The sequence below is a fragment of the Streptomyces sp. NPDC079167 genome (assembly GCF_040686735.1).
Taxonomy (GTDB): Bacteria; Actinomycetota; Actinomycetes; order Streptomycetales; family Streptomycetaceae; genus Streptomyces.
Genome location: NZ_JBFBLO010000020.1, coordinates 1 through 111,925, shown reverse-complemented (window position 1 = coordinate 111,925; position 111,925 = coordinate 1). Strand labels below are relative to the sequence as shown.

General features: G+C 70.8%; 102 protein-coding genes, 2 tRNA genes and 2 pseudogenes (1 of these 106 cut by a window edge). 50 read left to right on the top strand and 56 right to left on the bottom strand.

Annotated features, from left to right (window positions below; translation table 11 throughout):
- A protein-coding gene (locus AB0P41_RS30980; protein ID WP_365935441.1) for a Glu/Leu/Phe/Val dehydrogenase dimerization domain-containing protein crosses the window boundary here: on the bottom strand, positions 1-680 show its 5' portion. The gene continues 520 nt to the left of window position 1, outside the view; 680 of the gene's 1,200 nt are visible here — the first part of the coding sequence; its start codon is at positions 678-680; the stop codon falls past the left edge of the window.
- Positions 681-834: 154 nt separating this feature from the next.
- On the opposite strand from AB0P41_RS30980, the gene AB0P41_RS30975 reads away from it, so the two are divergent.
- Positions 835-1,269: a PPOX class F420-dependent oxidoreductase gene (locus AB0P41_RS30975; protein WP_356716845.1), complete on the top strand. Its 435-nt coding sequence runs from the start codon at positions 835-837 to the stop codon at positions 1,267-1,269.
- A 120-nt stretch (positions 1,270-1,389) separates the two neighbouring features.
- Positions 1,390-2,589, top strand: a complete 1,200-nt coding sequence (locus tag AB0P41_RS30970; RefSeq protein WP_365935440.1) for an MBL fold metallo-hydrolase — start codon at positions 1,390-1,392, stop codon at positions 2,587-2,589.
- 360 nt (positions 2,590-2,949) lie between these two features.
- On the opposite strand, the gene AB0P41_RS30965 is transcribed toward AB0P41_RS30970, so the two are convergent.
- From AB0P41_RS30965 to AB0P41_RS30950, 4 genes are all read right to left on the bottom strand, one after another.
- Entirely contained in the window at positions 2,950-3,426 is a 477-nt protein-coding gene (locus tag AB0P41_RS30965; RefSeq protein ID WP_356716848.1) for a (2Fe-2S)-binding protein, read from the bottom strand.
- Between the two features lie 15 nt (positions 3,427-3,441).
- Positions 3,442-5,751: a molybdopterin cofactor-binding domain-containing protein gene (locus tag AB0P41_RS30960; protein ID WP_365935438.1), complete on the bottom strand. Its 2,310-nt coding sequence runs from the start codon at positions 5,749-5,751 to the stop codon at positions 3,442-3,444.
- Positions 5,752-5,968: 217 nt separating this feature from the next.
- Positions 5,969-7,192, bottom strand: a complete 1,224-nt coding sequence (locus AB0P41_RS30955) for an oxygenase MpaB family protein (protein ID WP_365935436.1) — start codon at positions 7,190-7,192, stop codon at positions 5,969-5,971.
- A 112-nt stretch (positions 7,193-7,304) separates the two neighbouring features.
- On the bottom strand, positions 7,305-8,540 hold the full coding sequence (locus AB0P41_RS30950) for an oxygenase MpaB family protein (RefSeq protein ID WP_365935434.1): 1,236 nt from the start codon (positions 8,538-8,540) through the stop codon (positions 7,305-7,307).
- 352 nt (positions 8,541-8,892) lie between these two features.
- Between AB0P41_RS30950 and AB0P41_RS30945 the strand changes: the two genes are divergently transcribed.
- Both AB0P41_RS30945 and AB0P41_RS30940 read left to right on the top strand, forming a co-directional pair.
- Complete coding sequence (locus tag AB0P41_RS30945; protein WP_365935432.1) at positions 8,893-10,467, top strand: hypothetical protein; 1,575 nt, start codon at positions 8,893-8,895, stop codon at positions 10,465-10,467.
- A 651-nt stretch (positions 10,468-11,118) separates the two neighbouring features.
- Positions 11,119-12,684, top strand: coding sequence for an MFS transporter (locus AB0P41_RS30940; protein WP_365935430.1), 1,566 nt, complete (start codon positions 11,119-11,121; stop codon positions 12,682-12,684).
- Between the two features lie 259 nt (positions 12,685-12,943).
- Here AB0P41_RS30940 and AB0P41_RS30935 read toward each other — a convergent pair whose 3' ends face one another.
- Together AB0P41_RS30935 and AB0P41_RS30930 are read right to left on the bottom strand one after the other, a co-directional pair.
- On the bottom strand, positions 12,944-13,753 hold the full coding sequence (locus tag AB0P41_RS30935) for a hypothetical protein (RefSeq protein ID WP_365935429.1): 810 nt from the start codon (positions 13,751-13,753) through the stop codon (positions 12,944-12,946).
- A 77-nt stretch (positions 13,754-13,830) separates the two neighbouring features.
- Positions 13,831-14,478, bottom strand: coding sequence for a sigma-70 family RNA polymerase sigma factor (locus AB0P41_RS30930; protein WP_365935427.1), 648 nt, complete (start codon positions 14,476-14,478; stop codon positions 13,831-13,833).
- A gap of 454 nt (positions 14,479-14,932) precedes the next feature.
- Here AB0P41_RS30930 and AB0P41_RS30925 point away from each other — a divergent pair, with 454 nt between their 5' ends.
- Both AB0P41_RS30925 and AB0P41_RS30920 read left to right on the top strand, forming a co-directional pair.
- Entirely contained in the window at positions 14,933-15,457 is a 525-nt protein-coding gene (locus tag AB0P41_RS30925; protein ID WP_365935468.1) for an O-acetyl-ADP-ribose deacetylase, read from the top strand.
- A gap of 92 nt (positions 15,458-15,549) precedes the next feature.
- Positions 15,550-15,672 (top strand): annotated as a pseudogene (locus AB0P41_RS30920) (TetR family transcriptional regulator); the annotation flags it as partial.
- Between the two features lie 110 nt (positions 15,673-15,782).
- Here AB0P41_RS30920 and AB0P41_RS30915 read toward each other — a convergent pair.
- From AB0P41_RS30915 to AB0P41_RS30895, 5 genes are read right to left on the bottom strand one after another with little or no spacing between them, the layout of a single operon-like run.
- Positions 15,783-17,192 (bottom strand): cytosine permease, encoded by a 1,410-nt coding sequence (locus tag AB0P41_RS30915; RefSeq protein ID WP_356716865.1) that lies wholly within the window; start codon positions 17,190-17,192, stop codon positions 15,783-15,785.
- Positions 17,193-17,252: 60 nt separating this feature from the next.
- A complete protein-coding gene (locus AB0P41_RS30910) occupies positions 17,253-18,188 on the bottom strand; it encodes an ABC transporter substrate-binding protein (protein ID WP_365935425.1) in 936 nt (311 codons plus the stop codon).
- Positions 18,185-18,871, bottom strand: a complete 687-nt coding sequence (locus AB0P41_RS30905; RefSeq protein WP_356716869.1) for an ABC transporter permease — start codon at positions 18,869-18,871, stop codon at positions 18,185-18,187. The genes AB0P41_RS30910 and AB0P41_RS30905 overlap by 4 nt, the downstream gene beginning before the upstream one ends.
- Positions 18,872-18,874: 3 nt before the next feature.
- Positions 18,875-19,525: an ABC transporter permease gene (locus AB0P41_RS30900; protein WP_356716871.1), complete on the bottom strand. Its 651-nt coding sequence runs from the start codon at positions 19,523-19,525 to the stop codon at positions 18,875-18,877.
- On the bottom strand, positions 19,522-20,589 hold the full coding sequence (locus AB0P41_RS30895) for an ABC transporter ATP-binding protein (protein ID WP_365935422.1): 1,068 nt from the start codon (positions 20,587-20,589) through the stop codon (positions 19,522-19,524). Before AB0P41_RS30895 ends, AB0P41_RS30900 begins: the two co-directional genes overlap by 4 nt.
- 127 nt (positions 20,590-20,716) lie before the next feature.
- On the opposite strand from AB0P41_RS30895, the gene AB0P41_RS30890 reads away from it, so the two are divergent.
- Positions 20,717-22,249, top strand: a complete 1,533-nt coding sequence (locus tag AB0P41_RS30890) for an aromatic amino acid ammonia-lyase (protein WP_365935420.1) — start codon at positions 20,717-20,719, stop codon at positions 22,247-22,249.
- Positions 22,250-22,378: 129 nt separating this feature from the next.
- On the opposite strand, the gene AB0P41_RS30885 is transcribed toward AB0P41_RS30890, so the two are convergent.
- Positions 22,379-23,116, bottom strand: coding sequence for an NAD(P)H-binding protein (locus tag AB0P41_RS30885; protein WP_365935419.1), 738 nt, complete (start codon positions 23,114-23,116; stop codon positions 22,379-22,381).
- 335 nt (positions 23,117-23,451) lie between these two features.
- On the opposite strand from AB0P41_RS30885, the gene AB0P41_RS30880 reads away from it, so the two are divergent.
- Positions 23,452-23,895, top strand: a complete 444-nt coding sequence (locus AB0P41_RS30880; RefSeq protein WP_356716878.1) for an SRPBCC family protein — start codon at positions 23,452-23,454, stop codon at positions 23,893-23,895.
- A 102-nt stretch (positions 23,896-23,997) separates the two neighbouring features.
- On the opposite strand, the gene AB0P41_RS30875 is transcribed toward AB0P41_RS30880, so the two are convergent.
- Entirely contained in the window at positions 23,998-24,336 is a 339-nt protein-coding gene (locus tag AB0P41_RS30875) for a hypothetical protein (RefSeq protein WP_365935416.1), read from the bottom strand.
- Positions 24,337-24,470: 134 nt separating this feature from the next.
- On the opposite strand from AB0P41_RS30875, the gene AB0P41_RS30870 reads away from it, so the two are divergent.
- From AB0P41_RS30870 to AB0P41_RS30835, 8 genes are all read left to right on the top strand, one after another.
- Entirely contained in the window at positions 24,471-26,267 is a 1,797-nt protein-coding gene (locus AB0P41_RS30870) for an ABC transporter ATP-binding protein (RefSeq protein WP_356716882.1), read from the top strand.
- Positions 26,268-26,339: 72 nt separating this feature from the next.
- Positions 26,340-26,633 (top strand): metalloregulator ArsR/SmtB family transcription factor, encoded by a 294-nt coding sequence (locus AB0P41_RS30865; RefSeq protein WP_356716884.1) that lies wholly within the window; start codon positions 26,340-26,342, stop codon positions 26,631-26,633.
- Positions 26,630-27,019, top strand: coding sequence for a VOC family protein (locus tag AB0P41_RS30860; protein ID WP_365935414.1), 390 nt, complete (start codon positions 26,630-26,632; stop codon positions 27,017-27,019). Before AB0P41_RS30865 ends, AB0P41_RS30860 begins: the two co-directional genes overlap by 4 nt.
- A 410-nt stretch (positions 27,020-27,429) precedes the next feature.
- Complete coding sequence (locus tag AB0P41_RS30855; protein WP_365935412.1) at positions 27,430-29,541, top strand: ATP-binding protein; 2,112 nt, start codon at positions 27,430-27,432, stop codon at positions 29,539-29,541.
- 7 nt (positions 29,542-29,548) lie between these two features.
- Entirely contained in the window at positions 29,549-29,983 is a 435-nt protein-coding gene (locus AB0P41_RS30850; RefSeq protein ID WP_014152748.1) for a roadblock/LC7 domain-containing protein, read from the top strand.
- Positions 29,984-29,985: 2 nt separating this feature from the next.
- Positions 29,986-30,357, top strand: a complete 372-nt coding sequence (locus AB0P41_RS30845) for a DUF742 domain-containing protein (RefSeq protein WP_356715568.1) — start codon at positions 29,986-29,988, stop codon at positions 30,355-30,357.
- Positions 30,335-30,946 (top strand): ATP/GTP-binding protein, encoded by a 612-nt coding sequence (locus AB0P41_RS30840; RefSeq protein ID WP_356715570.1) that lies wholly within the window; start codon positions 30,335-30,337, stop codon positions 30,944-30,946. Before AB0P41_RS30845 ends, AB0P41_RS30840 begins: the two co-directional genes overlap by 23 nt.
- Positions 30,943-31,521 (top strand): GAF domain-containing protein, encoded by a 579-nt coding sequence (locus tag AB0P41_RS30835; RefSeq protein ID WP_365935409.1) that lies wholly within the window; start codon positions 30,943-30,945, stop codon positions 31,519-31,521. The genes AB0P41_RS30840 and AB0P41_RS30835 overlap by 4 nt, the downstream gene beginning before the upstream one ends.
- A 16-nt stretch (positions 31,522-31,537) precedes the next feature.
- Here AB0P41_RS30835 and AB0P41_RS30830 read toward each other — a convergent pair whose 3' ends face one another.
- On the bottom strand, positions 31,538-32,263 hold the full coding sequence (locus AB0P41_RS30830) for a TetR/AcrR family transcriptional regulator (RefSeq protein WP_365935407.1): 726 nt from the start codon (positions 32,261-32,263) through the stop codon (positions 31,538-31,540).
- 184 nt (positions 32,264-32,447) lie between these two features.
- Between AB0P41_RS30830 and AB0P41_RS30825 the strand changes: the two genes are divergently transcribed.
- The 4 genes from AB0P41_RS30825 (at position 32,448) to AB0P41_RS30810 (ending at position 36,777) form a co-directional block, all read left to right on the top strand.
- Positions 32,448-33,395, top strand: coding sequence for an NAD-dependent epimerase/dehydratase family protein (locus tag AB0P41_RS30825; protein WP_356715576.1), 948 nt, complete (start codon positions 32,448-32,450; stop codon positions 33,393-33,395).
- Between the two features lie 111 nt (positions 33,396-33,506).
- A tRNA-Pro gene (locus tag AB0P41_RS30820) sits at positions 33,507-33,580 on the top strand.
- Between the two features lie 219 nt (positions 33,581-33,799).
- Complete coding sequence (locus AB0P41_RS30815) at positions 33,800-36,289, top strand: nitrate reductase (RefSeq protein WP_365935404.1); 2,490 nt, start codon at positions 33,800-33,802, stop codon at positions 36,287-36,289.
- The gene (locus AB0P41_RS30810) at positions 36,286-36,777 is read left to right on the top strand and encodes a hypothetical protein (protein ID WP_356715580.1); all 492 of its coding nucleotides are present in this window, start codon (positions 36,286-36,288) and stop codon (positions 36,775-36,777) included. The genes AB0P41_RS30815 and AB0P41_RS30810 overlap by 4 nt, the downstream gene beginning before the upstream one ends.
- Positions 36,778-36,893: 116 nt before the next feature.
- On the opposite strand, the gene AB0P41_RS30805 is transcribed toward AB0P41_RS30810, so the two are convergent.
- The 3 genes from AB0P41_RS30805 to AB0P41_RS30795 all read right to left on the bottom strand — a co-directional run bounded on the left by AB0P41_RS30805 (position 36,894) and on the right by AB0P41_RS30795 (position 39,603).
- A complete protein-coding gene (locus AB0P41_RS30805; protein WP_356715582.1) occupies positions 36,894-37,787 on the bottom strand; it encodes a DUF2510 domain-containing protein in 894 nt (297 codons plus the stop codon).
- Between the two features lie 188 nt (positions 37,788-37,975).
- Positions 37,976-38,647: a response regulator transcription factor gene (locus AB0P41_RS30800; RefSeq protein WP_365935402.1), complete on the bottom strand. Its 672-nt coding sequence runs from the start codon at positions 38,645-38,647 to the stop codon at positions 37,976-37,978.
- A 2-nt stretch (positions 38,648-38,649) separates the two neighbouring features.
- Positions 38,650-39,603 carry a sensor histidine kinase gene (locus AB0P41_RS30795; protein WP_365935400.1) on the bottom strand — a complete coding sequence of 318 codons (954 nt, stop codon included), beginning with the start codon at positions 39,601-39,603 and terminating at the stop codon, positions 38,650-38,652.
- A gap of 244 nt (positions 39,604-39,847) precedes the next feature.
- On the opposite strand from AB0P41_RS30795, the gene AB0P41_RS30790 reads away from it, so the two are divergent.
- Together AB0P41_RS30790 and AB0P41_RS30785 are read left to right on the top strand one after the other, a co-directional pair.
- The gene (locus tag AB0P41_RS30790) at positions 39,848-40,120 is read left to right on the top strand and encodes a hypothetical protein (RefSeq protein WP_365935398.1); all 273 of its coding nucleotides are present in this window, start codon (positions 39,848-39,850) and stop codon (positions 40,118-40,120) included.
- Positions 40,121-40,258: 138 nt separating this feature from the next.
- Positions 40,259-41,026, top strand: coding sequence for an FCD domain-containing protein (locus tag AB0P41_RS30785; protein WP_356715592.1), 768 nt, complete (start codon positions 40,259-40,261; stop codon positions 41,024-41,026).
- Between the two features lie 21 nt (positions 41,027-41,047).
- On the opposite strand, the gene AB0P41_RS30780 is transcribed toward AB0P41_RS30785, so the two are convergent.
- Positions 41,048-42,736: an L-lactate permease gene (locus AB0P41_RS30780; RefSeq protein ID WP_365935395.1), complete on the bottom strand. Its 1,689-nt coding sequence runs from the start codon at positions 42,734-42,736 to the stop codon at positions 41,048-41,050.
- 328 nt (positions 42,737-43,064) lie between these two features.
- Here AB0P41_RS30780 and AB0P41_RS30775 point away from each other — a divergent pair, with 328 nt between their 5' ends.
- The 3 genes from AB0P41_RS30775 to AB0P41_RS30765 are packed head-to-tail and all read left to right on the top strand — an operon-like array spanning position 43,065 to position 46,011.
- The gene (locus AB0P41_RS30775; protein WP_356715597.1) at positions 43,065-43,832 is read left to right on the top strand and encodes a (Fe-S)-binding protein; all 768 of its coding nucleotides are present in this window, start codon (positions 43,065-43,067) and stop codon (positions 43,830-43,832) included.
- Positions 43,829-45,379, top strand: a complete 1,551-nt coding sequence (locus AB0P41_RS30770; RefSeq protein WP_365935393.1) for a lactate utilization protein B — start codon at positions 43,829-43,831, stop codon at positions 45,377-45,379. The genes AB0P41_RS30775 and AB0P41_RS30770 overlap by 4 nt, the downstream gene beginning before the upstream one ends.
- Complete coding sequence (locus AB0P41_RS30765) at positions 45,376-46,011, top strand: LUD domain-containing protein (RefSeq protein ID WP_356715601.1); 636 nt, start codon at positions 45,376-45,378, stop codon at positions 46,009-46,011. The genes AB0P41_RS30770 and AB0P41_RS30765 overlap by 4 nt, the downstream gene beginning before the upstream one ends.
- A 47-nt stretch (positions 46,012-46,058) precedes the next feature.
- Here AB0P41_RS30765 and AB0P41_RS30760 read toward each other — a convergent pair whose 3' ends face one another.
- From AB0P41_RS30760 to AB0P41_RS30730, 7 genes are all read right to left on the bottom strand, one after another.
- Positions 46,059-46,724: a hypothetical protein gene (locus AB0P41_RS30760; RefSeq protein ID WP_356715705.1), complete on the bottom strand. Its 666-nt coding sequence runs from the start codon at positions 46,722-46,724 to the stop codon at positions 46,059-46,061.
- Positions 46,725-47,102: 378 nt separating this feature from the next.
- Positions 47,103-48,995, bottom strand: coding sequence for a DUF2264 domain-containing protein (locus tag AB0P41_RS30755; RefSeq protein WP_365935391.1), 1,893 nt, complete (start codon positions 48,993-48,995; stop codon positions 47,103-47,105).
- The gene (locus tag AB0P41_RS30750) at positions 48,992-50,020 is read right to left on the bottom strand and encodes a hydroxyacid dehydrogenase (RefSeq protein WP_365935390.1); all 1,029 of its coding nucleotides are present in this window, start codon (positions 50,018-50,020) and stop codon (positions 48,992-48,994) included. The genes AB0P41_RS30755 and AB0P41_RS30750 overlap by 4 nt, the downstream gene beginning before the upstream one ends.
- 37 nt (positions 50,021-50,057) lie before the next feature.
- On the bottom strand, positions 50,058-50,933 hold the full coding sequence (locus tag AB0P41_RS30745; RefSeq protein WP_356715607.1) for a carbohydrate ABC transporter permease: 876 nt from the start codon (positions 50,931-50,933) through the stop codon (positions 50,058-50,060).
- Positions 50,930-51,928 carry a sugar ABC transporter permease gene (locus tag AB0P41_RS30740; protein WP_365935388.1) on the bottom strand — a complete coding sequence of 333 codons (999 nt, stop codon included), beginning with the start codon at positions 51,926-51,928 and terminating at the stop codon, positions 50,930-50,932. Before AB0P41_RS30740 ends, AB0P41_RS30745 begins: the two co-directional genes overlap by 4 nt.
- 47 nt (positions 51,929-51,975) lie before the next feature.
- Positions 51,976-53,343 carry an extracellular solute-binding protein gene (locus AB0P41_RS30735; protein WP_356715611.1) on the bottom strand — a complete coding sequence of 456 codons (1,368 nt, stop codon included), beginning with the start codon at positions 53,341-53,343 and terminating at the stop codon, positions 51,976-51,978.
- Between the two features lie 101 nt (positions 53,344-53,444).
- The gene (locus AB0P41_RS30730; RefSeq protein WP_365935386.1) at positions 53,445-54,566 is read right to left on the bottom strand and encodes a substrate-binding domain-containing protein; all 1,122 of its coding nucleotides are present in this window, start codon (positions 54,564-54,566) and stop codon (positions 53,445-53,447) included.
- 146 nt (positions 54,567-54,712) lie between these two features.
- Between AB0P41_RS30730 and AB0P41_RS30725 the strand changes: the two genes are divergently transcribed.
- The gene (locus AB0P41_RS30725; protein ID WP_356715614.1) at positions 54,713-55,483 is read left to right on the top strand and encodes a sulfite exporter TauE/SafE family protein; all 771 of its coding nucleotides are present in this window, start codon (positions 54,713-54,715) and stop codon (positions 55,481-55,483) included.
- A gap of 22 nt (positions 55,484-55,505) precedes the next feature.
- Here the strand turns inward: AB0P41_RS30725 and AB0P41_RS30720 are convergent, their stop codons facing one another.
- Both AB0P41_RS30720 and AB0P41_RS30715 read right to left on the bottom strand, forming a co-directional pair.
- Entirely contained in the window at positions 55,506-57,035 is a 1,530-nt protein-coding gene (locus AB0P41_RS30720) for an amino acid permease (RefSeq protein ID WP_365935384.1), read from the bottom strand.
- A gap of 98 nt (positions 57,036-57,133) precedes the next feature.
- Positions 57,134-58,141 (bottom strand): hypothetical protein, encoded by a 1,008-nt coding sequence (locus AB0P41_RS30715; RefSeq protein WP_365935382.1) that lies wholly within the window; start codon positions 58,139-58,141, stop codon positions 57,134-57,136.
- Positions 58,142-58,464: 323 nt separating this feature from the next.
- On the opposite strand from AB0P41_RS30715, the gene AB0P41_RS30710 reads away from it, so the two are divergent.
- From AB0P41_RS30710 to AB0P41_RS30700, 3 genes are read left to right on the top strand one after another with little or no spacing between them, the layout of a single operon-like run.
- Complete coding sequence (locus AB0P41_RS30710) at positions 58,465-59,949, top strand: FGGY family carbohydrate kinase (protein ID WP_356715620.1); 1,485 nt, start codon at positions 58,465-58,467, stop codon at positions 59,947-59,949.
- Positions 59,946-61,367 carry an FAD-dependent oxidoreductase gene (locus AB0P41_RS30705; RefSeq protein ID WP_365935380.1) on the top strand — a complete coding sequence of 474 codons (1,422 nt, stop codon included), beginning with the start codon at positions 59,946-59,948 and terminating at the stop codon, positions 61,365-61,367. Before AB0P41_RS30710 ends, AB0P41_RS30705 begins: the two co-directional genes overlap by 4 nt.
- A complete protein-coding gene (locus AB0P41_RS30700) occupies positions 61,364-62,635 on the top strand; it encodes an FAD/NAD(P)-binding oxidoreductase (RefSeq protein WP_365935378.1) in 1,272 nt (423 codons plus the stop codon). Before AB0P41_RS30705 ends, AB0P41_RS30700 begins: the two co-directional genes overlap by 4 nt.
- Before the next feature lie 18 nt (positions 62,636-62,653).
- Here AB0P41_RS30700 and AB0P41_RS30695 read toward each other — a convergent pair whose 3' ends face one another.
- The 3 genes from AB0P41_RS30695 to AB0P41_RS30685 all read right to left on the bottom strand — a co-directional run bounded on the left by AB0P41_RS30695 (position 62,654) and on the right by AB0P41_RS30685 (position 64,144).
- Positions 62,654-63,013, bottom strand: a complete 360-nt coding sequence (locus tag AB0P41_RS30695) for a hypothetical protein (protein WP_365935377.1) — start codon at positions 63,011-63,013, stop codon at positions 62,654-62,656.
- 60 nt (positions 63,014-63,073) lie between these two features.
- Positions 63,074-63,496: a DUF350 domain-containing protein gene (locus AB0P41_RS30690; RefSeq protein WP_356715627.1), complete on the bottom strand. Its 423-nt coding sequence runs from the start codon at positions 63,494-63,496 to the stop codon at positions 63,074-63,076.
- Positions 63,497-63,601: 105 nt separating this feature from the next.
- Entirely contained in the window at positions 63,602-64,144 is a 543-nt protein-coding gene (locus tag AB0P41_RS30685) for a DUF309 domain-containing protein (RefSeq protein ID WP_365935375.1), read from the bottom strand.
- 107 nt (positions 64,145-64,251) lie between these two features.
- Between AB0P41_RS30685 and AB0P41_RS30680 the strand changes: the two genes are divergently transcribed.
- Positions 64,252-66,906 carry an AAA family ATPase gene (locus tag AB0P41_RS30680; RefSeq protein WP_365935373.1) on the top strand — a complete coding sequence of 885 codons (2,655 nt, stop codon included), beginning with the start codon at positions 64,252-64,254 and terminating at the stop codon, positions 66,904-66,906.
- A gap of 48 nt (positions 66,907-66,954) precedes the next feature.
- Positions 66,955-67,028: transfer RNA gene (locus AB0P41_RS30675), tRNA-Pro, on the top strand.
- 340 nt (positions 67,029-67,368) lie between these two features.
- Here AB0P41_RS30675 and AB0P41_RS30670 read toward each other — a convergent pair.
- A complete protein-coding gene (locus AB0P41_RS30670) occupies positions 67,369-67,929 on the bottom strand; it encodes a TetR/AcrR family transcriptional regulator (RefSeq protein WP_365935371.1) in 561 nt (186 codons plus the stop codon).
- A 76-nt stretch (positions 67,930-68,005) separates the two neighbouring features.
- On the opposite strand from AB0P41_RS30670, the gene AB0P41_RS30665 reads away from it, so the two are divergent.
- Complete coding sequence (locus tag AB0P41_RS30665) at positions 68,006-68,701, top strand: alpha/beta hydrolase (protein ID WP_365935369.1); 696 nt, start codon at positions 68,006-68,008, stop codon at positions 68,699-68,701.
- A 543-nt stretch (positions 68,702-69,244) separates the two neighbouring features.
- Here the strand turns inward: AB0P41_RS30665 and AB0P41_RS30660 are convergent.
- Both AB0P41_RS30660 and AB0P41_RS30655 read right to left on the bottom strand, forming a co-directional pair.
- Positions 69,245-71,953 (bottom strand): DUF6185 family protein, encoded by a 2,709-nt coding sequence (locus AB0P41_RS30660; protein ID WP_365935466.1) that lies wholly within the window; start codon positions 71,951-71,953, stop codon positions 69,245-69,247.
- A 153-nt stretch (positions 71,954-72,106) separates the two neighbouring features.
- The gene (locus AB0P41_RS30655; protein ID WP_365935368.1) at positions 72,107-72,502 is read right to left on the bottom strand and encodes a hypothetical protein; all 396 of its coding nucleotides are present in this window, start codon (positions 72,500-72,502) and stop codon (positions 72,107-72,109) included.
- An 80-nt stretch (positions 72,503-72,582) separates the two neighbouring features.
- On the opposite strand from AB0P41_RS30655, the gene AB0P41_RS30650 reads away from it, so the two are divergent.
- Positions 72,583-72,780 carry a hypothetical protein gene (locus tag AB0P41_RS30650; RefSeq protein WP_365935366.1) on the top strand — a complete coding sequence of 66 codons (198 nt, stop codon included), beginning with the start codon at positions 72,583-72,585 and terminating at the stop codon, positions 72,778-72,780.
- Positions 72,781-72,830: 50 nt separating this feature from the next.
- Here AB0P41_RS30650 and AB0P41_RS30645 read toward each other — a convergent pair whose 3' ends face one another.
- Complete coding sequence (locus AB0P41_RS30645; protein WP_356715709.1) at positions 72,831-73,484, bottom strand: TetR/AcrR family transcriptional regulator; 654 nt, start codon at positions 73,482-73,484, stop codon at positions 72,831-72,833.
- A gap of 124 nt (positions 73,485-73,608) precedes the next feature.
- On the opposite strand from AB0P41_RS30645, the gene AB0P41_RS30640 reads away from it, so the two are divergent.
- The 5 genes and pseudogenes from AB0P41_RS30640 to AB0P41_RS30620 all read left to right on the top strand — a co-directional run bounded on the left by AB0P41_RS30640 (position 73,609) and on the right by AB0P41_RS30620 (position 78,262).
- Positions 73,609-75,060, top strand: a complete 1,452-nt coding sequence (locus AB0P41_RS30640) for an amidase (protein WP_365935364.1) — start codon at positions 73,609-73,611, stop codon at positions 75,058-75,060.
- 27 nt (positions 75,061-75,087) lie between these two features.
- Positions 75,088-75,201 (top strand): annotated as a pseudogene (locus tag AB0P41_RS30635) (MerR family transcriptional regulator); the annotation flags it as partial.
- A gap of 262 nt (positions 75,202-75,463) precedes the next feature.
- Entirely contained in the window at positions 75,464-75,907 is a 444-nt protein-coding gene (locus tag AB0P41_RS30630; RefSeq protein ID WP_356715643.1) for a nuclear transport factor 2 family protein, read from the top strand.
- 379 nt (positions 75,908-76,286) lie between these two features.
- Positions 76,287-77,567 carry a D-alanyl-D-alanine carboxypeptidase/D-alanyl-D-alanine-endopeptidase gene (dacB, locus tag AB0P41_RS30625; RefSeq protein WP_356715645.1) on the top strand — a complete coding sequence of 427 codons (1,281 nt, stop codon included), beginning with the start codon at positions 76,287-76,289 and terminating at the stop codon, positions 77,565-77,567.
- A gap of 158 nt (positions 77,568-77,725) precedes the next feature.
- Positions 77,726-78,262, top strand: a complete 537-nt coding sequence (locus AB0P41_RS30620) for a GNAT family N-acetyltransferase (protein WP_365935362.1) — start codon at positions 77,726-77,728, stop codon at positions 78,260-78,262.
- 34 nt (positions 78,263-78,296) lie between these two features.
- On the opposite strand, the gene AB0P41_RS30615 is transcribed toward AB0P41_RS30620, so the two are convergent.
- From AB0P41_RS30615 to AB0P41_RS30600, 4 genes are all read right to left on the bottom strand, one after another.
- Positions 78,297-78,653: a nuclear transport factor 2 family protein gene (locus AB0P41_RS30615; protein WP_365935360.1), complete on the bottom strand. Its 357-nt coding sequence runs from the start codon at positions 78,651-78,653 to the stop codon at positions 78,297-78,299.
- Between the two features lie 54 nt (positions 78,654-78,707).
- Positions 78,708-79,427 (bottom strand): DinB family protein, encoded by a 720-nt coding sequence (locus tag AB0P41_RS30610; RefSeq protein ID WP_365935357.1) that lies wholly within the window; start codon positions 79,425-79,427, stop codon positions 78,708-78,710.
- A 95-nt stretch (positions 79,428-79,522) separates the two neighbouring features.
- Complete coding sequence (locus AB0P41_RS30605) at positions 79,523-80,089, bottom strand: type 1 glutamine amidotransferase domain-containing protein (RefSeq protein ID WP_365935355.1); 567 nt, start codon at positions 80,087-80,089, stop codon at positions 79,523-79,525.
- A 111-nt stretch (positions 80,090-80,200) separates the two neighbouring features.
- Positions 80,201-80,662 carry a DUF5709 domain-containing protein gene (locus AB0P41_RS30600; RefSeq protein WP_365935353.1) on the bottom strand — a complete coding sequence of 154 codons (462 nt, stop codon included), beginning with the start codon at positions 80,660-80,662 and terminating at the stop codon, positions 80,201-80,203.
- A gap of 327 nt (positions 80,663-80,989) precedes the next feature.
- Here AB0P41_RS30600 and AB0P41_RS30595 point away from each other — a divergent pair, with 327 nt between their 5' ends.
- The 6 genes from AB0P41_RS30595 (at position 80,990) to AB0P41_RS30570 (ending at position 89,641) form a co-directional block, all read left to right on the top strand.
- Positions 80,990-81,616 carry an alpha-ketoglutarate-dependent dioxygenase AlkB gene (locus AB0P41_RS30595; protein WP_365935352.1) on the top strand — a complete coding sequence of 209 codons (627 nt, stop codon included), beginning with the start codon at positions 80,990-80,992 and terminating at the stop codon, positions 81,614-81,616.
- A gap of 111 nt (positions 81,617-81,727) precedes the next feature.
- Positions 81,728-83,044 (top strand): ATP-grasp domain-containing protein, encoded by a 1,317-nt coding sequence (locus tag AB0P41_RS30590; protein ID WP_365935351.1) that lies wholly within the window; start codon positions 81,728-81,730, stop codon positions 83,042-83,044.
- 39 nt (positions 83,045-83,083) lie between these two features.
- Positions 83,084-85,114: a CocE/NonD family hydrolase gene (locus AB0P41_RS30585; protein ID WP_356715661.1), complete on the top strand. Its 2,031-nt coding sequence runs from the start codon at positions 83,084-83,086 to the stop codon at positions 85,112-85,114.
- Positions 85,115-85,341: 227 nt separating this feature from the next.
- On the top strand, positions 85,342-87,507 hold the full coding sequence (locus AB0P41_RS30580) for a catalase (protein WP_356715711.1): 2,166 nt from the start codon (positions 85,342-85,344) through the stop codon (positions 87,505-87,507).
- A gap of 132 nt (positions 87,508-87,639) precedes the next feature.
- A complete protein-coding gene (fes, locus tag AB0P41_RS30575; protein WP_365935349.1) occupies positions 87,640-88,908 on the top strand; it encodes an enterochelin esterase in 1,269 nt (422 codons plus the stop codon).
- A gap of 76 nt (positions 88,909-88,984) precedes the next feature.
- Positions 88,985-89,641: a maleylpyruvate isomerase family mycothiol-dependent enzyme gene (locus AB0P41_RS30570; protein ID WP_365935347.1), complete on the top strand. Its 657-nt coding sequence runs from the start codon at positions 88,985-88,987 to the stop codon at positions 89,639-89,641.
- Positions 89,642-89,651: 10 nt separating this feature from the next.
- On the opposite strand, the gene AB0P41_RS30565 is transcribed toward AB0P41_RS30570, so the two are convergent.
- Entirely contained in the window at positions 89,652-90,431 is a 780-nt protein-coding gene (locus tag AB0P41_RS30565) for a hypothetical protein (protein WP_356715666.1), read from the bottom strand.
- A gap of 88 nt (positions 90,432-90,519) precedes the next feature.
- A complete protein-coding gene (locus AB0P41_RS30560; RefSeq protein ID WP_356715668.1) occupies positions 90,520-90,981 on the bottom strand; it encodes a MarR family transcriptional regulator in 462 nt (153 codons plus the stop codon).
- 90 nt (positions 90,982-91,071) lie between these two features.
- On the opposite strand from AB0P41_RS30560, the gene AB0P41_RS30555 reads away from it, so the two are divergent.
- Positions 91,072-91,443 carry a VOC family protein gene (locus AB0P41_RS30555; RefSeq protein ID WP_356715670.1) on the top strand — a complete coding sequence of 124 codons (372 nt, stop codon included), beginning with the start codon at positions 91,072-91,074 and terminating at the stop codon, positions 91,441-91,443.
- Positions 91,444-91,467: 24 nt separating this feature from the next.
- Here the strand turns inward: AB0P41_RS30555 and AB0P41_RS30550 are convergent, their stop codons facing one another.
- The 8 genes from AB0P41_RS30550 to AB0P41_RS30515 are packed head-to-tail and all read right to left on the bottom strand — an operon-like array spanning position 91,468 to position 101,174.
- Positions 91,468-91,656 carry an MbtH family NRPS accessory protein gene (locus AB0P41_RS30550; RefSeq protein ID WP_365935344.1) on the bottom strand — a complete coding sequence of 63 codons (189 nt, stop codon included), beginning with the start codon at positions 91,654-91,656 and terminating at the stop codon, positions 91,468-91,470.
- Positions 91,653-95,582 carry an amino acid adenylation domain-containing protein gene (locus AB0P41_RS30545; protein WP_365935464.1) on the bottom strand — a complete coding sequence of 1,310 codons (3,930 nt, stop codon included), beginning with the start codon at positions 95,580-95,582 and terminating at the stop codon, positions 91,653-91,655. The genes AB0P41_RS30550 and AB0P41_RS30545 overlap by 4 nt, the downstream gene beginning before the upstream one ends.
- 5 nt (positions 95,583-95,587) lie before the next feature.
- Complete coding sequence (locus tag AB0P41_RS30540) at positions 95,588-95,815, bottom strand: phosphopantetheine-binding protein (RefSeq protein ID WP_356715673.1); 228 nt, start codon at positions 95,813-95,815, stop codon at positions 95,588-95,590.
- A gap of 5 nt (positions 95,816-95,820) precedes the next feature.
- Positions 95,821-96,453: an isochorismatase family protein gene (locus AB0P41_RS30535; protein ID WP_356715675.1), complete on the bottom strand. Its 633-nt coding sequence runs from the start codon at positions 96,451-96,453 to the stop codon at positions 95,821-95,823.
- A gap of 48 nt (positions 96,454-96,501) precedes the next feature.
- On the bottom strand, positions 96,502-98,151 hold the full coding sequence (locus tag AB0P41_RS30530; RefSeq protein ID WP_365935341.1) for an AMP-binding protein: 1,650 nt from the start codon (positions 98,149-98,151) through the stop codon (positions 96,502-96,504).
- On the bottom strand, positions 98,148-99,347 hold the full coding sequence (locus tag AB0P41_RS30525; protein WP_356715679.1) for an isochorismate synthase: 1,200 nt from the start codon (positions 99,345-99,347) through the stop codon (positions 98,148-98,150). The genes AB0P41_RS30530 and AB0P41_RS30525 overlap by 4 nt, the downstream gene beginning before the upstream one ends.
- A 58-nt stretch (positions 99,348-99,405) precedes the next feature.
- Entirely contained in the window at positions 99,406-100,194 is a 789-nt protein-coding gene (locus tag AB0P41_RS30520; protein WP_365935339.1) for a 2,3-dihydro-2,3-dihydroxybenzoate dehydrogenase, read from the bottom strand.
- Positions 100,191-101,174 carry an iron-siderophore ABC transporter substrate-binding protein gene (locus AB0P41_RS30515; protein WP_365935337.1) on the bottom strand — a complete coding sequence of 328 codons (984 nt, stop codon included), beginning with the start codon at positions 101,172-101,174 and terminating at the stop codon, positions 100,191-100,193. Before AB0P41_RS30515 ends, AB0P41_RS30520 begins: the two co-directional genes overlap by 4 nt.
- Before the next feature lie 160 nt (positions 101,175-101,334).
- On the opposite strand from AB0P41_RS30515, the gene AB0P41_RS30510 reads away from it, so the two are divergent.
- The 3 genes from AB0P41_RS30510 to AB0P41_RS30500 are packed head-to-tail and all read left to right on the top strand — an operon-like array spanning position 101,335 to position 104,323.
- Positions 101,335-102,420 (top strand): iron ABC transporter permease, encoded by a 1,086-nt coding sequence (locus AB0P41_RS30510; protein ID WP_365935336.1) that lies wholly within the window; start codon positions 101,335-101,337, stop codon positions 102,418-102,420.
- Positions 102,417-103,499: an iron ABC transporter permease gene (locus tag AB0P41_RS30505; RefSeq protein WP_365935335.1), complete on the top strand. Its 1,083-nt coding sequence runs from the start codon at positions 102,417-102,419 to the stop codon at positions 103,497-103,499. The genes AB0P41_RS30510 and AB0P41_RS30505 overlap by 4 nt, the downstream gene beginning before the upstream one ends.
- An 8-nt stretch (positions 103,500-103,507) precedes the next feature.
- Complete coding sequence (locus AB0P41_RS30500) at positions 103,508-104,323, top strand: ABC transporter ATP-binding protein (RefSeq protein ID WP_365935333.1); 816 nt, start codon at positions 103,508-103,510, stop codon at positions 104,321-104,323.
- Between the two features lie 11 nt (positions 104,324-104,334).
- Here the strand turns inward: AB0P41_RS30500 and AB0P41_RS30495 are convergent, their stop codons facing one another.
- The 3 genes from AB0P41_RS30495 to AB0P41_RS30485 are packed head-to-tail and all read right to left on the bottom strand — an operon-like array spanning position 104,335 to position 107,742.
- Positions 104,335-105,693 (bottom strand): MFS transporter, encoded by a 1,359-nt coding sequence (locus tag AB0P41_RS30495; RefSeq protein WP_365935331.1) that lies wholly within the window; start codon positions 105,691-105,693, stop codon positions 104,335-104,337.
- Positions 105,694-105,737: 44 nt separating this feature from the next.
- The gene (locus AB0P41_RS30490) at positions 105,738-106,658 is read right to left on the bottom strand and encodes an amidohydrolase family protein (RefSeq protein WP_365935328.1); all 921 of its coding nucleotides are present in this window, start codon (positions 106,656-106,658) and stop codon (positions 105,738-105,740) included.
- A 58-nt stretch (positions 106,659-106,716) separates the two neighbouring features.
- Positions 106,717-107,742 carry an amidohydrolase family protein gene (locus AB0P41_RS30485; protein WP_365935326.1) on the bottom strand — a complete coding sequence of 342 codons (1,026 nt, stop codon included), beginning with the start codon at positions 107,740-107,742 and terminating at the stop codon, positions 106,717-106,719.
- Here AB0P41_RS30485 and AB0P41_RS30480 point away from each other — a divergent pair.
- Both AB0P41_RS30480 and AB0P41_RS30475 read left to right on the top strand, forming a co-directional pair.
- A complete protein-coding gene (locus tag AB0P41_RS30480) occupies positions 107,735-107,947 on the top strand; it encodes a hypothetical protein (protein ID WP_356715694.1) in 213 nt (70 codons plus the stop codon). The genes AB0P41_RS30485 and AB0P41_RS30480 overlap by 8 nt on opposite strands.
- A 13-nt stretch (positions 107,948-107,960) precedes the next feature.
- Positions 107,961-108,629, top strand: coding sequence for a GntR family transcriptional regulator (locus AB0P41_RS30475; protein WP_365935325.1), 669 nt, complete (start codon positions 107,961-107,963; stop codon positions 108,627-108,629).
- Positions 108,630-108,692: 63 nt separating this feature from the next.
- Here the strand turns inward: AB0P41_RS30475 and AB0P41_RS30470 are convergent, their stop codons facing one another.
- The 4 genes from AB0P41_RS30470 to AB0P41_RS30455 form a co-directional block, all read right to left on the bottom strand.
- On the bottom strand, positions 108,693-109,187 hold the full coding sequence (locus AB0P41_RS30470; RefSeq protein WP_365935323.1) for an FBP domain-containing protein: 495 nt from the start codon (positions 109,185-109,187) through the stop codon (positions 108,693-108,695).
- A gap of 50 nt (positions 109,188-109,237) precedes the next feature.
- The gene (locus AB0P41_RS30465; RefSeq protein ID WP_365935321.1) at positions 109,238-109,738 is read right to left on the bottom strand and encodes an NUDIX domain-containing protein; all 501 of its coding nucleotides are present in this window, start codon (positions 109,736-109,738) and stop codon (positions 109,238-109,240) included.
- A 64-nt stretch (positions 109,739-109,802) separates the two neighbouring features.
- Positions 109,803-110,702 (bottom strand): hypothetical protein, encoded by a 900-nt coding sequence (locus tag AB0P41_RS30460; RefSeq protein ID WP_365935319.1) that lies wholly within the window; start codon positions 110,700-110,702, stop codon positions 109,803-109,805.
- Complete coding sequence (locus AB0P41_RS30455; protein WP_356715703.1) at positions 110,699-111,718, bottom strand: SPFH domain-containing protein; 1,020 nt, start codon at positions 111,716-111,718, stop codon at positions 110,699-110,701. The genes AB0P41_RS30460 and AB0P41_RS30455 overlap by 4 nt, the downstream gene beginning before the upstream one ends.
- Positions 111,719-111,925: the final 207 nt, after the last annotated feature.

Sequence of the window (111,925 nt, the reverse complement as noted above, 5' to 3'; positions counted from 1 at the left end):
CTGACGTCCGCGACCGCGACGACGGACAACCCGGCCCGGGAGAGGAAGCGGGCCGTTGCCCCTCCCATGGTGCCGAGCCCCTGGAGGGAGACCCGGACGCCACCGTGCACCACGCCCGCCCGGTCCAGTGCGGCGAGCGTGGCTTCGGCGACCCCGCACCCGCCGACCAGCTCGTCCAGCCCGATCCCGTCGACCGTGACCGCGAAGGCGTCCGCAAGCCGCCGCCGTGCGACCGCCTCGTCGTCGAGCAGCGGGTAGACCGCCTGGACCGTGGAGACGAGGCCGGCCTCCGCCGCGGCGCGGTCGACGAGATCCTGGCTCAGCCCGAGATCCTCGCCGGTCGTCCAGACGTTCTCTATGTACGGACGCATCGCCCGCAGGAAGCGGACGAGCACCCCGTAGGCCGCCGGATCGAGCGGGTCGCAGTCGATGCCCCCCTTGGAGCCGCCGAGCGGGATGTAACGCGCCCGCGGATCACCGGCGTCGAAGTGCAGGGCCTCCTTCATGGTCATGCCCCGTGCCAGGCCCGCCACCTCCGCGAGTGTGCACCCCTTCCTCATCCGCAGGCCGCCGCTCGACACGCCGCGCACCAGCCGGTCGACGACGAGGTACCCCTCGGTGCCTGTGACGTGGTCCGTCCAGGTCAGCGACACCAGCGGGGCGGGGGAGAGGGACTGCATCGGGCGGCTCCTGGATCATCCGGGTCGATCTACTGAACAGCGGGTCAGTATCCGGAGACCGTGACACGGCTGTCAATGCCCGCGGAAAGCCGGATGTGAGATCCCCGTACGCCCGATCCGGAATCCTGCGGGGGGCACGCACGTTGGAGTCGGCATGACGGAACCCTCGCGTGCGGCGCTGCTACGACTCATCGGGGAGTACGACGGCGGGGTGCTGGTCACCCTCAAGCGTGACGGCAGGCCCCAGCTGTCCAATGTGAACCACGCCTATTACCCCGAGGAGGGGGTGATCCGCGTGTCCATCACCGAAGGGCGTGCCAAGACGCGCAATCTGCGCCGGGACCCGCGAGCGAGCTACCACGTGACCAGCGAGGACCGGTGGGCCTGGACCGTCGCCGATGTCACCGCCGAGCTGACCCCGCCCGCCGCCGACCCGTACGACGCGGTCGTGGAACAGCTGGTCTCCCTGTACCGGGACGTGCGGGGTGAACACCCTGACTGGGACGACTACCGCCGGGTGATGGTCCAGGACCGCAGAGTCGTCCTGACCCTGCGGATCGACCATGTGTACGGCCAGCCGAAAACCTGAGGCAGGACCCCACGCGGCACGGCTCCGGGAGACCCATGACTCTGCTCCGTTCACCGCCGACCTCTCGCCCCGTCCTGATTCCGGACCATAATGACGACACCGACTCCCTCAGGAGATTTTGTGACCGGCGCCGACCCCCAGCCTTCGCTCCGCACCAGACTTCGCTCACTGCGCCCCGACGCCTTCGGCGCGGATCCGGCGGGGGTGCGGATGGAGCGGATCCGCCGCTCGCCCAATTTCGCCGACGGCGTCTTCCAGAACCCGGAGGGCGCGCGGACCCGGCCCTCCGGGTCCATGCTCGAATTCGCCAAGGTGTACTTCCAGAAGGAGCAACGGGCCCGCAGGTCCCCACTCGGCACCGTGCCGGTCCATGCCACGACCCTGGCCGATCTGGCCGCGCCCCCGGCGACGGGCCTGCGCGTGACCTGGCTGGGCCACTCCAGCGTGCTCACCGAGATCGACGGCCGCAGGGTGCTGTTCGACCCGGTCTGGGGCGAGCGCTGCTCGCCCTTCGCCTTCGCCGGGCCCAAGCGGCTGCACCCCGTCCCGCTCCCGCTCGCCTCGCTCGGTCCGGTGGACGCCGTGGTGATCTCCCACGACCACTACGACCACCTCGACCTGCCCACGATCAAGGCCCTGGCGGGGACGGACACGGTCTTCGCGGTGCCGCTCGGAGTCGGCGCCCACCTGGAGCGGTGGGGCGTGCCCCTGGACCGCATCCACGAGCTCGACTGGAACGAGACCGCGGAGATCGCCGGCATCAGCCTGACCGCCACCCCCGCCCGGCACTTCTGCGGCCGAGGCCTGCGCAACCAGCAGCACACACTCTGGGCGTCGTGGGTCGTCGCCGGTCCTGAGCACCGGGTGTACCACAGCGGGGACACCGGCTATTTCTCCGGCTTCCGGGACATCGGCGCCGAGCACGGCCCCTTCGACGTGACGATGATCCAGGTCGGCGCCTACTCGGAGTACTGGCCCGACATCCACATGACACCGGCCGAGGGCCTGCGCGCCCACCTGGACCTCGAGGGCGGCAAGCCGCACGGCGCGCTGCTGCCGATCCACTGGGGCACCTTCAACCTCGCCCCGCACCCGTGGGCGGAGCCCGGGGAGTGGATGAAGGACGTGGCTGGGGAGGCGGGGCAGCCGGTCGCCTTCCCCCGCGCGGGCGATCCGTTCGAACCGTCCGGGGAGCTTCCCACGGATGCTTGGTGGCGCGCGGTGTCGGCGCCGGTCGCGCACTGGTGGCGTGGACCCGGGGTGGCGGAGGCGGCACCGACGGTGCACAGGGAAGAAGTCGACCTCGCCGGCGAGCGGTGACGGGAGACGAAGGCGCTCTCGAGGCGGGCAGCCGGTCGTGCCGTGGCCATTCGAGTCGTTGCCCTCAGCGCCGCGATTGACGCGGATCCTGCTCGGAACTCGCACGGTCCGACCCGCCTGCCGCAGCGGTGTGACCAGGAACGGCAGTTTCGGGGTCACACGAGCGGTCCGGGACAGGGCCGCGACGCGTGCGTCCCTCGCCCCGCATCGCCGTACGTCGCCCGTGCACACACCACGTTCCACGGCGGATCCTCCGGCGCCTGCCGGTAGGGCCCGGGCCTTCAAAATGGCGGCGGGTCACCGCGCGTGCTGCTCACGGCCGGGGCGTCGCAGGCGCCCCGGGCCCACCGCCGGAGCTCGTCACATGCGCGCGGCACCAGCCTTGATGGCCTCGCGGATGCGGACGTAGGTGCCGCAGCGGCAGATGTTCCGGATGCCGTCGAGGTCGGCGTCGGTGATCTCGCGGCCTTCCTCCGCGGCTCTCCGTACGACGGCGACGGCCGTCATGATCTGGCCCGGCTGGCAGTAGCCGCACTGGGCCACGTCCAGGTCGAGCCACGCCTGCTGCATCGGGTGCAGATCGGCGCCCACGGTCGCCGGCAGCCCTTCGATCGTCGTCACCTCGTCGGTCGGGTTCAGTTCGCCCACCGGGATCGCGCAGGGGTTGACCGCCTTGCCGTTCAGATGGCTTGTGCAGGCCTTGCAGACGTTGATGCCGCAGCCGTATTTGGGACCGGTGACGCCCAGGACGTCACGCAGCACCCACAACAGCCGGACGTCGTCCGCGATGTCGACGGTGACCTGCTCGCCGTTGAGGCGGAATGTGTGCTCGGGCACGTAGAGATCCTCACATCAGAAGGCGTGGTCCAGGCCATCGGTCGGGGACTGGGGGACAGGCGGAACGACCGGCTTGGGTTCGAAGGAGAGTGTGCCGTGGTTGATGGGGAAGGTGGTGGGCATCGTGCCGGTCGCCCGGCCGTAGGCGCAGGCGACCGCGGCCATCGACGCGGCGACACCCAGCTCTCCGGCTCCGCCGGGCTTCCCGGTGGTGTCAGGCATGATGATGACGTCCAGTTCGGGCGGCGTGTTCCACTGCCGGGTGTAGAAGTAGTTGTCCCAGCTGGCTTCCAGGAAGTACCCGTCGCGCAGGTGCAGACCGGAGGTCAGCGCGAGCGCGATCCCGTCCATGGCGCAGCCCATCATCTGCGCCTCCAGGCCACGTGGGTTGACGGTGAGACCGGCGTCCACGGCGAGGACGACCTTGGTGACGCGTGGTCCCGCGACACCGTCGCGGATCCGCCGGTTGACGGTCTCGGGCCGGCAGTCGATCTCCACCAGGACCGCGCTGGCCGAGTGGTACTCGGAGTGGAGCGCGATGCCCTGTGCCGTGCCGGACGGCATCGACCGGCCCCAGCGCCCGGCTTCGGCGACCTTCTCCAGGACCGCGAGGGACCGGTCGTCCCTGAGGAAGTCGCGCCGGACCTGGTAGGCGTCCTTTCCCATCTTCGTCGCCAGACGGTCGATGACGAGCTCACGGGCGCAGGTGACGTCGGGTGAGTAGACGTTGCGCATGCTGCCCGTGTTGAAACCCTTGTCGGTCTCGTTGAGGAGCCGGCTGTTGACACCGAAGTTGTACGGCATCGACTGGGAGAGCTGGAAGAACGTCTCGGAGAAGCCGAGGTCGGCCACCGGCAGCTTCGCGGCCAGGGCGGTGAAGATCTCTCCGAATCCGTGGCTGAGGTCGGTGGCCACGCTGGTGTGCCGCTGCTTGTAGCTGAGGACGGTGTTCCCGGCATAGGCGATGCGCACACGGGACGTGGCCATCGGATGCGTACGTCCCTGACGGGAGTCGTCGGCCCGGTGCCACATGAGTTTGACCGGTTTGCCGATCTTGGCGGAGATCTCGACGGCCTCCAGCGCGGCGTCGAAGAAGAGCTTGCGTCCGAAGGACCCGCCGCTTTCCGTCACATGCACCGTCACGGCTCTCAGCGGCAGTCCCAGTGCGGCGGCGATCGCCTCCTTCGCCACGATCGGAGCCTTGAGACCGGACCAGATCTCGGCGCGATCGGACCGGACGTCGGCGATGGCGCAGTTGGTCTCCAGGGCACTGTTGCTGCGGAAGTGAAAGGTGAATCTGCCTTCCACGCTCGGGGTCAGCGGCGGCAGCCCCATCGAAGGTTCCGCGGCCTTCAGTTCCCGGAGCACGGTCTCGTCGGACTTGCCCTGCGCGGTGCCAGGCCCCCAGGACACCTTCAGGGCGCGTACGGCGTCGATGCACTGACCGAAGGTCCGGGCGCGTACGGCCACTCCGCTGTTGATGACGACGACGTCGGTGACGCCCGGCATCGCCCGCACCTCATCGGCGTTGGCGACCGGTCCGACCTTCCCGTTGATCGTCGGCGGACGGCACACCATGGTCGGGAGGGCGTCCGGGACGGCGAGGTCCATCGCGAACTTCTTGCGTCCGGTGACCGCGTCGAGGGCGTCGATACGGCGTTGCGGTGTACCGATGACGGTGAACTGCTCGGCCGGTTTGAGTTCGGCGGTGACCTGCTGGGTCCGTACAGCTGCCGCCTTCTCGGCCAGCGCGCCGATGCCGATGCTCCGGCCCGTGGGAGCGATGACCACGCCCGCCTTGATGGTGAGTTGGGTGAGGGCCGCACCGAGTACCACCGCTGCGGCCTCGAGCAGCCGTCCGCGCGCGACGGCGGCCGCGACGCGGATGGGGACGAAGGTCGCGACGGTCGTGTTGGAGCCGCCGGTGAGCTGGTTGAACACGAGCTCCGGCCGTGCGTCGGCCAGGGTGACCCGGATCCTGTCGAGGGGCACGTCCATCTCCTCGGCGATCAGCATGGCCGTCGACGTGGTGATGCCCTGCCCCACCTCGGCCCGGGGCAAAGCGAAGGACACGGTGCCGTCGGTGTTGACCTGGACGGTGATCAGACCCGAGGTCGGCAGAGCCGCCAAGGTCATGACGTCGTTGAGGTCGACCAGTTCCGTGATGTCGGCCGACGGCACGTCGGCTCGGGCCTGCTCGGCAGGTACGAGTTCGGCGGCAGTCACCAGGGTCGGCGCCGCCAGTACGAATCCCAGGAACTTGCGCCTGTCCAAGGCACGGCTCCCGTGCGGCGGTCGGGCCGCGCGGTCCTCACCGTTCACCATCGGGTCTCCTCTCCCGTACGCCTCTTCGGCGTCGTCTCTCCGGGAGGATGGCGGAGGACTCGTCCCGGCGTCCTGCTTCGGCGCGATCTCATCGGTGGGTGCATGGGGCGGTGCGGCTCCGGCTGGGGTGGTGGGCGGTGCTGCCAGGGACGGTCCAGGGGGCCGTCCCTGGCAGCGGCGGGTGCTGTGCGTGGGTGGTGAAGAGGTGAGGGGCTGCTCAGGACGGGCGGTTGACGTCCGGGATGTCGATCGCGATGGGCCGGCCCTCGGCGAGGAAGAGCAGGACGAACTTGCGGAGCGCCTCCTCCAGCGTCCACAGGACCGCGGGGACGGCGGGCAGCGGCACCAGCCCCTCGCGGAAGGCGACCAGCAGCGGCCACGCGGTCGCTATGAGCTTCTCCAGCACCGGCTGCTTGGACAGGCCGATCATGTCGCCGACGTCGCCGCCGAGCGTGTACCTGGTGAAGGCGCTGATCAGAGGGCGTGTCAGACCGAGGTCGAGTTCGGCCACGATCCCGAGGAGGACGTTGGTCAGTGCCTCACCCTCCTGGCTGTGGGCGAGGATCGGGTCGAGCACCTGCTTGGACTGGGCGTTGGCCGCGTCCCACGAGTTGGGGATGTACTCGTCGCTGACGCCGAGCATGTGCGCGCTCACCTGCCACACGTGCAGATACGCCTCCGAGTCGGCGGCGCTGACCCGGACGCCCCACTCCTTCATCCTGCGCATGACAAACGTGGCCAGGCTGTGCCAGGTGACCATGATGTCGGCCTGGCTGATGGGGATCTGCTGGCCGCCGCTGGTCCGGGACCAGCCCGGCGACTGCGGGAGCAGATGGCGTACCGCCGCGTGCACCATGCGGGTCTTCACGGCGGTCACGATCATCGAGCCCTGTGGCAGGTATGCGTCCAGGTCCCCGATGTCGTAGCCGAGCCGCGCGGTCTTCGCGATGCGGTCCTTCATGTCCGCACCGCCCTCGGAGTAGTAGACGGCGCGCGCCTCCCTGGGGATGGCGGTGCTCATCAGGCCACTCCCGAGACCGTACAGAGCCCCCACGTAGATGCCCTTGGTCTTGCTGAACCGGGCGGCGCGGTCGAGTTTGGCCTTGTCCGCCCAGGCCGGCATCTGCCGGGCGTGCTCCATGAACTCCTTGAGGTCTGCCGGGAGACCGTCGGGCAGCGCCTGGTCGTTGCGGGTCCACCGCGCCAGCAGGGTGTTGACCCGGGGTACGTCGCCGCGGTCGATCACGGCGGCGAGCACCGGGTCCGCTTCCTCGTCCCAGACCCATTCCGGGTCCACGCCCGCTCCCGCCCCGGCCACCGACCCGGCGGGCGACCAGGTCCACAGCGACCGGGCACTCGCGGGGGAGGCTGCCGCCAGGGCCCCGGCGGCTCCCAGGGCCCCGCCTGTCATCAACATCTTGCGCCTGCTGAACACATCCATCTTTCCGAGCTCCTTCGTGAGTTCTGATCGGTGAACACCGCGGTGAGACGGACCGGAGGCACACGGCCGGCTGCTGACGGGCGTGGCGCCGCCCCGCGTGCCGCGGGTGACCTCAGCGGGACGCGGGGCGGTTGGTGTCGGGGATCTCGATCCGGGTGCCCCGGCCCTTGGTGAGGTAGAAGAGGATGTACTGACGCGCCGCCTCGTCGAGCGTCCAGGCGAGCGGCGGCACGAGGGGCAGGGGGATCAGCTTCTCCCGGAAGGCGATGAGCTTCGGCCAGACGGTGGCTATCACCTTTCCCCAGAACGCTTCCTCGGGGATCCCGTCCATGTCGGCGACCCGGTCGCCGACGAGGAACCGGGCCAGTGCGTCGACGAGCGGGCGGTCGATTCCGCCGGGACTCGTCTGCTCGGCCAGCTGGCCCAGCAGGATGTCGGTCAGCTCGACCCCCTCCTCGGTGGAGGCGAGGATCGGGTCGAGGACCTGCTCGGACTGGGAGTTGGCCGCCTCCCACGTGGCGGGGATGTACTCGTCGCGGACACCCAGCATGTGGGCGGTCACCTGCCACACATGCAGATAGGCCGCCGAGTCGGCCGCGGTGACCGGGACCTTCCACTCGACCAGCTTCTGCATCGCGTACGTGGCCAGGCTGTGCCAGGTGACCATGATGTCGGCCTGGCTGATCGGGATCTTCTGGCCGTCGCCCGTCCGTGTCCACCCCGGGGACTGCGGAAGCAGGTGACGGACCGCGGCGTGCACCATCCGGGTCTTGACGGCGTGGACGATGACGTCGCCGTCGGGCCGGTAGGCGTTCAGGTCGCCGATGGCGAAGCCCAGGAGGCTCGTCTTGGCGACGCGGTCCTCCATGTCGGCGCCGCCCTTGGAGTAGTAGACGGAGCGCGCCTCCCTGGGAATGGCGGTGCTCAGCATCCCGCCGCCCACTCCGTTGAGCAGATTGAGGTAGAAGCCCCGGGACTTGTTGAACTCGGCTGCGGTCTCCAGCTTGCCCCGGTCGGCCCAGGAGGGCAGTCGCCGGGCCATCTCCATGAAGTCGTGCACGTCCTGCGGGAGTCCGGCCGGGAGCGCCTGGTCGTTGCGGGTCCAGACGCGCAACAGCTCGTTGACCTTCGGCACATCCCCGCGGTCGATCACCGAGGCCATCAGCCGGTCGACCTCGTCGTCCCACACCCATTCCGGGTGGAGCCCCTCTCCCGTGCCTGCCACCGATGCGCTCGGCGCCCATGTCCACAGGGGCCGTGCACCGGCCGGTGACGCCGCGCCCAACGCGCCGACGGCCCCTAACGCCCCTCCCGCCAGCAGCATCTTGCGCCTACTGAGTCCATCCATAGCCCGGAACTCCTCCTCGAGTCCTTCAGCCCTGCGACCATTTGGCGGTACAATGAAACAAAGTAAGCCTCTCTGTGTCACCAGATGAGCACAAGCCGGATGAGAACGCCAGAGCTTTTGCGAAATGAGGAGGCGTCAGCGGAGCCGGTCCCGCGGGACATCGAGCAGCCGGCCGGCCCGCCGTCCGTGCTCCCACTCGCCTTCAAGAGGGACGCCTGCCCCCCCGCCGGGGAGCGGTGACGGGGAACAACGCATCCCGCGACGTCGTGTGGAATTTTCCCGCCGCACCCCTTCTGTTGGCCCTGTCCAGCTACCTTCTCCTCGCCCGGTCCGGCACAGGAGAGGTACATCCATGAGCACCCCGATCCACGGCACCTCGGCCCGGCAGCCCGCAGCCGTCCTGCCGGCGGCCCGGCATCGCCGGGCGGGGAGCCGGACCGGGAGCACGTCCGCGCGCTCGGCGGAGCACGCCCTCCTCGAGATGCAGGCCCGCGCCGGTAACCGGGCGGCGACCGCGGTGGTGCAGCGCGCTCAGAACACCGGGAAGGGGAAGGCGGCGGAGAACGGCGGCGCGCCTGCCGGAGCGAAGAAGAACTACCGCGACCGGATCGCCGGGCTCCTCGACAGGTTCAAGAAGAATCTGGAGCCCATAGACACCTTCATCAAAGGTTTCCAGACCCCCACCAACGCGGCCTTCACCCAGCAGGCCGCCGCCGCGGCCAATGAGGGCCTCAAGCACTCCGCCGCCGCCTCGGGCACCTCCGCGGCGTCGGGGAACCTCCTCACGGAGGCCACCGGTGCCGTGGTCAGCGGGATGGACGCGTACAAGAACATGAAGGACGCCAGGAAGCACGAGACCGGGGCCGGTCACCACACGGCGAACAAGAAGGCCAAGACCAAGGGGACCGACGCCGTCGTGGGCGCCGCCGGCTCGGGGAGCTACAGCGCCGCCATCGCCAAAGAGGTGACCAAGCTGCAGAAGGCGTCGCACGCCGCGGTGGCGTCCGAGGCGAGCGGTATCGCCAGCGCCGCCGTCGGCGGGATCAAGGGCATGCGGTCCGCCTTCCGCGTCGGGGGAGCGGCCCGCAAGTACAGACAGGTCAAGGAGCTGGGGGATCCCCACCTCGTCCACGCCGGGTCACTGGCACGGCTGAACGAGTCGAGGGAGCAGGCGAACTGGGCCGCGGCGGAGGCCTACGTCGCGCTGGACGCCTACTGGAAGCAGGCGGGCGAGGGAGGGCTGGAGTTCGTCTCCGAGGCCGTCGACGCCGCCTGGGAGGCGATGGGCGAAGCCCGTGATGCCGCGGAGAGCCTCCAGCGTGCCGAGAAGGACGTGGAGAAGCTCAGCACGGCGCAGGGGTACGCGAAGAAGAAGCAGCTGACCAAGATCGGCAAGGAGGCGGTCAGCGGCGGAGGCGAGTCGGCCAAGGCCGCGGCCGGCATCGTGACGGCGGTCGCGGCGGGCACAGCCGGCCTCGCGAGCAATCCGGTCGGATGGGGCCTCGCGGGGGCCGGGGCCGGCCTGGTCCTCGGCGTCACCATGTACAAGGCGCTCCGCGCGGCCACGAAGCGCTATGAGGAGGTCCGCCACCCGGAGCGCTGGGGGCCGGAGGGCGGGACTCCGGAGGAGGCCGCGTCCCGGAAGGAGTCGCTCCAACATGCCCTGAAATTCTGGAAGAAGGTGTCGAAGGGCGAACGCCAGGCCATGGCGCGCGAGATCTACGCCCTGGCGGCAGGTCCCGGCATCTCGGGGAGCGGGAGCACGACGGCCGAGATGCGGGAGTCCGCCAGGGCCCTGCTCATCGCTCTCAAATGCGGCCCGGCCAAGCACAAGCTGGAGCCGGAAGCGTGGGCCGGGACACTCGACGACCCGGCGAAGACCGCGGGCTGGATCCAGGAGATAGCGGAGCAACTGGCCTCGGGGTGACCGGGAGGCGTACGGCGGCATTCCGGACAGCGCGGCAGGCGCAGGCGGCAGGCGGTTCCGGGCTCAGGGCGTGCCGCCCGCCGGGTGCTCGGGACGCGGCGTCGCTGGTTCCCCTCCTCGGTGCCGCCGGAAGCGCCGACCTCGTGGCCATCCAGATCGCCAGGCAGTTCGGTGCCGCCCAGGTGCTCGCCGTCGGCCGAGACACCACCCGCTTCGACGTCGGCGCGGCCCAGGCACTCACCTTCGACGAAATAACCACCGCAGCAGACGTCGATATCGTCCTGGACTTCGTCTGGAGCCACTCGCGAAGCGGTGACCGACGGCCATCGACGTCCGGGCCGTTGCCGTGCCGCCGGCCCGGATCGCGCGGGCGTGGGCCGAGAAGGCCGGCGAGCGGCTGGTTCTCGTGCCCTGGGGGCTGCTCGCCGGAGGGCATGAAATCCGCCCTTTCGGCCCCCCGGAAGTAATAAATCCTGCGATTCGCGCATTCGCCGGAGGGCACAAAATTATGCATTCCGCAAATCCGTCAGAGGGCATGGATTCCCTCCATTCGCAAGGATATCGACAAGGAAATCCAAGCTTGACGGCGTCGTCGGGTTTGCTTATGGTCCAGTCGTTCAGATTTCCGCCGACCGATATCCGAAGGTATTGATGACCACGTCTCCAGCGTTGCCGAAGTCCAGACAGCAGCTAATTCTGGTCATCCTTATGTCGTGTTCGCTGCTGATCTGGCTGGACAACACCGTCCTGAGTGCCACGCTGGAAACGCTCGCGGATCCGGTCCACGGACTGGGGGCCGGTCCCGGTCAGCTGCAATGGGCCACCGGTTCGTACACCCTTGCCTTCGCCACGTTGATGTTCACCGCAGGGACACTGGGCGATCGCTACGGTCACCGGAGTGTGTTCTCCAGTGGGCTGGTGCTTTTCGCCGGGTCCTCGCTGTGGGCGGCGTACGCGAGCGATGCGAGCCAGCTGATCGCAGCCCGAGCAGTGATGGGGGTGGGCAGCGCGCTGATCACACCCGCCATGCTGGCCATCCTCATGTGGACATTCACCGGCCCCGCACGGGCCGCCGCGATCGGTATCTTCTCGACGTCAGCCGGTGTCGGAATGGCTGTCGGACCGGTGCTGGCGGGAGCTCTGCTCGATCGTTTCTGGTGGGGCTCGGTCTTTCTGATCAATGTCCCGGTCGCGGTATCGGCGTTGGTCGGGCTCGCCGTGCTGGTCCCGAATTTCCGCAGTCCCGCCTTGCGGCCGTTGGACCCCGCCGGAATGGTGCTGTCCATCAGTGGCCTCGTGTCGTTGGCCTACGGGCTGATCCGGGCGGGGCAGGTGGCCGCGTGGAGTCGTACGGACGTCTGGGCGCCGATCGTGGTCGGTCTGGTTCTGCTGGCCGCTTTCGTACTGGCGGAACTGCGTGCCAAGGTGCCCAGCTTCGATCCGCGACTGCTTGCGCAACGCACATTCGGTGGCGGCAATGTGGCGCTCGGACTGCTGCTCTTCGCGGTGGCCGCCATCACCTTCTACAACGCGTTCTATCTGCAAGGCGCGCTCGGCTTTTCGCCGACGAAGGCGGGTCTGGTCAATATCCCGACCGCGCTCGGTGCCGTCGCGGGGGCACCCTTCGGCTCGCGCCTGGTGCGCCGCCTCTCGCTACGCCTTGTCACCGTGCCGGCGCTGACCGTGGCCGCGCTGACCATGGGCGGGTACGGATTCCTCGGACTGCACACGCCACTCGTCCGGATCGAGATCCTGTTGTTGGTACAGGGTCTCTCGGTCGGCATGGTGATCGGCCCCGTCACCGCCGCATTGATCAGCAACCTGCCGTTGGAACAGGCCGGTGCGGGATCGGCCGTCACCAACACCGTGCGCCAGACCGGCAGTGTGATCGGAATCGCGGTAGGCGGCACGATCATGTCGATCGAGTACCGACGTGCGGTCGGACCTTCGCTGGAGGGCCTACCCGGACCGGTGCGGGATCAGGCACGTGTTTCCGCAGAACAGGCCCGGCACGTCGCCACCGCTGTCGACCGGCCCACCCTTTCCCGCGCTGCTGATGATGCGTTCATCCATGCCATGCACGTGGGCGCGGGCTGGATCGCGGGCATCGCACTCGTCGGAGCGGTCGTGCTGCTGATCACCTTGCCTGCTGTCGGACAGAAGAAGGTTCCGGCACCGGAGTCGGACCACGACGAAGAAGCCACCAGCTCCGTCTGACACCCGAGTCCGCAGCAGGAGAGGGCTTGCCGGGAAGCCGAACGGCAGCCGAACCTGAGGAGTGGTTCCGCCCGTGCTCCCGCCCGGAAACGAAGTCCTGGGCGGAAACACGGGCGGAGTCCTGCGTTCGGTGGCCGGCCGCATCGGCCCGCTCACGGTGCGTTTTCGCCGCACGGCTTGGGACTCACTACGACGGGAGCGGCGGCGCATTCAGCGCGGACCATGACGCCGTCGGCGGTCCACCGGGCGGGAGGCCGGCTCATTGCCCGTCGGTGAACTGCGGGTCCTTCTTCTGGTTGTAGACCTCCTTGCCGGAGGCGTCGTAGGCATGGACGTAGGGGCTGGGGCCCGCATAGTGCGGGTCGGGGTCGTCGGTGGCGAGAGCCGCCGCATAGACGAACGCGCCGCCTGCCATGACCGCCGGGTACTGCTTCGGGTCGTCGCCGTAGCTGATGGTGATCTTGACGATGTCGGAGGTGTGGTGGCCGGCACCCAGCATCAGGTATTGCCCCTTGCCGGCCGGCTCGAGGAAGGAGTCGAAGTACTCGATCGTGCGGTCGGTGCCCCACAGGCGGTCGTTGATGAACGTGGGCGGGGAGTTCGGGGTGGTGCCCTTGCCGCCCTTCGACTGGCATTGCACGTATTGACCGGTGGAATCCACGGCGACGACCACGCCGTCGGAGCCCTCGGAGGCGACGGGGGTGCGGACCCCGACCACCGGTTGGAATCGCGATGCGTCCGCACCCAGGCAGGAGGCAAGGATTTTGGTGACGGCTCCGGCTTCGATCGGGGTGGTCGTCCCGCTGGTGATGGTGAACTTGTCCGCGGCGGAACTCGTTTCGGCCGAGGGCGAGGCCGAGCCGGTTCCCGCCGGCGTGCCAGGACTCGGTGAGGCCGCGGCGCTCGTCGGGTTTCCGGCGGGACCGGCGAGAAGCGGCTCGGCGTCCCCGATCCCGCTGAAGACGGCCACGGCCGCCACGCTCATCCCCGCGACGCCTGTGGCGACGCCCAGCGGCACCCCCCACCTGCGTCGCAGCGAAGCACGGTTGTTCTCGGGGCCGATCTTCATCAGTAGCTCCTCTCGGATCCGCCGGTGGTCCGGCAGATCACGATCGGAAGGAGCCGCAGGAATGCCCTGCGTGTGATTCATCGTGCGACCTCTTCCGCGTTGACGAAATTCTTGGAACTGAACGACTCCGGAACCGCGGGCCCGCCGACGAGGTCGGCCCCCAGCCGCCGCCGCGCGCGGTGCAGTCTGGACTTCACCGTTCCGACCGCCACCCCCAGCGCGGCCGCGGCCGCCTGCTGATCCAGGCCCGACCACACGCAGAGCTCGACGACGTCGCGTTCGTGACGCGGAAGCCGGGCCATGGCCCGGTGGATCCCCGACATACGACGCTCGTCGTCGACCAGTCCGGCGACGCGGTCCGCGTGGTCGCCCGCCGGCTCGTCATGCGAGACGAGCCGGCGGAACAACGCCTCGGCACGCCTGAGCCGCCGCCTGGTGTTCGACACCAGGCCGTCGGCGATGCCCAGCAGCCATGGCAAGGCCGAGTCGCGGTCCAGCACCGTTTCCGACCGCCGGCGCCAGGCGTGCAAGAACACGGTCGACGTGAGGTCCTCGGCTTCGGACCAGTCGGCCGTGCGCCGGAACAGGTGGTTGTAGACGGTCTTCCCGTGGCGGTCGAAGATCCGACCGAAAGCCTCCCGGTCGCCGTCGACGGCTCTCGCCCACAGCTCGCGGTCGGATATCCCTCCGACCGGTACGGCGGGGCCGGCGTCGTTCAGTTCCATGCTCTATACGTGTCCGGCACCCGGCCGAAGGTTCCCGCTGATCGAACTCCGTTCGCACCGGCCGGCCGACTACGGCCCCCGGCCGGACCGGGCGGGGATGCTCGAGGGTGCGCCCCCGGTGCCGTCGGCCCCCTCGTCGGCAACGGCTTCCGGCTGCGCGTCCGCACGTCTTGCCTCAGTGCGGCAAGCGGCGGGACGGTCGGGTCACCACGGATTGGCGGAACTCGGCCATACGTGAATGGACCTGGCGCATCAGGTAAGTCTCCTCGATCGGCGGTGGGTGCTCGGGATGATGCCGGCCGAGGGTGCCACCACCGAATGGCTGCCGCTGGTGATGGTCGACGGGCACGACATGCCCTCCGGCCTCGGGTCGTTCAGGTACGCCGCGACCGGCCACGTCGCCCTGACGGCCATGGCCCCCGCATCCCCTACCGGCAGGCGGCAGTATGGCCGCATGACGACACGACCGACGATCACCCTCGTACGCGGGGACATCACCGAGCAGCACGCCGACGTCCTGGTCAACGCCGCCAACTCCTCACTGCTCGGCGGCGGTGGGGTGGACGGTGCGATCCACCGGCGCGGCGGGCCCGAGATCCTCGCCGCCTGCCGCGCCCTGCGGGCCTCGCACTACGGCAAGGGACTGCCGACCGGGCAAGCGGTGGCGACGACGGCCGGCCGGTTGCACGCGAAGCACGTCGTCCACACGGTGGGCCCGGTCTGGTCGAGCAGTGAGGACCGCTCCGAGCTGCTGGCCTCCTGCTACCGGGAGTCCCTGCGGGTGGCCTCGGAGCTGGGAGCCCGGACGGTTGCCTTTCCGGCGGTCTCGACGGGCATCTACGGTTGGCCGCTCGACGACGGGGCCCGGATCGCCGTGCGAACGGTCCGTGAGGCAGCCCTCCCTCCGATCACCGAGGTCCGGTTCGTACTGTTCGACGACGAGGCGTACGGCGGCTTCGGCCAGGCGCTGACGGAGTAGGCTCGCTGGCTGTCGCGACCCGGTGGACAGAGATCACCGCGGGCTTCGAGACGGTCCGCCACTCGTCGGCCGCCTGGGGACCGAACGAACTGCGGCTCCTCATCGGCGCCCACGCCGCAGGCGTGGCGCGGACCGACATCGACGGTGCCGACTTGTTCGCGCTGGTGGCGGCGCTGGCCTGGCTCGGCGATCGGCCCTCGCCCGCGCCGCGAGCGCGGACCGCCCCCCGGGGGCGTCGCGAGCGCGATGCTGACGGGCGAGGGGAGCGGCGACGCCGGGGTGCAGCGCGGGGCGCTGACGGGTCGGCGACCGATGGTGTCCGGGGTCAGTGCTCCTGCGGAGAAGCCGGCGTGTACCGCGTCTCCTCCGGGACGTGGGTCGTGTCCCGGCGGGCCAGCAGCCAGTACAGAGCCGCTGGGACCACCAGGCCCACGATCCAGGAGATGTCCGCGCCGCCCAGCGGATCCACCAGCGGTCCCGTGTAGAAGTGCGTGACGAGGAAGGGGAGCTGGGCGAGGATCCCCACCACGTAGACCGCGAGGGCGTCCCAGCGCCAGGCGCCGTAGCGGCCCTCGGGGTCGGACAGCGCCGGTATGTCGTACCGCTCCCGTGAGATCAGGTAGTAGTCGACCAGGTTGATCGCCGACCACGGCGTGAAGAACGTCAGCAGGAACAGCAGGAAGTCCTTGAAGGACGTCAGGAAGCTGTCCTTGCCCAGAAGAGCCACCACCGTCCCCGCCACCATGATCAGCGCGATGTACGCGGTCCTGCCGCGCTGCGACAGCGTCTTCCGGCCGCGGAACCCGCTGATGCTGGTCACCATCGACATGAAGCCGCCGTAGGTGTTCAGCACGTTGATGGTCAATTTGCCGAGCGCGATCACGAAGTACAGGAACGACGCGATCAGCCCCGTGCCGCCCAGGCCGACCACGTAGCCGACCTGGTTCGCGAGGAACGCCTCGCCCGCGCTCGCCGCCACGAGCACACCGAACGTCATCGACCACTGCGAGCCGACGGCCGACCCCGAGAGGGTCCACCAGAACGTGGCCCGCCCCGATGTCGTACGCGGCAGATAGCGCGAGTAGTCCGCGACGTACGGGCCGAAGGCGAGTTGCCAGGACGCCGCGAGCGACATGGCGAGCAGGAACATCGGCAGGTCGAAGTGCGCGTCACCGAGCAGCGCCGACAGGTCCACCCGGTCCAGGAGGCGGATGCCCAGGTAGACGAACGCGAGCGCGCAGACCACGCTGGCCACCCGCCCCAGGACATGGATCACGCGGTATCCGACCGCCGCCGTCGCGGCGGTGACGAGGGCGAAGGCGATGATGCCGGTGGTCTCGTCGGTGTGCGTGAGCTCGGCGGTCGCCTGCCCGGCGAGGACACTGCCGCTCGCGAAGAAGCCGACGTACATGAGGATGACCAGCAGGAGCGGGACGACCGCGCCGCGCACCCCGAACTGGGCGCGGGACTGGATCATCTGGGGCAGGCCGAGCTTCGGGCCCTGTGCGGAGTGCAGGGCCATGACGGCGCCGCCGAGGAGGTTTCCGAGCAGCAGGCCGACGACCGACCACACCACGTCGCCGCCGAGGACGACGGCGAGTGCGCCCGTGACGACCGCGGTGATCTGGAGGTTGGCGCCGAGCCAGAGGGTGAACTGACTGAACGCGGTCCCGTGCCGTTCGTCGTCCGGGACGACATCGATGGAGCGCCGCTCCACCAGGTCTTCAGCTGCCATGACTCGTGTGCCTGCCCTCTCGGTGGTCTGTCCGTGTCCTGCCGCTCGGTCCCGCAGCGGCTACTTCTTCTTGATCCCGTGCGCTGCCGCCCAGTCGGCAGCGACGTCCTCGGGGTCCTTCTTGTCCTTGTCCACCAGGCGGTTGAGCTCGGTGAGGTCCTCGGTCGTCAGCGCGCTGCCGAGCCGGGCGAGCGCCTTGCGGACCGTCGAATCGGCCTTGCGGTCGGCGATGAGAGGGACGACGTGCTGGCCGGGGACGAGATTCTTCGGGTCGGTGAGGACGACCCAGCGCTCGGCGGCGATGTCGGTGTCGGTGGTGAAGAGGTTCGCGACGTCGACGTCGCCCTTCCTCAGGGCACCCTTGACCAGCGGCCCGGAGGAGTCGAGGGACTTGAACTCCTTGAACTCCACGCCGTACACGTCCTTGAGGCCCACAGCGCCCACCGTGCGCTTCTTGACCTCGGGCGCCGCACCGATGACGAGCTCGCCGTTGTGCTCGGCGAGGTCGGCGAGGGACTTGAGGCCGTACTTCTCGGCGGTCTCCCGGGTGACGACGAAGGCGTCGGAGTCCTCGGCCTTGCCGTAGGGGAGGATCTGAAGGCCGTGCGGCAGGGCCATGGCGAGGGCGTTCTGCATCTCGCCCTCCTCCGTGGCCTTCGCCTCGGCGTCGAGGTAGTGCAGCAGGGCGCCCTGGTACTCGGGCAGGAGGTCGATGTCGCCGCCCTTGAGGGCGGGTATGAGGATCTCGCGGGTACCGAGGTTGGGGCGGACCGTGGTCTTCACACCGGCCGCTTCGAGCGCCGCCGCGTAGAGGTGGCCCAGGACCTGGTTCTCGGTGAAGTTGGCGGTGCCGATGGTGACACCGCCCTCGCTGGAGCCTCCGCCTCCACCGCCGGACCCCTCCCCTTCGAGGGAGGTGATGCCGCCGGCGCAGGAGGCGAGCGCGGGGACGGAAGCGGCGGCGAAGAGCCCGCCGAGGAGAGTTCTGCGGTTCATCGTGCGTGCTCCTGGGCAGACTTGGCGGGGCGATGACGGAAAAGGGCGCGCTGGAACGCGGAGAGCGTGAGGTCCAGTACGACGGCGACGACCGCCACGAGCACGGCACCCCCGAGCACCTGCACGAGGTCCCGCTGCGCGAGCCCGTCGAAGACGTACCGGCCGAGCCCGCCGAAGGAGACGTACGCGGCGATGGTGGCCGTCGCGACGACCTGGATCAGCGCGAGCCGGAGCCCGGTCATGATCAGCGGGAGCGCGAGCGGCAGTTCGACCTGGAGGAGTACCTGGTGCCGGCGCATGCCCTGCCCGCGCGCAGCGTCCCGCACCTCGGGGTCGACGGCGGTCATGCCCGCGTACGTGTTGGTGACGATGGAGGGCACGGCGAGCGCCACCAGCGCGATGTAGACGGGCCACATCGACAGGCCGCTGGCGAGGAAGACCAGCACGACGAGGCCGACGGTGGGCAACGCCCGGCCGAAGCTGGAGAGGTTGATGGCGACGAACGCGCCACGGCCGGTATGACCGATGAGCAGGCCGATGGGCAGGGCGATGGCGGCGGCGACCAGGGTGGCGAGCAGCGAGTACTGGAGGTGCTCGGCGAGGCGGTGGCCGATGCCGTCCGCCCCGGCCCACTGTTCGTCGCTGACCAGCCAGGCGCCGAGGTTCTTGAAGAGTTCGTACACGGGTCAGGCCCTCTGCTTCTGCCGGCGGGTCCAGGGGGTCAGGACGTACTGAAGGGCGACGAGCAGCGCGTCCGCGACGAGCGCGAGGAGCAGGGTCAGGACGACGCCGACGATCACCGGGGTGGGGAAGTTGCGCTGGAATCCGTCCGTGAAGAGCTGACCGAGTCCGCCGTCGCCGATGTACGTGGCCACGGAGACGAGGGAGATGGCCATCACCGTCGCGATCCGGACGCCCGCCATGATCACCGGGAGAGCGAGGGGCAGTTCGACGGTCAGCAGGGTGCGCAGCGGCCGGGAACCCATGGCCTTCGCGGCTTCCTTCGTCCTGGCGGGGACGGAGTCCAGGCCTTCGACCGTGTTCCGCAGGAGCACGACCAGCGTGTAGATCGTCAGGCCGATCACGGTGGTGGTGCGGGTGAGGCCGCTGACCGGCAGGAGGAGCACGAAGACGGCGATGGACGGGATGGTGAACAGGACGTTCGACAGGCCGAGGAGGAGGCCGCGCAGCCTGCGTACCCGGTGCGCGAGGACAGCCAGGGGGAGCGAGACGACCAGGCCGAGGAGTACGGCGGTGAGGGCGGCCTGGAGGTGGGAGAGGGCCAGGGTGGTGAGGTCACCGGTGTGGTCGGCTGTCCACGACCAGTCGAAGGTCATGCGACCACCGCGCTTGCCTCGCTGTGCACGTGCCCCGCGTGGTCGTGGATGTCCTCGCGGGACGTCACCCCGGTGAGAACGCCCTCCGCGTCGACCCGGGCGACCAGGCCGCTCGGAGCGGCGATCGACTCGTTCAGAGCGGAGAGGAGCGAGTCCGTGTCCCGCAGGGGCCGGACCGGGGTCTCCTTACGTGTCTCGCCGTCGCGCCAGGCCAGCGGTTTACGGGCGGAGTCGAGTGTCAGCTGCCAGCGGGTGCCCACGGGCGCGGGCCCCTGGGGCACCTGCGCGAGCGTCGACAGGGACAGCAGCTTCAGGCCTCGTTCCGCGCCCAGGAAGTCCGCGACGAAAGCGTCCGAGGGCCGGGCCAGGAGCTCGGCGGGGCTCGCGCACTGCACGAGGTGGCCGCCGGTCCGGAAGACGGCTATGCGGTCGCCGAGCCGCACGGCCTCGTCGATGTCGTGCGTGACGAAGACGATGGTCTTGTTCAACTCTCTCTGAAGTCTGAGGAGTTCGTCCTGAAGCTGGGTACGGACCACGGGGTCGACGGCGCCGAACGGCTCATCCATCAGGAGCACCGGAGGGTCCGCGGCGAGCGCGCGCGCCACGCCGACCCGCTGCTGCTGGCCGCCGGAGAGCTGGTGCGGGTAGCGCTTCCCCGCGTCGGCGGAGAGGCCGACCGTCTCCAGGAGCTCCGCCGCCCGCGTCCGCGCCTTCCTGCGGCCCCAGCCGAGCAGCAGCGGCACGGTCGCGATGTTGTCCAGCACGGTGCGGTGGGGGAAGAGCCCGGACTGCTGGATGACGTAGCCGATCGAACGGCGCAGTTCGGCGGCGTCCTGCTCCAGGACGTCCTTGCCGTTGACCCTGATGGTCCCGGAGGTCGGATCGACCATCCGGTTGATCATGCGGAGGGTCGTCGTCTTGCCGCAACCGGAAGATCCGACGAGGACGGTCACACCCCCTTCCGGCATCTCAAGGGTGAGGTCGTGCACCGCGGTTGTGCCGTTCGGGAAGCGCTTGTGGGCCTTGTCGAATTGGATCATGAGGAGTCCCTTGCCCGGCTGCATATCATCATGCAGAGTTCTCGGTGACTGAATAGGTTGTCAATAGCTGGTCGCCGCTCAGGCGTAAATCCCTGGTTACGAGGGGCCGTAAGGCAAGACGAAGCGCCTGATCGAGGAGGAATTGCGAGTGATGTCGTCTCGTATGGTGAACGCGACGGTCGACGACAGCGGCGCGATCGTCGTCCTCGACGGCCGCGGACTGATGGTCGCAGATGTCGTACGCCTGGCCGAATCGGCGGCGAAGCCCGTGCCCGCGGCGGACGGGATGAAGCGCGTCGAGGCATCCTGGGTCGCCGCACGGGAGATCGCTTCGTGGGGTCGCGTCTACGGTCGGTCCACCGGCGTGGGTGCTAACCGGAATGAGTCCGTGCCGACGGACGCAGCCGCCGACCACGGCCTGCGGCTGCTGCGCAGCCATGCCGGGGCGATCGGTGCGGAGCTGCCGGCGCGGCAGGTCCGCGCCATGCTGGCGGTCCGCGCCAACCAACTGCTGGCGGGAGGCGCGGGCCTGCGCCCCACCGTCGTCACGGCCCTCTGCGAGGCGCTGGAGACGGGCGCCTACCCGCAGGTCAACGAATTCGGCTCGGTCGGCACCGGCGACATCGCCGCGCTCGCGCAGATGGGCCTCGCGCTGGCGGGCGAACACCCCTGGCAGGGGCCGGGGGCGGCCCCCGGCCCGCAGCCCCTCGACAACAACGACGCCCTCGCCCTGATCAGCAGCAACGCCCTCACCCTCGGCCAGTCGGCACTCGCGGTGCACGAACTGCGTGGCCTGATCGCGGCCACACAGGTCGTGGCGGCGCTGTCCCTGATGGCGACCGACGGCTCGTACGAGGCGTACGCGCTGCCCGTGCACGAGGCACGGCGGCACGCCGGTTCGTACGCCGTCGCGGAACGCATGCGGCTGCTGCTCGGCGCACCCGACCGCCCCACGCCACCGCTCGGCAGGATCCAGGACCCGTACGGCTTCCGTTGCGTGCCGCAGATCCACGGGCCCGCGCACGACGCGGCGGACGCGCTCGAAGACGTCCTCGCGGTCGAGATCAACGCGGCGGCCGAGAATCCGCTGATCTCGGCGGACGACATGGCGGCCTACCACCACGGCGGCTTCTACCTCGCTCAACTCGCCCTGTCCCTGGACCACTTCAGGCTGGCCGTGTCGCAGGTGGCGCGCCTGTCGACCTCACGCCTCTCGACGCTCAACGAACCGGGTTTCACCCGTCTGCGGCCGTTCCTCGCGGACGGCGAGCCGGCGTCGTCCGGCGTGATGATCCTCGAGTACGCGGCCGGGGCGGCGCTCGGCGACCTGCGGGCCTTCTCCGCCCCCGCGTCACTGGGTCACGCGGTGCTCTCGCGGGGCGTCGAGGAGCAGGCCAGCTTCGCCTCGCTCGCGGCACGCCAGACGCTGCGGGCGTGCGAGGCGTACCGGCTCGTCGTGGGCTGTGAACTCGTGGCAGCCGTACGGGCGTTGCGGCAGCGCGACATGCGGATCGACCCGGGACTGCCCGTCGGGCGCGCCTTCGAGCTGGCCGACTCGGTGCTCGAGACGGAGCTGGCCGACCGGCCGCTGACGGACGATGTGACCCGGGCGGCCGGGCTGCTCGACCGGTTCACAGAGCTGTGGCTGGGCCTCGGGGGCGAAGCGGTCGGGGGGGAGGCATGAGCCCGGGACGGCTGCGCACTCCACGGTCCGGCTGACGACTACGGAGCGAGCACGATCCTGCCGAAGACCACCGTAGCCGGGACGACGATCCCCGCCCGGCCTCGACGAAGACGGTCCTCCAGTCCCTCCTCAGCGTGCCGCCAGCCAGTCCGCGTACCGGGTGGGGGCGAGCGTGGCGTCGTCCTTGGCTGTGAGGACGTCTCCGTGAACCGCGGCGAACATGCCGGCGGTGTCGTCCGTGGTGACCGTCCGGCTGTCCGGACCGGCCGCGAGAGTGATCCTCCCGAGCTCGTCGAGAGGGAAGACCTCGGGGCCCGCGATGTTGTGGATTCCCAGGAGGGGAGCGCCGACGGCGACCTCGGCGACCGAGTCGGCGACTTCCTGGGCGGCGATCGGCTGGATCGGGGTGGTGGGCAGCCGGACGGTGTCACTGTCGGCCGTCCAGCTCATGACGGAGCCGATGAACTCCATGAACTGCGTGGCGCGGACGATCGAGTACGGGATCGGTCCTGCCGCGAGGATTTCCTCCTGGAGGGTCTTCGCGCGGTAGTAGTCCAGTTCGGGTACCTGGTCGACACCGACGATGGACAGTACGACGAAGTGGCGCACCGCGGCCTTCTGCCCGGCGTCCAGCAGGTGGCCCATCGACTGCCGGAAGAAGTCCGGTGCCGCCTCGTCGAAGGTCGGGGAGTTGGTCAGGTCGACGACGACGTCGGCGCCCGTCAACGCCTTCTCCAGGCCTTCGCCGGTGACGACGTCCACGCCCGTGGACTTCGCGTGGGGCACCGCCTCGTGCCCACCGGCCTTCAGCTTCGTGACCACTTTCGATCCGATCAGCCCCGTGCCACCGATCACCGCGATCCTCATGACGGGCCCCTTCTGCCGGAGGACGTACTCGCACCTGCTGCGATGCACCGATCCACTGAAACACGCCCGCTCCCGGACCGCATGCGCTCGCTCTCCGGTGCTCAGCCGACCGACGTGTCCTGATCCGTAGCCGCCCGCCCCGGCAGATCCCGGTGCGTTCCGAACGCTCGGCAGAGCGTCGACAACCACCGCGCGAATGCCGTCCGGCGCGAAGCGCTCGATGTCGTGTGAGTACGGCCGGTGCGACCGGGAAGGCGGAGGTGCATGCGTGCGCTGCCGGCCGTCGTGTGGTCGGCAGCCCACAGGTCACCGAGTAAAGAAGGAGCTGTTCCTCCATGTCCTCCTCCCTCGTGGAAACCGTCGACATCAAGGCGCCGGTCAGCGTTACCTGGGCTCTGTGGAGCGATGTGACGCAGTGGCCGAAGTTCCTCAGCCACGTGCGACGGGTGGATCCGATGGACGAGCGCCGGTTCTCCTGGCAGCTGTCCCTGCCGGGCGCCGACAAGAGCTTCGTCGCGGAGCTCACCGAGGTCGTCCCGCAGGATCGGATCGCCTGGAAGACGATCGAGGGGGTGCACCACGCGGGTGTGGTCACCTTCCACCGGCTCGACGACACCTCCAGCCGGGTCGCCCTGCAGATCGAGTACGACCCCAACGGGTTCGTCGAGCACTTGGGCGCACTGACGAATCTCGACTCGGCACTGGCCAACTACGACTTGGGCGAGTTCCAGAAGCTGGCCGAGTCCACAGCCGCGGGCGACGGTCCTCGGGGGCTGTGACCACGGCCCTCGTGAGGTCACCGCAGACGGGAGCCGCCCGTGCGCACATCCATGGTGCGCACGGGCGGCTCCCGTCCGTGGCCGTCGCGGCCCGACCGGCGGTCAGCGTCGCGGCAGAGCAGAGGACCCCGGCCTGCCGGCCACCACCTGTTCACCGTCGGTGCCGGTGCCGGTGTCCGTGTCCGGTTCGTGCGGCGCCTCGTCGTCCGGGCCGGGCGCTGCCGCCGGCGCGCGGGCCGCAGCCGCCTGGCGTGCGGTACGCAGCGGTGACTGGGTCCACTCGGCGAACCACCAGACGCCGGCCACCACACACGCCCACACGAGGCCGCCCAGTGCGGCACCCGGCCACGGCACCCGCTCCGCCCAACGCTCCACTCCGGTCAGCACCGACCAGCCGATGAGCAGCACGGTCAGAACTCGTACACGCCTATGTCTGAACATCCACGCCCGGTACCCGGCCGACGGGCGGATACGCAGGGTGACCCCGAAAGATTCCCGCCGGTCAGCCGGCGTCCTCCGTCTCTCCCCGTGGAACGGGGGTTGTAGGCAGCGGCCGGAGCAGGTGGGATGATTGCATGAAGAAAGCGCTTTCATCGCTCTCCGCCGAACCCCTGGCGTCCTTCGACCACCTGGATCACCGCTACCGCGGCGAGAACCCGGTCCGCACCCTCGGCCATCTCTTCCGCCCCGACCGCGGCAAGCTGGTCCTCGCGGGCGCCATATTCGTCGTGAAGCACAGCCCCATCTGGCTGCTGCCACTGATCACCGCGACCGTCCTCGACGTGGTCGTCCAGCACGGTCCCGAATCGGGAATCTGGAAGTCCACCGGCGTCCTGCTGTTCATCCTCGTGATCAACTACCCGCTCCACCAGTGGTACGTGCGCCTGCTCGGAGGCAGCATCCGCCGTATGGGCACGACCCTGCGCTCCGCGCTCTGCCGCCGTATGCAGCAGCTCTCCGTCGGCTATCACGCACGGGTCAGTTCGAGCGTCCTCCAGGCCAAGGTCGTCCGCGACGTCGAAGCCGTGGAACAGATGGTCCAGCAGAGCTCCGACATGGGCCTCGGCGCCGTCGTCACACTGATCGGCGGACTTGTCGTCATCGGCGTACGGGTACCCGAGTTCCTGCCCCTCTTCCTCGTCGTGGTCCCCGCGGCCGGCTTCCTCGTGATGAAACTGCGCAGCAGGCTGCGCAGCCACAACGAGTCCTTCCGCCGTGAGGTCGAACACCTCTCCTCCCGCGTCGGGGAGATGACCACGCTGATCCCCATCACCCGTGCCCACGGACTGGAGCGGACCGCGCTCGGCCGGGTCGACGGGTCGCTGCGCCAGGTGTTCGCGGCCGGGCTGCGCCTGGACATGATCAACGGCCGTTTCGGATCGCTGGCCTGGGTCATCCTCAACACGCTCGGTGTCCTGTGCCTTTCGGGCTCGGCCCTGGTCGCCTACCACGGCTGGATGCCCGTCACCGCCGGCGACGTGGTGATGCTCAGCGCCTTCTTCACCGTGCTGACCGGCTCCGTGACGACCCTGCTGGGCCTGGCTCCGGTCCTCACCAAGGGCCTGGAGTCGGTGCGTTCGGCAGGCGAGGTGCTGCAGGCACCCGACCTGGAGAACAACGCCGGCAAGGCGCGGGTCGAGAGCGTCGTGGGCCGCATCGACTTCGAGGACGCCGGGTTCGCGTACGAGGACGGGGAACCGGCGGTCGACGGGTTCACCCTTTCCGCACGGCCGGGTGAGACCATCGCGCTCGTCGGGGCCTCGGGCGCGGGCAAGTCCACGGTGCTCAACCTGCTCATCGGGTTCATCAGGCCCACCTCGGGCCGCATCCTGCTGGACGGGACCGACATGGCGGGACTCGATCTCCGGACCTACCGGCGGTTCCTCTCGGTCGTGCCCCAGGAGTCGATCCTCTTCGAAGGCAGCATCCGCGACAACGTCACGTACGGAATGGGGGACACGGACGAGGAGATGCTGATGCGCGCCCTCCGGGACGCCAACGCGCTGGAGTTCGTGAACGGTCTGCCGCGCGGTCTGGACACGGTCATCGGGGAGCGTGGCGCGCAGCTGTCGGGCGGCCAGAAGCAGCGGCTCGCCATCGCCCGGGCGCTGATCCGCGACCCGAGGGTGCTGGTGCTCGACGAGGCGACCTCGGCGCTCGACAACCGTTCCGAAGCGCTCGTGCAGGAAGCGCTCGCCAGGCTCGTGCACGGCAGGACCGTGTTCGTCGTCGCCCACCGGCTTTCCACCATCCAGGGCGCCGACCGCATCGTGGCCATGGAGGGCGGCAGGATCGCCGAGGTGGGGACGCACGAGGAGCTGCTGAGCACGGACGGTGTGTACGCGGGTCTCCAGCCCGCCCGCCCGAGGTGAGGGGCCGCCGCGTGACCTCGCACCGGGTATGCGGATTGATAGGCAAGTCGATACTTGCCTATGGTGGTGGTCATGGCGGAGGATGTCTTCAAGGCCCTGGCCGACCCCACCCGTCGGCGCATTCTCGACGAGCTGACGGAACGCGACGGCCAGACCCTGTTCGAGATCTGCGCGCGGCTGGTGACCAAGCACGGTCTCGGGCTGTCCCGGCAGGCGGTCAGCCAGCATCTGGCCGTGCTGGAATCCGCGGGACTGGTCCTCGTGCGCCGCCAGGGCCGCTACAAGTTCCACGACCTGAACACCGAGCCCCTCGAGCACATCGTGACCCGGTGGCTCAGGCCCGACACGCCGGAGAGCACCGCATGAAGATCCATCTGACCAGCGTCTTCGTCGATGACCAGGAGAAGGCCCTGCGCTTCTACACGGAGGCGCTGGGCTTCGTGAAGAAGGCCGACGTCCCCCTCGGGGCGGACCGGTGGCTGACCGTCGTCTCGCCGGAGGATCCCGACGGCACAGAACTGCTGCTGGAGCCCGACGGCCACCCCGCGGCGAAGCCGTACAAGGACGCGCTGGTCAAGGACGGGATCCCGGCCGCCTCCTTCGCCGTGGACGACGTGCGCGCGGAATTCGACCGGCTGCGCGGGCTCGGTGTGAGCTTCACCCAGGACCCGCTGGAGATGGGCCCGGTCACCACGGCGGTGCTGGACGACACCTGCGGCAACCTGATCCAGATCGTGCACAGCGCGCAGTAGTCCGGCGGCGGGCGGGGGCGGATCATCGGCCCGGGCTCGCCGTCGGCGCGTAGGAGGAGCGGTGCTCCCCGGAACGTCCGGGGAGCACCGCTCCTCGCGCGTACGGGACCGGCGTGGCGACCCTGCGCGAATTCGCACACGAGGCCGACGCGCGGCCACTCGTACGAAGTCGGTGGTGGAGGGATTCGACTGCCCGTGCGAGGCCTCATACCAGAGCGGGACGCCTGGCGGGCAACTTCGACAACTGCACGTCGAGCACGGGCGATTGACGACTACCGTGTGTGTCCGGTGATCAACGGTGGGCTCATATCGGTCGAGCCTGCCCCGACCGTTGACCCGGGCCTGACCGACCACCGTAGGTGTCACCACATGAATGCCGATTCCTGGTGCCCCACGTACCGAGGACGATGATGTCTCAACTTCGCGCACCCAACGCGCGACCGGAACGCCGCGAAGGTGGACGGCACGGCCGTCCGGGTGGCCGTTCGCACTCGGCCGCGAGCCGGCCGCGCGCCGCCCAGCCCGTTCCCGACAGCCGCCTGCGGCCACAGCTGCTGCGTACCGCCCTCCTGCCGACCGTGGCCGCCGTGCTCAGCGGAGCGGCGGCCGTCATCTTCGCCATCCGGGCCTCCGGGGTGCGCCCCTCCGGCAGCCTCCTCGCGGCACTCGGGGGATCCGGAGCACTCGCTGTGGCGGCCGTGGCCGCGGCCTTCCTCGGCTCCGGCCGTGTCGCCACCGGCGTGCTCGACCGCGCTCTGGCCCTGCGGCGCACCGGCGCCGAGCACCAGGCCGAGCTCCGGCGCGTCATGGAACAGCTGCGCGACGGTGAGTCCCTGCCCGCCCGCCGGCCGACCCCGGCCGCGGCCGACGACGCGGACGTCTTCGATCTCCTCGCCCAGGAGATGGGCCGCTCGCAGGACGAGGCGGTGGCGGCCGTCGTCGAGGCCTCCCAGCTGTTCCGCGGCAACGGCAACGGCAACGGCAACGAACAGAAGGTCGAGGTCTTCGTCAACCTCGCCCGGCGGCTGCAGTCCCTCGTGCACCGGGAGATCCAGATCCTCGACGAGCTGGAGCACGAGGTCGAGGACCCCGACCTGCTCAAGGGCCTCTTCCACGTGGACCATCTCGCCACCCGCATCCGCAGGCACGCCGAGAACCTCGCCGTGCTCGGCGGCGCCGTCTCGCGGCGGCAGTGGAGCAATCCCGTGACCATGACCGAAGTGCTGCGCTCGGCGATCGCCGAGGTCGAGCAGTACCCACGGGTGAAGCTGGTCCCGCCGATCGACGGCACCCTGCGCGGACACGCGGTGGCCGACGTGATCCACCTCCTCGCCGAACTCGTCGAGAACGCGACGGTGTTCTCCGCCCCGCACACCCAGGTCCTGCTGCGCGCCCAGCGCGTCACCGCCGGGCTGGCCCTGGAGGTGGAGGACCGGGGACTCGGCATGCCCGGCCCCGAGCAGAAGCGGATGAACACCCTGCTCGCCGACCCCGACCAGGTCAACGTCGCGCATCTGCTGCAGGACGGGCGGATCGGACTGTTCGTCGTCGCCTCCCTGGCCCGGAGGCACGGCATCGCCGTACGGCTGCAGAGCAACATCTACGGGGGCACGCAGGCGGTACTCGTGCTGCCGGAGATCCTCCTGGGCATCGACATCGATGCCGCGACACCGACCGGGGCCACAGGGGCCGGGACGGCGGCCCCGCCGTCCGGAGCCCGCGACTCATCGCCCGTCCCACCGCAGGCGGCGGCCCAGCCTCCGCCGCGGCTGGACCGGGCCCCGGGGGAGGGGCCGCCGCTGCCGCTGCGAGCCGAGCGGGTCGACCGGCCGAACCTCGCGGCGTCCCCGCCGGGCGGCCGGTCCGTCGAGGCCGCCGTGCCCGCGCCGTCGGGAGAGCCGGCTCCCGCCGCCGGCCCCGCCCCCGCGGCCGTGTCCGCCGTCCCGTCCGCCGCTCCCGTCCCGTCCGCCGCTCCCGTCCCGTCCGGCCCGTCCCCCGCGGCCGTGTCCGCCGTCCCGTCCGCCGCTCCCGCCCAGTCCGCCGCTCCCGCCCCGTCCGCCGGGTCGGTCGCGTTCGTCCGGGCCGCCGCGGACACCGGTACCCCCGCCGAGGCGCCCCCGGCTCCCTCGGCCGCCCAGGACCGCCCCCAGCTCCCGAGGCGCAGCAACCAGGAGCACATGGTTCCGCAGCTCAGGGAGGCCCCGGTGCCGCGCTCCGAGGCCGGGAACGTCCTGCACGACCCCGGACTGATGGCCGCCTTCCGGCGCGGGGTCGACCTGGCGGAGGCCCAGACCGCCGAGGAACCGCAACCGTCGGACGCGTACGGCGCACAGGGCGTCGAGCCCGCCGCCCCCGGCCCCGCCCTGACCGTCGGGGCCCAGCGCTCCCACGGCCTCGCCCCGCTGCCCTTCCGCTCCCCGGCGACCACCGCGACAGCCGGTACCGACCGGATGGACCCCGGGCACCGCGGACCGCGGACGCCCGAACCGGACCCCCGAACCGAGAACATGTTCAAGGAGTAGATGCACCATGACGAGCGAAATGCCGTCCGGTCAGGTCTCGGACCTCGACTGGCTGTTGAGCGGCCTGGTCCAACGCGTGCCCTACACGCGCAGCGCCGTCCTCCTCTCGGCGGACGGCCTGGTGAAATCGGTACACGGCATGGACGCCGACAGCGCCGATCACATGGCCGCCCTGGCCGCGGGCCTGTACTCACTCGGCCGGAGCGCCGGTGCCAGATTCGGTGACAACGGTGACGTGCGACAGGTCGTGGTCGAGCTCGACTCGACGCTCCTGTTCGTCTCCACCGCCGGCTCCGGCACCTGTCTCGCCGTCCTCGCCGGCCGCGAGGCGGACGCCGCCGTACTGGGGTACGAGATGGCCATGCTGGTCAAGAGCGTGCGCCCCTACCTGATGACGCCGCTCCGGCAGCCGGCCGGAGCGCCGTTCACCCCGGGGCTGTGAGGATGCCGGCCCCGCAGGACGGGCCGTTGCTCGACGACGCGGCAGGCCGGCTCATCCGACCGTACACCGTGAGCAACGGCCGGACCAGGCCGACCACCGTGCTCGATCTGCTCTCCCTGGTGATGGCCACGGGGAGTGTGCCCCAGGCCCACCTCGGTCCTGAGCACACCGTGGCCCTGGAGCTCTGCGACGGGCCCACGTCCGTGGCGGAGATCGCCGCCCACCTGCGGCTGCCCGCCGTCATCACCAAGGTCCTCCTGTCCGACCTGGTCGACTGCGGAGCGGTCACCGCGCACGCCCCCGCGTTCCATGACATGCCAACCGACCGATCCCTGCTGGAGGCAGTGCTCGATGGTCTACGACGACAGCTCTGACAGCTCCGAACACTTTCCCGTGGCCCTCAAGATCCTGGTCGCGGGCGGTTTCGGCGTCGGCAAAACGACGTTCGTGGGCGCCGTCAGCGAGATCGCACCGCTGAGTACCGAGGAGCTCCTGACGCAGGTCAGCGCGGCGACCGACAGCCTCGAAGGCATCGAATCCAAGTCGGCGACCACCGTGGCCATGGACTTCGGCCGGATCACGCTGTCCGAGCAGCACGTGCTCTACCTCTTCGGTACCCCCGGCCAGGAGCGCTTCTGGTTCATGTGGGACGAGCTGTCCAAGGGCGCCCTGGGAGCGGTCGTGCTCGCCGACACCCGCCGGCTGGCCGAGTGCTTCCCGGCCGTCGACTTCTTCGAGCGGCGCGGTATCGGATTCATCGTCGCGGTCAACGAGTTCGACGGCGCCTACCGTTACGAACCGGAAGAGGTGCGGGCGGCTCTCGATCTCGGTCCGGCGGTGCCGGTCGTCCTCTGCGACGCCAGGATCGCCAGCTCGGGAACCGGGGCGCTGGTCACGCTCGTCCAGCACCTCATCAACGCCACCGCACCGGCGCCGCTGTCGGGCTTCGGAGCCCGTCCGTGATCCCGTACGGGACGGGCCGGCCGCTGCTCACCCCCGTCGACCAGGACGGGGCGCGCAGGAGCGCACGGCTGCGGAGGCTCGGCCTCGGGGAGCGCGCCGACGCCTCGTTCGACAGCTTCGACGCCTTCGCCGACCGGGTGGCGGAGGTCACCGCGACGCCGTTCTCGATAGTCAACTTCATCGACGGGAACCGGCAGTTCTTCGCGGGGCTGCACACCCCGGTCGGAATCCGGGGCGGAGCGGACCTGGGCGCGGCCGCCGCTGCCGGAAACGGCGGCCGGTATCTGGCCCGGGACCACGGTTACTGCCCGCACGTGCTCGCGCGGCGCAAGGCCCTCGTGCTGGACGACGTCTGCGACTTCCCCCGGTTCGCGGGCAACCCGGTGGTCGACGGCATAGGCATCCGCTCCTACCTAGGCGCCCCGCTCATCGACCGGACGGGCATCGCGCTCGGCACCGTCTGCGCCGTCGACACCGTGCCGCGGGCCTGGGGCCGGGCCGGACTCGACACCATCAAGCTGCTGGCCCGGGAATTCGCCGTACAGATCGAGCGCCGGGAAGCCTCGCACCCCTGAGGCCGGAGACGGGCGCTCAGTCCAGTGCGAAGGCGTCCGCGAGCAGGTGCAGTTGTGCGGCGAGGAGGGTGTCGCCGCGGTGCCCCATCCCGGCGAACTGGCCCGCCGTCTCCAGCCCCACGGAGCCGTGCAGCTGCGCCCATACGAGTACGGCGCCCGCCAGTCCGCACGCCGCGCGGCGCGTGTCCGAGGCCGTGCGCGGGGCGTACCGGGCGACCCACTCGCCGACACCGGTATCGGCCGTGAGCCAGGCCTCCATCTCGGTCACCAGAGCGGAGGCGCTCGCTCCGGGTGATCCGTCCGCGAAGAGCGGCAGGAACGGGCCGAGCACGGCCCGGGCACGGTCGCGGGTGTCGTCGGGGGCGACATAGCCCGGCACGGGGGCGCCCTGGATCAGCAGATAGCGGTGCGGCTCCGCCGACGCCCAGGCGCGGTAGGCGCCGCCCAGTGCCTGCAGCCGGGCACGCGGACTCCGCCCCGCCTCCTCCGCCGCGCCCGCCGCATCGGCGACCGCCGTGGCCGCGTCGTCGTAGGCGTCCCTGATCAGGGCGCTCAGCAGATCGTCACGGCCGGCGAAATACCGGTAGAGCGCCGGCCCCGAGAGGCCCATCTCCTTGGCGACCCGGGTCAGCGCGAGGGCACCGGCTCCCGACTCGGCGAGCTGTCGCAGCGCCGTGTCCTTGATCTCCGACCGGGTCTGCCCCCGGTAGCGGGCACGGGGGCCCTCCTGGCCTCGGACCATCGGGGACTCCTCTGCTCGCTCTGCTCGACGCTCGCACTGCTAGACGCAATCACTTGCGTTACGAAGCCTAACAAGACTGACGCCACCCCTCCGTAGGCGGCGCATTGCTATGACTCGTCGTAAGAGTTACTGTCTCTAACAGAAGTGAGAGGCCGTAACTCACGTTGAGTCGAAGGAACACACCATGACCACCACACCCGCTCTCCACACCGTCCTCGGCGCCGGACCGGCCGGCACCGCGCTGGCCCGGGAGCTCGCCACCCGCGGCCACCGGGTCCGCCTCGTCGACCGGAAGGGGCAGGGGCCTGAGATCAAAGGCGTCGGCCGGTACGCGGCGGACGTGTCCACCCCCGGGGGCGCCCGCCAGGCCGTCGAGGGGGCGGCTGTCGTGTACCACTGCGTCAACGTCGCCTATCACCTCCAGGTCGAGGTGATGCCCCGGATACAGAAGGCAGTCCTCGCGGCGGCCGAGGCAACCGGCGCACGTCTCGTCGTCCTCGACACGCTCTACCCCTACGGAGAGACGCACGGTGTGGTGATGACCGAGGACACTCCGTGGAACGCGACCAGCGGCAAGGGCGTGATGCGTGCGGAGCTCGACGCCCGGTACCTCGCAGCGCACGCGGAGGGGCGGGTCCGCGCGGTGCTGGGCCGCTCCGCCGACTTCGTCGGGCCGGGAGTGCTCAACTCCACCCTGGGCGGCGCCGTCTTCCCCGCGGCGCTCACCGGCGGCCAGGTCCCGGCCCTCGGGGACATCGACCTGCCGCACAGCTACACGTACATCGCCGATGTCGCGGCCGGGCTCGCCACTCTCGGCGAGGAGCCGTCCGGCGACGGACGCGTCTGGCACCTTCCCACGGCTCCGGCGCTCACCACGCGCCAGATCTTCGCGATGATCGAGGAGCGGGTCGGCCGGCCCCTGGATCTCACGGTCGTCGCCGAGCCGCGACCGTTCGGTCCCTTCGACGAGGTCTTCATGGCCGAGTACGCCGAGATGTTCTACCAGCACACCGAAGGCCAGACCGTCGACTCCTCCGCCGTCGAGAAGGCCTACGGGCTGTCGCCCACCCCGCTCTCCGACACGCTGGACGCCACCCTCGCCTGGTACCGGGCGTTCCTCGCCTCGCGCTGAGAGCAGTGGTCCGCCGGCACCGGGCCGGAAACGGGTTCGTGAGCACCGGTGCAAGTGCGGTATTGTTCTCATGCGCGTTCGGCCAGGGGAAACCCCAGGTCAGGCGAGCATCGGGACGTGGCGCAGCTTGGTAGCGCACTTGACTGGGGGTCAAGGGGTCGCAGGTTCAAATCCTGTCGTCCCGACTGGAGACAGTCGCAGATCAGGGCCGGTTTCGGAGAAATCCGAAACCGGCCCTCGGTCGTTCGAACGGGAGCGACTCGGGCGAAACGCGAGGTACCGCCCGGTACCGCGCCACCGGGCCACGGCGGGCGGACGACGCGGAGCCGTTAGAGGAAGCCCGTTGCGGGTACCGATGAGCGGTCGGTGCAACCGGCGCCGCAAGCGCTGAACGGGTGGTACTCATGGAGAATTCGGTCGACCGGATCGCACAGCCGTGGGGCGGCCGCACTCCATACGCCCGTGGCCAGGCGTGGCCACCGCGTGTGGACACGCACCTCGCGGAGGGGGTGGAGCCGGAGAGCGTGGAGCGGTGGGTCCAGGCCGCTTCGATTCTGCACTCCGACGGTGACGCCATGGACATCGCGGTCAAGGACGGCCGGATGGTGGGGGTGCGCGGCCGGGTGGTGGACCGGGTCAATCGCGGCCGGCTGGGGCCGAAGGACGTGTTCGGCTGGCAGGCCAATGCCTCACCGGACCGCCTGACCAAGCCGCTGATCCGTCGCGACGGGCAGTTGGCCGAGACGGACTGGGACACCGCGATGGAACTGGTGGCCACGCGCTCGCGTGACCTGCTCCGGGAGCGCGGCCCCGGGTCGATCGGCTTCTACACCTCGGGCCAGTTGTTCCTGGAGGAGTACTACACGCTGGCCGTCGCGGCCCGTGCCGGGATCGGCACGAATCATCTCGACGGGAACACGCGCCTCTGTACGTCGACCGCGGCCGAGGCTCTCAAGGAGTCCTTCGGCTGTGACGGTCAGCCCGGCACGTACGACGACATCGACCACGCGGATGTGATCGCGCTGTTCGGTCACAACCTCGCCGAGACCCAGCCCGTGCAGTGGATGCGCGTCCTCGACCGGCTGGAGGGAGGCGATCCGCCCCGTCTGGTGTGTGTGGATCCCCGGCCCACCCGGGTCGCGCGTGCGGCCACCGTGCACCTGGCCCCACGGGTCGGGACGAACGTCGCACTGCTCAACTCGCTCCTGCACGAGATCATCCGCACCGACCGTGTCGACCACGACTACGTCGAGGCCCACACCGTCGGTTTCGACGAGCTGGCCAGGACGGTCGAGGAGTGCACCCCCGCGTGGGCGTCGCGCATCTGCGACGTACCGGCCGCGCGGATCGTGGAGGCGGCCGAGGTGCTCGGCACGGCCGACAGGCTCCTGTCCACCGTCCTGCAGGGTGTCTACCAGTCCCACCAGGCCACGGCCGCCGCGGTGCAGATCAACAACCTTCATCTGCTCCGCGGCATGCTGGGACGGCCGGGCGCCGGTGTGCTGCAGATGAACGGTCAGCCCACCGCGCAGAACACCCGGGAATGCGGCGCCGACGGAGACCTCCCCGGGTTCCGCAACTGGCAGAACGACCAGCATGTGGCCGACCTCGCCGAGGTGTGGAACGTCGAAACCACGACGATCCCGCACTACGCCCCGCCCACCCACGCCATGCAGATGTTCCGCTACGCGGAACAGGGCTCGATCCGCATGCTGTGGATCAGCGGCACCAACCCGGCCGTCTCCCTGCCCGAGCTGTCGCGCATCCGTTCCGTCCTCTCGCAGGACCGGCTGTTCGTCGTGGTCCAGGACCTTTTTCTCACGGAGACCGCACAGCTGGCGGACGTGGTCCTGCCTGCGGCGACATGGGGTGAGAAGACCGGCACCTTCACCAACGCGGACCGCACCGTGCACCTGTCCGACAAGGCGGTGGAACCCCCGGGCGAAGCGAGGCCGGACCTGGACATCTTCCTCGACTACGCCGAGCGCATGGACTTCCGGGACAAGGACGGCGCACCCCTGATCACCTGGAGCGACCCGGAGTCCGCCTTCGAGGCGTGGAAGCGCTGCAGCGCCGGCCGGCCCTGCGACTACACCGGCCTCACCTACGGCGCGCTCCGCGGCGGCAGCGGCATCCAGTGGCCGTGCACCGAGGAGGCGCCGGAGGGAACCCCCCGCCTGTACACCCAGGGCGTCACCTGGGCGGAACCGGACGTGTGCGAGACCTACGGCAAGGACCTCCTCACCGGCGCGTCCGTCCCGGCAGTCGAGTACCGCTCCTCCAACCCTGACGGCAAGGCGATGCTCAGAGCCGCCGAGTTCATCCCGCCGCACGAGGCACCGAGCGACGACTATCCCTTCCAGCTGACCACCGGGCGCACCCTCTACCACTTCCACACCCGCACCAAGACGGGCCGCGCCCCCCAGCTGAACGCGGCGGCGCCCGACGTGTGGGTGGAGATCTCCTCCTCGGACGCGACAGCGCGCGGACTCGGCGAGGGCGATCTCGTGGAAGTCACCAGCCCGCGAGGCGCCCTGCAAGGGCGGCTGAGAATCACCGGTATCCGGCCCGGCCTGCTGTTCGTCCCCTTCCATTACGGCTACTGGGACACGGACTCCGGCTCGGGCCCGGACGACAGGACCCCGCCGCGCGCGGCGAACGAGACGACCATCACCGACTGGGACCCGGTCTCCAAACAGCCGCTGTTCAAGACGGCCGCGGCTGGGGTCACCCTTCTGGAGAAGAGTACGGGACGCCCTGCCCCCGCCCCCACGACCACCGCATCGGCACCTTCGCGTACGGGCAGCGTCAGGCCCACCGAAGGCGGTGTCGCAGCGCGGGTCCGGGAGACGACCGGCATGGACGGGGACGGCACCGACGGAGGCGCACAGTGAACGGAATCACCCTCACCCTGCGTGCGCTGCACCACGGAGAGCGGCAACTGGCCAAGGAACTGGTCGTCGTCGCCGAGCGCCACAGCACCGAACACGAGGTCCACCATGTGGCCAAGGACCTGGTCACATGGTCGAACGAGCACTGCGTCCGCCTGGCGGAGACAGCCGGCCACTACGGTCTGACTCTCGACGGTCCTGCGCACAGGTCCGCTTCGGGCCTCATGCCGACGATCCGCGAGAAATCCGCCGAAGCCATGGGCCATCGGCCGGAACCCGGTCTTCTCCTGCTCAAAGACCTCCGGGAACTGCACCTCGGCGCAGCCGGAAACTCGCTGTACTGGGAGATGCTCGCCCAAGCCGGACAGGCGGCGAAGGACACGCGGCTGCTGAACCTGGCAACGGCCTGCCACCCTCGGACGCTGCGCCAGATGCGCTGGACAAACACCATGATCAAGAACCTGTCCCCTCAGATCCTCACGAGCACCTGACCCCCACCTGGTCCCGCGGGCGGGGTCCCCACGGGGCCGCTCCACGGATCGGCGCGCGGTCGTCACGGAGGCCGCACCGGAACACCCGGTACGGCCTCCGTCCGCGGACGGGTCACTCAGGCGGTCTCACCTGCGGAGCCGGAACCGGCGCCCTCCGCCTCCTTGATGCCCTTGGTGATGTCGTCCAGCACCGAGAGCTTCGGCGCATCGGCGTTGATGTCGAAGCCCGAGCGGACAACCACCAGCATGTCCTCGACGTTGGGGGAGGGGAAGGCGAGCGACTCGACGTATCCGTCGTCGCCGTCCTTCGTCACCACCTTCCAGCGCACCTGATAGCCCTTCTGCCCGGCGACCGTGACGGCCTCGGACTTGAGCTCCTCGTGCGAGGTGATGCCGCCGTAGATCTTCTCGCCGTACGACTCCTCGGCGTTGGCCTTGATGTCGGCCTCCGCCGCGGCCTTCGCCGTGGTCGCCTCGACCTTCAGGGCCTGAGCCGGTGCGGAGAACACCCCGCCGCGCACACACTTCTCGGACTCGTCGCCGGGGCAGGCGTACTCACCGGTCGTCACCCCCGCGCCGATCGGTCCTGACTGGCCGGTCCAGCCGTCCGGTACGGGGATGCTTATGCCGCTGGCCGCGTCGGTGGCGTATCCCTCCTCGGTCTGCGGCATCTGCTGATCGGGGATCCCGCCCTCGCCGTCGTCCTGGCCGCCACCGTCCGGGGCGCCCGGCAGGCGGGGGCTCCCCGAAGGGGCGGGGCCCGTGGACACGGTGTCGGCGCGGTCGTCCGAGCTGTCGCCGAGCAGGTATGCGCCGCCACCGACGGCCGCGAGTACGACGATGCCGGCGGCTATGCCCGCGCCGACGCGTATGCGGCGGCGCCGGACCGTCGCGGGAGGTATCCGGAGCTGGTCGGTCCAGCGGCTCCCGTCCCACCAGCGTTCATGTAGGGGGCCGATTCCTGAGTGCCCGGGATCTGGATGCCAGCCGGGCGGGGTCGTCTGGGTCACGAGAGCACCGTAAGCGCACTGGGTGAGAATCCTATGAAACGCACAGCGTGGTCGTAGTCACCTCCGAGGTCGCCGTGCCGGCCGGAACAGCTCGCCCCCCGGGCCCCGTTCGTCGCCGACGGCCACCGGGAGCCGCCGGTCGTGCCGCGGCCTGCGAGCCTCGGACGGAGCCGTCCGGAGGTGACGCGCTACGGCTCGATCAGTCCGGCCCGGATCGCGTACCGGGTGAGCTCCAGACGGTCGCGGAGCCCCAGCTTCTGCAGCAGATTGGCCCGGTGCCGCTCGACGGTCTTCACGCTGATCACGAGCATGCCCGCGATCTCCTTCGACGAGTGGCCCTCGGCGACCAGTTTCAAAATCTCCTCCTCGCGCTCGGTGATGGCCCGCTCCGGAACGTCGCCGCCGTCCCTGACCCGGTCCAGATAGTTCCGGATCAGGGCGGTCACCGCACCGGGACAGAGGAACGGCTCATCACGCATGGCCGCGCGGCACGCCTCGACGAGATCCCGGTCGGCGACGGACTTCAGCACGAAACCCGAGGCACCCGCCTTCAGCGCCTCGAAGAAGTACTGCTCGTTGTCGTACATGGTGAGCATCAGGATGCGCAGGTCCGGCATGATCCGGGACAGCTCACGGGCGGCCTGAAGGCCCGTCAGGCGTGGCATCGCGATGTCCAGGACGGCCAGGTCGGGCCGTTCCGCGCGCGCCATCTCGACGGCCTCGGCGCCGTCACCCGCCTCGGCGACGACCTGGAGGTCCGGTTCGCCGTCGAGGATCAGCCGCACACCGCGTCGGACCAGGGCGTGGTCGTCGGCGAGCAGGATGCGGGTCTTCCCGGACCCGGCGGGGGAGTGGGACATGGTCACGCGCTTCCGTTCCGAGCGGGCACATCGAGGCGTACGTCCGTGCCGCCCGTGGCACCGGCGCCGAGAGTGAGTGTGGCGCCGATGAGCAGAGCGCGTTCGCGCATGCCGCGCAGGCCGGCGCCCTCCGGGGCGTCCCCGAGGCCGCGGCCGTCGTCTCGGACGCGCAGCTCCACCCCGGCGGGGCTTCGGAGCAGGGAGATCTCGAGCAGGGTCGCCCGGGCGTGCCGGACGGTGTTCGTGACCGCCTCCTGGGCGATGCGGTAGACGACGAGCTCCGCCTCCTCGCCCAGCGGCGGCAGATCCTTCTCCGTCCGCCGTCTGATGGTCAGCCCTTTCGGCGTCGGGGTCTCGGTCGTCAGGGCCGTCAGCGCGCTGACCAGCCCCAGCTCCTCCAGTACCCCCGGGCGCAGCCGTCGCGCGATCCGGCGGATCTCGTCGAGGCTGCCCCGGGTGATCTCCTGGACCTGGGCGAGCTCCTCGCGCAGCGGTTCGGGCGCATGACCGGTGACCCGTTTCAGCTCCAGCAGGACCGCGGTCAGGGTCTGGCCCACCTCATCGTGCAACTCCTGTGCGACCCGGCGGCGTTCGGCCTCCTGGGCCCAGAGGGCCCGGGCGCTGCTCGTCGCACGCTCCGCCTCCAGCCGGTCGAGCATGCTGTTGAACGTCTCGATCAGGGCCGCGACCTCCCCCTCGCCGGCGACCTCGGGACGCGGCCGCGGGCTCAGCAGGTCGATGGTCGTCATCGCCCTGGTGACCCGTTGCAGCGGAGCGAGCCCCAGGCGCAGGAGAAACGCGTTCGCGCCGAGCATCAGGGCCATTCCACCGGCCAGAATGAGGGCCTCGGTCAGCACCACCGGGGCGGAGACGGTGATCGGGCCGAGCAGCAGCAGGGCCCCGGCGGCCACCAGCACCGCGGCGTTGAGCAGGAAGATGCGCCAGAACAGGGACACGGCCGGCCGGGCCTCCTTCGTACGCTCGGGGAGTGTCTCCACTATGGCCGGTCCGCGCCCGGAGTCACGCGCGGGTCCGCCGCCCGGGGAGCGACTGCATGGTGCCGCCCCTCGAAGATGGGTGCCGGCCCTGATGGACCGGGACACCCCCTCGTACGACGATCGAAGTCCGGCGCACCGGCTGGACCGGGACGCGGCGGGCACGCGCCCGCGGCCCGGGGAATCGTCGAGGGAGGGAGACCTCATGGCTCACCGGGACGAGCGACTCCGGGGCGGCACCAGGACGGAACCGCCCCCCGGCGGCCCGGCGTCCGGCAGGAGGGCCCTGCGGCCGGCTCCCCGGGCCACCGCGGCCTGGGTGTGGACGGTCGTGGGACTGGGAGCACTGATGACGGGGATCGCCGTCGGCCACGGGCTGCTCATCGCGGCCGGACTGGTCGCGGCCGGAGTGGGAGGCCAGCTCTTCGACCCGGGCAACCGGCGTGGACGCCGCCCCGGTCACCGGACGGCCGCCTGAACCGCCTCCCGGCCCGCTCCCATGACCGGATGGTGCCCGGCGCCCGGTGCCCGGGCATCTCCGGCTTTCTCTGGTCCGACCACATTGCGTGTGTGACATAGTCGAGTCATGTATATCGGCCGGAGCGGGGAGTAGCGGATGCCTGTCGAGTGGCAGCCCGTGCGGCAGTCCCGAACCCATGAACTCGTCCTGCAGAGCATCGAGGAGCAGGTTTTCGCCGGGAAGCTCAGGGCCGGTGACCGACTGCCGCCCGAGCGTGAGCTCGCCCCCGTCTTCGGGGTGAGCCGTTCCGCTCTGCGGGAGGCACTCCGGGTGCTGGAGACCATCGGAGTGCTGGTCGCGCAGCCCGGCCGGGGCCCCGACTCGGGGGCCCGCATCGTGCGTAACCCGGACGATGCCCTCGGCCGGCTGCTGCGCCTCCATTTCGCCCTGGGCAGCTACAGCCTGCACGACGTGATGGAGGCCCGGGTCGCCCTGGAGCGTTCCAGTTTCGCCGCCGCCGCGACGCACGCCGTCGAGGCGGACCTGGATGAGGCGGGCGCGGTGGTCCACCGGATGTCACAGCCGGGCATCCTGCCGGAGGAGTTCAACGAGCTCGACACCGAGTTCCACGTCAAGGTGGCCAGCAGTTCGGGTAACGCGCTCACCTCGACCCTGACCGCGGCGGTGCGGGAGTCCGTGCGGCCCCTCATCCTGCGGGCCCTCGAAGAGGTGGACGACTGGGGCGCCACCCGGACGCAACTCAACGCCCAGCACGCCGAGTTGCTCCGGCTGGTGCGCACCGGGGACGGCGAGGCGGCGGCCGACCTGGCCGAGCTCCACATCCGCGGGTTCCACGGCACGCTGGTCGACGAGGACCGGGGCGGTGCCGAAGACGGCGGTACCGACGACGCCGGTACCGCCTAGCGGCAGCGCCTCGGCCCCAGGTCACGGCAGCATCCAGGAGAGCACCGACGTGGACTGGAGATAGACCAGCCCACACAGGATCGCCAGCATGCCCACGCTGTACCCGGCAACCTTGCGCAGCAGGACGCGTTCCGAGCCGGGCATCCCCACGGCGGTGGCGGCGATGGTCAGGTTCTGCGGACTCACGAGCTTGGCCACCACACCGCCCGAGGTGTTCGCGGCGACCAGCAGTGTGGGATCGATTCCGGCGGTCCGGCCGGCTGTCTGCTGCAGGTTGGCGAAGAGAGCGTTGGCGGAGGTGTCGGAGCCCGTCACCGCGGTGCCCAGCCAGCCGAGGATCGGCGAGAGGAGGGCGAAGAGTCCGCCCGCTGTCGCCAGCCAGGTGCCGATGGCCACGGTCTGGCCCGACTGGTTCATCACGTAGCTCAGCGCGAGCACCGTGGCGACCGTCATGATGGCGCCCCGCATGTTCTTCAGGGTGCGGCCGGCCGCGGAGAACGCCATGGCGCCGGTCATCGGATAGGCGTCGCGGTCCTTCGCGTACCGGTAGATCAGCGTGACCAGGACGCCCGAGGCGATCAGCAGGGTGCCCGGGTTCCCCAGGACCTCCAGCTTGTAGACCGCGCTGGACGAGGGGTCACCGCCGGACGTGAGCAGCTCGCCGTAGAGTCCCGGCCATTCGACGGTGAGATTCAGGTGACCGAGGAGCTCGGGCACGTCGACCGCGCCGACGTCCAGCTTGGCGACGGCGAAGATCGCGATCACCAGGATGTACGGCAGCACGGCGTAGGTGACCCGGCGCGGCGTGAGCGCCTCGTTCTCGACCTGGGAGCGCTGGTCGTCGGGGGTGCGGGGCTTCCAGAAGCGCAGCATGAGCACGGCGGCGCCGAAGCCGGCGAGTGAGGCGACCACGTCGGTGAGCTCGTAGGCGAAGTGGCTGGAGCACCAGTACTGGGCCACCGCGAAGACCGCCCCGGTGACCAGCGCGATCGGCCACAGCTGACGGACGCCACGGGTGCCGTCCACGACGAACAGCAGCAGCAGGGGCACGAAGAGGGCGAGCAGCGGGGACTGGCGGCCGATGACCGCGGCGATGTCCTCCGCCGGGATGCCGGTCAGATTGCCCGCCGTGGTGACCGGGATGGCCATGGCGCCGAACGCGACGGGCGCGGTGTTGGCGAGAAGGACCGTCACGGCGGCCTTCACCGGTGGCAGGCCGAGTGCCATCAGCATCACGGCTGTGATGGCGACAGGAGCGCCGAATCCCGCGAGCGCTTCGAGCAGGCCGCCGAAACAGAACGCGATGAGCATCGCCTGGACGCGCAGATCACCCCGGCCGACAGCGCTGAACGAGCGGCGCAGGTCCTCGAACCTGCCGCTGACGACCGTGAGCTCGTAGAACCAGATCGCCGCGACGACGATGAGCATCACCGGGAACAGGCCGAAGAGCAGGCCCTGGGACGCCGAGAGCAGGCCGAGTTCGACGGGCATACGGAACCCGGTCACCGCCACGAGGAGGGCCGTGAGCACCGAGCCCAGCGCGGACACCAGTGCCGATCGCTTCGCCACCATCAGGAGCAGGAAGAACACGGCGAGCGGGATCAGACTGACCAGTGCGGTCGCCAGAAGGCTGTCCGCGATCGCATGTACATCCGGTGTGTACGAGGCAAGCGCGGTGGCAGGTGTGGGAGCCACGGAATTACTCCTCATCGAGTGGTACGGGGCGGGGTGAACCGGGATCTGTGCCGTGTACCGCCCTACCGGGGCCTCGTACGGATGCGGAGCTCCTGGAGCGGACAGCAGGCGGGCAGTTGGTTCGAGCGATCAGTAGGACACCGCATATGTCCTATGTCAATAAGGTCGGACCGATTGCTTGGTAGGTCACTTCGAGGGCAAGTTCGGTGGAGATGCGGGTGAAAGCGCTTGCTCCGCCGTCGCGCGATGTCCACTGATGAGTGCTGCCTTCTTCTGCGTTTCCCTTCACGAATCGGACTGAGGGTAGTATGGTCCGACCACAACTTGCGATCGGGGAGGCCCCATGCGTATCGGACTCTTCGCCACCTGCCTGGGAGACACACTCTTCCCGGAGGCGGTGAAATCCACCGCGGTGCTGCTCGCCCGCCTTGGCCACGAGGTGGTCTTCCCGCCGGACCAGACCTGCTGCGGCCAGATGCACGTCAACACCGGCTACCAGCGCGAACCCGTCCCGCTGGTGCGCAACTTCGCCGAGCAGTTCGGGGACGCCTCGATCGACGCGGTCGTCATGCCGTCCGGATCGTGCGCCGGCTCGGTGCGCCACCAGCACGAGATCGTCGCCGAACGGTACGGCGACGCGGCCCTCCGCGCCGGGGTCGCCACGGTCAAGGACAAGACGTACGAGCTCTCCGAGCTCCTCGTCGACGTCCTCGGAGTCACGCAGGTCGGCGCCTACTTCCCGCACCGGGTCACCTACCACCCCACCTGCCACTCCCTGAGGATGCTGCGGGTCGGTGACAAACCGCTGCGGCTGCTGCGCGCCGTCGAGGCGATCGATCTCGTGGAGCTGCCGGAGGCCGACTCCTGCTGCGGCTTCGGCGGCACCTTCGCCGTCAAGAACGCCGAGACCTCCACCGCGATGCTCCAGGACAAGATGCGCAACATCGCCGCCACGAAGGCCGATGTCTGCTCCGCCGGGGACTCCTCCTGCCTGATGCACATCGGCGGCGGGCTCTCCCGCATCAAGTCCGGTACGCGCACCCTGCATCTCGCCCAGATCCTCGGGTCCACCCGCACCGCGCCGTACGCCCTGATGGAGGCCACCCGATGAGCACGTTCCTCGGCATGCCCGCCGCCCCGCCCCGTTCCCCGTACGGGACCGGGAACCTGCGGGGGGAGCGCAAGTTCCCCAAGGCCGCCCACGACGAACTGCGCAACGAGCAGCTGCGCCGCAACCTCGGCCGGGCCACCCACACCATCCGCGCCAAACGCATCGGCGTCACCGGCGAACTCCCGGACTGGGAGGAGCTGCGTGACGCCGGATCGGCCATCAAGACCGACACCATGAACCGGCTGCCCGAACTGCTCGAGGAGCTGGAGCGGAAGGTCACCGAGCACGGTGGCACCGTCCACTGGGCGCGTGACGGCGTCGAGGCCAACGAGATCGTCACCCGGCTGATCAAGGACACCGGCAGCAGTGACGTCATCAAGGTCAAGTCGATGGCCACGCAGGAGATCGGCCTCAACGAACACCTCGAGGCCCAAGGCATCACGCCCTACGAGACCGACCTCGCAGAGCTCATCGTGCAGCTCGCCCACGACAAGCCCTCGCACATCCTGGTCCCCGCGATCCACCGCAACCGGGACGAGATCCGGGAGATCTTCCTCAAGGAGATCCCCGGCGTCGACCCCGCGCTCGACAACGTGCCCGCGCATCTGGCCGCCGCCGCCCGCGCCTATCTGCGCGAGAAGTTCATGACCACCAAGGTGGCCGTCTCCGGTGCGAACTTCGGCATCGCCGAGTCCGGGACCCTCTCCGTCGTCGAGTCCGAGGGGAACGGCCGGATGTGCCTGACCCTGCCCGACACCCTGATCACCGTGATGGGCATCGAGAAGGTCCTGCCGCGCTTCCAGGACCTGGAGGTCTTCCTCCAGCTGCTGCCGCGATCCTCCACCGGCGAGCGGATGAACCCCTACACGTCGATGTGGACCGGGGTGACCCCCGGGGACGGCCCGCAGGAGTTCCACCTCGTCCTCCTCGACAACGGGCGTACGGCCGCGCTCGCCGACAAGGTGGGCCGCGAAGCCCTCAACTGCATCCGCTGCTCGGCCTGTCTCAACGTCTGCCCGGTGTACGAACGGGCCGGCGGACACGCGTACGGATCGACGTACCCCGGCCCCATCGGCGCGGTCCTCACCCCGCAGCTCGCCGGGATGCACGCCGCCAAGGACGACCCCAACAGCTCGCTGCCCTACGCCTCCAGCCTCTGCGGTGCGTGTTTCGACGCCTGTCCGGTCAAGATCGACATCCCTTCGCTGCTGGTCGAACTGCGCCACCAGAACACCGAACAGTCCGGCACCACGGCGGAGAAGCTGGCGATGAAGGCCGCCGCCACCGTGATGAAGTCACCGAAGCTCTACACGGCCGCGCAGAAGGCCGCCTCCCTCAGCCGCTCCGTCGGCGTGGGCGGACGCGACCGCACCATCTCCCACCTGCCCGCACCGTTCGACGGCTGGAGCGACAGCCGCGACACCGCGGCACCGCCCAAGCAGTCCTTCCGCTCCTGGCTCGCCTCCGTCGAAGGCGCGGCCACCATGCGGGACGCCTCGGCGGAGGGCGCCGCCCGGCGCGCCGACGACCACCAGGAGGAACAGTGACGACCACCGCGCGCGACACGGTGCTCGGCCGGATCAGGGATGCCCTGGCCATCGCCCCCGCCCCCGGCGTCGAGATCCCTCGGGGGTACCGCACCGGCCGCACCCTTCCCGACGACGAACGTCTGGAACTGCTGACCGACCGGCTCGTCGACTACAAGGCGCAGGTCCACCCCTGCACCGCCGACCGTACGGCCGAGGTCATCGGCGAGATCCTGCGCGAGCGCGGTGCCCGCCGGATCGGCGTTCCGGACGGCTTGGACGAGCAGTGGCTCACCGCCTACGACGGTGAGATCCAGCGGGACTCGGCGGACATCCCCGCCCCGAGCCTCGACGCACTGGACGGGGTGGTGACGGCCTCCGCCGTCAGCTGCGCGGAGACCGGCACGATCTTTCTCGACGGATCGTCCGACCAGGGCCGGCGCGCGCTGTCCCTCGTCCCCGACCTCCACGTCTGCGTGGTCGACCTGTCCTCCGTCGTCGCGGGCGTCCCCGAGGCGGTGGCCCGGCTGGTACCCCGGAGGCCGACGACACTGATCAGCGGCCCCTCGGCCACGTCCGACATCGAACTGGAGCGTGTGGAAGGCGTCCACGGCCCCCGCACCCTCGCGGTGGTGATCCGCACCGACGCCTGAGGACCCGGGTGCCCGCCGTCGGCGCGCGCACCCGGGTACCGGCTTCGTCAGGCCTCGAGGTCGTAGATGACGAACTCCTCCCAGGCTCCCGTGATGTCGGCCGAGCGGGCGCGCAGCACGTACTGGAGCGAACCGGTGTAGCTGTTCTCCATGGTGACGAACAGTCCGTTCAGCGTGGACTGGAACGCGAAGCGGTCCAGGTCCTCGTTGTAGAACAGGACGAACCGCTCCCAGCCGCCCACGCTGGTGGAACGGGCGCGCAGCATGTTCTTCGCGCTGCCGGTGTAGTTCTTCTCGACCGCCACATAGCGGTTGTTCGCCAGGGACTTCATGGCGAACGTCTCCGAGGTGTCGTCCCACTCGAAGGCGAATCCCTCCCACGACCCGCCGACATCCAGGGAACGGGCCCGCAGCGCACCGGTGTTCGGAGCGGCGTAATTCACCTCGGTGGCGACGAACTGTGCGTTGCGGCCCGACTGCAGGGCTACGAGTTCGGTGACCCCGGCCGCGGCGGAGACGCCCTCACCGGCGGCGGAAGGCGCCTTCCGGGCGTCTGCCCCCTGGGCGGTACGGGCCAGCTCGGCCCCGTCCACCGTCTCCCAGCCGCTGGGCACGGCGGCCGGCCTGTCCGCCGAGGGCGCGGCCCCGGCCACGGGTACGGCCAGCGCGGACGCCGCGACAAGGGCGCTCAGGGAAAGAAAAACGGACGTGATGCGTCGCACAGGTATTCCTCACTTGTCGTCAAAGAATTCCGGGCCTGCGGGACAAAGGGATCGCCATGGTTTCCGGTCGCTTTATCGACGGATTCGCCGAGTGAACGGCACGGCCCCAGACACGCGCCGTCAGCCGTATTCGCGGCATGACGGAACGACCCCCTTTATTTCCCCACCCCGAAACTGCTGTCCACGCCCCTCCCCGGGCGTTTCGACAGTCGCTCCACCACCCGGCGGAGCGGGATCAGCGTAACGGTGCGACGTGATGTTCGAAAATGATTTCGGGGGATTCTGTGGAGTTCCGGAAACGGTCCCCTTGCATTCCCGATTCCGCAGCATTCCGTTCAGGCAGGTGAAACTCTCCGTTTGCCGAGCGCCTCAGGGAACGTGGGTGACCTCCAGCGGCGCGAAGCCGATACGGGTCGTCGCACCGTCCTCGGCCCACCGCACCGCGACCGTCTCCCCGTCCACGTCCACCCCGGTCACCGCCGCGCCGAGGGGCCCGGGATCCGCCTCTCCGGTGAGCGAGGCCAGCGCCACCAAGACCTCGGTTCCCTCCACCTCGGCACCCAGCCGGGGCAGCACGGCCCACCGCGTGAACGCCGTGCCCTGCGGAGCCCGTACGTCTTCCTGCTCCGGCCAGCCGTACAGACCGTGCAACTCGGAACGCACCGGGCCCTGGGGATCCGTCGCCCAGCCCGTCAGTTCGGCCCGGGCGCCGGCGGGCGCGCCCAGGACCCGGTGCACCCGCAGTTCGTACCTGCCCCGGACGACCGTGACGCTCTCCACCCGCAGCCCCGGCACCGTCGGCGGGCCCTCGGGGAAGACGGGACGGTGCCAGGACGCGGCCCAGCCCCAGCCGTCGCCGTGCCCCGCGCCCAGCGGATGGATGCGGACCCGGCTGCTGCGGGCCCCACCGAACCGTACCGACAGATGGTTGTCCGCGGTGTTCGCGGGCGCCGTCGGGCCGGTGGCCGTCGAGTACGCGAGGCGCGCGTAGAGCGGGTCCGCCACATCAGCCGTCTCGCCCTCGTGCGGCCGGACATGGTCACTGCCGTGGTTGTGCAGCCGCACCACGCCGTCCGCCTGTGTCGACTGCACCAGCAGTCCCGGCGACGGCAGCGCCAGCACCCGGTCCGGACCCTCGCTCGGGGCGGGCTCCTCGTCCGCCGTCCACAGCGGGTGCTCCGGCGGGGCGAGCAGGGCGACGAACGCCTTCGACGCCCAGTACGGCGACGACGGACCGGAGTACACCTGGAGCGTCGCGTCGTGCGGACCGTGCCAGCCCAGGCTCAGCAGACCGTCGTCCCCGGCCGACCCGCGCTCCAAAAAGTATCGCAGCGATCCGCTGACCAGCCGGCGCGAGACACCCGGCGCCAGCGGGGTGTGCCCGGACACGGCGCCCATCGCGACCGCCGCCCCCGCCGCGAAACGGTAGGTGAGGGAACGCCCGAAGTGCATCGGGGAGCCGTCCGCGCCGAACATCAGGGAGAAGCTCTCCAGATGTTCGCTCAGCCGTGCCCCGTAGTGCGCGGACAGCTCCGCGTCGCCCGACAGATACGCGTCCAGCACCGGATACAGGTGCAGCGCCCAGCCGTTGTAGTGGTCGAAGGCGCGCCCGTCCCCGTCGGCGTACCAGCCCTCGCCGCTGTACCAGACCTCCAGCAGGTCGAGCGCCCGCTGCCGGGCACGGGTCGTCTCCGCGTCGCCCCGCCCCACCGACTCCAGGAACCCGGCGACGGAGAAGGGGAAGAGATACCAGTTGTTGGGTGCGGGCGTGTGCCGCAGCGCGCCCCGCAGCCACTCCTCCGCACGGTCCTGCGTGGTGGCGTCCAGCCGGTCCCACAGCCACGGCCGGGTGAGCCGCAGCCCGATCGCCACCGAGGCCGACTCCACCATCGGCTGGCCGAAGACGGTGTGGTCCAGGATCAGCGGCCAGGACTCGGCGTCGTCCCGCCCGGCCGAGCGCGTACCGGCGGTGAGCCCGTCGGCGTACCGCTCCAGCCAGTTGTGCGGGTCCTTGCCCTCCGCGCCGGCGACCCGGAACGCGGCGGTGAGGAACGTACGGGCATAGCCCTCCAGGCCGTCGGACCGGACCCCGGAGCGGGAGGGCCGGCCCGGCAGGTCGAGGAGGGCCCGGCCGGGGGTGGCCCACTTCCAGGCGGCCGCCAGCAGCCCGTCCGCCACGGCCTCCCAGTGGCCCCGGGTGTAACCGGTGTGCGGGCTCAGCGCGCGGTCCTCGGAGGGGAGCTGAAAGGGGGTGGTGGTCATGCGAGAAACGCCAGCCTTTCGCGTCGTACGGGATGGATGAAGCCGTCGCCCGCGGCCCACCGGGCGACCTCGCCGACGGCCAGATCGGCCAGCCGCCGCAGCTCGTTGCCCTGGGAACCCGCGAGATGGGGGGTGATGAGCGCGTTGTCGCAGTCCCACAGCGGATGGCCGGCCGGCAGCGGGTCCGGGTCGGTGACGTCGAGCACCGCCCGGATCCGGCCGGCACGCAGTACGCCGGCGAGGGCGTCCTGGTCGACGACCGCGCCGCGGGACGTGTTGATCAGCACGGCGTCGGGCCGCATCGAGGCGAGCAGCCCGCGGCTGACCAGCCCCGTGGTCGCGGGCAGCAGCGGGGTGTGGACGCTGACCACGTCGCTCTCCACGAAGAGTCCGGCCAGGGAGACGGGGCGGACACCGAGCCCGGCGGCCTCCTCGTCCGTGACGTAGGGATCGTGGAGCAGCACCTGGAGGTCGTACGGCCGGAGCAGTTCGATCACCCGCCGGCCGATCAGGGAGGCGGACAGGATGCCCACCGTGCGCCGGTAGTTGCCGACACCGGGCGGCATCGCGAGCCAGTTGTCGCGCGTACGGGTGGCCCGGTACTCCCCGGCCCGCTCGATGACCCGCTTGCCGGACAGCAGGATCATCGCGACGGTGTACTCGGCGACCGGGAGCGCGTTGGCCGCCGCGGCCGACGACACCTCGATGCCCCTGTCCCAGCAGGCGTCGGTGACATGACCGCGTACCGAGCCAGCCGTGTGCACGACGGCCCGCAGCGCGGGAGCGGCGGCCAGGACACCCGCGTGGACCGGCGGGCACCCCCAGCCGGTGATCAGGACCTCCGTGTCCGCGAGTACGGCCCTGGCCTCCTCGGTCGTGAAGTCGTCGATCGCCGGCAGAGGCGCGAGATCACACACCTCGGCCAGCGTCGCCAGGGCGTCGGGGGAGAGCACCGCGGCTGCGGCTTCCGCTCCCATGGCGAGCGCGGCGCGCGGCCGGCGGGGGGCGGGGGGAGTGCTGGGCATGGTTCTCCTGTGCGGTGGTCCGGGCGGGGCGGCACGGTTATTTGACGGCACCCGCCGTCAGTCCGGACCGCCAGAATCGCTGGAGCAGGGCGAAGGCGAGGATCAGGGGCAGCACCGCGAGCAGCGAGCCCATGACGACGACGGGGTAGTACTCGGGTGACACGGACGCGGCGCTGTTCCAGGAGTACAGGCCGAGACTGACCGGATACAGGTCCTGGTCGGAGAGCATCACCATGGGCAGGAAGAAGTTGTTCCAGATGGCGGTGAGCTGGAAGAGGAACACGGTGACCAGCCCCGGCCCCAGCATGCGGAGCGCCACCCGGAAGTAGGCGGCCAGCTCGCCCGCGCCGTCCATCCGCGCGGCCTCGAGCACCTCGTCGGGCACGTACCCCTGGCTGAAGATGCGGCCTAGGTAGACACCGAACGGATTGAACAGGACGGGGATGAACACGGCCCAGAAGGTGTTGACGAGACCGGCGCCGGAGGCCATCAGATAGAGCGGCAGGGCGAGCACGGTCTGCGGCACCATGACGGCGGCCAGCACCAGGCCGAACAGCTTCTCCTTGTGAGCGAAGCGGTACTTGTCGAAGGCGTACCCGCAGGCGACGCTGATCAGCGCGCCGAGGGCCGCGCCGAGCACCGCGTACAGCAGGCTGTTGCCGTACCAGCGGCCGTACAGCCCGCCGTCCATGGCGAAGAGGTCCTTCATGTTCTGCACGAAGGAGAAGCCGCTCGTCGACAGGATGTCGCTGCTGAACAGGGCGTCCCTGTCCTTGGTGGAGGCGAGCACCAGCCACAGCACCGGCAGCAGGGTGTAGAGGACCGAGACGAAGACCACCAGGTTCACGACGGAGCGCCCGAGAAGCCGGGGCCGCAGGGGTGAGGCGGTGCGGGACACGGTCGACGCGCTCATCGGGAGCCCCCATCGGCGGAGTTGGCGCGGTTGGTCCAGCGGGTCACGCCGTAGGAGAGGGCGATCGTGCACAGGAGCAGGATGACCGAGGCGGCCGCCGCGAGACCGTAGTTGTTGCGGGTGAAGGCCGCGTCGTAGATGTACATGCTGGGCGAGAAGCGCGAGTTGATCATCGGGGTCGACTGGCTGAGCAGCATCGGCTCGGTGAAGAGCTGGAGCGCGAAGATGAGTGTGAACATCGCGACCATGACGATCGACGACCGCACCAGCGGGGCCTTCACCTGGAGTGCCGTGCGGACCGGGCCCGCGCCGTCGACGACCGACGCCTCGATGACCTCGCGGGGGACCGCCTGCAGGGCGGCGTAGAACACGACCATGTTGTAGCCGAGGTTGCTCCACAGCGCGATGTTCACGATGGACGGGAGCACCATGTGCACCCCGAGGAAGTCCACCGTGATGTCGGCGTTGCCGAGCAGGTCGATGACCGGACTGATGCCGGGGGTGTACAGATACAGCCAGATCAGAGCCGCGATGATGCCCGGAACGGCGTGCGGCAGGAACAGGGCGAGCTGGACGGTGCCCCGCAGGCGGACCACCCCGGAGTCCAGCAGCAGGGCCAGCGCGAGGGCGCCGATCACCATCAGCGGGATGTAGACCACGCAGTACAGGGCGACGACGCCGAGACCGCTGAGGAACGTCGGGTCCGCCAGTACGGCGACGTAGTTGCGGAGCCCGGCGAAGACCGTCCGCTCCGGGCCGAAGCCGAGCCCGGGCTGGTCGTCGCTGAAGAAGCTCAGATGGACGGCTGTGGCGACCGGGATCAGGAAGACGGTCACCAGAAGGACGAAGAACGGGGTCATCAGGGCGCCGCAGGCGCCGAGTTCACGACGCCGGGCGGACCTGCGGGAACCGGGCGCCGGCGCGGCGGCGGCCGGGCTCTGTGGGGACGGCCGGGCGGGGGCCGCCGGTACGGACACAGGGGTGGCGCTGGTCATGGTGTCACCTGCCTCTCTGCTGCTGGGAACGAAATGCTGATCGCCTGTCAGGTCGAGCGCCGGGTGGTGGAGAGCCCGAGCGCCCTGAGGTCCGGCATGGTGCCTTCCTCCGCCGCCCGGACCGCTCCGATGATGGAACCCTGGCCGCCGCTCGCCCGCGCCAGTCCGTCCTTCATGAGTCTTCCGGTGGCCGTCATGCGGGGGCCCCAGATCCAGCCCGGGCGGATCTTCCGCGCCTCCTGCTCGAAGAGGGTGTAGATGTCCTGCCCGCCGTAGTAGGCCGCTTCGAAGGCCTTGCGGCCCACGTCGACGAGGCCCGGCGCGGCGGGGTACTGACTGCTCGCACCGCTGGAGAGCCGGGCCCGCAGAGCGTCCGGGTGCGAGACCTGCCACTCGATGAACTCCATGGCGGCCTCCGGGTGAGCGCTGTCCTTGGTGATCGCGAAGGTCGAACCGCCATGGGTCCCGACACCGGGATCGGCCGGGTCCCACTGAGGGCTCGGCGCGAGTGCCCACTTCCCCGTCTGCTTCGGCCGGGCCTTCATCTGGGCACCGGCGTCCCACGCGCCGCTGAGCCGGCTGAGCACCAGGCCGTCGCCGATCTGGACGTCGCTCTGACGGCTCTCCACCGCGTTCATGAAGACCAGGTCCTGGTCGGTCAGCCGCTGCCAGAAGGCGGCCACCCGCCGGGTGGGCGCGTCGGCGAGCGAGACGTTCCAGGCGCCGCCCGCCGTGTCGAACCACTGGGCACCCGCCTGCCACGCGAACGCGGCGAGGTGCGTGTCACCGTCCGTCGGGAAGAGCGCCATACGGCGGTCTCCGCCCTTGCTCCGTACGGTCCTCGCCGCTTCCTCGAAGTCCTCCCAGGTGCGCGGGACGCTCAGCCCGTACCGCTCGAAGAGGTCGGTGCGGTAGTGCAGCACCAGCGGTTCTATGTCGAGCGGGACGCTGAACACCCGCTTCTCGAAGGTCGTCAGTCCCAGGGCCTGCGGCAGCAGTTTCGACCGCAGCCCCTCACCGACCAGGTCCGTGATGTCGCGGCAGACCCCGTCGATGGCGAAGCCCGGGACCTGCATGTATTCGATGGTGGCGACGTCCGGGGCGTTGCCGGCCCGTGCGGCGCTGCTGAGTTTGGCGTAGCCGCCCTGGGTCCCGGAGGGGACCTGCTGGTAGTCGACCTCGATGGTGTCGTGATTGCGGTTGAACGCGTCCACGACCTCCTGACTGCCCCGCAGGGCGGACCAGAAGGTGATCCGCGTCTTCCTGCCGGTCCTGCTGCTTACGTTCCTGCCGGTACTGCTCGTACCGCCCGATCGTGTGTCTCCGCCACCACCTCCGCAGGCGCTGAGAGCGCCCGTCAGAGGCAGTGCGGCGATCGTGGCGAGCACGGATCGACGGCTCTGTCGACCAGGCATGTGCGCCTCCCGCGGCTCCTGATTCGAGACACGGGAATACTGATCGGCTGATCGGTAGCGGTCAATAGATCGATCAAAAGAAGATTGAAGTGTTCAAACGATCAGTTATCGGCGCGGGGCAAATCCCGCGTCGAACCGCGCACTTCGAGGCGGGGAAGCAGCTCCACCCTGCGCACCGGACCGGGCGCGCCGGCCGGCTGCGCCAGCCGGTGCAGGAGCAGCTCCGCCGCCGCCCGCCCGATCTCCGCCCTCGGTGGAGCGACCGCGGTGAGGGCGGTGCTGCCCAGCGCCGCGACGACGTCGTCGTACGCCACCACCGAGACGTCCCGCGGCACCCGTATCCCGTGCTCCGCCAGCCGCTGCACCAGCATCAGGGCGTCCTCGTCACCGTGCAGGACGGCGCCGGTCACACCGCGCTCCCTCAGCAGCGCCGTGAGATCCGGGACCGCTTCCCGTGTGCCGGGCTCCCCGGGGCCCGCGTTCGGGGAGCTGAGCACCACCGACCAGTCCTCCACCTCGGGCCGGGAGGCGGCTATGTCGGTGAACGCCGCCCGTATCGAGCGCGCCGTCGGGCTGTCGTTCCTCGCGGCGAGGACGAGCCGGCGGTGGCCGAGCGAGATCAGGTGGTCCACGGCGAGGTGGATGCCGTACCAGTGGTCGGAGCACACCGAGTCCAGGGCGTGCAGCGCGCTGCCGGGCCGGGGACGCCGCTCCATCAGGACCGTCGGCACCTCCATCTCGGCGAGCCAGCCGTAGTCCGCCTCCTCGCCCGCGGCGCTCCGCCACCGGGGGGCGATCAGCAGGCCGCGCGCTCCGCCTGCCAGCGCCCGTTCCACCTGCGGCCGTTCCGCGCCGGCCGCCTGCGGGGCGATGTGCAGGGTGATCCGCGACCCGGCCTCCTCCAGGGCCGTCCTGGCGCCGTGCAGGGTCTCGTAGAGGTACGAATGCCGCTCCGGGACGACCAGCGCGATCGCGGCGCCTTCCCCGGCCGGCTCCCCGCCACGGGCGGCCGGCACGGCCGTGGCCGGGCCGTCGTCCCCCAACGGCCGGACCACCCCGTGCCCGCGCCGCAGCATCCCCGTCCTGGCCAGCTCCTCCACGTCCCGCCGGAGCGTGACCGCCGAGACGTCCAGCTCCTCGGCGAGCGAACTCACCTTGACGGCACCGCGTGCGTGCACCACCGCGAGAATGCGCTTGCGCCTCAGCTCAACCGGCTCCCGCATGCTGGCCCCCTTGCCTACCGCTGTGCGATGTTCGTTTGAACGTTTCTCTGAGTGATCGCAGCATAGCGAGGGACCACCGCTCGGGGCGCTCACAGGAGGCAACGATGATCAGCCGAGAGGAAGATGCGTCTACCATCTGATCCGGAATGGACACCATCACCCTGTGGCCACTGGCCGCGCTCGCGGCGGCCTCCCTGCTCGTCGGCTTCTCCAAGACGGCCGTCAGCGGCGCCAACACGATCAGCCTCGCGGTCTTCGCGGCCGTACTGCCGGCCCGCGAATCGACCGGAGTGCTGCTCCCGATCCTGATCGCCGGCGACATCCTCGCCGTGCTGGTCTACCGCCGGCACGCCCACTGGCCCACGCTGCTGCGGCTCTTCCCCGCCGTCGCCGCGGGTGTGGTGGCGGGCACGGTATTCATGCTGTGGGCCGACGACGAGGCCGTGGCCCGCTCGATCGGCGCGATCCTGCTCTTCATGGCGGGCGTCACCCTCTGGCGGCGACGCGCCCGCCCCGAGGCTCCCGCCGCGGAGGGGGAGGACACGGACGAACCCTCGCGCGGCGGGCGCCTCAAGGCCCGGACCTACGGGGTGCTGGGCGGCTTCACGACCATGGTCGCCAACGCGGGCGGCCCCGTGATGTCGATGTATCTGCTTTCCGCGGGGTTCCGGAAGCTCGGCTTCCTGGGCACGTCGGCGTGGTTCTTCCTGATCGTCAACACGTCCAAGGTGCCCTTCAGCGTGGGACTCGGCCTGATCGACGCGCAGTCGCTGATGCTGGACGCGGCCCTGGTGCTGTTCGTCGTACCCGGTGCCTACCTCGGCCGCGCCTGCGTCGGCCGGATCAACCAGAAGCTCTTCGACCGCATCGTCATCGGGGCCACCGTCCTGGGCGGCCTCCAGCTGCTGCTGCGCTGAAGACCGCCCGGGGGAGCGGGTGTCAGATGATGCCCTCGGCGATCTCCGCCTGCTCACGGGCGTTCCCGTACGCGGCCGGCGTGCTGTACGAACGGCGCGCGACGAACCACCACACCGTGGCCAGGGCCAGCACCGCGACCAGGGCGATCGACGCGTAGTTCATCGAGTCGATCGTCACCGGCGAGGACTGCGGCAGCAGGAAGAGCACCGTCACCACGGCGACCCACACCACGGCGATCCAGCCGATCGGCTTCGACCAGCGGCCGAGGTGCCAGGGGCCGCGCTGGAAGCGGTCCCCGGCGCGCAGCTTCAGGTAGATCGGAATGGCGTACGCGGGCGTGATCCCGATGACGTTGATCGCAGTGACCGCGCCGTACGCGGTCGCGGAGTACAGCGACGGCACCGCCAGCAGCGCGGCGAAACCCACGGAGAGCCACACGGCGGGCACCGGGGTCTGCGTACGCGCGCTCACCTTGCGCCACAGCGCCGAGCCCGGCAGCGCGTTGTCCCGGCTGAAGGCGAAGACCATCCGGCTCGCCGCCGCCACCTCCGCGTTGCCGCAGAACAGCTGGGCCGCGATGACGATCAGCAGCATGGCCGTGGCGCCCGCAGTCCCCAGCGAGTCGATGAGGATCTGCGCGGGCGGCACCCCGGTGGCACTGTTCTGGGTGCCCGCGTAGTCCTGGATGGCGAAGGTCAGTCCTGCCAGGAGGACGAAGCCGGCGATCCACGAGACCCAGATCGCGCGGACGATGCCCTTGGCCGCCGTCACCGAAGCGTTCGAGGTCTCCTCGGACAGGTGGGCCGAGGCGTCGTAACCGCAGAAGGTGTACTGCGCCAGGAGCAGACCGATCGCCGCCACATAGATGGGGTTCTCCCAGCCCGTGTCGTTGACGAACTCGGTGAAGACGAAGGACGGCGACTGGTGGTTCGCGGGCACGATCGCCAGCACCGTCACGATCACCGCGACACCGGCCAGGTGCCACCAGACGCTGATCGAGTTGAGGATACTGACCAGGCGCACCCCGAAGAGGTTCAGCACGGCGTGCAGCAGCAGGATGCAGAGGAAGATCACCATCGTGGAGCCGGGGGTGGGATCGAACCCCCACTGCAGGTTGAGCAGAGCGCCCGTGAACAGCGCCGCCCCGTAGTCGATGCCGGCGATCGCGCCCAGCAGACCGAGCAGGTTCAGCCACCCCGTGTACCAGCCCCACTTACGGCCACCGAGCCGGTCGGCCATGTAATAGAGGGCCCCGGACGTGGGGTACGCGCTGGTGACCTCGGCCAGGGCCATGCCCACGCAGAGCACGAACAGGCCGACGCCGGCCCAGCCCCAGAGCATCACCGACGGGCCGCCGGTCGACATGCCGAAGCCGTACAGCGTCATGCAGCCGGAGAGGATCGAGATGACAGAGAAGCTGATCGCGAAATTGCCGAAGCCGCCCATGCGACGAGCCAGCACCGGCTGATAGCCGAGCTCGCGCAGCCGCTGCTCCTCGTCCTGGTGCGGCGTGGGCTCCGTGCTCGACGGGGTCGAGGCGGATATGGACATGGAGACGACCTCCAGGTGGGGGGAAGGGGGACGGGAAAGTCGTGCGGCGGAGCAGCGGCCACCAGGCGCGCTGTCTCTCATCGGAGGAGCACCGGCCGTCAGCCGTGCGGCTCCCTCCCGGGCTCGGGCCCGGCTGCCAGACAGCGGCTGCGGGCCCGGAGGAAGACATCCTCGGCACCGGCCGGATCCTGCGGTGCACGGGTGCGGTGGGCCCAGGGGACGGACGTGTAGTACGGGCCCATCGCCCGGAACACCGGGGCGGCGTCGGCGAACCGGAGCGAGCCCCACAGCGCGTGCGCCAGGTGATTGAGGTCGAGCAGGGACCGGGCGGCCGGGTCGGCCGCGTCGAACCAGATGCGCAGGGCGCGCCGGGCGTCCCGCTCGCCGTCCTCGGTGACCCAGTGCAGGTCGAGCGCCCGCTCGTTGCCGTGGTCGCGCCGGTAGCGCTCCACCCGGACGTACAGCGGCAGCACATGGAGCGCGGAGCCCTCCGGGGCGGAGGAGGCGGCCCACTGGACGAAGTTGACCGCCTCGGAGAGCGTGCCGCCCGGCTGTCGCGCGTAGACGAACTGCAGCATCCGGTGGTAGGCCTCACGATTGAACGGATCGCGCTTGTCCGCCTCCGCCAGCAGACCCCACGGCCCCGGGAACAGCATCGGGCCCGGCGGCAGCAGGCGGTGCTCCTCCAGGCGCTGCCCCTCGTCGAGCTGGGACAGGGCGAGGAGACAGACCCACGGCACAGGATCCGCGGGCGAGGCGTGCGCGGCGGAGCGGCACCCCTCCCACGCCTCCTGCCACAGTTCCTGGGCTCTTCGGTGTCTCTCCCGGTGGGCGCGGACGGCGCGTTCCACCGTCACCCGGGCGTGCATCACCGCCGCCGCCACGCTCCGGGGCTCCTCGGCCAGCCAGGCGTGCACCGTGTCGGATCCCGCCGCCACGGCCGCGAGGACCTGGGTCCGCTGGGTCCACAACGTCCAGTCCGGTGTGCTCTCCAGCAGATTCCGCATGGCGAGCCAACGGCCGGTGCGCAGGTCCTGCAAGGCCGCACGCAAGGCGTGATCGTGCCCCGCGGGGTGGTAGACCGGCCGGAAGTCACCGGTAGCCATGCAGGCGCCCCGCCCCTGAACGCGTGGTGAGGGCGGGGCGGTGAGCCGGGCACAGCGGCGCGGCACAGATTCTTCTCGTCATGAATCCTCAAGAAACGTGGGGGGTTGGGCGCTTCGGTCATGAACTACCGGTGGTCATCGTCCGGTTGTTCACTCGGCCGTGAGTGTAGAGCGCCGCGCGCATGTCTTCCCACGACTGTGCGGATCTTACTCAAGTAGCTGACTCCGGCAGGACGTTGATGTCTTCTGGCGGCCCCGGGCAGGATGGTCCGGAGGGGGTTGACGCAGGGCGTGGTCTGCACGACTGTGGGCGCAGGGATCAGATGATCACGATTCCGCCCGGATCCGGGCGGCCGGCACGGCTGGAGCGTGCGTTGACGAAGCCGGTGCTCGCCATCGACCAGGGGACGTCCGGGACCAAGGCGCTGGTGATCTGTCCCGAGCGCGGTGTGATCGGTTCCGGTTCCGCACCCGTACGCCCGCGGTACGGCGCCGGAGGCCTCGTGGAGGCCGACCCCGCCCAGCTGATCGGGTCGGTTCTCGACGCCGGCCGGCAGGCGGTCGCGGACGCCGCCGAACCCGTGGCGGCCGTCGGACTGGCCAACCAGGGCGAGACGGTGCTGGCCTGGGACCCCGCGACCGGCCGGCCGCTCACCGAGGCCGTCGTCTGGCAGGACCGGCGTGCGGAGGGGATCTGCGGCGCCCTCGCCGCACACGGTGACGAGCTGAAGCGCCTCACCGGGCTGCCGCTCGATCCGTACTTCGCCGCGCCCAAGATGGCGTGGATCCGCCGTGAGCTGACCCGGGAGGGTGTCGTCACGACCAGCGACTCCTGGCTGGTCCACCAGCTCACCGGAGCCTTCGTCACCGACGCGGCCACCGCGGGACGCACCCAGCTGCTCGGCCTTCACGACGTCGGCTGGTCCCCCGACGCCCTGAAGATCTTCGGACTGTCCGACGAACGGCTGCCCACGGTCGTCGACTGCGCCGGACCGGTCGGCACCACCACCGCGTTCGGCGGGGAAGTCCCCCTCACGGGCCTTCTCGTCGACCAGCAGGCCGCACTGCTGGCGCAGAACGCACTCGAACCCGGCCAGGCCAAATGCACCTACGGCACCGGGGCGTTCCTCCTCGCCCAGACCGGCCGCCGGCCCAGCACCGGCTCCACCGGCCTGGTCAGCTGTGTCGCCTGGCGCCTCGGCGGGCGGACGGACTACTGCCTCGACGGACAGGTCTACACGGCGGCCTCGGCCGTACGGTGGCTCACCGACCTCGGGGTGATCTCAGGAGCCGCGGACCTAGACCCGGTGGGCGCCTCGGTCGACAGCACCGGGGGAGTCACCTTCGTCCCCGCCCTCGCGGGCCTCGCCGCGCCCTGGTGGCGCAGCGACCTGCGCGGCTCCGTCACCGGTCTCGGCCTCGACACCACCGCGGGCCACCTGGTCCGTGCCCTCTGCGAGGGCATCGCCGCACAGGTCGTCGCCCTGGCGGACGCCGTCGCCGCCGACCTGGAGGCCCCGCTGACCGCGCTGCGGGTCGACGGCGGCCTGACCCGCTCCTCCCTCCTCATGCAGACCCAGGCGGACCTGCTGCAGCGGCCGGTCGAGGTGTCGGCGCTGCCCGACGTGACCGCGCTCGGCGCCGGCGTCGTGGCCCGGCTCGGGCTCGACCCGCGGCTGGCGCCGGGCAGCGCCACTCCGGAGTGGCGGCCCTCCGCCGTGTACGAACCACGTATCCGCCCCGAAGAGGCGTCGGAGCGCCTCGCCGGCTTCCGTTCCGCGGTGGACAGCCTCCTGGAGCGCGCATGACCGTCACCCTCACCACCACCGGCCCGCTGCCCACGGGGCAGGACGCGGAGGACGCGTACGACGTGACCGTCATCGGCGCGGGAGTCGTGGGCACGGCCATCGCCCGCGAACTCGCCCGCTACCGCCTGCGCACCGCCCTCGTCGACGCCGCCGACGACATCGGCAACGGCACGTCCAAGGCCAACACCGCGATCCTGCACACCGGTTTCGACGCCGTCCCCGGCTCGCTCGAGGCCCGCCTCGTACGCGAGGGACGGGACCTCCTCGCCGACTACGCCGCTGAGACCGGCATCCCGGTCGAGCGGGTCGGTGCCCTTCTGGTCGCCTGGGACGAGGACCAGCTCGCCGCACTGCCCGGCCTGCGGGCCAAGGCCGAACGCAACGGCTACCACGCGTCCCGCATCATCGGCGCCGACGAGCTGCGGGCCGCCGAACCGCATCTGGGCCCCGGGGCGCTCGGCGCCCTCGAAGTCCCCGACGAGAGCGTCATCTGCCCGTGGACCACCCCGCTCGCCTTCGCCACCCAGGCCGTACGGGCAGGCGTCCATCTGCACTTGAACTGCCGGGTACAGGACGTCGTGAGCGACGCCGGAGGCCACACGCTCACCACCTCGCGCGGCCCGCTGCGCACCCGCCACCTGGTCAACGCCGCCGGCCTGTACGCCGACGAGATCGACCGGCTCCTCGGCAACGACGTCTTCACCGTCACCCCTCGGCGAGGCCAGCTCATCGTCTTCGACAAGCTCGCCCGCGAACTCGTCGGGCACATCCTCCTGCCGGTCCCCGGCCCGGCGGGCAAGGGCGTCCTGGTCGCCCCGACCGTCTTCGGCAACGTCCTCCTCGGCCCCACCGCCGAGGAACTCGACGACAAGACCGCCACCGGGTCCACCGCCGACGGCTTGGACCTCCTGCGCGAGAAGGGCCACCGCATCGTGCCCGCGCTCCTCGACGAGGAGGTCACAGCCGTCTACGCCGGCCTGCGCGCCGCCACCGGGCAGGAGGACTACCGCATCCAGGAGTACCCCCAGCTGCGCTACGTCGCCGTGGGCGGCATCCGCTCCACCGGACTCACCGCGTCCATGGCGATCGGCCGCCACGTCACGGGCCTGCTGGCCGCCACCGGCCTGGACCTCACCGAGCCCCGCCCGCTCCCGCCGCTCACCATGCCCGGCCTCGGCGAGGCGCACCCCCGCCCCTACCGCGACGCCGCCCTGATCGCCCGGGACCCGGCGTACGGCACCCTCGTCTGCCACTGCGAGCAGGTCACCCTCGGAGAGATCCGGGACGCCCTGTCCTCCACCGTCCCGCCGCACTCCCTGGACGGCCTGCGGCGCCGCACCCGCGCCCGTGGCGGCCGGTGCCAGGGCTTCTACTGCGGCGCCGCCGTCCGCGCCCTGTTCGAGGAGGCGCGGCCATGACCGGAGACCCACGCGACATCGACGTCCTGATCATCGGCGCAGGCCCCGCCGGCCTCGCGGCCGGAGCCGAGCTCGCCGCGGCGGGAGCGGGCCGGGTGGAGATCCTGGAACGCGAGCGGCAGGCGGGCGGGATCCCCCGCCACTGCCACCACGGAGGATTCGGCGGACGCATCGAACGGGCCGCACACGCCTGGGCGTCGGCCACCGGATCCGCGTACGCCCGGGCAGGGACGACCGGACCCGACTACGCCCGGCGCGGTGTGGCCGCCGCCCTGCGCGCGGGCGCCGAGCTGCGCACCGGAGTCACCGTCACCGGCTGGGCCGGGCCCCGCACCGTCGAGACCACCGGACCCGCGGGACTCGAGCGGATCACCGCCCGGGCCGTCGTCCTTGCCACCGGCGCCCGCGAACGGCCGCGCAGCGCCCGCCTGATCCCCGGCTCCCGGCCGCCCGGCGTCTGCACCACCGGCGAACTCCAGCAGGCCGTCCATCTGTTCGGACAGCGGATCGGCACCAGGGCCGTCGTCATCGGCGACGAGCCCGTCGGGTACGCGGCAGCCGCCACCCTGCGCGCCGCCGGAGTCCACGTCGTCGCCATGGTCACCGACCGGCCGCCCCGGCCCGTCCGGCTGCGGAACGGGCCCGCCCCGCTCCTCACCGCCGCCACCGTCACAGGGCTCACGGGCAGGACCCGGCTCTCCGGGGTGGCCCTGCGGCACGACGACGGCCGCACCACCACGCTGCGCTGCGACACCGTCGTCCTGACCGGCGACTTCGTACCCGACCACGAACTGGCCAGGCGCGGTGGCATCCTCCTCGATCCGGGCACCCGGGGACCCGCGTACGACTCCGCGTTCCGCACCTCCCGGCCGGGCGTCTTCGCCGCCGGGAACGTGCTGCACGCCGTCGAGCGCGCGGAGTTCGCGGCCCAGGAGGGGCGGGCCGTGGCCGTGCCCGTGCTGCACCGCCTGGCGGGCACCGACGAACCGGCGGGCGGTGGCCTGCCCCTGGTCGTCGACGCTCCCCTGCGATGGATCGCCCCCAACGTGACCGGCCCCCAGGGCGCGCGCCCGCAGGGGGACCGGTTCGTCCTGCGCACCGCGCGACGGCTGTCCCGGCCGCTGCTCGTCGTCTCGCAGGACGGGCGCGAACTCCACCGGCAGCGGCTGCTGTCGGCCGCCGTCCCGGGCAGGCCGTTCCACCTGGCGGCCGGCTGGACCGACCACGTCGACCCGGACGGCCCGCCCGTACGGATCAGCGCGCTGTGACGGCAGGCCGGGACCGGCTCAGGGAATGAGCAGCCAGTCGGCGCCGACGGCCGCCACCAGGCCGACGCCCAGCAGCCAGCTGCCGAGCCGGGTGCGGCCGTTCCTGCTGAGCTCGATCACCACACCGCAGAGGATGAGCGCGAGCCCGTACACCCCGACGACCAGGACCGACGAACGGCTGGCGATCCGGAGAGCCAGGACGACGGCCATCGCCGCCATGCCCACCGAGGAGAGCACGATCCGCAGCCGCCGCGCCTGACGCGGAGTGAGTCTCCGCCCCTGCGCCGCGGCCCCCGGTATCGCCGCCGGGCTCTCGCCCGGCTCCTGGTCCTGCTCTTGCAGGTGGTCCTGTTCCTGGTCCTGGTCAGAAGTGCTCATGACGCCGGATCGTAATGGCTGCGCACCGTGATGTTCGCCGGACCGGGGATCCCGGGGGGATCAGGCGATCGACGCGGACACGATCGCGGACACCGCCAGATTGCAGGCCGCCGTCACCCACACCGCCGGGTGCGGCTCCCGCTCCACCAGCGTGGCCCCCAGCTTTCCGGGCGTGACCAGGTCGACGACGAGGAAGGCCACCGCCATCATGATCAGACCGAGCAGCCCGAAGGCGGCCGTCGAGGCGAGCCCCTTGCCGAAATCCTCGTACGTCGTCCAGATCGACGTGAAAACGATGCCGCCGATGCCCAGCAGCGCCGAGCTGAGGAGCAGAGCCGCGTTGCGGTTGCGCTCCTCCCATATCTGCCGCCCGAGCTTGCCCGGTGTCAGGGCGTCGATCAGAAATATGCCGAGAACGAGCAGTACGACGCCGAGGGCCCCGTACGCGGTGGCACGGCCGAGGCCGTTGATGATGTCGGTCATCGGGGCGTCCGTCTCCTGAGCGAGTGGTCGAAGAATGGAACGTGCACGTGACCGGCGTGATCGACACGCCGTCAAGAAGTAGCAAAACCTACCGCATTCGTGTTCTCACTCCCCGGGCCGGTGTCCCGGCCGCAACCGGGGTGCCTCAGCGGCCGCGTCCACGGCCGGAGCGCCCTCCTGGGGACCGCCGGACCCGTCCGCGCCCCCGGGACGGGCGGGATCCACCCGGCCCGCCAGCTCCCGCGCCCAGCCGATCACCCCGTCCACCCCGATCCCGTGCGGATCCGACGCCCGGAACCCCTCGACGGCCGCCGCACCCCTCCTCAGCAGCCGGGCCCCGCCCGCCGTGTTGCCCCGGGCGGCATGAGTCAGCCCCACCGCCATCTGCGCGAGGCCACGCCACAGCTCGCGCTCCGCGTCCGGCCCCGACTTCCAGGCGTCCTCGAACACCTCATGGGCATGGAACGGCATGCCCGCGTCCAGCAGCCGCTGAGCCTCGCGCACCGTCTCGTCGGGGGAGCGCACCACCCCCTCCGGCTGCCGCTCCACCCCCGGAGCCCCGTAGGGCAGGGGGCGCCCCAGCCCGTCCCGGGGGCGCGCATTGCGCGCCCGCCCTTCCTCGTCGCGGTCCCTGCGAGATTCGTCCACCCCCCGATTGTGCCTCGCACCTGCGGAGAACCGCGGGAACCCTGTTCTCACGCACCCGCGCACGGTTAGGCTCTGTGCTCTCCGCAACCACCCTGGGAAGGGGAGGCATGAAGCCGTCCCGGCCGTTGTACGAGCGCGAACCGGAACTCGCCGCAGCCGCGAAGGCGTTGGACGCCCTCTGCGGCGGACAAGCAGCCGGCGGACTGCTGGTGTTCAGTGGGGAGGCCGGCATCGGCAAGACCGCGCTGCTCGGAGAGATCCAGGCCATGGCAGCCGACCGCTGCACCGTCTGGTCCGCGCGCGGAGGCGAGACGGTCACCTCGGTACCGTTCCACGTCGTACGCCAGTTGCTCCAGCCCGCACTGGCCCGGTTCCCCGCCGACGAGACCCGCGCCCTGTTCGGCGACTGGTTCGAGATCGCGGCACCCGCACTGGGCCTTGCCGATCCCAGCGGGCCGCAGCCCGACCCACAGGGTGTCAGGGACGGCCTCGACCACGTCGTGTCCCGGCTCGCCTCCCGCCTCAGCCACCGTCCGCTGCTCCTCATAGTGGACGACGCGCACTGGGCCGACGGCGAATCCCTCGCCTGGCTCGCCGGTTTCACCGCGCGGCTCTCCGAACTGCCGGTGCTGGTCGTCCAGGCGCACCGCCCCCAGGAGCTCGCCGACCGCGACGCCGACTGGGCCATGGCCCGCACCAAGGAGAGCAGCACCACCGGTCACCCGGCGCTGACCCGGGTCGCGTTGCGCGCGCTCACCCCCGAGGCCACGGCCGAACTGGTGCGCGCCGGCCTGGGTGACCACGCGGACGACCCCTTCTGCCGCGAGGTCTGGGCCGTCACCGGAGGCAACCCGTACGAAGCGGTCGAACTCGTCGCCAAGGCGCAGGACCGCGAACTGGCGCCGGTCGAGGAATCCGCCGGCCTCCTGCGCGAGCTCGGCGCCTCGGCCCGGGGCAGCGGGCTCGTCGCCCGCCTGGAGCGCCTGGGCACCAATGCCAACCGCTTCGCCTGGGCCGCTGCCGTGCTCGGCACCGAGATCTCCCAGGAGCTAGCCGCGACACTGGCCGGAATGAGCTCGGCGGAGGCCGCCGACTGCACGGCCCGGCTGCGGGACGCCCGTATCGTCAGCGGTTTCGACCCGCTGGAATTCGTCCACCCCCTCATCGCCACCGCGGTCTACCGCTCGATCCCTCCGGCGACCCGCACCGCCATGCACGGACGGGCGGCCTGGGCGATCACCCAGGCCGGGCTCGGGCCGGCCGCGGCCTCCCGCCATCTGCTCGAGGTCCACCCGGACGACGACCAGGAGCTGGTCGCACAGCTCCGCGAGGCAGCACGGCAGCACCTCGCCGTCGGCGCCCCGGAAGCCGCCAGGCGCTGTCTCGAACGCGCCCTGGACGAACCGCCGCGCCCCCAGGACCGGGCGGCGCTGCTGTACGAACTGGGCTGCGCCACACTGCTCTCCTCGCCCGCCACCACGGTGCAGCACCTGCGCGCGGCGCTCGACACACCCGGGCTCGACGAGACGCTCCGCATCGACGCCACCTTCCGGCTCGCCTCCGCCCTCTCCCACAACAACCAGCTCAAGGACGCCGCGCTCTCGCTGGCGGCCGAGGCCTCGCGAACCGCTCCCGGCCCAGGCCTGATGCGTCTGCAGGCCGCGCACTTCCTCTGGGAGGGCATGCAGGCCGCCGAGGACGACGGACCCGCACGGTCGGCCCGTCTCGCCCGCAACGCGGACCACCTCAAGGGCCGCGACAACGCCGAGCGCGCCCTGCTCACCCTGCGGGCCTTCGACGCCATGCTCCGCGGCGAGAACGCCCAGCTCGTCGTCGGCTTCTGCGAACGTGCCCTCGTCGACGGGAGGCCCGCACGCGGACTCGGCTGGACGGACTCCGAATGGGGCTTCGAACTCCCCACCATGGTGGGCATCACCTACGCGTTCACCGACCAGCTCGACCGGGCGGAGGAACTCTTCGGCGAGGCCGTCCGTGCCTTCGAGATCTCGGGCTGGAGCGGTGCGCACCTCGCGTTCGCGCACACCCTCCTGGGCCTCGTCCACCGCAGACGCGGCCGTCTCGCCGAGGCGGAGGGCTTCCTGCGCGAAGGGCTGCGCCTGGCCGACCGGGCCGGCAGCGGACTGCCCGTCCACTGGGACGCCACCTGTCTCCTCGTCGACACCCTGCTCTCCCGTGGCCGGACGGCGGAGGCGCGGCTGATCGCCGACCGGTACGACTTCGGTCCGCCGTATCCCAGCGCGATGGTTCTGCCGGACGCCCCGTGCGTACGCGGACGGCTGCTGCTGGCCGAAGGACGCACGGAGGAGGCCGTGGCCGAGCTGGAGGCGGCGGGAGCGGCACTGGAGCCACGGGGCCGCTTCAACGGCGTCTGGGCGCCCTGGGCCGGGGATCTCGCCCGCGCCCTCGCCGACACGGACCCGGCGCGGGCCGCGCAGCTGGCCGCCGGGGCGCGCGTCCACGCGGAACGCTTCGGCACGGACACGGCGATCGGCGAGGCCCTGCGCTGTGTGGCCCTGTTCGCACCGGAGGAGGAGGCCACCCACCTGCTGGCCGACTCCGTACGCCACCTGGAGGCGTCCTCGTCGGCGTACGAGCACGCCGTGGCCCGCTTCGAGTACGGCACCGCGATCCGCTCCCGGCAGGAGCTCGCCCGGGCCGAGAAGCTCGCCACCGCCTGCGGCGCCGAGGGGCTGGCGAACCGCGCGCAGCAGGTAGGGGCGTCGATGCGGTCCTCGGAGTGAGGTAATGTTTGTCCTGCGCGGTCACCCGGGAAGCCGGGGGAATCGCATCGGGACGTAGCGCAGCTTGGTAGCGCACTTGACTGGGGGTCAAGGGGTCGCAGGTTCAAATCCTGTCGTCCCGACTGGAGACAGTCGCAGGTCAGGGCCGGTATCGGAGAAATCTGATGCCGGCCCTGAGCCGTTTTTGGGGGCCAGCTGGGGACCAGCCTCCCTGACCGGTGTCAGCGGGTCATGATGACCGGTGACGCGGGCGGGTGCGCGATCTCCGACTCGGTGTCGGTCTGTGGGCGGCCGTCAGCTCGATCAGGGCTTCCGCGGCCTCTTCGGTGGTGGTGACCTCGTAAAAGCCTTCGGCGATATGGGAGACGGAAGAGCCAAGCCGGGCACCTGGCCTGGCAGGTGCTCCCCACGATGGACCATTTCCCCTCCCATGGGCTGGCGACGCTAAGGGGGCCGCACTGCTCAACGGGCGGTTGACAGGTGCTCGACCACACCGAGGAAGTCGCGGAAGGCCCGGTCGGTGCGGGTGGTGTCGCCGGTGGCGTCGAGGTCCATGAGAAGACCACGGATGACAGCGAGAACGAGCGTCGCGAGATCCGGCCGACCGATGCTGCGCAGGCCGTCCTCAAGCGGCCCGAGCCAGTCGGTCGTCGCGGTGCGCCGGAAGTTGGGCCACAACTGCTGCTCCGCACTCTCGCGCAGCTGACCGAACATCCGCAGGTACGGCTGCCCGTTCGGGCCGCTGATGGAAGTCCAGGCGCGGTTCAGGGTGGCCGTGTAGGGCTCGCCGGGTCGCACCCGCAGGAGGTCGCCGAATGTGTCGAGCTGACGTTGCCGTGCGTGCCCGAGGACGGCCCGCAGCAGCGCGTCGCGGGTGCCGAAGTGATAAATCAGCATGCGGGCTGAGGTGCCGGTGGCGGTGGCCAGCGGCTCGAGCCGGTCGGGGAGCCCGTGCGCCAGGGCGTGATCAGCGCAGGCATCGAGCAGCCTCTTCTTGATGTGCGGTTCCGGTCGTCTACCCACGGCCCTACTTTTTCACGTAACGGCTACTACGTCTATCGTCGGCAGGGGAGCAGTCACGGCGGACGTGGAGGAAGCGATGAGGGTCGTGTTCGTGCATGGGGCGTGCGTGCGGGACGGGTCGTGGTGGTGGCACCGCACCGCCGGGCTGCTGCAGGAGCGAGGGGTGCCGAGCGTGGCCCCGGCGCTGCCGAGCTGCGGCGAGGCGGGCCTGCCCGGCGGCGTCGGCGGTCCGGGCCTGCCCGAGGACGTTGCCGCGGTGCGGCAGGTGCTGCAGGACAGCGACGAGCCGACCATCGTGGTCGCCCACAGCTACGGCGGCATCATCACCGCGGAAGCCGCCGCGGGCATCGGGTCGGTGCGCCACCTGCTGCTGGTCTCCAGCTACCTGCCCGAGGTCGGCCAGAGCCTGTCGGAGTTCGGGGACGGCGGCCCCGCCCCGTTTCTCGACGTTGACCCAGACACCGGCACATTCGGGGTCCGCCCCGAGCTGCTCGTGGATACATTCCTGCAGGACTGCGACCCCGAGGTCCAGGCGCAGGCGGCGGCCCACCTCGCCCGGCAGAGCGTGCAGGTGACCGGGCAGCCGGTCAGGGGGGCCGCATGGCAGCAGTTGCCCTCTACGTACCTCGTCTGCGCCCAGGACCGGGGCACCCCGCCGCGGCTGCAGCGTGAGTTCGCCCGCCGGGCCGACAGCGTCGTTGAACTCGACGCCGGCCACCACCCGTTCCTGTCCCAGCCCGCCGCGGTCCGGGACGTGCTGCTGAGCGTGTGACGGCAGCCGCAGACGAGCCGGGCCGACGACCAGCAGCCCAGGAGACCGTCGTGAGTGCCGAGGAAGAACTGCTGCCAAGGGCCTACCTGGCCTACAACGGGCAGGACGTCGAAGGCCTGCTGCTCAACCGTATCCGCCTGATTTTCGGCGAGTACCACGGAGACCCCGAGACGGCCGACGACTTGACTGGTGCGGAGAAGCAGGCGGAACCACCCAGCATCCCCGTAGCCGTAGCTGCGGCAGGTCAGCGGGCTGGGATCCCCAAGCGCCGGGTCCCGCAGAAACGCGGTGACGGCTCGGCCTCGGCCCCCGTCGCATCGAGCACGGCGTACGGCGGATGTGCCCGGTCCACTTCTACTACTCGTCCAACGCGGGAATTGCGTTGGATGCGTGATCCGGAGCTGGTTGAGCTGGTGTTCTGCGGCTTCATGCCGACCGGGCCAGGGCGGAGCGCCGTCGTCGCGCCGGAAGCCGGTCTCCTTGAGGGCTGTCTTTGCCCCACGCGTACTTTCCGATCACCCTCCAGGGGCGGCACGGGATGCCTCAGTTGCCCGCCGTGCCCCCTGGTGTACCGGCTCCCGGTGGTTCAGGGGGTCCTCCACTGCCCGTGAAGAACTGCCACAGGGTGAGGAAGGCGATGAGCTGGGCGAACAGATATGCCATCTGCAAGGAGAAGTAGCGCATCTGATAGATCGAGAGCAGCAATCCGAAGCGGCTCTGCCAGTACCGGCGCTCACCTTGGAAGGTACTGAGGTCGATGGCCATGCCGGTCAGGGTCATGACCAGGAGCATGGCCGCGGCGGACAGGGCCAGGTTGGACTGCCCCTCCCGTGTGATCCAGTTGCCGACGGCGTCAATTCCTATCGGTAGCGCGAACGCGGCCGTGATCGGTAGGCTGCGCGCCGGGCCCCGGCGTCCGGGAAGCCGTCGCCAGAACGCACCGAGCAGGAAGCCGGCGCCGGCCCAGGCCACCTCCCAGTAGACAAGGTTCATGAGAATGCTGGGAAGGCCGTAGCGGTCATAGAGGGTCGAGGTCAGGAACTCACCCCTGAGCTGCTCGGACCAAACCATGAGGGCGCTTACCGGCAGTCCGATGCCCCCGGCGAGCACGGCGGCTCGGCAGCCGTTCTCCCACCAGGTCGTACGGGGCCCCAGCGCGAGGGCGGCATCGACGACGGAGACGTCGGCAGGAAGCCTGTCGGCGGCACCCGATGGCGTCCGCCAGTGATGGAGGCCGCGCAGTTCCCGTTCATAGGCGCGACGGCTGTGAACCTCATCGTCGGACTGGCCCTGGTCGAGGCGGCGAAGCTTGGCGTGCACCTCCCGGAACCTGCGGGCCCTGTCGAGCAGGTCGTGACGGCGAGCCTCGTCCAGAGCCTTGCCGAGTGGAGTCCCGGAGCGCTGCAGCAGTCGGTCGAGCACGGCTCGGTCCTTGCCCAGGGCCAGGCCCAACCACAGGGCACCGAGGTTCACGAAGAGCCACAGCCAGCTCAGCGCGCCGTTGCCGGTGAACCAGCCGAGGCCCATGCCGACCATGACCGGGAAGAAGAGGAGCAGCCACAACTCCTCGGCGGGGCCGGGGCTGTGCGCCGAGGCAGCAGGGCGGTGTGTCCGGGCCCGCAGTACGGTGAGGATGGCCAGGCCGACGAGAATCCAGTCGTAACCGAGCCACCAATCCTTGCTGGTGTCGGCGAACCAGGTCAACTCGTTCCGCAGGGCCTCCAGGTGAGCGGTTCCGTAGGCCGGGTCACCGTGCGCGCTCAGCCAGGACGCACGCTGCCAGTCCCGTTCGCTGGTGAACCACAGACACAGGCCGATCACGACGACGGCGAGGACGAGAGTCGGTACCGCGTGGCGCAGTCGCAGCTCGCGCGGGATTCCCGGTGCGCCCGGAATCCCGGACGGGCGGCCCTTGATCAGCCCGGCCGCGCGGGACAGGTGCCACCCGGTGGCCACCGTACCCAGGAGCAGGAGACCAAAGGCGCAACCGGCCGACGTGAAGAGCGAGACGACAGCCCGGTCGGGGGCGTCCTCCGGGAGGAAGAGGCGCACGGGGAGCCCGAAGCTCTCGGGCCGGGCCGCCACGGCCAGCGCGGGCACGGTGAGGACCGCGCCGGCCACATGGACGGTCCGCCGCGGACGGCCGAAGAGCAGCAGTGTCCAACCGATGAAGAGACTGGCGACCAGACCGTGGCGTGCCTGCCACGAGGCCCAGCCGTCGTGGAAGGACTCGGCCAGCACGCGGTAGAGGAGGTTCTCCCCGGTGTTCACCACGCTGATCGCGAGGAACACCCACGCCCATCGGGTCACGGTGCCGAGCTGCGCCGTCTCGTCCGCCGTCAGCGGGCCGGCGGCCCGTCTGGTCCGGCGCGCGGCAGCGAGCAACAGGACGGCCAGGGAACTCTCCCAGAGCAGTTGGCCGGCGGTGCCGACGCCGAGGAAGCGGAGCCGGTCGCCTTGTGCCGCCCATGAGCGCTGCCAAGCGGGATCGATGCGCACGTCGACTGTCGGCATGGCCTGACGCTTTGGCTGCCAGAGCAGGCCCGTGTCCCCTTTGCCGCCGGTCGGGCGGGGACTGGCTGTGAGAGCGCTGGCGGAGCCCGGATCCAACACGACGGAGGTCCATCGTGCGCGGCGCAGGGCGTCGGCGGGGTTGAGGCGAACACGCCAGTGGTTCTTGCCGATCTCGACGTCCCATGGCCCGAAATACTTCACTCCGGTGCCGTCCGCCCAGGCGTAGGTGTCCACCCGGACCTCCACGACACCCTTCTCCTCCGTGACGCGTGGAGCGCGGGAACGCCACTCGGTCCACCACTCGTATTGGGTCTCCCTCCCTCTCAGCAGACACCGCATCGCCTGTCGATATGCCCCAGAATCTTCACCTAGGAGCAGCCCGGTCGCGTGCTGCCACGCGGAGGGAACTCGCACCGTGAGCCGGCTGACCAGCTTGGTCTGGGTACGGCGTTCATGCTCCAGCTGCAGAGAGGTGCTCACCTGGGCCTCGGTGAGACTCCCCGTTCCGCAGGGATCGTCCGACGCCCGAGCGACCTGGCCGGGCAGGGCGAGGCCCCCGAGCAGCAGAGCCAGGAGTACGATCGCGCACGCCCTCAACCCGCCTCCCTCGTAACGTGGTTGTCGCCCTCCATGATGATCGAGGAGCCCGCCGGGAGCGTCGTCTTTTTCCGATTCCGAGCTAGCTTGACTCTGCCGGGGACCTTGCAGTTTCCCGGTACGCCGGCGGGAGGGCACCATCGACGAGATCGTCACGGGCACCGGATGCGGCGCTGCCGCTACCACGGCACCACCAAGGCCCGGGTCCAACTGCGGGCCGGGTACGTGACGCAGACGGCCGCGATGCAGGTGGGCCGCACTCCTGGAGAGAGTGCGGTCCACCGACCACGTCACCTACGGTGTCGTCGCTTCGTCGACAGCCCTGACGATGCTCAACGCCATCGCGTCGAAGTTCTCCCTGAAGAAGCTTGTCCTGTTGTGGAACCCCTCTTCGGAGAACCCGCCGCTGGAGATGAACGTCGTGGCCACCGCGGTCAGCGCCGAGTGGATGACGTGCAGTTCGCGCGCGGTCAGGGCGAAGTCACGGGTGGTTCTGTGATCACCCTTGAGTCTTTCGGTGAGAAGGGCGATCTCCTCCGGATCCGCGTTCAGCTGTACGGCGAGGGCCTCGTCGGAGTATCCCCACCCCTGGAGCGTCCGCAGCGCCTCGAGCATCAGGTCGGTCTGAACCGATGTGAAGCGGGTGTGGAACGCCCCTTTGACCTCGGTCACCTTGATCTGTGTCCTCAAGCCGGTCGGTCCTCCTTGGCTGGACGGCAGTGGATCGTACGTGCTGAGGAGCTCCCTTGGGCATCCGATACCGGTGTCTTTTGCCCGTCCACAGGCTGGAGCGTTCGCGGGTGGTCCACGGTGGTGCCGTCAGGGTTCCGTCCGACGACGGCCGCAAGAACATCGGGGAGGTCTTCCTCGGAGACCGTGGTACGCACGTCCGCCAGAACCTGGTGAAAGTCGGCATCGTCGATGACACCCATGTGCTCCTGGCGGAGTCGATCGCTGTGATCGCGTAGTCGCCGTCGGGGTGCCGAAAGGCCGGTCGGCGCCGCAGATCGTTGGGGAGTTACGGACACATGCGCGCCCGATTTCGACGGGTCTGGTTGTCCGTAACTCCCCAACGACGCCCGCGGTGCCGGTCCACGATTCCTTCGACGATCTTCATCAGGCGGTCTCCCGTCTGATTGATGCTTCCGTTCTGTGTGCTGACCTGCGCCCCTTCGAGTGCGAAGGTGATCTCGGCCGCGGCCTGTTCGGGGTCGGACATCTGGGCCTGGGTGCACATGCCGATCAGCCTGCGGGCCTGGTGGGCCTTGTGGTCCTCGATCACTTGCCGTGCTGGATGAAGGCGGTCGGGCAACTCGGCGAGCGAGTTGATGAACGGGCAGCCCCTGTACGAGATCCCCGGCAGTCCCTCGGCGATGAAGCGGGCCAGGCCCAGAATCTGCTCCTCGGGCCGGTCGGGGTATTCCGTTTCCACGCGGTCGAAGGCCGCCCGATAGTCCGCGGCGACGATCCGCAGCCACTCCGCGACCAGTGCGTCTTTGGTCTCGAAGTGCCGGTAGATCGCCATCTTGGTGGTCTCGGCCTTGTCGGCGATGGTCTGGACCCCGACCTGCCGGATCCCTTCCCGCTGGAAGAGCTCTTCGGCCGCGTCGAGAATGCGCTCACGAGGCGGCAGCTTCGCCACTCTGCTCGGCCTTCCGGGGGTCGATGCCATGGCCACTCCGTCCGCTCCGGTCGATCGTCCGTTCACGACCCCTCTCACGGTACCAGCCCGACCCTTTCGATACCGTAGGGTATCGTCCGGTACTCAACGGTATTGATCTTGTCGGGGAGTGGCAGTGAAGGTTTCCGAGTACGTGAGCTTCGACGCGGTCGGTCTGGCGGAGCTGGTGGCCAAGGGTGAGGTTCTCCCCGCCGAGTTGGAGACGGCCGCGCGCGAGGCTGTACGGGCAGTTGATCCGCGGATCAACGCCGTCGTGGAGACCTGGCAGACCGACGACGAACCTGTCCCGGGTAGCGCACCACTGGCCGGCGTCCCTTTTCTGATCAAAGACCTCGCCGTCGCCATGGCCGGGAGGCGGATGGAGCTGGGCAGCCGCTTGGCGGCCGGTAACGTCGCCGGCGCGGACTCCTCGCTGATGCAGCGCTTCCGGCGCGCGGGCCTCGTGACGTTCGGGCGCACCGCCACACCGGAGATGGCCTACGGCATCTCCACGGAATCGGCGTTGTACGGCGCGACCCGTAACCCGTGGGACCTGGAGCTCAGCGCGGGCGGATCCAGTGGAGGCGCGGCTGCCGCTGTCGCCGCCGGGGTGCTCCCGGTCGCCCACGGCACCGACGCCGCCGGATCGCTCCGCATCCCCGCCGCCTGCAACGGCCTCTTCGGGATCAAGCCCACCCGTGGCCGGGTGTCCATGGGGCCCGACGTCGACGAGGTCTTCAACGGCCTGGCCGTGCACGGCAGCGTCAGCCGCACCGTACGCGACAGCGCGGTACTGCTCGACCAGATGCGCGGCCCGGAGCCGGGCGACCCCTACTTCGCCCAGCAGCCGCCACGGCCGTACGCGGAAGAAGTCACCCGTCATCCGGGCTCGTTGCGCATCGGTGTCCTCGCCCAGGCATGGGGCGGACGCCGCACTGCCGCCCCGGTGACCGACGCACTCTCCCGCACCGTGCGGTTGCTTGAACTCCTCGGCCACCAGGTGAAAGAGGCGGAAGTCGACCTCGGCGCCGGCTGGGAGGAATTCGTCCTGGCCAATGCTCGGCTCATGACGGTGAACCTCACCACCCTGGTCGACGGGCTGGCCGCCGCCTTCGGCCGTCCCGTCGACTCCTCGACCCTTGAGCCGGCGACGCTCGCCGGCTACCACTACGGGCAGCAGGTCGGCGGCGCGCAGTTCCACACCGCTCTCGCGATGCGGAACCGAGTGGCCCGAAGCCTGGCGCGGTACTTCGACGAGTACGACATCCTCCTCACGCCGACCCTGCCGGAGCCTCCCGTGTCTCTGGGCACTCATACGGAGGGTGCGGAGGCACTGGACGGCCTCGGCTGGATCGAGCGCATCAATGACCTGTCGCCGTTCACCATGCCGTTCAACGTGGCAGGCACGCCCGCCATGTCCGTACCCGTGACGGCCGACGCCGGGACGGGGCTCCCGGTCGGTATGCAGTTCGCCGCCGGATACGGCCTCGAAGGCCGGCTCTTCCGCCTCGCCGGACAACTCGAACAGGCGAGTCCGTGGTCAGGCCGAATCCCCATGGTATGGGCAGGGGCCCACCCAGCGCGCTGAAGTCGAACCGGCTTCGCGCCAGGCCGATCCGACCGTCGCGGAGAGCGGTACCTCTCACTGCTCGCTGTGATCAACGGCTGGCCGGGTCCGGAGAGCCTTCGGCCGGTGTTCGCCTGGGCCGTCGACGCTCTGCGGGTTCGGACGCGGGGTGACGGGGTGTCCGTCGCGCGGGAGGGACCACCAGGGCGAGACCCTGCCGCCTGTGATCCGGCAGTGAACTCTCCCGTCACACTCAAGGCTGCCGCGACCACGAGACCCCCCGCTCCTGTCGTCCCCTGTACGCGGAAGCCGTTGCCTGATCCGCCTGCTTTACGTCCGAGGTAATCGTCTCGGCGCGCCTGAGCGGGCAGAGTCGGTGATCTCTCCGCGTCGAAGGACGCGGACCAGGACGGAGAGGCCGGCCATGTCCATCGCCACACCCACGAACACGCGTACCGTCGTCGAGGAGTTGCTGCGCAGAATTGGCGAGGGCGATCCTGAGCGCATCGCCGAGATGTATGCCGAGCAGGGTGACTGGAAGCTCGACTGGCCGGAGGCCGAGCACGGCCGTGCTGCCACGCCGTGGATCCGTCACCGGTCCACCCGGGCCGACGCGGCAGCCCACTATCGCGAGCTTGCCGAGAACCACGTGCCGGAGCATGGGGCGACCGAGATCGAGCGCATCCTGATCGACGGAAGCGAAGCGGTCGTGCTGGGCGAGATCCGGCAGACCGCGCTGCCGACCGGACGTGCCTACAAGGCGAGGTTCGCTCTGCACCTCACCGTCGCAGACGGCCTGGTCACCCGGCACCATGTCTACGAGGACAGTCTGGCTGTCGCCCAGGCATTCGAGGCGAAGGGCCCGTGAAAGAACCTCGGAGCCACTCGGCCCGGCACACGTTCGACACCGTGCCCGCCGGTGCTCCCGGTGGGCACGCCCGTCGAGTGGCCCGAGGACCGCTCCCGCCCGGACATCGCGACCGGGACGGTCGTCGGCAGTCGCAACTCCCGCACCGCCGCGCTGATCCTGACTACCGGAAGCGTCACCGGAACGGCCTCCACACCGTCACCGAATCTGCACAGCGAGCGGCTCGGTGCCGCCCTTGTGAACAGGGTGACTGCCACTAGGTTTATGTGCGTCCTCATGCCCCCAGTCGTCATGTGTGTGACGTGGAGTCCCTGTGATACCCAGTTCTGCCGCCGCGCCCGTATCCTCCACCGGAGGCCGTCACCGAAAGGCCCAGCCCGTGAACAGAGCCGTCCGCCGGGCGCTCGTCGCCGCGGTTCTCACCCCGGTCGCCGGCGCGGTCATGGCCGGTCAGTCCGCCTTCGCCGCCGACCAGCCGGCGGCGAGCAAGGAAAGCGTCAGCAGACTCGACTCCACCGACCAGAAGCTCATCGACAACCTCGACGCCCGGTCCCAGGACAAGAACATCGGCGCCACCTTCAGCGGAGTGGTGCTGGACGCCGAGTCGGACGAGGTGATCTGGGGTCACGACGCGAAGACCGCGCTGATGCCCGCGTCCAACACCAAGCTCGCCACCGCGACCGGCGCCCTGACCCTGCTCGGCCCCGACCACACGTTCAGCACCAAGGTGGTCTACGGCGACGGCACCCTCACGCTGGTCGGCGGGGGCGACCGCACTCTGACGACCGCCGATCTCACGGAGCTCGCCAAGAGCGCGGCCGCGGGTCTGAAGAACGCGGGCCTGGACACGGTGAAGGTTCGGATCGACGACAGCCTCTTCGCCGACCCGACCCTCGCCGAGGGCTGGAACAGCAGCTACTACGACGACCAGATCGCTCCCGTGCGCTCCCTGGTCGTGGACGGGAAGCTCGTCCAGGACACCGCCATCGACGCGGGGAAGGTCTTCGCCGCGCAGCTCGCGGACCAGGGCATCGGGGTAACGGGGGACGTGACGCGCGGCCAGGCCGCCACGACGGACTTCCCCGTGGCGGAGCACCGGTCCGCGGAGCTGTCCGTGATCGTCAAGCAGATGCTCAAGACCAGTGACAACGATATCGCCGAGACGCTGCTGCGGGCGACCGCGCTCGCCTCCGGCCGAGCGGCCACCTACGAGGGCGGCACTGCGGCCGTGCGCGACGTCCTCACCGGCTGGTACGGGATCTCGGTGTCCAACTTCGAGATCCACGACGGCAGCGGGCTGTCCCGCTCCAACCGCATCACGGCCCAGACCGTCGCCGAGATCCTCGATCTCACCACCGACCCCCGGCACACCAAGCTGAAGTCCATCTCCGAAGGACTGCCGGTCGCCGGTGAGGCGGGCAGCACCCTCGGGCCCGAGTGGGGTCGGTTCGACACCGCCAACTCCGAGTGTGCCGTGGGCCAGGTCAAGGGCAAGACCGGCACCCTGACGGGGGCCACCGCGCTGAGCGGGCTCACCCAGGGCAAGGACGGCCGCTGGAAGATCTTCTCCTTCATCGAGAACAACTCCACCGCGGAGGGCGCCGCCATCAAGGACTCCCTGGACGGACTCGCCGCCACCGTGAACGGCTGCTGGGCCTGATCCGATGACCCGGTGACACATGGGGGAGTGTCCTGCGACCCGTTGTGGCGGGAGCTGTTGAAGCTCCCGGTACACGCGATCGGCAGGGCACTTCCCGTGTGTGCCCGGCAGGCGTAGAACCGGGTGGCCCCGGCGAACCACCTGAGTAGGGTGGGGCGATGCCCGAGCTGAGAAGGCTGCACGTCAGCCACGCCCCGGCGGTCCTGGCCTTCGAGTCGGCGAATCGCGCCTACTTCGCGGCAGCGGTCCCCGACCGCGGCGAAGACTTCTTCGCCCGGTTCACCGACAGGTACCACGCGTTGCTGGCCGAGCAGGAGGCGGGAGTCTGCGCCTTTCACGTGCTTCTCGCCGAGGACGGCTCGGTGATCGGCAGGTTCAACCTGGTCGACATCGAGGACCACACCGCGGAGCTCGGCTACCGGGTCGCGCAGCACGCCGCCGGCCGCGGCGTGGCGACCGCGACCGTGCGCGAAGTGTGCCGTCTCGCGGCGGCCGACGGACTGCGCACCGTGCGGGCGGCCACGACGCATCAGAACGCCGCCTCCCGGAAGGTGCTGACCAGAGCCGGCTTCGTCCCCGTCGGCCCCGCTGACCCGGCCCACATCGGCGGTCAGCCGGGCACCTGGTTCGAACGCGACCTGAGCGCTCCAGCCCCGACGTTGCTTCCCGGACCGGGTGGAAGCACGCAGGTGTAGGCGCGTCGCCCTCCCGACACCCCGGCCGGGTCCGTCAGAAGCCGTTGAAGAAGCCGTACAGACGACTGATGCGGCCGCCCTCGAAGAACGCCACGTCGTAACCGCTCACCGCCGGAGCGCCACCCGTGGGACCGACCTCCCACGAGAAGTGCACGGCGTCGTGGTGGGTCAGCACCGCGCCGTGGGTGAAGAGCATCCCGCCGAAGTTCTTCCGCGAATCGCTGATGTACGTGTCGAGCGCCGCCGGGCCGTCGGCTTCGACCATCGGATCGACGTAGACGCCGTCCGGGGTGAAGACCTCGTCGAGCATGGCCCGACGCACCCGGTCGTCCGACTCGTTCCAGACCGCGATGTACTTCTCGACCAGTTCCGTGACCGCACTGTTGTCCATGGACCACGACCCTAGCGGCGGGGCTCCCGCCAAGTGGCGTTCCGGCCCGACCGGTTACCCGGGGCCGGCGAACCTCGCCCTGTGGAGATCGCGGAGCACCGCGATCTCGGCCATGTGGTGGATGAATTCGAGGTTGGCTCCCGCCAGTACACCGACGAAGGGTTCACCGGGATCGGGACCGTACGGGTACTGCGAGAGTCCGACCGTGTCGAGCTGCTCGTCGGTGAGGGCGGCCACGCTCTCACGCCAGCGGTCGGTCAGTGCCCAGAACCTCATCAGCGCCGGCCCTGCGGACGGGCTGAAGTCGACCAGCAGCTCAGGCTCCTCGCGGCGTGCGCCGAAGGTCCACTCCCACTGGCCCGCCATGCACGAGTGCAGATGACCGAGCCGCCACGCGATGGTGGTGACCGGCACCTCGTCGGGCTCCGGCGTGCCGGTGTGCGCGAGGACCTGCTCGACCCGCTCGACGCCCACACTCCAGTCATCGGCGATCCTGGAGACGCTCATGCCGTCGGCGGCCTGCCGGGCGACCTCGGCGTACTCGCTCGCCGGGATGTCCGGGGCACCCTTGTCGAGCACCCACTCACCCGGCCCGTACGCCAGAGGAGTCGTGGCCTCACCCCGGCGCCGGACCGACCAGCAGCCGGCCACCGGCTCCCACAGGTACTCCTCGTCACCGAGCCCTGTCAGTCGCACCTGGGCCATCTCCCTGGCCTGGTCGAACTGGGCGAGCAGCAGCCCCAGCCGGTCGGTCCGCGCGCCCTGGGTCTCCACGGCCGGCCCCTCGTCGTCATGTCCCGCAGTCCGCCGGGCTCAGGAGGAAGCTAACGGCTCGTCCCGTGGGGCGCCACCGGTTTGCCCGCCCGCGCTCAGGGGCGTGCCGCGAGGGCCGTCCGGATCTCGCCCACGAAGGGCTCCAGGTCGCCCGGGTTGCGTGAGGTGATCAGTGTCCAGCCGCCGGAACCGTCCGTCACCACCGGCTCGTCCGTCCATTCGCCGCCCGCGTTGCGGATGTCGGTCCGCAGCGACGCGTAGGAGGTCAGCCGCTTGCCCGTGAGGACGTCCGCCTCGACCACGGCCCAGGGACCGTGGCAGATGGCCGCGACCGGGCGGCCGGACTCCGTGAAGGATCGGACGATCCCGGTGGTGGCGCTCTGGAGGCGGAGCGTGTCGGCGTTCAGGGTGCCGCCCGGGATGAGCAGCAGGTCGTACGCCGTGGGGTCGACGTCGTCCAGCGTGAGGTCGGGACGGACGCTCTTCCCCGGGTCCTTGTCACCGACCAGCGTGAGGATGTCATCCGTGGACACGGCCGCGACGTCTACCTGGACGCCCGCACCGCGGAGTTGGTCGACGGGTACCACCAGCTCGTCCTGTTCCACGCCGTAGTTGGTGACCACGGCCAGTACCTTGCGCTGCTTCTTGCCGTTGTCGGTCATCGGTTGTCACCTTTCCTGCGCGGCCCACCTGGTTGTGGCCCGCGGTCGTGAGGTTCCCTGGACGGCCCGCCGGAGCATCTGCCCGGGGGCCCGCGGCGCACGGTCCGCGGCTCAGGTCCCGTCGTCCTCCTGGATGTGGACCGCCGCCTCCTCGGCGGAGGCCGCGCCCCCGTCGATGCCGACGTCCCGGCCCAGCACCCTGTTGTTGCGCGCGGGTCCGGGGTCCTCGTCGGCGGCGGCGACGCGTCCGGCGCGCTCGGCCCCGGCGTCGTCCTCCTCCGGGCCGTTGTCCTCCGGCCCGCCTTCGTCCCCGCCCACCGGCAGTGGGTCTTCCTCCGGTACCTCCTGGGCCAGGCGGCGGTCGAGGGACTCGCCCTCCCTCTGCTCCTCGCCGGTCGTGCCGTACTTCGACACGCCCAGGGGCTTCTCCGGCGGGGAGTACCCCGTGTCCAGGGTGTCGTCGAGGTCGGGTTCGTCGAGCACGTTCTCCGGGTCGAGGTCGTCCGTCGGACGGTTGTCCGCGTCCGAACCGTCCGGCTGGTAGACGTCGTCACCGCGTCCTTGTTCGGACATGGGGGCGCTCCTTCCCTTGAGATCTGCCGTACGCCGCCGCCGACCGTACGGAGGTCGTGCGGCGTCGCCGCTCTCCTGCCCACCCGCGCGCATGTCAGTGCTGCGGATTTCCGGGTGGCCGCCTGTCCTCCCGGGTGTGCGGTCCGGTTGCCGGGCGCGGTGGAACCGCTGGTCAGGCCCGTCGCGGCCGTATCCCGTCGGCCCCGGCAGCTTATGACCGATCCCCGGCCGCTGCGACCGGGGCGGGCCGCGGGCCCCGGGACCCGGAGAGCATGCCCGTATGCACGGACTGGAACACACGTTCTAATCACCGGGTAGGCTTGACCTATGTCCGTTCATCTCCAGGGTTCGCTGTTCGACCAGGCCGACCGCCCGCACCTGGGCCCCCTCGGCGGAGCGCGCAGGACGGTCCTGGGCGACGGGGCGTGGATCGACCTGCTGCCCGGCTGGCTGAGCGGCGCCGACGAGCTCTTCGCCGAGCTCGCGGAGAACGTGCCCTGGCGGGCCGAGCGCCGGCAGATGTACGACCGCACCGTCGACGTGCCCCGGCTGCTCGCCTTCTACCGCTCCGAGGACGCCCTCCCGGACCCCGTGCTGGACGATGCCCGCGACGCGCTGTCCTCCCACTACGGTGACGAGCTGGGCGAGCCGTTCACCACGGCCGGGCTCTGCTACTACCGGGACGGGCGCGACAGCGTCGCCTGGCACGGCGACCTCACCGGACGCGGCTCCCACCAGGACACGATGGTCGCGATCCTCTCCCTCGGCGCTCCGCGCGATCTGCTCCTGCGTCCCTGCCGCGGCGGCGACACCGTGCGCCGGCCGCTCGGCCACGGCGACCTCATCGTCATGGGCGGCTCCTGCCAGCGCACCTGGCAGCACGCCGTCCCGAAGACCGCACACGCCCGCGGGCCGAGGATCAGCGTCCAGTACCGCCCCCGCGGAGTGCGCTGACGCTCCGGTGGAGGACCGGGCGGATGCCCCGGAGAATGATCCTGCATGCCGCCGCCGGTGGAGGGCAGGCGCCTCGGTGTACAGGAGCACTCCCGACGAAGGGGCATCCACATGCCGCAGGCGCAGCACAAGCACATCTTTGTCGTCGGCCTCGACGACGCGAATCTGCCGATGCTCGAGGCCGTGCCGAACGCCGACTCCTACCGGTTCCACCGTCTGCTGACCGTCGGGGAACTGCAGGAGGGCGAGGTGTCGGTGCCCGCACTGATGGACCGTGCCCGGGCTGTGCTCGACGCGCACGACGGCAGCATCGACGCGATCGTCGGGTACTGGGACTTCCCGGTGAGCACCCTCGTCCCGATGCTCGGCAAGGAGTACGGCGTGCGGACGACGAGCCTCGAATCCGTCGTCAAGTGCGAGCACAAGTACTGGAGCCGGCTCGAACAGCAGAAGGTCATCGACGCGTACCCGCGCTTCGGCCGGGTGGACCTCGAAGCGGACGACCCTAAGCCCCCCGAGGGCGTGAACTTCCCCATGTGGCTCAAGCCGGCCCTCGCCTACTCGTCCGAGCTGGCGTACGGCGTCTCGGACATGGAGGAGTTCCGGACGGCCGTCGACAGGATCAGGGCGGGCATAGGCCGGGTGGGCAGGCCCTTCGACTCCGTGCTCGACCTGCTGGACCTCCCCCCGGAGATGGAGGGCGTGGGAGGCCAGGTCTGCCTCGCCGAGGAGTCGATGACCGGGATCCAGGTCGCCGTCGAGGGCTACGTACACCAGGGCAGGGCGACCGTCTACGGCGTACTCGACTCGATCAACTATCCGGCCTCCCCGTGCTTCCTGCGCCACCAGTACCCGAGCATGCTCCCCGCCCCGGTGATCCACAAGCTCCACGAGGTCAGCGAGCGGACCATGGAGCAGATCGGCATGGAGTCGGCCACCTTCAGCATCGAGTACTTCTACGACCCGAAGACCCAGGACATCAGCCTGCTGGAGATCAACCCCCGGCACTCGCAGTCCCACGCCGAACTCTTCGACTACGTCGACGGCGCGCCCAACCACCACCGCATGATCAGCCTCGCCCTGGGCCGGGACCCCTCGCTGCCCGGCGGCCTGGGCCCCTACGCCATGGCCGCCAAGTGGTACTACCGCTGGTTCGGCGACGGGAAGGTGCACGAGGTGCCCACCCCGGAACGCATCGCGGCCATCGAACGCGAGATACCCGGAGTGCGCATCGACGTCGTGCCCGACGAGGGACAGAAGCTCTCCACGGTCTCCCAGCAGGACAGCTACAGCTACGAGGTGGCACACATCTTCACCGGGGGCGACGACGAGGAGGACCTGCGCGGCAAGTTCGACCGGTGCGTGGCCGCCCTCGGCCTCACCTTCGACGAGACGGAACCGGGGAGCCGCGGTACGAAGACCCGGTGACCCGTCCGGTCCAGCACGACGAAAGGAGGTCGCACCGGTATGCGCCACGTCGGCCAGTTGCCCTTCGCGATCCAGGAAGAGAAGCACGTCACGATCCCCATGGCGGACGGAGTCGAGCTCTCCGCGCGGATCTGGCGTCCCACCGCGTCGGACGCGGAACCCGTGCCGGCCGTCCTCGAGTACATCCCGTACCGCAAGAACGACCTCACCTCCACACGTGACGCCATCCACCACCCGTACATCGCCGGCCACGGATACGCGTGTGTGCGGGTCGACCTCAGAGGGACGGGCGAGTCGGAGGGGGTGCTGCTGGACGAGTACCTCGAGCAGGAGCAGAGCGACGCCGAGTCCGTCCTCGCATGGATCGCCGAGCAGCCCTGGTGCGACGGGAACACCGGGATGATGGGCATCTCCTGGGGCGCCTTCGCCGCCCTCCAGACAGCCGCACGCAGGCCGCCGAGCCTGCGCGCCATCTGCATCGCGTCGTTCACCGACGACCGGTACGCGGACGACATGCACTACCTCGGCGGTGCGATGCTGTCCGACAACCTGGCCGAGGCCGGGACCATGTTCGCGTACGCCACATGCCCGCCCGACCCCGCCGTCGTGGGGGAGCGCTGGCGTGAGATGTGGCGGGAGCGGCTCGACGCCGCGCGCCCCTGGGTCCTGGAGTGGCTGCGCCACCCGAACCGGGACGACTACTGGCGCCACGCCAGCCTGAGCGAGGACTACTCGGCCCTGCGCTGCCCGGTGCTCGCCTCCAGCGGCTGGGCGGACGGCTACTCCAACGCCGTGACCCGCCTGCTGAGCCACGTCGACGTACCGCGCAAGGGCCTCATCGGCCCCTGGTCGCACAAGCTTCCGCACCTCGGCGAGCCGGGACCCGCCATCGGCTACCTGCAGGAGGTCGTGCGCTGGTGGGACCACTGGCTCAAGGGCGTCGACAACGGCGTCATGGACGGCCCCATGCTCCAGGCCTGGATGCAGGAGAGCGTCCCGCCCTCGACCTCCTACGAGGAACGCCCCGGCCGGTGGGTCGGTGAGCCGTCCTGGCCCTCGCCGAACGTCGGCGAGACCGTCCTCCCGCTGCGGAACGGCGGGCTCGGGCAGCCGGAGGACCTGGAGGACCAGGAGGACCGCGTCCACACGGTGCAGTCACCGCTGTCCGTCGGCCAGTTCGCCGGCAAGTGGGCCTCGTACAACGCCCCGCCCGACCTGCCCTACGACCAGCGCGAGGAGGACGGCGGCTCGCTCGTCTTCCAGACCGCACCGCTCGACGCACGCGTCGAGATCCTCGGCGCCCCCGTCGTCGTGGCCGAGGTCTCGGCCGACGCCCCGGTCGCACAGCTGAACGTCCGGCTGTCCGACGTCGCCCCGGACGGACGCTCCACCCGGGTGACGTACGGCGTGCTCAACCTGACCCACCGCGACAGCGAGGAATTCTCCGAGCCCCTGGAACCGGGCAGGCGCTACCGCGTCCGCGTACCGCTCCACAGCGTCGCGCAGGCATTCCCGCCCGGCCACCGCATCCGGCTGTCGCTGTCCACCTCGTACTGGCCGCTCGTGTGGCCGGCGCCCGGGCCCACCTTGCTGAGCGTGTACGAGAAGGGCAGCGCCCTCACCCTGCCGGTCCGCCCCGACGACGTACCGGAGGACAAGGCCCTGCGCCCCTTCGGGGAGCCCGAGGGCTGCGCGCCCCCCGAGGTCACCCGGCTGAGCGAGCCGGAGCAGGCGTGGACCGTGACCAGGGACCTGGTGGACTACCGGTCCGTGCTGGACATCGTGAAGGACCGCGGACTCCAGCGGTACGAGGAGAACGGGATCGAGACCGGGCTGAGAGCCTGCGAGAAGTACAGCTGGGTCGGCGAGGACTTCGGGTCGGTGCGCGGTGAGTCGGCCTGGGAGATGCGCTTCGCCCGGGCCGGCTGGGACGTCCGGGTCGAGACACGCACCGTCCTGACCTCGGACGACGAGGCCTTCCACGTGGACGCCACGCTCGACGGTTACGAGGACGGGCGTCGGGTCTTCTCCCGTACGTGGAACGAACGGATCAGCAGGCAGAACGTCTGACCCACCCACTGTGCGGACCTGCTGCCACGCCCTAAGGACGCTGCCGAAGGAGTGACGGCCCGGCGCCCGGCGTGGCACGCGGGTCCGGCGGCGGGAGGTATAAGCACGCCCACGCGGCTCGGCGCGTCGAACCCACCGCACGTCGGTCCGGCGACGAGCTACACGTCAGGAGACGAGAAGTGACGACGAAACCAGGACAGCAGCCCATCCCGGGCGCCCCCAACAGCATGCCCGCGTCGAAGGAGGAGCCGACCGAACCGCGCGAGCCGCTGCCGCCCAAGGACGACCAGAACGGCCCCGAGACCGTCAGCCCCACGGGTCAGCCCACCGGTGCCGATCAGGCGCGGAACGCCCAGAGCGGCACCTACCTGACGACGGCGCAGGGGGCGCGGCTGTACGACACCGACCACTCCCTGAAGGCGGGCCCGCGTGGCCCGGTCCTGCTCCAGGACCACCACCTGCGGGAGAAGATCACCCACTTCGACCACGAACGCATCCCGGAGCGTGTGGTGCACGCGCGCGGCGCCGCGGCCCACGGCGTGTTCCGCGGGTACGGGTCGGCGTCGAAGATCTCCAAGGCGGCCTTCCTGGCGAAGGACGTGGAGACACCGGTCTTCGTCCGGTTCTCCACCGTGCTCGGCTCACGCGGATCGGCCGACACCGCGCGCGACACCCGCGGCTTCGCCACCAAGTTCTACACGGAGGAGGGCGTCTTCGACCTGGTCGGGAACAACATCCCGGTCTTCTTCATCCAGGACGCCATCAAGTTCCCCGACATCATCCACGCCGGGAAGCCGCACCCGGACCGGGAGATCCCGCAGGCGCAGAGTGCCCACGACACGTTCTGGGACTTCGTGACCCTGCACTCGGAGGCCACGCACCACACGCTGTGGAACATGTCCGACCGCGGAATCCCGCGCTCGTACCGCACGATGGAGGGCTTCGGCGTCCACACCTTCCGGCTCGTCGACGCCGCGGGAGCCTCCACGCTGGTGAAGTTCCACTGGAAGCCCAAGCTCGGTGTCCACTCCCAGGTCTGGGAGGAGGCCCAGATCACCGGCGGTGTGGACCCGGACTTCCACCGCAGGGACCTCGCCGACGCCATCGAGGCCGGTGCCTACCCCCAGTGGGAGCTGGGCATCCAGACCTTCCCGGACAACCCCGAGCAGATGTTCCAGGGGATCGATCTGCTGGACCCGACCAAGATCGTGCCGGAGGAGCTCGCACCGGTACAGCCGATCGGCCTGATGACGCTCGACGCCAACCCGTCGAACTACTTCGCCGAGACGGAACAGGTCGCCTTCCACGTCGGCAACATGGTGCCGGGCATCGACCTCACCAACGACCCGCTGCTCCAGGGCCGCCTGTTCAGCTACGTCGACACCCAGCTCACCCGGCTCGGCGGCCCCAACTTCCCGCAGCTGCCCATCAACCGGACCCACGCCCCGGTCAACGACATGCTGCGCGACGGCATGCACCAGACGGCGGTCCACCGGGGCGTCGCGCCGTACCGGCCCAACTCCCTGGACGGCGGCTGCCCGTTCCTGGCGGGTGCCGACACCGGGGCGTTCGTCGAGGTGCCGGCCGAGGTCGCCGCGAGCCGGAAGGTACGCGAGGCCCCCGAGTCGTTCGACGACCACTTCAGCCAGCCTCGCCTCTTCTGGCTCAGCATGACTCCGGTGGAGCGTGAGCACATCATCGCCGCGTACACCTTCGAGCTGGGCAAGTGCTACGAGCAGGCGGTCAAGGAGCGCGGACTGAAGGTGCTCGCCCGGATCGACACGGAGCTGTGCGAGCAGGTCGCCGCCGGGCTGGGACTCCCGGCGCCGGAGGCCGACGGCCCCCTCGCGAACCCGGAGCCCAGCCCGGCCCTGTCGCAGGTCGGGCAGGTCTGGCCGCTCGACGGCCGGATCATCGGCATCGTCGCCGACAAGGACGCCGACCTCGACGGTGTCCGGTCGGTACGCGCCGCCGTCCAGGCCGCCGGCATGGTGCCGCTGGTCATCGCGCCCGCCGGGGGAGTCCTCGACGCGGACGGCGACCCGGTCACCGTCCAGCGCACCTACGCCACCGCCCGTTCCATCGAGTTCGACGCCGTCCTGCTCGCCGGTGCCCCCGGAACGGGAGCCGACGCGATCGGCGCGCGGGACGCCAAGGCGGGCGCGGCCGGCACCGCCGTCGATCCCCGGGTGCTCCTGCTGCTGAACGAGGCGTACCGGCATGCCAAGGCGATCGGGACATGGGCGGGCGGGGACGCGGTCCTCGTCTCCGCGGGCGTGACCGCGGACGCGCCGGGTGTGGTCGTCGCCGGCACCGGCGAAGAGGTGCTGGAGGAGGTCAAGCAGCTCCTCGGCAAGCACCGCGTCTGGGACCGCTTCCCCTCCACGGTCTGACCCGGCACAGCACGAACACCGGCCGGAGGCGGTGCCCGGGGACGGGTGCCGCCTCCGGCGCGTCCGGGGCCGCGGACCCCAAGAGGTAAGGTAACCCTTAGTTCCTGCCCCGCATGCTTCGGAGTCCCTCTCGTGATCACGTCAGTGCCGCCGCAAGACACCCCGCGCCGGCCGCCGCGGGCCGTGCGCCCGGACGAGGTGCCGCGGCTCCGGGAGCCGGCATTCCGGCTGCCGGCACCGGGGGAGACCGAGGTTTTCTGGGCAGCCGTGAGCGGCGGCGGCACCCCCCTCGTCTCTCCGGACCCGCAGGGCTGCGCCGATCACCGGGCCGTGACGTTCCTCTGGCGCGGCACGCCCGGCACCCGCGCCGTACAGGTGCTCCCCAACAAACTCGGCGACCCCCGCACGCCCGAGGGCAACCTGATGGAGCGGGTGCCCGGAACCGACGTCTGGCACTGGTCGCTGCGCCTGCGGCACGACTGGCGGGGCACCTACGACTTCTACGTGGACGAGGGTGACGGCCCGGAGCCCGGCACCGCCGACTACTGGCAGTGGCTGCGCACCAGGCGCCGGCGCGACCCGCTCAACGCCCGGGCGCTGCCCCGCCGCTGGGACGGCGGGCCGGTGTCCTACGCCGAGCTCCCGGCGGCTCCCGGCGGGCAGGACTGGCAGCCGAGGCCGGGCGTGGCCCGTGGCCGGGTGACCGCCCATCAGGTGCCCACCGAAAAGCTGGGGGACGGCACGCGCCGCGTCTGGCTCTACGAACCGCCCCTGGGCCCGGTACACCCGTCCGAGCTCCCCGTCCTCGTCCTCCTCGACGGCGAGCACTGGCAGCCGCAGCTCGGACTCGCGCATCTGCTGGACAACCTGATCGCCGACGGCCGGATACCCCCGCTCGTCGCCCTGCTGCCGGATTCCGTGGACATCGGCACCAGGTGGGCCGACCTGGCCTGCCGCCCGGAGTTCGCTGGGTTCCTCGCCGACGAACTGCTCCCCTGGGCGGCCGCCCGTCTCCCGGTCACCGACGACCCCGCCCGCACGATCGTCGCCGGGCAGAGTCTGGGCGGCCTCACGGCCGCTCACGCCGCGCTCTCGGTGCCCCGCCGCTTCGGCAACGTCCTTGCCCAGTCCGGCTCGTTCTGGTGGCCCGACGGACCGCGGGCCGAATGGCTCACCGACCGGATCGCGCGCACCCCGCGCCTGCCGGTCCGTTTCTGGCTCTCCTTCGGTGAACAGGAGTGGGTGGCACTGCCGGCCGCCAGGCGCCTGCGTGAGGTCCTGGCGGCGACGGGGTACGACGACGCCTCCTACCGCGAGTTCAACGGCGGCCACGACTACCTGTGCTGGCGAACGGAGCTGGCCGACGGTCTCGTGGACCTGCTGGGCCCTGTCACCTCCTGAGCTTGTCCTTGAGCCGATGAGTTCGGGCGGCGACAGGGGTCTGATGGAGGACACCCGATCCCTGGAGGCAAGTCCGATGGCCGAACCACACGTTCCGGAAGACCGCAAAGCTCTGGAAAGAGCGATCCACGTCGAACGGTCCGCGCTCGCTCAGGACCTCACCGGGCTCAGTGAGGCCCAGTGGGCGACGGCATCACTGTGTGAACGCTGGACCGTGGAGCAGGTCGTGGCCCATCTGACGGCAGGTGCCGGCACGAGGATGTGGCGCTGGCTGCTCAGCATGCTGGCCGCTCGCTTCGACCCCGGACTGCACAACGACCGACGACTCGCACAGCACCGGGGTGCCACACCTGAGGAGACCTTGCGGCGTTTTCGCGACGTCGTCGGCGGTCCGGCCGGGCCGACAGGACATACTGCGGCCTGGCTGGGCGAAATCGTCGTCCACGGGGAGGACATCCGTCGGCCGTTGGGTCTCGCGCGGACACCCCCGGTGGCCACGACGACCGCCGTGGCCCGGTTCTTCGCAAGCCGCGATTTCACCGTCGCGAGCAGCACCGCGATCGCGGGCCTGCGGGTCGAGGCCACAGACGGACCGTTCACCACCGGCACGGGGGACCTGCTCCGGGGGCCGACCCTCTCGCTGGTGATGGGGATGGCAGGCCGCGCGGAGGCATGCCAGGACCTTGAGGGGGACGGCGCGGAAGTCCTGCGCGCCCGGCTGCGCTCCGCCTGAAGGAACGGTTTCAGCCGGCCGAAGTGTTCTGCGCCGCCTCGCGTGCCTCTGTCAGGGCTCGCTGCCTGAGGTTGCCGCCGAACAGCTGAATCGTTGCGGCGGCCAGGACATCGTCCCGGTTGATGGCCCGCCCGGCCTTGCTCGGGGCGGACGGGGGCCGGTGGGGATCCCCGAGGGGCGGGGGCGGCGTCGGTTCACCCGGTGTCACCAGGGTGACCGCACCGAAACGCTTGACTCCGCCCTCGCGGACGACCATGGCCGCGTCCCGGGCGAGGTCCGTCAGGAACACGCTCGCGATTCCGTCCAGGTCGCGGACCATCGCCGGGACGGCCGTCGCCCCCCGGCTCCGCAGCAGCTTCCTGACCCCGGCCTCGAACCTGTGGGCGCCGGCCACAGCACTCGGTCTGCGTGACCTGCTGCGCCTGCGGGAAGGCACGACGGCACCCTCGGCGTCGTACAGGACCCCGGTCAGGCCGTGGAACGTCGGGCTGTGGTCGTACCACTTGCACCCCACCTCGAGCTCGACGTTCCGGTCGATCGCCGAGAGAAGGTCCCCGGTGGTCAGCTTCTTCCGGGCCTCCTCCGCCGCCGCTCTCCTCGCGCCGTCGATGATCTCCGTCAGCACGGTCCGCGTCACCGACGCGGCGGCCCAGGCGGCCGACCGGGAGACGTCCATCGGGGTCACGTCCCTGAACACCGCTCTGACGAGAGAAGGCCTGAACGGCGGGACATCCATGGGCGAGGCGGTCTCGGGACCACCCCGCTCAGGGCGTACGGGCTGTGCGGTCATCGGGGGAGACGCTCCTTGCTGCCGGAGGTGCCGAAGTTGCCGAAGTTGTCGGAGTTGCCGGGGGCCCGGCCGGGGTGTGCGGCCTCCGTCACTCGCCGAGGGCCTCGGTCATCGTGTCGAGGTCGGCCAGGAGGGACGGCAGCCGCCCCTCGGGAAGACTCCTGATCATGCGTTCCTCGACGGCGTAGACCGCGCCGCGTGCCGCGTGCAGGCGCCGTTCCCCGGCCGGGGTCAGATGGGTGGGCAGGGCGCGTCCGTGGTCGGCGGTGAGCGGCCGGGTGATGAGGCCCGCGTCCTTGAGGCCACGCAGGACGACGTTGGCCGACTGCCGGGTGACGAAGGTGCCGCGCGCCAGGTCGGCGTTGGACAGACCGGGCCGTTCGTCGAGGAGTTCGAGGCAGGAGTACTGCGGGACGGTGAGGTCGTGCTCACGCAGGGCCTTGTCCATGGCGCCGCGCAAGGCGGCCGACGCGCGTTTGAGGCGGTAGCCGACGTGTTCGGTGATGTCCTGGGCCGGGTGGGGGGCGGGCACGGGCGCACGGTCTTCCATGTCAACATTTTGACATACCTGGAAGCCGATGCCTATGGTCCGGTATGTCAAAACCCTGACATCGAAGAGCCGTACCGCCCAGGAGGAACCATGACCGCCACCGTCGAAGGCCCCGACTTCATCGCTCTGCAGGTGAAGGACGTGCCAGGCGCCGCCGCCTTCTTCGAGGAGCGGCTCGGGCTGCGCCGGGCGCCCGCCGCGCCGCCCGGTGCGGTCGTCTTCGCGACCACCCCGATCCCGTTCGCCGTCCGTGAGCCGCTGCCGGACGTCGACCTGGACGGTGCCGCCCGCCCCGGCCTCGGCGTGGCGCTGTGGCTGCGGACCACGGACGCCGGCCTGCTGCGCGAGCAGCTCGTCGCGGCGGGCACGGAGGATGTGTCACCGCTGCAGGAGAGCCCGTTCGGGCCGGTGTTCTCCTTCACCGGGCCCGAGGGCTACCGGCTCACCGTCCACGGAGGCTGACTCCGGACGCGGCGTCCCGGGACCTCAGGCCCGGCCCGGCTCCAGCGCGGCGACGCACGCCGCGTGCGGAGCCGGGCCGGACCGGACGGACCATCCCGCCGGAACCTCCCGCCGGGCCGGCCACAGGGACAGCTGACCCGAGGCGTTCTCCAGCACCAGGTGTGCGGCGCGGCCCTCCGGGCCCGGGTCGAACGGGCCGCTCCTCGCGCTCATGCGTCCAGCTCCTTCAGGCGGGCGGACAGGACGGCCGCGATGTCGTCGAGAAACCGGTCCTGCATCAACTGCGGGTGCGTGCAGTCCAGATCGTGGTTGTCGATGGACCCGGTCACATGGGCCCGCCACGCCTCGCGGGTGAGCCAGTCCTCCGCTCGGGGCGCGGCAGCCGTGAAGAAGAGCAGATCCCCGGCGTAGCACCGGTGCCGGTGCTCGCGCATCATGCGGGCGTGGTTCGGCACGATGTCGACGATCCTCGACAGCGCGCGGTCACCGATCCCGGCGAGCGGGCTGCCCGCACGGCGCAGCGTCGCCAGCACGTCCTCACGGTCCTGTTCGTGCGTACGCTCGAAGCCCGCCATCCGCAGCACCGCGGTCAGCGCGTCACCCTCCTCGGGCGCCGGCCGTTCCCGCCACTGCTCGGCAGGGAACGAGTCGAGCAGCGCGAGCAGTTCGACCTCCTCGCCCGCCTCCTGGAGCAGCACGGCCACGGTGTGGGCCAGCACCCCGCCGACGGACCAGCCCAGCAGCCGGTAGGGGCCGTGCTCCTGGACCGCGCGGATGTGCCGGAGGTAGTCGGACGCCTCCTCCAGCAGGGTGCGCGGCAGCGGCTCGTCCCCGGTCAGCCCGCGGGCCTGGATGCCGTACACCGGCTGCTCCGGACCGAGGCGGGCAGCCAGCCCGGCGTAGCACCACGCGATCCCGCCGGCCGGATGGAAGGCGAACAGCGGTGGACGCCCGCCCCCGCCGCGCAGCCGCAGGACGACGTCCAGCGCGTCCTCGGACGCCGGCCCCGTGGAGCCGAGCCGTGCGGCGAGCGCGGCCGGGGTGGGGGACTCGAACAGTGAGCCGATGGTCAGCTGCGCACCCAACTCCTCCCGTACGCGCGCCACGAGCCGCACGGCCAGCAGCGACGTGCCGCCGAGGTCGAAGAACGCGTCGTCCGGGCCCACCCGGCCGACGTCCAGCACCTGCGCGAACAGTCGCGTCAGCGCCTCCTCCCGCGCGTCCGACGGGCGCCGCGCACCCGCGCCGCCGCTGAACACCGGGGCGGGAAGGGCGCGCCGGTCCAGCTTGCCGTTGGCGCTCAGCGGGAAGGCGTCCAGTGCCACCACCGCCGCCGGCACCATGTGCTCCGGAAGCTCGCGCGTCAGCGAGGCGCGAACGGCCACCGGATCGGCGCGGCCGGTGATGTAGCCGACCAGCCGCTGTTCGCCCGGCCGGTCCTCCCGTACGAGGGCACAGGCGGCGTCCACCCCGTCGCGGGCCGTCAGCGCCGTCTCGATCTCGCCGAGCTCGATGCGCTGCCCGCGGAGCTTGACCTGGTCGTCGGTGCGGCCCAGGTAGACGACCTCGCCCTGCTCGGTCCAGCGCGCCAGGTCGCCCGTGCGGTACATGCGCTCCGCCGGCCGGCCGAAGGGATCGGCGACGAAGCGGGACGCGGTCAGCTCCGGGCGGTTCAGGTACCCGTCGGCGAGTTGACGACCTGCCAGGTAGAGCTCCCCGGGGACCCCCGGCGGACACGGCTGCAGCGCCGCGTCGAGCACGTACAGGCGGGTGTTCCAGACGGGCCGGCCGATCGGCACCGGCCCGGTGGCGTCAGCCGCGCACGGGTGGGAGGTGACGTCCACGGCAGCCTCGGTGGGGCCGTAGAGATTGTGGAGTCCGACGCCCGGCAGTCCGCGCCCGAACGCGTCGGCGGTCTCGCGGGGCAGTGCCTCACCGCTGCAGAAGACCCTCCGGAGGCTCGCACACGTGTCCGCGTCCGCTCCCGGCTCCGCGAGGAAGACCTGGAGCATCGACGGCACGAAGTGGCACGTGGTGACGGACTGTTCACGGATCAGCCGGGCCAGGTAGGCGGGGTCCTTGTGGCCGCCCGCTTCGGCGACCACCAGCACCGCGCCCTGGCGCAGCGGCCAGAAGAACTCCCACACGGACACGTCGAAGGACGAGGGTGTCTTCTGGAGCACCCGGTCGTCCGCGGTCAGCCCGTAGGTGTTCTGCATCCAGCGCAGCCGGTTGTCGATCGCGCCGTGCGACACGACGACGCCCTTGGGACGCCCCGTCGAGCCCGAGGTGTAGATGACGTACGCCGGATGCGCCGGGGTGAGGGGCCGCGACGGGTTCACCCAGAGGTACTCCGAGACGTCGAGGCCGTCCAGGACCACCAGCGGCGTCCCGGTGTCCTCGGGAAGCCGCCCCGCCCGGTCCGTCACCGCGCACACCGGCGCCGCGTCCCGCAGCATGTACGCGAGACGCCGCTCCGGATAGTCCGGGTCCAGCGGCAGGTACGCGGCCCCCGCCTTCAGCACGGCGAGCAGTGACACGACCAGCTCCACCGAGCGCGGCACCGACACCGCCACCACCGCACCCGGCCGGGCGCCCAGCGTCCGCAGGTGCCGGGCCAGCCGGTTGGCGCGGGTGTTCAGCTCCTCGTAGGTGAGCGAGGTGTCGCCGTACACCAGGGCGGTCGCGTCCGGGGTGCGGGCGGCGCGCGCCTCGATCGGGCCGATCAGCGTCGTGGGCGGCAGCGCGCGCTCGGTGTCGTTGAACGTACGGAGGACCAGCTCGGCCTCGGCCTCGGTGGCGATGCCGTGCGCGGCCGTGGGGACGTGCGGGTCGGCCAGGCTCAGCCGCTCCAGCAGCTGCAGGAAGCGCTCCTGGTGGGCGGCCAGCTCCTCGTCGCCGTACAGGGCGGGGTTGCCGTCGTGGTCGATGCGCAGACCGTGCCCGTCGGACCGGTCGTAGATGTTCACCGTCAGGTCGTCGACCGGTCCCGCGGACAGGTTCCGGGCCCGCGCCGGGGCGCCCGCGAAGTCCACGTCGTAGTCGAAGGGCATGACGTTGACCAGCGGGCCGACCAGCCCGCGGCTCTCCCCGAGGAGCCGCAGGTCGCGGCGGATGTCCTCGTAGCGGTACCGCTGGTGGCGGCGGACCTCGCGGATGCCGAGCACCACCTGGCGGACCAGCTCGGCGAAGGTGGCGTCGGGGGAGACGTCCAGCCGCAGCGGAAGGACGTTCATGACCATGCCCGGCACCCGCAGCGAGACGGAACCCACGCGCCCCATCATCGGCAGGCCGAGCACGACCTCCCGACGGCCGGTCGTCCGCGAGGTGTAGAGCGCCTGGGCGGCGATCAGGACGTCCGGCCACGAGGCACGGAGCCGGTCGGCCAGGTCCCGCACGCCCTCGGTGGCCTCGGGCCCCAGGTGGGCCGTGCGGCGGAGGAACGTCCGCGAGGGCAGCGCCCCCCGGCCACCGAGCCGGGGCACCTCCGGACGGTCCGCGAACGCCTCGGCCCAGTGGGCGCGGTCGGCGGTGAACGCCTCCGAGGACCGGTACGCCCCCTCCTCGGCGACCAGGTCCGCGAGTGCCCCGAAGGCCTGGGGCCCGGGCTCCTCGCCCCGGGCGAGCGCCGTGTAGACCTCGGCCGTCCGGCGTACGAGGAGCGAGTAGCCGAAGCCGTCCATGACCAGGTGGTGGATGCGCTGGTACCAGAGCCAGCGTTCCTCACCCACCCGGAAGAGGGCGTGCCGGAAGAGCGGGCCGGCGGCCAGGTCGAAGGGCTCGGCGAGATCCGCGCGCATCCACTCCTCGGCCCGCCGGCCGGCGTCGGAGACCTCCCGCAGATCCCGTGTGGTCAGCGGCAGCCCGACCGAGGGCAGGACGCGCTGACGCGGGCCCTCCGGGGAGTCCTCGACGCACACGCGCAGGGCGTCCGCCTCGGCTGTCACGCGGCGCAGAGCCGCCGCGAACAGCTCCGGGTCGAGCGGACCGTCGATCTCCAGGCACTCCGCCGTGTTCTGCGCCGGGCTGAGCGGATCGAGCGACTGGGCGAACCACATGCCCGACTGGGCGGCGGTGAGCGGCAGTACGACGGGCGGGGCGTCCTGGCCCGGCCCGGCGGCCTCGGCATCGGTAAGCAGGACGGTCACGCGGCCTCCAGCAGTGGCGCCCAGACATCGATGGCGGGCTGCTCGGCGAGGTCGGCGAAGTCCGCCACGACGCCGTGGTCCCGGCGCCAGCGTCCCAGCAGCGACATGATGCGGACCGAGTCCAGGCCGTGGTCCAGGAGGTTCTCGTCGAGGGGGATGTCCGCGGGGTCCTCACCGAGGACGTCGGCGACATCGTGACGGATCAGTTCAAGGGTGAGCGCCACGGTCTTCAGACCCCCTTGAGGAGGTTGTCGGCCGAGGTGACGACCGCGCAGCGGCCGGCCGCCCAGCGCAGGGCCATGTCGTGGTCCTCGCGCGAGAAGTCCGCCACGGCGTCGGCGACCACGAAGGCCTGGATGTCGCGCATCCACGCGTCACAGGCGCTCATGAGCACCCCGATGTGGGCGTAGACACCGGTGATCACCAGCTGGTCGCGGCCGGACTCCCGCAGCAGGGACTCGAGTTCGGTGCGCACGAAGGCGCTGTACTTCCATTTGGTCAGCACGGTGTCGCCGTCCGCCGGCGCGACGGCGCCGGGAATCGCCAGCGCCTCGGGGTCGTCGGCGGCACCGGGCCCCCAGAAGTCCAGCTGGAGGCCGCGCTCCTCCGCCGTCTGGCCGCCGCGCTGCACCGAGTAGACGACCGGCACACCGAGGCGGCGGTACTCCTCGATGACCCGTGACGTGTTCTCGAGCATGCCGGTGAGCGGCTGCTCCCCGGGCGGGAACGCGCCGAGGAAGTGGTTCTGCAGGTCGTGGACCAGGAGCACGGCCCGCGCGGGGTCGACGGTCCAGTCCACGCGGTTCGCGGGCAGTTCGGCCTCGGTCGGCAGGGCGTACGGAGCGATGGCGGGAAGAGCCATGGGGGGGGAACCTTTCGGTGCCGCTCTGGGCGGAACTCTGTGCTGATCTCAGTGCTGACCGGGTACGGCGGGGCCGGGCGCCGCGTCGGAGCGCAGCCCCTTCTTGCTGACCTTGCCGATCCCGGTCTGCGGGAACGCCTCGACGAACTCGACGAGGTCGGGGACCTTGTACGCGGCGACACCGCGTTCCCGCACGAGGCGTTTGACCGCGGCCGGCTTCAGCGGCTCGGCGCCGTCGCGCAGGATGACGTAGGCCAGGGTGCGTTCGCCCAGGTAGGCGTCGGCGACCCCTACGACGGACACGTCGTGCACCGACGGATGGCCGAGGATGATGTTCTCGATCTCCTCCGGCGCGACCTTCTCACCGCCCCGGTTGATCTGGTCCTTGGCGCGCCCCTCGACGACCAGGTGGCCCGTCGGGGTGCGGCGCACGATGTCACCGGTGCGGTAGAAGCCGTCCTGGGTGAAGGACTTCCGGTTGTGCTCGGGCGCCCGCCAGTAGCCGCGGATCGTGTACGGGCCGCGGGTCAGCAGATGGCCGAAGTCCCCCTCCGGCACGTCCACGTCCGAGTCGTCGACGACACGGACCTCGTCGTCCTCGGAGATCGGCCGGCCCTGCGTGGTGACAACGGTCTCGTGGTCGTCGTCCAGACGGGTGTAGTTGACCAGGCCCTCGGCCATGCCGAAGACCTGCATGAGCTTGCAGCCCAGCGCCGGCTCCAGCCTGCGGGCGCCCGCCTCGCTGTACTTGGCGCCGCCGACCAGGATCAGCTCCAGGCTGGACAGGTCGTGCTCGGAGCCGGGGGCGGCCTCCGTCCAGATCAGCGCGAGCGGCGGGACCATCCCGGTCATCGTGACGCGCTCGCGCTCCACGAGCGGGAAGGCCGTCGCCGGATCGGGGCGGGGGCACAGAACCACGGTCCCGCCGGCGTACAGCGTCCCGAGCCAGCCCGGGGAGCTCATCGGGAAGTTGTGCGCGGCGGGGAGGACGACGAGGTAGCGGGTGTCCCCGTCGACGCCGCAGATCTCGTTGGATCCGCGCAGCGAGTAGATGTAGTCGTCGTGCGTACGGGGGATGAGCTTGGGAACTCCCGTCGTGCCGCCCGACAGCTGGAGGAACGCCAGATCGCCCGGCTCCGGCTCGTACCCGCCCCCGGTGGGCGCGCACGGCACCTCGGCCAGAGCGGTGTGCTCGCCCGGCGGACCTACGACGAAGACGTGCTCCAGGCTCGGCGTACGCTCCTTGATCCTTGACGCGAGCCCGAGGTGGTCGAAGCCGGCGTGCCGGTCCGGTACCACGTAGGCGACGGCCTCGGTGAACGAGCAGAAGTACTCGATCTCAGTCTCCCGGTGCGCGGGGAGCGCGTAGACCGGCAGGGCCCCGATCCGGAAGAGCGCGAAGACGACTTCGATGAACTCGGCGATGTTCGGGAGCTGTACGACGACCCGGTCGCCCGCGGAGATGCCGCGCGCCGAGAACCCGGCGGCCAGCCGGGAGGCGCGCTCGTCCAGTTCGCCGTACGTCCACTCCCGGCGTCCGGGGGCCGGGTCGACGACCGCGACGCGGTCCGGATGCGCGGCGGCCCGCTCGCGCAGCACGCCGCCGAACGTCTCACCGCGCCAGTGGCCCGCGGCGCGGTAGCGCTCGGCGAACTCGGCGGGCCAGGTGGGCGCGTCGGATGACTGGAGGGCGGTCACAGGGCGGCTCCCACAGCACTCAGGAACGTACGGAACTTGGCTCCGGTCTCCGCCGTCTCGGCGGCCGGCGAGGACTCCGCCACCACCCCCGCGCCCGCGAACAGCCGCAGGGTGCGTCCCTCGGCCTCGGCGCAGCGGATGGTCACCACCCACTCGCCGTCGCCGTCCGCGCTCTGCCAGCCGACCATGCCGGTGTACGCGCCGCGGTCGAAGGGCTCGGACTCCGCGATGACCTGCCGGGCCACATCGGTCGGGGTGCCGCAGACCGCGGGGGTGGGGTGCAGGGCCGACGCCAGGTCCAGGGCGGTGGACGAGGGGTCGCGCAGCTCGCCGGTCAGGGTCGTCGACAGGTGCCACATGGCGGCGGTCCGTACGAGGGTGGGGCGTTCGGGCACGTCCAGGCTCACGCAGAACGGTGCGAGCGCCTCGCGGATGGCGTCGACCACGACCGCGTGCTCGTGGAGGTCCTTCGGTGAATCCAGCAGCGCGGCCGCCCTGCGGACGTCCGTGGCCAGATCGCCGCTGCGCTGCGCGGATCCGGCCAGCGGGTTGGCGACGAGCCGGTTGCCGCGGCGGGACACGAGGAGCTCGGGGCTCGCCCCCACGAGCGTGCGGCCCGGGCCGCTGGGCACGGCGAAGGTGTAACCGTCCGGGTCACGGCGTGCCAGCCGGCTCAGCATGGCGGGCAGATCGAGGTCGCGCGCCGAGGTCAGTTCCAGGGTGCGGGCGAGGACGACCTTGTCGAACTCACCGGCGCGCATCCGCTCCACCGCGGCGGCGACCGCCGCGGAGTACTCCCGTGCGGCCGGTACCTCACGTATCTGCCAGGAGTCCTGCCGGCCGGCGTCGGAGCCGTGCAGTGCGATGAGCGGGTCCTCGCGCAGGGCGGTCGCCCACCGGACGGTCTCGGGGACGGCCAGTGCGGCTGCGCCGTCGGGCGCGAACGGTACGGAGCCCACGACGACCGGGGCGGGGTCGCCCGCGTGCCGGGCGGCGTCCAGGGTCTCCCGCACCCGCAGCGGGAGGGGCCGCGAGTCGTGCGGCACCAGCGCGGCGGCGCCGGAGCCGAGCAGGGTGTGCCGGGGCGTGGCGAGGAAGCGGTCGGTGCCGGGGCGGTAGGCCTCGAGCAGGGCCGTGGCCGCGCCGGGGGAGTCGAGTGGGGGCGGAGCGGCGGGGACGCGCAGAGATGCAGACATGGGTGGTCTCCAGTGGGGAAGGCTCGAGCGCCGGCAGGATGACGGGGCGGGGCGGGTTTCAGGCCCGCAGGGTGGCACCGCCGTCGACGTACAGGTCGTGCATGGTGATGTGACGCGCGCGGTCGGACACCAGGAAGGCGACCGCGTCGGCGATGTCGGAGGGGTCCGCGATCCGGCCGAGCGGGATACCGGTGCGAAACGTCTCCGCGTCCCCCTCGACGACCCGGCGGGCGGCGGCCTCCTCGTCCCCCGCCGTCCACATGCCGCGCTGCATGTCGGTGAGGGTCGAGCCGGGGGAGACGGTGTTGCACCGCACTCCCAGGGGTGCCACTTCGAGGCCGAGGCACTTGGTGAACATCACGGCCGCGGCCTTGGAGGCCGCGTACGCAGCCATGTTCGTACGGGGGATGCCGGCGGCGTTGGAGGCCACGGTGACGATGCTGCCCGAGCCCCGGCCGGTCATCCGGCGGGAGACCGACCGCGACACGTGGAACACCCCATGGGTGTTGACGGCGAAGGTGGCCGCCCACTCCTCGTCGAGAAGGTCCGCGACCGGCGAACCACGGAGGATCCCGGCCACGTTGACCGCGATGTCCAGCGGGCCGAGCGTGTCCTCGGCCTCCGCGACGAGGTCCTCGACGGCCGCGGGGTCCGTCACGTCGAGCGTGCGCGCGGTCACCTGCCCGTCGTACGTCTTCTCCAGTGCGGCGATGCCGTCCGGGGCCAGGTCGGTGGCGAGGACGCGGGCACCGCGGCCGGCGAGGGCGTGCACGACCGCCTCGCCTATGCCGCGTCCCGCTCCGGTCACGAGGGCGAGCCGGCCGGCCAGTTCCTGCTCGGCGCTCACTTGACCATCGCCTTCCGGATGTCGTCGAGCACCGAGACGGCTGCCTGCGCACCACCGAGGCTGGTCCACTTGGTCCCGTCGACGACCGTCGCGTGTTCGTCACGCACGGCGCCCAGCTGCTGGTAGGCGGGCTTCTTCGCGAGCTCGGCGAGGAGGCCGGCGTCGGTGCCGGCGTCGAGGGAGCCGATGAACAGCCAGTCGCCGTCGATCTCCTGGAGGTTCTCGTCGCTGAGCGGCGTCGAGTGGCCCTCGCCCTTGTCGTTCTGGATGCCCGGGCGCTCGAAGCCGAGGTCCTTCAGGACGTCGCTGATGAAGACGCCCTGCTGCATGACCGCGGTGCCCTTGGCCGAGTAGCGGGCGACGGAGACGCTCGCGCCGGCCTGCGAGCCGAGGTCGGTCTTCAGGGAGGCCGCCTTCGTCCCGTAGTCGGCGAGATACTTCTCTGCCTCGTCCGTCCTGCCGAGCACCGTGCCGGTGAGGTCGAGGGCCTTCTTCCAGTCCTTGGTGCCGTCGATGGTGACGACCGTGGGCGCGACCTTCCGGAGCTGCGCGAGCACCTGCTCGTCGGCGAGCTGCCCGGCGAGGATCACGTCCGGCTTCGCCTCCACGACCTTCTCGATGTCCGGGCCGGTGACGGCGCCCACCACCGGGATGCCCTTCGCCTGGCCCGCCAGGTACTGGGGGGCGCCCTTCTGGCCGCGACCCGCGGTCAGACCCACCGGCTCGACGCCCAGGGCGAGCGACGCGTCCAGGTCCATCTCGCTGAGGACGACCACGCGCTCGGCAGTGGCCGGTACCGTCACCTTCGTCCCCGTCGCGTCCGTGACCCGGGTCGTCGTCGCCTCCGCGCCCGGGTCGGCGGACGCGGCTTTGTCCTCTGATCCGCAGGCGCTCAGGGTGAGAGCACCGAGTGCGAGCAGCGCCGCCGATATGACGGGACGTGCGTGACCGCGGGACGAGGGGGGCGAATACGGCGCCATGGCCTTGGATCTCCGTTTGCGTTCAGACGAATCCAGTTCCGGCTGGGCGCCCTCCGAAGCCTGAATCGGAGAGAAGCGGTACACATCGCGCCACTTCAGGACACAGGTGTGCCCGTGACCCGCCAGAACCGGACGAGTGCATTTAGGTTAGGCTAACCTTATGTCCATCGCGCAAGGGGGTCGGCCAAGGTCAGCCGGAACCCGCCCATCCGAAACTCCCCCTTCCGGGGGGCGCTCAACCCCCTGGGTCACCACGGGACTTCTGCTCCTCCTGGTGGCCCTTGTGCTGCTCTCCCTCCTCATCGGCACCGGTGGGAGCCCCGCGAAGCGCGCCTGGGACTTCCTCCTCGGTGACCCCGCCGCCCGCGCCGACGCCCAGATCCGGCTGGCGGTCATGGACGTACGCCTCCCACGCACCCTCGCCGCCCTCCTCGTGGGCACCTGCCTCGGTGCGGCCGGCTGTCTTCTCCAGGCCGCCACCCGCAATCCGCTGGCCGAAACCGGTCTGCTGGGCGTCAACTCCGGAGCGGCGTTCGCCGTCGTCCTCGGGCTCACCTTCTTCGGCGCCGACTCCCCGGGCGCCCTGCTCGTCTGGGCGCTGACCGGCGGCATGGCCGCGAGCGCCGTCGTCCTGCTCTTCGCCGGTTCTGGCCGCACGGCCGGCTCACCGCTGCGTCTCGTCCTGGCCGGATCGGCGCTGGGCGCCACCTTCCACGGCTGCACCTCCTACGTCCTGCTCGGCACACGGTCGACCTTCGACACCTACCGGTACTGGACGATCGGCTCGCTCGCCGGAGTGAAGACCTCCGATCTCGTCCCCCTGCTGCCGCTGGTGGCGCTGGGTCTGCTCACCGCGCTCGGCTGCGCCCGCCCGCTCTCGGCGCTCGGTCTCGGCGACGACGGAGCACGTTCGCTCGGGCACCACCCCGGCCGCATCCGTCTCGTCGTCGCCGGAGCGGTCTCGCTGCTCGCCGGCTGCGCGGTCGCCGTGGCCGGGCCCATCGCCTTCCTCGGCCTGCTGGCCCCGTACGCCGCGAGGGCGCTGACCGGGCCCCGCATGACGGCCCAACTCGTCCTCTCCGCGCTGATCGCCGCCGACATCATGATCCTGGCCGACATCCTCGCCCGGGTCGTCATCCGCCCCTGGGAGACACCGGTCAGCGTCCTGCTCGCCTTCGTGGGCGGCCCGCTGCTCGTCTGGATCGCCCGCTCCTCCCGCCTCTCCACCGCGGGGGCCGAGGCGTGAGCGACCTGAGGAAGACAGCCGATGTCACATCCCCCGACGTGACGCCCCCCGACAGCACCGTGCTGCGCGGGGGTACGTTCTCCTGGCTCCTCCCGCGCCGCAGCGCGCTCACCGCCGCGATCCTCCTGCCGGTCGTCGCCGTCCTCATCGCCCTCGCGGTGATGGCGAGTTCGACCGGCATGAGCGTGCCGGAGACCCTCTCCGGCCTTCTGGGTACGGGCGATCCGGGCACGGTCATGATCGTGCGTGACTTCCGGCTGCCCCGTATCTACGCCGGCCTCCTCGTCGGTGCCGCACTGGGCATCGCCGGCTGCCTCACCCAGACCCTGGCGGGCAACCGCCTCGCCACCCCCGACCTCGTAGGCGTCAACGACGGTGCCACCGCCGCCGTCGTCGCAGCCGCGGCGGGTTCCACCACCGGCATGGTGGGCGACTGGTGGCTGGGCCCGGTCGGCGCCGTCGCGGCAGCCGCGATCGTCGTCCTGTGCGCGGGCGGAGCCGGGAGCGCCGGCTACCGCGTCCTCGTCACCGGTATCGGTGTCTCCACCTTCCTGGGGGCCGTCGGCGACCTGATCATGTCCCGTGAGAACGACAACACGGCGGGCGGTGTCTTCCTCTGGGCCGTGGGCAGCCTCAACGGCCGTGACTGGGGCGTCGGTACGCCGCTGGCACTCGTCCTGCTCGTCCTGGTGCCGCTCGCCCTGGCCGTGGGCCACCGGCTGCAACTCCTGCGCTTCGACGACGACGTGGCGGCGTCGCTCGGTGTCGACCTGCGCCGGCTGCGGGCGTGTGCCCTGGCCCTCGCCGTCGCACTCGCGGGCACGGCCGTGGGCGTCGGCGGCCCGATCGCCTTCGTGGCACTCGCCGCCCCGGTCCTGGCCCAGCGGATGGCCGGTCCCACCCGGGTCCCGATCACCGGCTCCGCACTGACCGGCGCGGCCCTGATCGCCGCGGCCGACGCCCTGGGGCGGGTCGCCGCCCCCGTCGAACTGCCCGTCGGTGTCGTCACCAGCGTCCTCGGCGGCCCCTTCCTGCTCTGGGTCCTCTTCCGCCCGGACCGTGCCACCGGAAAGGTCTGACCAGCCCCATGACCGACGTCCCACGCGAGACCGCACCCGGCCTCGAAGTCACCGCGCTCCGTGCCGGGTACCCCGGCCGCCCTGTGGTCGAGAACGTCGACCTCACCGTCCCCGCCGGACAGGTCGTCGCGATCGTCGGCCCCAACGGCTGCGGGAAGTCGACGCTCCTGCGCACCGTCGCGCGTCTCCACCGGCCCGAGTCGGGAAGGGTGGAGGTCGGCGGCGAGGACATCTGGGAGATGGGCAGGCGCCGGGCCGCCCATCGCGTCGCGCTGCTGCCCCAGTCTCCGCGCGCCCCGGAGGCCGTCACGGTCGCGGGGCTCGTCCGCTACGGCCGCCACCCCCGGCAGGGCCTGCTGCGCCAGTGGTCAAAGGAGGATGAGAACGCCGTACGCGGCGCGCTGGAGGCCACCGGGACGACCGAGCTGGCCGCCGAGCGCCTGGACAGGCTCTCCGGCGGCCAGCGCCAGCGGTGCTGGCTCGCGATGGTCCTCGCCCAGCACACCCCGGTCATCCTGCTCGACGAACCCACCAGCGCCCTCGACCTCGGCCACGCCGTGGAGGTGCTGGAGCTGGTGAGGGAGGTCGCCGCAGCCGGCCGCACGGTCGTCATGGTGCAGCACGACCTGGCCGCCGCGGCACGCTACGCCGATCTCCTCGTGGCCATGAAGGACGGCCGGGTCGTCGCCCGGGGCGAGCCGGCCGCGACGGTCGACGAGGCCCTGGTGAAGGAGCTCTACGGGGTGGACGCCGACATACTCAGTGCCCCGGACGACGCGTCACCGGTCGTGGTGCCGAGGAGCCGGATCACGACGCGGAGGTGAGTGGCTCCGGCTCACGACGCCGACGTGACGGGTTTCGGCTCCCGTACGGCGGTCCGGGACGGCCGGGTGCGGGGGCCGAACACAGCCAGGGCGACGGCTCCGACCATCCAGACGCCGGCGATGAAGTAGAAGACGCTCTGGTAACCGGTGCGGTTGTAGAGCGCCGCGATGATCAGCGGACCGGCGGCGTTCGACAGCCGGCCGATGCCGTAGGTGATGCCGGTGCCCAGGGAGCGGCTCCGGGTGTCGTAGAGCTCGGGGGAGTAGGCGTAGGCGAGGGCGGTGTAGCCGCGTTCGAAGAGGTTGACCAGGAAGCCGAAGATGACGATCAGGATCGGATCGAACGTCAGCCCGTAGAGCAGACCGCACAGTGCGATGACGGTGCCGAAGGCGACGAGACACCACTTGCGTTCGAACCGGTCGGTGACCAGGGAGGCCAGGTAGGAGCCCAGGGGCGCGCCGACCGTGGTGAGTGCGATGTAGAAGACGGACTTCTCGACGCTGAAGCCCTCCTTGGAGAGCAGGGTGGGCGCGAAGCTGGAGTAGCCGAAGAAGCCGATGGTCTGGGTGACCCACAGGACGGTGAGCAGGAGTGTCGGCGCGAGGTACCTCTTGCGCAGCAGCAGACGCAGCGGGGCCTTGACCGCGGGGGGTTCCTCGACGGGCTCGGCCGGTTGTGCCAGCGGTCCCTTCTCGGCGGTCACCGTGGCCTCGATCTCCCGCAGGACCGCGTCGGCCGCGGCGTGGTCGCCCTTGCTCTCGTGCCAGCGGGGGGACTCCTTGAGGTGCTTGGAGAACAGGACGAGCAGGACGCCGAGCGCGCCCCAGAGGTACACCAGCCGCCAGGACCAGTCGCTGAGGGGGACGACGAGACTGGCGATGAGGTTGGTGGCCGGCGTGCCGCAGATGCCGATGACCATGGCGTACGCCTGGTACTTGCCGCGCACGGCGGCCGGGTACATCTCGTTGACGTAGATGACCGCCACGACGGTCATCGCGGACAGGCCGGCCGAGGTGAGGACCCGGAAGACGCCCAGGGAGAAGACGTCCCAGGAGAAGACCGAGACGAACGAGAAGAAGCCGAAGAACAGGGTGGTGCGGAGCAGGGTCTTCTTGCGGCCCCACCGGTCGGCGAGGGCTCCCGCGACGACGGAACCGATGAACATGCCGACGAACGACAGTGAGGTGACGTAGGCGACCTGGTTGACCGTCACGCCCCAGAGGTCGATGAGCTTGGGGGCGGTCGTCGCGAAACTGTTGATGTCAGCGAACTCGAAGAAGTACGCGAAGGCCACGGCCAGCAGTGTGGTCTTGTGGAAGCGGGAGATCGGCAGCCGGTCCAGCCGGTTCGCCGCATTGGCGTGCTGCATGGGGGCGGTCCCTGTCGGAGTGCGGGTGCGGGCGGGGAAGGGCCTCAGACGCCTTCGCCGGGCCAGTACAGGCTCATCGGGTTGTCCACGAGGAGCCGGTGCTGCTGCTCGGGGGTGACGGCGATGTGTGGCACGTGGTCGACGAGCAGGCCGTCGTCGGGCATGTGGCCGGTGAGATTGGGGTGGGGCCAGTCCGTGCCCCACAGCACCCGGTCCCCGAACTCCTCGACCACACGGCGGCCGAAGGGTACGACATCGGCGTAGGCGTGCTTCTCGCCGTCGAGGGCGGGAGGGCCGGTCAGGCTGAGGCGTTCGGGACAGCTCACCTTCACCCATACGTCGTTGGAGTCGACGAACTTCAGGAAGCGGCTGAACTGCGGACCGTCCACCGGCAGGGACACATCCGGCCGGCCCATGTGGTCGACCACGAGGGGAGCGGGCAGGGAGGCGAAGAAGTCGCCCAGTTCGGGGAGATCGGCGCTCTCGAAGTAGAGCACGATGTGCCAGCCCAGCGGGGCGATCTTCCGGGCGATCGTGGTCAGGTCCTCCTTCGGGGAGGTGTTGACCAGACGCCGGAGGAAGTTGAAGCGGACGCCGCGCACGCCCGCCGAGTGCAGCTCGCGCAGTTCGGCCTCGGTGACGTCCGGCCGGACGGTGGCGATGCCGCGCGCCCGGCCATCGGCCGCGCGGACGGCGTCGGTCATGGCGGTGTTGTCCGCGCCGTGGCAGGTGGCCTGGACGATGACCGCGCGGCTCACGCCCAGATGCTCGTGCAGCGCGGCCAGTTGGTCCTTTCCGGCGTCGCAGGGCGTGTACTTGCGCTCGGGGGCGAAGGGGAACTCGTCCTGCGGGCCGAACACATGGCAGTGGGCGTCGACGGTGCCGGCCGGAAGCCGGAACGCCGGTACGGACGGATCCTGGTACCAGTCCAGCCAGCCGGGGGTCCTGGGGGCACGCACACTCATGAAGTCTCCTGGAGGCACAGGGGGGAAAGGCCGGGGCGTGGGTCGGCGGACCGCGTGTTCAGCGGCCCTGACGCTTCAGCAGGGCGTCCAGGCGCGGGTACACCGAGCGCGCGTTGTGTTCCTGTATGTCGGCCAGCCGGTCCGGGGAGAGTCCGGCTGCCTCGGCATAACGGCGGGTGTCGTCGAAGTGGTGGCCGGTCCGGGGGTCGATGTCGCGGACGGCGCCGATCATCTCCGAGGCGAAGAGGATGTTCCGGGTGGGGACGACGTCGAAGAGGAGGTCCGAGCCGGGCTGGTGGTAGACGCAGGTGTCGAAGAAGACGTTGCCCAGGACGTGCTCCTCCAGCGGCGGCTTCCCGAGTGCCATGGCCAGTCCGCGGAACCTGCCCCAGTGGTAGGGGACGGCGCCGCCGCCGTGGGGGATGATCAGCCGGAGCGTGGGGAAGTCCCTGAACAGGTCGCCCTGCACGAGCTGCATGAACGCGGTGGTGTCGGCGTTCAGATAGTGCGCCCCCGTCGTGTGGAACGCGGGATTCACGCTGGTGCTGACATGGACCATCGCCGGCACGTCGTACTCGACCATCTTCTCGTACAGGGGGTACCAGGAGCGGTCGGTGAGAGGAGGGGAGGTCCAGTGCCCGCCGGACGGGTCCGGATTGAGGTTGAGCGCGACGGCGCCGTACTCCTCCACGCACCTGGTGAGTTCGGGCACGCAGGTCGCGGGATCGACGCCAGGGGACTGCGGGAGCATAGCGGCGGGGACGAAGCGTTCCGGGTAGAGCCGGCTGACGCGGAAGCAGAGCTCGTTGCAGATGGCCGCCCACTCGGCGGAGGTGTCGAAATCGCCGACGTGATGCGCCATGAAGGACGCCCGGGGTGAGAAGACCGTCATGTCGATGCCACGCTCGTCCATCAGCCGGAGCTGGTTCGGCTCGATGCTCTCGCGCAGCTCGTCGTCGCTGATCCTCGGATCGGCCCTCGACGGGGCCGCGGACGGGTTCCCGAGCCCTTCGATCTGCTGATTCCGCCAGACCTCCAGCGCGGGCGGGGCCGTCGTGTAGTGGCCATGGCAGTCGATGATCATCGCTGTTCCTCTTCGGGATTCCTGCGTCGGTGCCGAGGGACATACGGCCGGAGGTCTGCCCGCCGGCGCGTCCTGCCCGTTCGTTCACGTCACCGTAACCGTCGATGAAATTGTTGACAATATGCCTGACGAGAAAGTTTCAGGCATCATCACTGATGCCCCCGCGCGCGCGGCGCGCGGCGGCGAGGATGTCCCGACGACGTAGGGAAGGCGGAGGGGTGACGGCGAATCAGGTCACCGGCCGGACAGGCCGGAGCGCGGTCTCCAGCGGTATCCGGGAGGCGCTCGCGGCAGGCGACATGGTGCCAGGGCAGCGCCTGGTCGAGCAGGAGCTGTCCGAGGTCTTCCGCGCGACGCGGAGCTCGGTGCGGGAGGCGCTGCAGGATCTGGCCGCCGAGGGCCTGGTGGAGCTGATCCCGCGGCGGGGGGCGCGGGTGCGGGTGATCTCCGTCGAGGAGGCGATCCAGATCACCGAGTGCCGGGCCCTGCTGGAGGGTCTGTGTGCCAGGCGGGCGGCGGAGTGCGCGTCGGACGAGGTGCGCCAGGAGCTGAAGGGCATCGGCTCGGCGATGAGCCGGGCCGTGGAGGACGCCGACCCGGACGCCTACTCGGTGCTGAACCGCAGGCTGCACGAGTGCATCGGCGAGGCCGGGGGCCAGAAGGTCGCCCAGGCCCTGCTCGAGCGGATGAACGGCCAGATGGTGCGATACCAGTTCCGTCTCGCGCTGCGCCCCGGGCGCCCGGCGCAGTCGCTGCCGCAGCACCTGGCGATCATCGACGCGGTCCTGGCCCGCGACCCGGAGGCGGCCGAGGCCGCGGCGCGGGCGCATGTCGACAGCGTCATCGTGGCGCTCAGGGAGACTCCGGCTCCGGTCCGCCTGGGCTGACCGGGAGTGGCCGGGGCAGGTCCGCCCCGGCTGGGCGGCCGGACCCGACCCGGCCCCGGCCGGTCAGGGGGCGAGCAGGTCCAGGAACGCGGTGAGCTTGTTCCTGGTCCGCTCGATCTGCTGCTCGACGGTCAGCGACTCCTCGAAGCGCCCGCCGGGGGCCGGTGTCTTCTTGCCGCGTACGTACAGCGAGCAGTCGAGGTCGGTGCAGAGGTAGATGCCCACCGAGTTGCCGTCCCTGCCCGACTGCCCCCGCTTGCGGGCGGTCATCAGCGAGACCCCGCTGCCCGGGTGCGTGGTCAGGCAGACCGAGCACATGCTGCGGTGCAGGAAGCCGCGCTGCTGCGACGGGAAGCGGAGTGTGATGCCGGTGAGCTCGCCGCGCAGCTCGGTGACGATGTAGCTCCGGTCGGGAGCCGACAGGTCGCGCCAGCCGAGGAAGTCCAGGTCGTCCCAGCGGCGCTCGTCGAGGTCGCGGGGGAGCGGCAGGCGCTTCGCCTCTCCCTTGGAACAGTTGACGAACGACGCTCGGATGTCCTGCTCATTGACGGCTCTCATGCATTCGACGCTAACTCTGCCTATGAGCCCTAGGCAAATGATTATCCGTACTAGGCCGGATCCAGGGGTGAGGAGATCCGCAGGTGATGGGCCGCCGGATGCTCGATGGTGAGGTCCGGGCGCCAGACGGCCAGGATCTGCGCCGACGGGTCGAACAGGGGACCCGGCAGCTCCTCGGGGTCGGCCCACCGCCACTCGCTGACGAGATGCGGCTCGGTGACCTGCGGGACAGCCGAATCCACCCTCACCAGCGCGGCCATGCTGATCCTGTTGACGCCGCTCACCACGTCGTGCACCATCGCGAAGACGGTGACGTCGGCCCCGGGCACCCGCAGGCCCGTCTCCTCACGCAGCTCCCGGGCGGCGGCCTCCGCGACCGACTCGTGGGTCGGGTCGACCTTGCCTCCGGGCAGCTCCCAGGTGCCGCTGCGGTGTTTGCCCAGCAGAATCCTGCCGGCCTCGTCCTGCACCACGACACCCACGCCGAAGGCGGCCTGGGCGAGCGGAGGACGGGCGTTCCGGGCCGGGACGTTCACGGAATCGGTGGTCATACGCTGCTCTGCCCCCAGCTGGTCGGTCACGTGTGACGCGGTCCCCCTCATCGTCACACGGCGCTCACGCCACCAGATTGAGGGTGGTGCCGGCGACGCCGAGCCGGACGGACTGGCCCCACGTCAGCTCCAGCGCGTCCGACTCCATCCCGTCGCCGAACACCACCATCCGGTCCGACTCGACGGTGAGCCTGAGGCCGTCCCCGCGCCCCAGTTCGCCCGCGGTCATCGAGGTGCCGGTGGCAGGTGAGGGCCAGGCCTCCCGCACGAACCAGACCAGCCGTGGATCGGAAGGGGCCGGCAGCCGCACGGGGCTGCCGCGCTCGAGCCAGAGCGAGCGCAGCCAGCCGGTGGATCCCGTGCCGGTGCCCACCAGGACGCCCGACGACGCCTGTGACTCGACGGCGTCCGGGGAGCCGTCGGGGCCGATGCGGTAGCGGGAGGTCTGATGGCCGGGCGGTCCGAGGTAGATCTCGTTGAGGGCGAGGAGCCGCTGGGTGTCGTCGGCGACGGCCTCGGTCATCGTGAGGGCGTCCACCTGTCCGCCGGGGGACGCGGCGGCCTCGCACAGCGCCGCCGTGTCACGGGGCCGGTGGCGTACGAGCACTCCGGGATTGCGGCCCGGGTCGGTGTCGATGCCCACCACCGGCTGCCCGGACAGATATTTGGCGGCGTTGGCGACCAGGCCGTCCTGCCCGACCACGACGACCACGTCCTCGGGCCCGAACAGGAAGCGGTCGAGGTCCGCCCGCTCCACCCGGGTCCGGCGCCACCGCAGCGGCAGGGCCGCCGCCACCTCGGTGAGTGCCCGCTCGTGGCGCCGGTGCCGCTCGGCCACCTCGTCGAGCGACCGGCCACGCGCGGCGAGCACGAACGCGGCCTGTCCGTGCGTTCCGTGCCGGGCCAGAAGCTCCTCGTACTCCGTCGTCCGGTGGACCAGCACCGCCCGCGGGGCCAGACTCACGCCCCCGCCCCCGCCCCCGGCTCCGGCCTGCCGAGTTTGGCGAGCAGGCCGGTCAGGACGTCGGGGGAGAGGGTGAGGCTGTCGATGCGCGGGAGATTCTCGGCCAGCCGCGTCGCGGCCAGGGCGTGCAGCGTGCCGGGGTCGACGTCCGCGTGGGCGCGCAGCCAGGCCGCCTGCGCCTCGGCGCGGGCCGCCCCGATATCGCGGGCGGCCTCCGCCTCCGCGCGGGCCAGGCGCACGGTGCGGGCGGCCTCCGCTGCCGTACGCACCCCGTCGGCCGCCGACTTCTCCTCGGCCTCCCGGCGGGCGTTGGTGCCGCGCTGGTCGACCAGCTGCTCCTCGCGGCGCGCGAGCTCGATCTTGCTGGCGAGCTCGTTCTCGGCGATCGTGCGCTCGCGCTCGACCGCGACCGCCCGGCGCTCGTACACCGACCGGTCCGCCTCCTGCTGGATCTGCTCCCTGGCCGGGGTGCGCAGGGCGCGTTCGACCTCTGCCTCGGGGCGGATGGCGACCACGCGGACGGCGACCACGTCGATGCCGGTGGCGGGCAGCCGAGGCTCGGCGGCGAGCCCGGTGGCGACCCGTCCCCGCACGGCGGCGACCCCGTCCACGAGGGCGGTGGCGAGAGGGGTGCGGGCCAGGACGTCCAGGGTGTGCTGCTGCGCCGTCTCGGTCAGCAGGGTGGCGATCTGCTCCAGAGGTGCACCGCGCCAGATCCCGGTGTCGGGGTCCACCGAGAAGTCGAGCCGGACGGCCGCCTCGGCGGGGTCGCTGATCCGGTAGGTGACCGTGGCCTGCACGGTGACGTCCTGGAAGTCGGCCGTACGGGCGTGGAACGCCATCGCCAGCTCACGGTCGTCGACCGGGACCTCGGAGAGCGCAGCGGAGAGCGAGCGGTACCAGAAGCTCAGGCCAGGGCCGTCATGGGTGAGTCTGCCGCGCCTGTGGTGGCGGATGTGGGCGGTGGGCGCGGAGCGCAGGTGCCGCCAGCCGAAGCGCCGTGTGATGTCGGCCATCTCGGGACCCCCTCTTTCTCGTCATGACGACGATAAGGGCTCGCAGGGATATCGTCAAGGGGACGAGAAGGGGAGCCGGGCATGAAAACGGCCGGGCGGGGGGGGGGGGGGGGGCCCCCCCCCCCCCCCGGGGGGGGGGGCCCCCCCCCCCCACACCGGCGCCCAGCCGGGCGGACTCGTCCGGATCGGTCCGGCAGCCCCGGGCTC

What these genes read in the sequence shown, in the direction of transcription:
- AB0P41_RS30975 (WP_356716845.1), top strand. Translation starts at nt 835, where the DNA reads ATGACGGAACCCTCGCGTGCGGCGCTGCTACGACTCATCGGGGAGTAC.
- AB0P41_RS30960 (WP_365935438.1), bottom strand. Translation starts at nt 5,751, where the DNA reads ATGGTGAACGGTGAGGACCGCGCGGCCCGACCGCCGCACGGGAGCCGT.
- AB0P41_RS30955 (WP_365935436.1), bottom strand. Translation starts at nt 7,192, where the DNA reads ATGGATGTGTTCAGCAGGCGCAAGATGTTGATGACAGGCGGGGCCCTG.
- AB0P41_RS30950 (WP_365935434.1), bottom strand. Translation starts at nt 8,540, where the DNA reads ATGGATGGACTCAGTAGGCGCAAGATGCTGCTGGCGGGAGGGGCGTTA.
- AB0P41_RS30945 (WP_365935432.1), top strand. Translation starts at nt 8,893, where the DNA reads ATGAGCACCCCGATCCACGGCACCTCGGCCCGGCAGCCCGCAGCCGTC.
- AB0P41_RS30940 (WP_365935430.1), top strand. Translation starts at nt 11,119, where the DNA reads ATGACCACGTCTCCAGCGTTGCCGAAGTCCAGACAGCAGCTAATTCTG.
- AB0P41_RS30935 (WP_365935429.1), bottom strand. Translation starts at nt 13,753, where the DNA reads ATGAAGATCGGCCCCGAGAACAACCGTGCTTCGCTGCGACGCAGGTGG.
- AB0P41_RS30930 (WP_365935427.1), bottom strand. Translation starts at nt 14,478, where the DNA reads ATGGAACTGAACGACGCCGGCCCCGCCGTACCGGTCGGAGGGATATCC.
- AB0P41_RS30925 (WP_365935468.1), top strand. Translation starts at nt 14,933, where the DNA reads ATGACGACACGACCGACGATCACCCTCGTACGCGGGGACATCACCGAG.
- AB0P41_RS30915 (WP_356716865.1), bottom strand. Translation starts at nt 17,192, where the DNA reads ATGGCAGCTGAAGACCTGGTGGAGCGGCGCTCCATCGATGTCGTCCCG.
- AB0P41_RS30910 (WP_365935425.1), bottom strand. Translation starts at nt 18,188, where the DNA reads ATGAACCGCAGAACTCTCCTCGGCGGGCTCTTCGCCGCCGCTTCCGTC.
- AB0P41_RS30900 (WP_356716871.1), bottom strand. Translation starts at nt 19,525, where the DNA reads ATGACCTTCGACTGGTCGTGGACAGCCGACCACACCGGTGACCTCACC.
- AB0P41_RS30895 (WP_365935422.1), bottom strand. Translation starts at nt 20,589, where the DNA reads ATGCAGCCGGGCAAGGGACTCCTCATGATCCAATTCGACAAGGCCCAC.
- AB0P41_RS30890 (WP_365935420.1), top strand. Translation starts at nt 20,717, where the DNA reads ATGTCGTCTCGTATGGTGAACGCGACGGTCGACGACAGCGGCGCGATC.
- AB0P41_RS30885 (WP_365935419.1), bottom strand. Translation starts at nt 23,116, where the DNA reads ATGAGGATCGCGGTGATCGGTGGCACGGGGCTGATCGGATCGAAAGTG.
- AB0P41_RS30880 (WP_356716878.1), top strand. Translation starts at nt 23,452, where the DNA reads ATGTCCTCCTCCCTCGTGGAAACCGTCGACATCAAGGCGCCGGTCAGC.
- AB0P41_RS30875 (WP_365935416.1), bottom strand. Translation starts at nt 24,336, where the DNA reads ATGTTCAGACATAGGCGTGTACGAGTTCTGACCGTGCTGCTCATCGGC.
- AB0P41_RS30870 (WP_356716882.1), top strand. Translation starts at nt 24,471, where the DNA reads ATGAAGAAAGCGCTTTCATCGCTCTCCGCCGAACCCCTGGCGTCCTTC.
- AB0P41_RS30865 (WP_356716884.1), top strand. Translation starts at nt 26,340, where the DNA reads ATGGCGGAGGATGTCTTCAAGGCCCTGGCCGACCCCACCCGTCGGCGC.
- AB0P41_RS30860 (WP_365935414.1), top strand. Translation starts at nt 26,630, where the DNA reads ATGAAGATCCATCTGACCAGCGTCTTCGTCGATGACCAGGAGAAGGCC.
- AB0P41_RS30855 (WP_365935412.1), top strand. Translation starts at nt 27,430, where the DNA reads ATGTCTCAACTTCGCGCACCCAACGCGCGACCGGAACGCCGCGAAGGT.
- AB0P41_RS30850 (WP_014152748.1), top strand. Translation starts at nt 29,549, where the DNA reads ATGACGAGCGAAATGCCGTCCGGTCAGGTCTCGGACCTCGACTGGCTG.
- AB0P41_RS30845 (WP_356715568.1), top strand. Translation starts at nt 29,986, where the DNA reads ATGCCGGCCCCGCAGGACGGGCCGTTGCTCGACGACGCGGCAGGCCGG.
- AB0P41_RS30840 (WP_356715570.1), top strand. Translation starts at nt 30,335, where the DNA reads ATGGTCTACGACGACAGCTCTGACAGCTCCGAACACTTTCCCGTGGCC.
- AB0P41_RS30830 (WP_365935407.1), bottom strand. Translation starts at nt 32,263, where the DNA reads ATGGTCCGAGGCCAGGAGGGCCCCCGTGCCCGCTACCGGGGGCAGACC.
- AB0P41_RS30825 (WP_356715576.1), top strand. Translation starts at nt 32,448, where the DNA reads ATGACCACCACACCCGCTCTCCACACCGTCCTCGGCGCCGGACCGGCC.
- AB0P41_RS30815 (WP_365935404.1), top strand. Translation starts at nt 33,800, where the DNA reads ATGGAGAATTCGGTCGACCGGATCGCACAGCCGTGGGGCGGCCGCACT.
- AB0P41_RS30800 (WP_365935402.1), bottom strand. Translation starts at nt 38,647, where the DNA reads ATGTCCCACTCCCCCGCCGGGTCCGGGAAGACCCGCATCCTGCTCGCC.
- AB0P41_RS30790 (WP_365935398.1), top strand. Translation starts at nt 39,848, where the DNA reads ATGGCTCACCGGGACGAGCGACTCCGGGGCGGCACCAGGACGGAACCG.
- AB0P41_RS30785 (WP_356715592.1), top strand. Translation starts at nt 40,259, where the DNA reads ATGCCTGTCGAGTGGCAGCCCGTGCGGCAGTCCCGAACCCATGAACTC.
- AB0P41_RS30780 (WP_365935395.1), bottom strand. Translation starts at nt 42,736, where the DNA reads ATGAGGAGTAATTCCGTGGCTCCCACACCTGCCACCGCGCTTGCCTCG.
- AB0P41_RS30775 (WP_356715597.1), top strand. Translation starts at nt 43,065, where the DNA reads ATGCGTATCGGACTCTTCGCCACCTGCCTGGGAGACACACTCTTCCCG.
- AB0P41_RS30770 (WP_365935393.1), top strand. Translation starts at nt 43,829, where the DNA reads ATGAGCACGTTCCTCGGCATGCCCGCCGCCCCGCCCCGTTCCCCGTAC.
- AB0P41_RS30755 (WP_365935391.1), bottom strand. Translation starts at nt 48,995, where the DNA reads ATGACCACCACCCCCTTTCAGCTCCCCTCCGAGGACCGCGCGCTGAGC.
- AB0P41_RS30750 (WP_365935390.1), bottom strand. Translation starts at nt 50,020, where the DNA reads ATGCCCAGCACTCCCCCCGCCCCCCGCCGGCCGCGCGCCGCGCTCGCC.
- AB0P41_RS30745 (WP_356715607.1), bottom strand. Translation starts at nt 50,933, where the DNA reads ATGAGCGCGTCGACCGTGTCCCGCACCGCCTCACCCCTGCGGCCCCGG.
- AB0P41_RS30740 (WP_365935388.1), bottom strand. Translation starts at nt 51,928, where the DNA reads ATGACCAGCGCCACCCCTGTGTCCGTACCGGCGGCCCCCGCCCGGCCG.
- AB0P41_RS30735 (WP_356715611.1), bottom strand. Translation starts at nt 53,343, where the DNA reads ATGCCTGGTCGACAGAGCCGTCGATCCGTGCTCGCCACGATCGCCGCA.
- AB0P41_RS30730 (WP_365935386.1), bottom strand. Translation starts at nt 54,566, where the DNA reads ATGCGGGAGCCGGTTGAGCTGAGGCGCAAGCGCATTCTCGCGGTGGTG.
- AB0P41_RS30725 (WP_356715614.1), top strand. Translation starts at nt 54,713, where the DNA reads ATGGACACCATCACCCTGTGGCCACTGGCCGCGCTCGCGGCGGCCTCC.
- AB0P41_RS30720 (WP_365935384.1), bottom strand. Translation starts at nt 57,035, where the DNA reads ATGTCCATATCCGCCTCGACCCCGTCGAGCACGGAGCCCACGCCGCAC.
- AB0P41_RS30715 (WP_365935382.1), bottom strand. Translation starts at nt 58,141, where the DNA reads ATGGCTACCGGTGACTTCCGGCCGGTCTACCACCCCGCGGGGCACGAT.
- AB0P41_RS30710 (WP_356715620.1), top strand. Translation starts at nt 58,465, where the DNA reads ATGATCACGATTCCGCCCGGATCCGGGCGGCCGGCACGGCTGGAGCGT.
- AB0P41_RS30705 (WP_365935380.1), top strand. Translation starts at nt 59,946, where the DNA reads ATGACCGTCACCCTCACCACCACCGGCCCGCTGCCCACGGGGCAGGAC.
- AB0P41_RS30700 (WP_365935378.1), top strand. Translation starts at nt 61,364, where the DNA reads ATGACCGGAGACCCACGCGACATCGACGTCCTGATCATCGGCGCAGGC.
- AB0P41_RS30695 (WP_365935377.1), bottom strand. Translation starts at nt 63,013, where the DNA reads ATGAGCACTTCTGACCAGGACCAGGAACAGGACCACCTGCAAGAGCAG.
- AB0P41_RS30690 (WP_356715627.1), bottom strand. Translation starts at nt 63,496, where the DNA reads ATGACCGACATCATCAACGGCCTCGGCCGTGCCACCGCGTACGGGGCC.
- AB0P41_RS30680 (WP_365935373.1), top strand. Translation starts at nt 64,252, where the DNA reads ATGAAGCCGTCCCGGCCGTTGTACGAGCGCGAACCGGAACTCGCCGCA.
- AB0P41_RS30665 (WP_365935369.1), top strand. Translation starts at nt 68,006, where the DNA reads ATGAGGGTCGTGTTCGTGCATGGGGCGTGCGTGCGGGACGGGTCGTGG.
- AB0P41_RS30660 (WP_365935466.1), bottom strand. Translation starts at nt 71,953, where the DNA reads ATGGTGCCCTCCCGCCGGCGTACCGGGAAACTGCAAGGTCCCCGGCAG.
- AB0P41_RS30645 (WP_356715709.1), bottom strand. Translation starts at nt 73,484, where the DNA reads ATGGCATCGACCCCCGGAAGGCCGAGCAGAGTGGCGAAGCTGCCGCCT.
- AB0P41_RS30630 (WP_356715643.1), top strand. Translation starts at nt 75,464, where the DNA reads ATGTCCATCGCCACACCCACGAACACGCGTACCGTCGTCGAGGAGTTG.
- AB0P41_RS30620 (WP_365935362.1), top strand. Translation starts at nt 77,726, where the DNA reads ATGCCCGAGCTGAGAAGGCTGCACGTCAGCCACGCCCCGGCGGTCCTG.
- AB0P41_RS30615 (WP_365935360.1), bottom strand. Translation starts at nt 78,653, where the DNA reads ATGGACAACAGTGCGGTCACGGAACTGGTCGAGAAGTACATCGCGGTC.
- AB0P41_RS30605 (WP_365935355.1), bottom strand. Translation starts at nt 80,089, where the DNA reads ATGACCGACAACGGCAAGAAGCAGCGCAAGGTACTGGCCGTGGTCACC.
- AB0P41_RS30600 (WP_365935353.1), bottom strand. Translation starts at nt 80,662, where the DNA reads ATGTCCGAACAAGGACGCGGTGACGACGTCTACCAGCCGGACGGTTCG.
- AB0P41_RS30595 (WP_365935352.1), top strand. Translation starts at nt 80,990, where the DNA reads ATGTCCGTTCATCTCCAGGGTTCGCTGTTCGACCAGGCCGACCGCCCG.
- AB0P41_RS30590 (WP_365935351.1), top strand. Translation starts at nt 81,728, where the DNA reads ATGCCGCAGGCGCAGCACAAGCACATCTTTGTCGTCGGCCTCGACGAC.
- AB0P41_RS30585 (WP_356715661.1), top strand. Translation starts at nt 83,084, where the DNA reads ATGCGCCACGTCGGCCAGTTGCCCTTCGCGATCCAGGAAGAGAAGCAC.
- AB0P41_RS30580 (WP_356715711.1), top strand. Translation starts at nt 85,342, where the DNA reads ATGCCCGCGTCGAAGGAGGAGCCGACCGAACCGCGCGAGCCGCTGCCG.
- AB0P41_RS30570 (WP_365935347.1), top strand. Translation starts at nt 88,985, where the DNA reads ATGGCCGAACCACACGTTCCGGAAGACCGCAAAGCTCTGGAAAGAGCG.
- AB0P41_RS30565 (WP_356715666.1), bottom strand. Translation starts at nt 90,431, where the DNA reads ATGACCGCACAGCCCGTACGCCCTGAGCGGGGTGGTCCCGAGACCGCC.
- AB0P41_RS30560 (WP_356715668.1), bottom strand. Translation starts at nt 90,981, where the DNA reads ATGGAAGACCGTGCGCCCGTGCCCGCCCCCCACCCGGCCCAGGACATC.
- AB0P41_RS30555 (WP_356715670.1), top strand. Translation starts at nt 91,072, where the DNA reads ATGACCGCCACCGTCGAAGGCCCCGACTTCATCGCTCTGCAGGTGAAG.
- AB0P41_RS30550 (WP_365935344.1), bottom strand. Translation starts at nt 91,656, where the DNA reads ATGAGCGCGAGGAGCGGCCCGTTCGACCCGGGCCCGGAGGGCCGCGCC.
- AB0P41_RS30535 (WP_356715675.1), bottom strand. Translation starts at nt 96,453, where the DNA reads ATGGCTCTTCCCGCCATCGCTCCGTACGCCCTGCCGACCGAGGCCGAA.
- AB0P41_RS30525 (WP_356715679.1), bottom strand. Translation starts at nt 99,347, where the DNA reads ATGTCTGCATCTCTGCGCGTCCCCGCCGCTCCGCCCCCACTCGACTCC.
- AB0P41_RS30515 (WP_365935337.1), bottom strand. Translation starts at nt 101,174, where the DNA reads ATGGCGCCGTATTCGCCCCCCTCGTCCCGCGGTCACGCACGTCCCGTC.
- AB0P41_RS30510 (WP_365935336.1), top strand. Translation starts at nt 101,335, where the DNA reads ATGTCCATCGCGCAAGGGGGTCGGCCAAGGTCAGCCGGAACCCGCCCA.
- AB0P41_RS30500 (WP_365935333.1), top strand. Translation starts at nt 103,508, where the DNA reads ATGACCGACGTCCCACGCGAGACCGCACCCGGCCTCGAAGTCACCGCG.
- AB0P41_RS30495 (WP_365935331.1), bottom strand. Translation starts at nt 105,693, where the DNA reads ATGCAGCACGCCAATGCGGCGAACCGGCTGGACCGGCTGCCGATCTCC.
- AB0P41_RS30490 (WP_365935328.1), bottom strand. Translation starts at nt 106,658, where the DNA reads ATGAGTGTGCGTGCCCCCAGGACCCCCGGCTGGCTGGACTGGTACCAG.
- AB0P41_RS30480 (WP_356715694.1), top strand. Translation starts at nt 107,735, where the DNA reads ATGATCATCGCTGTTCCTCTTCGGGATTCCTGCGTCGGTGCCGAGGGA.
- AB0P41_RS30485 (WP_365935326.1), bottom strand. Translation starts at nt 107,742, where the DNA reads ATGATCATCGACTGCCATGGCCACTACACGACGGCCCCGCCCGCGCTG.
- AB0P41_RS30470 (WP_365935323.1), bottom strand. Translation starts at nt 109,187, where the DNA reads ATGAGAGCCGTCAATGAGCAGGACATCCGAGCGTCGTTCGTCAACTGT.
- AB0P41_RS30465 (WP_365935321.1), bottom strand. Translation starts at nt 109,738, where the DNA reads ATGACCACCGATTCCGTGAACGTCCCGGCCCGGAACGCCCGTCCTCCG.
- AB0P41_RS30455 (WP_356715703.1), bottom strand. Translation starts at nt 111,718, where the DNA reads ATGGCCGACATCACACGGCGCTTCGGCTGGCGGCACCTGCGCTCCGCG.